General features: G+C 71.0%; 88 protein-coding genes and 2 tRNA genes (2 of these 90 cut by a window edge). 39 read left to right on the top strand and 51 right to left on the bottom strand.

Annotated elements, in window-relative coordinates:
- The 4 genes in view from EV292_RS01055 to EV292_RS01070 are tightly spaced (at most 49 nt apart) and all read left to right on the top strand, a layout consistent with a single transcriptional unit that may run on beyond the window.
- Positions 1-97: the final stretch of a TspO/MBR family protein gene (locus EV292_RS01055; protein ID WP_243693538.1), read on the top strand. Its footprint begins 464 nt before the window's first position; 97 of the gene's 561 nt are visible here — the last part of the coding sequence; its start codon lies off the left edge, out of view; it ends in the stop codon at positions 95-97.
- Positions 98-120: 23 nt separating this feature from the next.
- Complete coding sequence (locus EV292_RS01060) at positions 121-381, top strand: accessory factor UbiK family protein (protein ID WP_132907350.1); 261 nt, start codon at positions 121-123, stop codon at positions 379-381.
- Positions 382-430: 49 nt separating this feature from the next.
- A complete protein-coding gene (locus EV292_RS01065) occupies positions 431-937 on the top strand; it encodes a YbjN domain-containing protein (RefSeq protein WP_132907351.1) in 507 nt (168 codons plus the stop codon).
- A gap of 3 nt (positions 938-940) precedes the next feature.
- Positions 941-1729: a pyrroline-5-carboxylate reductase dimerization domain-containing protein gene (locus EV292_RS01070; protein WP_243693539.1), complete on the top strand. Its 789-nt coding sequence runs from the start codon at positions 941-943 to the stop codon at positions 1727-1729.
- 70 nt (positions 1730-1799) lie between these two features.
- Here the strand turns inward: EV292_RS01070 and EV292_RS01075 are convergent, their stop codons facing one another.
- Positions 1800-2258 (bottom strand): Lrp/AsnC family transcriptional regulator, encoded by a 459-nt coding sequence (locus tag EV292_RS01075; protein WP_132907352.1) that lies wholly within the window; start codon positions 2256-2258, stop codon positions 1800-1802.
- A 114-nt stretch (positions 2259-2372) separates the two neighbouring features.
- Here EV292_RS01075 and EV292_RS01080 point away from each other — a divergent pair, with 114 nt between their 5' ends.
- The 4 genes from EV292_RS01080 to EV292_RS01095 all read left to right on the top strand — a co-directional run bounded on the left by EV292_RS01080 (position 2373) and on the right by EV292_RS01095 (position 8665).
- On the top strand, positions 2373-2579 hold the full coding sequence (locus tag EV292_RS01080; RefSeq protein WP_132907353.1) for a DUF6356 family protein: 207 nt from the start codon (positions 2373-2375) through the stop codon (positions 2577-2579).
- A gap of 481 nt (positions 2580-3060) precedes the next feature.
- Positions 3061-4884: a diguanylate cyclase gene (locus EV292_RS01085; RefSeq protein WP_132907354.1), complete on the top strand. Its 1824-nt coding sequence runs from the start codon at positions 3061-3063 to the stop codon at positions 4882-4884.
- 67 nt (positions 4885-4951) lie between these two features.
- On the top strand, positions 4952-5263 hold the full coding sequence (locus EV292_RS01090; RefSeq protein ID WP_243693616.1) for an I78 family peptidase inhibitor: 312 nt from the start codon (positions 4952-4954) through the stop codon (positions 5261-5263).
- A 279-nt stretch (positions 5264-5542) separates the two neighbouring features.
- Positions 5543-8665 carry a S8 family serine peptidase gene (locus tag EV292_RS01095; RefSeq protein WP_132907356.1) on the top strand — a complete coding sequence of 1041 codons (3123 nt, stop codon included), beginning with the start codon at positions 5543-5545 and terminating at the stop codon, positions 8663-8665.
- 96 nt (positions 8666-8761) lie between these two features.
- Here EV292_RS01095 and EV292_RS01100 read toward each other — a convergent pair whose 3' ends face one another.
- On the bottom strand, positions 8762-11887 hold the full coding sequence (locus tag EV292_RS01100) for a TonB-dependent receptor (RefSeq protein WP_243693540.1): 3126 nt from the start codon (positions 11885-11887) through the stop codon (positions 8762-8764).
- Positions 11888-12114: 227 nt separating this feature from the next.
- Here EV292_RS01100 and EV292_RS01105 point away from each other — a divergent pair, with 227 nt between their 5' ends.
- Positions 12115-12597: a hypothetical protein gene (locus tag EV292_RS01105; protein WP_132907357.1), complete on the top strand. Its 483-nt coding sequence runs from the start codon at positions 12115-12117 to the stop codon at positions 12595-12597.
- A gap of 138 nt (positions 12598-12735) precedes the next feature.
- On the opposite strand, the gene EV292_RS01110 is transcribed toward EV292_RS01105, so the two are convergent.
- Positions 12736-15030 carry a glycoside hydrolase family 3 N-terminal domain-containing protein gene (locus EV292_RS01110; protein ID WP_132907358.1) on the bottom strand — a complete coding sequence of 765 codons (2295 nt, stop codon included), beginning with the start codon at positions 15028-15030 and terminating at the stop codon, positions 12736-12738.
- 131 nt (positions 15031-15161) lie between these two features.
- Between EV292_RS01110 and EV292_RS01115 the strand changes: the two genes are divergently transcribed.
- The 3 genes from EV292_RS01115 to EV292_RS01125 all read left to right on the top strand — a co-directional run bounded on the left by EV292_RS01115 (position 15162) and on the right by EV292_RS01125 (position 20750).
- Positions 15162-16178, top strand: a complete 1017-nt coding sequence (locus EV292_RS01115) for a LacI family DNA-binding transcriptional regulator (protein ID WP_132907359.1) — start codon at positions 15162-15164, stop codon at positions 16176-16178.
- The gene (locus tag EV292_RS01120; protein WP_132907360.1) at positions 16178-19204 is read left to right on the top strand and encodes a TonB-dependent receptor; all 3027 of its coding nucleotides are present in this window, start codon (positions 16178-16180) and stop codon (positions 19202-19204) included. The genes EV292_RS01115 and EV292_RS01120 overlap by 1 nt, the downstream gene beginning before the upstream one ends.
- Positions 19205-19289: 85 nt before the next feature.
- Positions 19290-20750 (top strand): glucoamylase family protein, encoded by a 1461-nt coding sequence (locus EV292_RS01125; protein ID WP_132907361.1) that lies wholly within the window; start codon positions 19290-19292, stop codon positions 20748-20750.
- Positions 20751-20932: 182 nt separating this feature from the next.
- Here EV292_RS01125 and EV292_RS01130 read toward each other — a convergent pair whose 3' ends face one another.
- The 7 genes from EV292_RS01130 to EV292_RS01160 form a co-directional block, all read right to left on the bottom strand.
- Positions 20933-22837 carry an alpha-L-fucosidase gene (locus EV292_RS01130; protein ID WP_132907362.1) on the bottom strand — a complete coding sequence of 635 codons (1905 nt, stop codon included), beginning with the start codon at positions 22835-22837 and terminating at the stop codon, positions 20933-20935.
- A 283-nt stretch (positions 22838-23120) separates the two neighbouring features.
- Entirely contained in the window at positions 23121-25472 is a 2352-nt protein-coding gene (locus EV292_RS01135) for a GH92 family glycosyl hydrolase (protein WP_243693541.1), read from the bottom strand.
- A 137-nt stretch (positions 25473-25609) separates the two neighbouring features.
- Positions 25610-27043 carry a glycoside hydrolase family 125 protein gene (locus EV292_RS01140; RefSeq protein WP_132907364.1) on the bottom strand — a complete coding sequence of 478 codons (1434 nt, stop codon included), beginning with the start codon at positions 27041-27043 and terminating at the stop codon, positions 25610-25612.
- Between the two features lie 142 nt (positions 27044-27185).
- On the bottom strand, positions 27186-29705 hold the full coding sequence (locus EV292_RS01145; protein WP_347812569.1) for a glycoside hydrolase family 3 C-terminal domain-containing protein: 2520 nt from the start codon (positions 29703-29705) through the stop codon (positions 27186-27188).
- Positions 29702-32296, bottom strand: coding sequence for a glycoside hydrolase family 2 protein (locus tag EV292_RS01150; protein ID WP_132907365.1), 2595 nt, complete (start codon positions 32294-32296; stop codon positions 29702-29704). Before EV292_RS01150 ends, EV292_RS01145 begins: the two co-directional genes overlap by 4 nt.
- Positions 32296-34632, bottom strand: coding sequence for a family 20 glycosylhydrolase (locus EV292_RS01155; protein ID WP_132907366.1), 2337 nt, complete (start codon positions 34630-34632; stop codon positions 32296-32298). The genes EV292_RS01150 and EV292_RS01155 overlap by 1 nt, the downstream gene beginning before the upstream one ends.
- Before the next feature lie 219 nt (positions 34633-34851).
- A complete protein-coding gene (locus EV292_RS01160; RefSeq protein WP_132907367.1) occupies positions 34852-37638 on the bottom strand; it encodes a TonB-dependent receptor in 2787 nt (928 codons plus the stop codon).
- Between the two features lie 371 nt (positions 37639-38009).
- Between EV292_RS01160 and EV292_RS01165 the strand changes: the two genes are divergently transcribed.
- Positions 38010-38747, top strand: a complete 738-nt coding sequence (locus EV292_RS01165) for a GntR family transcriptional regulator (protein ID WP_132907368.1) — start codon at positions 38010-38012, stop codon at positions 38745-38747.
- Complete coding sequence (galA, locus tag EV292_RS01170) at positions 38747-41626, top strand: beta-galactosidase GalA (RefSeq protein WP_132907369.1); 2880 nt, start codon at positions 38747-38749, stop codon at positions 41624-41626. The genes EV292_RS01165 and galA overlap by 1 nt, the downstream gene beginning before the upstream one ends.
- 267 nt (positions 41627-41893) lie before the next feature.
- On the opposite strand, the gene nagE is transcribed toward galA, so the two are convergent.
- The 6 genes from nagE to EV292_RS01200 all read right to left on the bottom strand — a co-directional run bounded on the left by nagE (position 41894) and on the right by EV292_RS01200 (position 50094).
- Complete coding sequence (gene nagE / locus EV292_RS01175; protein ID WP_132907370.1) at positions 41894-43594, bottom strand: N-acetylglucosamine-specific PTS transporter subunit IIBC; 1701 nt, start codon at positions 43592-43594, stop codon at positions 41894-41896.
- Positions 43591-46065: a phosphoenolpyruvate--protein phosphotransferase gene (gene ptsP / locus EV292_RS01180; RefSeq protein WP_132907371.1), complete on the bottom strand. Its 2475-nt coding sequence runs from the start codon at positions 46063-46065 to the stop codon at positions 43591-43593. The genes nagE and ptsP overlap by 4 nt, the downstream gene beginning before the upstream one ends.
- Before the next feature lie 29 nt (positions 46066-46094).
- The gene (nagA, locus tag EV292_RS01185) at positions 46095-47264 is read right to left on the bottom strand and encodes an N-acetylglucosamine-6-phosphate deacetylase (RefSeq protein WP_132907372.1); all 1170 of its coding nucleotides are present in this window, start codon (positions 47262-47264) and stop codon (positions 46095-46097) included.
- Positions 47261-48319, bottom strand: a complete 1059-nt coding sequence (locus EV292_RS01190; RefSeq protein WP_132907373.1) for an SIS domain-containing protein — start codon at positions 48317-48319, stop codon at positions 47261-47263. Before EV292_RS01190 ends, nagA begins: the two co-directional genes overlap by 4 nt.
- A 69-nt stretch (positions 48320-48388) precedes the next feature.
- A complete protein-coding gene (locus EV292_RS01195; protein WP_132907374.1) occupies positions 48389-49123 on the bottom strand; it encodes a copper homeostasis protein CutC in 735 nt (244 codons plus the stop codon).
- On the bottom strand, positions 49120-50094 hold the full coding sequence (locus tag EV292_RS01200) for a N(4)-(beta-N-acetylglucosaminyl)-L-asparaginase (RefSeq protein WP_207913346.1): 975 nt from the start codon (positions 50092-50094) through the stop codon (positions 49120-49122). Before EV292_RS01200 ends, EV292_RS01195 begins: the two co-directional genes overlap by 4 nt.
- 231 nt (positions 50095-50325) lie before the next feature.
- On the opposite strand from EV292_RS01200, the gene EV292_RS01205 reads away from it, so the two are divergent.
- Positions 50326-53367 (top strand): TonB-dependent receptor, encoded by a 3042-nt coding sequence (locus EV292_RS01205; RefSeq protein WP_132907376.1) that lies wholly within the window; start codon positions 50326-50328, stop codon positions 53365-53367.
- A gap of 54 nt (positions 53368-53421) precedes the next feature.
- Here the strand turns inward: EV292_RS01205 and EV292_RS01210 are convergent, their stop codons facing one another.
- The 8 genes from EV292_RS01210 to EV292_RS01245 form a co-directional block, all read right to left on the bottom strand.
- Positions 53422-53646 (bottom strand): hypothetical protein, encoded by a 225-nt coding sequence (locus EV292_RS01210; RefSeq protein ID WP_132908110.1) that lies wholly within the window; start codon positions 53644-53646, stop codon positions 53422-53424.
- Positions 53647-53825: 179 nt separating this feature from the next.
- Positions 53826-55073 (bottom strand): N-succinylarginine dihydrolase, encoded by a 1248-nt coding sequence (locus tag EV292_RS01215; RefSeq protein ID WP_132908111.1) that lies wholly within the window; start codon positions 55071-55073, stop codon positions 53826-53828.
- Positions 55074-55075: 2 nt separating this feature from the next.
- Positions 55076-56098, bottom strand: coding sequence for an arginine N-succinyltransferase (locus EV292_RS01220; protein WP_132907377.1), 1023 nt, complete (start codon positions 56096-56098; stop codon positions 55076-55078).
- Positions 56095-57297, bottom strand: coding sequence for a hydrolase (locus tag EV292_RS01225; RefSeq protein ID WP_132907378.1), 1203 nt, complete (start codon positions 57295-57297; stop codon positions 56095-56097). The genes EV292_RS01220 and EV292_RS01225 overlap by 4 nt, the downstream gene beginning before the upstream one ends.
- Positions 57298-57529: 232 nt before the next feature.
- A complete protein-coding gene (locus EV292_RS01230) occupies positions 57530-58021 on the bottom strand; it encodes an RNA pyrophosphohydrolase (RefSeq protein WP_132907379.1) in 492 nt (163 codons plus the stop codon).
- A 62-nt stretch (positions 58022-58083) separates the two neighbouring features.
- The gene (locus tag EV292_RS01235; protein ID WP_132907380.1) at positions 58084-59298 is read right to left on the bottom strand and encodes a cyclopropane-fatty-acyl-phospholipid synthase family protein; all 1215 of its coding nucleotides are present in this window, start codon (positions 59296-59298) and stop codon (positions 58084-58086) included.
- A gap of 10 nt (positions 59299-59308) precedes the next feature.
- A complete protein-coding gene (locus EV292_RS01240) occupies positions 59309-60649 on the bottom strand; it encodes a deoxyribodipyrimidine photo-lyase (RefSeq protein ID WP_132907381.1) in 1341 nt (446 codons plus the stop codon).
- A gap of 7 nt (positions 60650-60656) precedes the next feature.
- A complete protein-coding gene (locus EV292_RS01245) occupies positions 60657-61622 on the bottom strand; it encodes a histone deacetylase (protein WP_132907382.1) in 966 nt (321 codons plus the stop codon).
- A gap of 58 nt (positions 61623-61680) precedes the next feature.
- Here EV292_RS01245 and EV292_RS01250 point away from each other — a divergent pair, with 58 nt between their 5' ends.
- Positions 61681-62694: an alpha/beta hydrolase gene (locus EV292_RS01250; RefSeq protein ID WP_132907383.1), complete on the top strand. Its 1014-nt coding sequence runs from the start codon at positions 61681-61683 to the stop codon at positions 62692-62694.
- A gap of 265 nt (positions 62695-62959) precedes the next feature.
- On the opposite strand, the gene EV292_RS01255 is transcribed toward EV292_RS01250, so the two are convergent.
- Both EV292_RS01255 and purF read right to left on the bottom strand, forming a co-directional pair.
- The gene (locus EV292_RS01255) at positions 62960-63667 is read right to left on the bottom strand and encodes an SDR family NAD(P)-dependent oxidoreductase (RefSeq protein WP_132907384.1); all 708 of its coding nucleotides are present in this window, start codon (positions 63665-63667) and stop codon (positions 62960-62962) included.
- A 5-nt stretch (positions 63668-63672) separates the two neighbouring features.
- Entirely contained in the window at positions 63673-65130 is a 1458-nt protein-coding gene (gene purF, locus EV292_RS01260) for an amidophosphoribosyltransferase (protein WP_132907385.1), read from the bottom strand.
- A gap of 178 nt (positions 65131-65308) precedes the next feature.
- Between purF and hisI the strand changes: the two genes are divergently transcribed.
- The 4 genes from hisI to EV292_RS01280 are packed head-to-tail and all read left to right on the top strand — an operon-like array spanning position 65309 to position 68522.
- Complete coding sequence (gene hisI / locus EV292_RS01265; RefSeq protein WP_132907386.1) at positions 65309-65725, top strand: phosphoribosyl-AMP cyclohydrolase; 417 nt, start codon at positions 65309-65311, stop codon at positions 65723-65725.
- Positions 65722-66234, top strand: a complete 513-nt coding sequence (locus tag EV292_RS01270) for a hypothetical protein (RefSeq protein ID WP_243693542.1) — start codon at positions 65722-65724, stop codon at positions 66232-66234. Before hisI ends, EV292_RS01270 begins: the two co-directional genes overlap by 4 nt.
- 49 nt (positions 66235-66283) lie before the next feature.
- Positions 66284-66715 (top strand): MerR family DNA-binding transcriptional regulator, encoded by a 432-nt coding sequence (locus EV292_RS01275; RefSeq protein ID WP_132907387.1) that lies wholly within the window; start codon positions 66284-66286, stop codon positions 66713-66715.
- A 4-nt stretch (positions 66716-66719) separates the two neighbouring features.
- Positions 66720-68522 carry an acyl-CoA dehydrogenase C-terminal domain-containing protein gene (locus EV292_RS01280; RefSeq protein WP_132907388.1) on the top strand — a complete coding sequence of 601 codons (1803 nt, stop codon included), beginning with the start codon at positions 66720-66722 and terminating at the stop codon, positions 68520-68522.
- Between the two features lie 332 nt (positions 68523-68854).
- On the opposite strand, the gene EV292_RS01285 is transcribed toward EV292_RS01280, so the two are convergent.
- From EV292_RS01285 to EV292_RS01295, 3 genes are all read right to left on the bottom strand, one after another.
- The gene (locus tag EV292_RS01285; protein ID WP_243693543.1) at positions 68855-70141 is read right to left on the bottom strand and encodes a cell wall hydrolase; all 1287 of its coding nucleotides are present in this window, start codon (positions 70139-70141) and stop codon (positions 68855-68857) included.
- 76 nt (positions 70142-70217) lie between these two features.
- Positions 70218-71138: a cysteine synthase A gene (gene cysK, locus EV292_RS01290; protein WP_132907390.1), complete on the bottom strand. Its 921-nt coding sequence runs from the start codon at positions 71136-71138 to the stop codon at positions 70218-70220.
- On the bottom strand, positions 71135-72502 hold the full coding sequence (locus tag EV292_RS01295) for an MFS transporter (protein ID WP_132907391.1): 1368 nt from the start codon (positions 72500-72502) through the stop codon (positions 71135-71137). Before EV292_RS01295 ends, cysK begins: the two co-directional genes overlap by 4 nt.
- 234 nt (positions 72503-72736) lie before the next feature.
- On the opposite strand from EV292_RS01295, the gene pdhA reads away from it, so the two are divergent.
- Together pdhA and EV292_RS01305 are read left to right on the top strand one after the other, a co-directional pair.
- Complete coding sequence (gene pdhA, locus EV292_RS01300) at positions 72737-73687, top strand: pyruvate dehydrogenase (acetyl-transferring) E1 component subunit alpha (RefSeq protein ID WP_243693618.1); 951 nt, start codon at positions 72737-72739, stop codon at positions 73685-73687.
- 1 nt (position 73688) lies between these two features.
- Entirely contained in the window at positions 73689-75131 is a 1443-nt protein-coding gene (locus EV292_RS01305; protein ID WP_132907393.1) for a pyruvate dehydrogenase complex E1 component subunit beta, read from the top strand.
- 183 nt (positions 75132-75314) lie between these two features.
- Here EV292_RS01305 and EV292_RS01310 read toward each other — a convergent pair whose 3' ends face one another.
- The 4 genes from EV292_RS01310 to EV292_RS01325 all read right to left on the bottom strand — a co-directional run bounded on the left by EV292_RS01310 (position 75315) and on the right by EV292_RS01325 (position 78987).
- On the bottom strand, positions 75315-76673 hold the full coding sequence (locus tag EV292_RS01310; RefSeq protein WP_243693544.1) for a HAMP domain-containing sensor histidine kinase: 1359 nt from the start codon (positions 76671-76673) through the stop codon (positions 75315-75317).
- A gap of 7 nt (positions 76674-76680) precedes the next feature.
- The gene (locus tag EV292_RS01315; protein WP_132908114.1) at positions 76681-77400 is read right to left on the bottom strand and encodes a response regulator; all 720 of its coding nucleotides are present in this window, start codon (positions 77398-77400) and stop codon (positions 76681-76683) included.
- Between the two features lie 48 nt (positions 77401-77448).
- The gene (locus EV292_RS01320; RefSeq protein ID WP_132907394.1) at positions 77449-78078 is read right to left on the bottom strand and encodes a hypothetical protein; all 630 of its coding nucleotides are present in this window, start codon (positions 78076-78078) and stop codon (positions 77449-77451) included.
- A 111-nt stretch (positions 78079-78189) separates the two neighbouring features.
- Complete coding sequence (locus EV292_RS01325; RefSeq protein ID WP_132907395.1) at positions 78190-78987, bottom strand: thioesterase family protein; 798 nt, start codon at positions 78985-78987, stop codon at positions 78190-78192.
- Between the two features lie 145 nt (positions 78988-79132).
- On the opposite strand from EV292_RS01325, the gene EV292_RS01330 reads away from it, so the two are divergent.
- Positions 79133-79636, top strand: coding sequence for an isochorismatase family protein (locus EV292_RS01330; RefSeq protein ID WP_132907396.1), 504 nt, complete (start codon positions 79133-79135; stop codon positions 79634-79636).
- Between the two features lie 110 nt (positions 79637-79746).
- Here EV292_RS01330 and EV292_RS01335 read toward each other — a convergent pair whose 3' ends face one another.
- Entirely contained in the window at positions 79747-80385 is a 639-nt protein-coding gene (locus EV292_RS01335; protein ID WP_132907397.1) for a glutathione S-transferase N-terminal domain-containing protein, read from the bottom strand.
- Positions 80382-81656 (bottom strand): MFS transporter, encoded by a 1275-nt coding sequence (locus tag EV292_RS01340; protein ID WP_243693545.1) that lies wholly within the window; start codon positions 81654-81656, stop codon positions 80382-80384. The genes EV292_RS01335 and EV292_RS01340 overlap by 4 nt, the downstream gene beginning before the upstream one ends.
- A 105-nt stretch (positions 81657-81761) precedes the next feature.
- Between EV292_RS01340 and EV292_RS01345 the strand changes: the two genes are divergently transcribed.
- On the top strand, positions 81762-82604 hold the full coding sequence (locus EV292_RS01345; protein ID WP_132907399.1) for a helix-turn-helix domain-containing protein: 843 nt from the start codon (positions 81762-81764) through the stop codon (positions 82602-82604).
- A gap of 376 nt (positions 82605-82980) precedes the next feature.
- On the opposite strand, the gene EV292_RS01350 is transcribed toward EV292_RS01345, so the two are convergent.
- The gene (locus tag EV292_RS01350) at positions 82981-84216 is read right to left on the bottom strand and encodes a TetR/AcrR family transcriptional regulator (RefSeq protein ID WP_132907400.1); all 1236 of its coding nucleotides are present in this window, start codon (positions 84214-84216) and stop codon (positions 82981-82983) included.
- 144 nt (positions 84217-84360) lie between these two features.
- On the opposite strand from EV292_RS01350, the gene EV292_RS01355 reads away from it, so the two are divergent.
- The 6 genes from EV292_RS01355 to EV292_RS23305 all read left to right on the top strand — a co-directional run bounded on the left by EV292_RS01355 (position 84361) and on the right by EV292_RS23305 (position 90905).
- Positions 84361-85647 (top strand): acyl-CoA dehydrogenase family protein, encoded by a 1287-nt coding sequence (locus tag EV292_RS01355; RefSeq protein ID WP_132907401.1) that lies wholly within the window; start codon positions 84361-84363, stop codon positions 85645-85647.
- A 448-nt stretch (positions 85648-86095) separates the two neighbouring features.
- Positions 86096-87181 (top strand): Zn-dependent alcohol dehydrogenase, encoded by a 1086-nt coding sequence (locus EV292_RS01360; RefSeq protein WP_132907402.1) that lies wholly within the window; start codon positions 86096-86098, stop codon positions 87179-87181.
- On the top strand, positions 87178-88236 hold the full coding sequence (locus EV292_RS01365) for a phosphotransferase family protein (protein WP_132907403.1): 1059 nt from the start codon (positions 87178-87180) through the stop codon (positions 88234-88236). The genes EV292_RS01360 and EV292_RS01365 overlap by 4 nt, the downstream gene beginning before the upstream one ends.
- On the top strand, positions 88233-89051 hold the full coding sequence (locus tag EV292_RS01370; protein ID WP_207913310.1) for an SDR family oxidoreductase: 819 nt from the start codon (positions 88233-88235) through the stop codon (positions 89049-89051). Before EV292_RS01365 ends, EV292_RS01370 begins: the two co-directional genes overlap by 4 nt.
- 70 nt (positions 89052-89121) lie before the next feature.
- The gene (locus tag EV292_RS01375) at positions 89122-90192 is read left to right on the top strand and encodes a catalase family protein (RefSeq protein ID WP_132907404.1); all 1071 of its coding nucleotides are present in this window, start codon (positions 89122-89124) and stop codon (positions 90190-90192) included.
- 65 nt (positions 90193-90257) lie between these two features.
- The gene (locus EV292_RS23305; RefSeq protein WP_279432388.1) at positions 90258-90905 is read left to right on the top strand and encodes a methyl-accepting chemotaxis protein; all 648 of its coding nucleotides are present in this window, start codon (positions 90258-90260) and stop codon (positions 90903-90905) included.
- 7 nt (positions 90906-90912) lie between these two features.
- Here the strand turns inward: EV292_RS23305 and EV292_RS01385 are convergent, their stop codons facing one another.
- From EV292_RS01385 to yaaA, 6 genes are all read right to left on the bottom strand, one after another.
- Positions 90913-91962: a sialidase family protein gene (locus EV292_RS01385; protein ID WP_132907405.1), complete on the bottom strand. Its 1050-nt coding sequence runs from the start codon at positions 91960-91962 to the stop codon at positions 90913-90915.
- 54 nt (positions 91963-92016) lie between these two features.
- On the bottom strand, positions 92017-95106 hold the full coding sequence (locus tag EV292_RS01390; protein ID WP_243693546.1) for a glycosyl hydrolase family 28-related protein: 3090 nt from the start codon (positions 95104-95106) through the stop codon (positions 92017-92019).
- 89 nt (positions 95107-95195) lie between these two features.
- Entirely contained in the window at positions 95196-95552 is a 357-nt protein-coding gene (locus EV292_RS01395; protein WP_132907406.1) for a DUF952 domain-containing protein, read from the bottom strand.
- The gene (gene gyrA, locus EV292_RS01400) at positions 95552-98365 is read right to left on the bottom strand and encodes a DNA gyrase subunit A (protein ID WP_132907407.1); all 2814 of its coding nucleotides are present in this window, start codon (positions 98363-98365) and stop codon (positions 95552-95554) included. Before gyrA ends, EV292_RS01395 begins: the two co-directional genes overlap by 1 nt.
- 206 nt (positions 98366-98571) lie before the next feature.
- The gene (locus EV292_RS01405) at positions 98572-99231 is read right to left on the bottom strand and encodes an SDR family oxidoreductase (protein WP_132907408.1); all 660 of its coding nucleotides are present in this window, start codon (positions 99229-99231) and stop codon (positions 98572-98574) included.
- Positions 99228-99974, bottom strand: coding sequence for a peroxide stress protein YaaA (gene yaaA, locus EV292_RS01410; RefSeq protein WP_132907409.1), 747 nt, complete (start codon positions 99972-99974; stop codon positions 99228-99230). The genes EV292_RS01405 and yaaA overlap by 4 nt, the downstream gene beginning before the upstream one ends.
- Positions 99975-100152: 178 nt before the next feature.
- Here yaaA and EV292_RS01415 point away from each other — a divergent pair, with 178 nt between their 5' ends.
- A complete protein-coding gene (locus EV292_RS01415) occupies positions 100153-101427 on the top strand; it encodes a hypothetical protein (protein WP_132907410.1) in 1275 nt (424 codons plus the stop codon).
- 56 nt (positions 101428-101483) lie between these two features.
- Here the strand turns inward: EV292_RS01415 and EV292_RS01420 are convergent, their stop codons facing one another.
- A complete protein-coding gene (locus EV292_RS01420; RefSeq protein WP_132907411.1) occupies positions 101484-101945 on the bottom strand; it encodes an Lrp/AsnC family transcriptional regulator in 462 nt (153 codons plus the stop codon).
- 210 nt (positions 101946-102155) lie between these two features.
- Here EV292_RS01420 and EV292_RS01425 point away from each other — a divergent pair, with 210 nt between their 5' ends.
- The gene (locus tag EV292_RS01425) at positions 102156-103817 is read left to right on the top strand and encodes a HAMP domain-containing sensor histidine kinase (protein WP_132907412.1); all 1662 of its coding nucleotides are present in this window, start codon (positions 102156-102158) and stop codon (positions 103815-103817) included.
- Positions 103818-103864: 47 nt separating this feature from the next.
- Positions 103865-103937, top strand: a tRNA-Ile gene (locus EV292_RS01430).
- A 44-nt stretch (positions 103938-103981) separates the two neighbouring features.
- Here the strand turns inward: EV292_RS01430 and EV292_RS01435 are convergent.
- A complete protein-coding gene (locus EV292_RS01435) occupies positions 103982-104245 on the bottom strand; it encodes a hypothetical protein (protein ID WP_132907413.1) in 264 nt (87 codons plus the stop codon).
- 178 nt (positions 104246-104423) lie between these two features.
- On the opposite strand from EV292_RS01435, the gene EV292_RS01440 reads away from it, so the two are divergent.
- Both EV292_RS01440 and EV292_RS22460 read left to right on the top strand, forming a co-directional pair.
- Complete coding sequence (locus EV292_RS01440) at positions 104424-104888, top strand: PilZ domain-containing protein (protein WP_132907414.1); 465 nt, start codon at positions 104424-104426, stop codon at positions 104886-104888.
- Positions 104889-104931: 43 nt separating this feature from the next.
- Entirely contained in the window at positions 104932-105093 is a 162-nt protein-coding gene (locus EV292_RS22460) for a hypothetical protein (RefSeq protein ID WP_165926989.1), read from the top strand.
- Positions 105094-105146: 53 nt separating this feature from the next.
- Here the strand turns inward: EV292_RS22460 and EV292_RS01445 are convergent.
- Positions 105147-105223: transfer RNA gene (locus EV292_RS01445), tRNA-Arg, on the bottom strand.
- 58 nt (positions 105224-105281) lie between these two features.
- Between EV292_RS01445 and EV292_RS01450 the strand changes: the two genes are divergently transcribed.
- Positions 105282-106028, top strand: coding sequence for a queuosine precursor transporter (locus EV292_RS01450; RefSeq protein ID WP_132908118.1), 747 nt, complete (start codon positions 105282-105284; stop codon positions 106026-106028).
- Positions 106029-106488: 460 nt separating this feature from the next.
- Here the strand turns inward: EV292_RS01450 and purQ are convergent, their stop codons facing one another.
- The 6 genes from purQ to EV292_RS22465 all read right to left on the bottom strand — a co-directional run bounded on the left by purQ (position 106489) and on the right by EV292_RS22465 (position 110761).
- Entirely contained in the window at positions 106489-107157 is a 669-nt protein-coding gene (gene purQ, locus EV292_RS01455; protein ID WP_132907415.1) for a phosphoribosylformylglycinamidine synthase subunit PurQ, read from the bottom strand.
- Complete coding sequence (gene purS / locus EV292_RS01460; RefSeq protein ID WP_132907416.1) at positions 107154-107384, bottom strand: phosphoribosylformylglycinamidine synthase subunit PurS; 231 nt, start codon at positions 107382-107384, stop codon at positions 107154-107156. Before purS ends, purQ begins: the two co-directional genes overlap by 4 nt.
- Positions 107385-107487: 103 nt before the next feature.
- Positions 107488-108267, bottom strand: a complete 780-nt coding sequence (purC, locus tag EV292_RS01465; protein ID WP_132907417.1) for a phosphoribosylaminoimidazolesuccinocarboxamide synthase — start codon at positions 108265-108267, stop codon at positions 107488-107490.
- Between the two features lie 101 nt (positions 108268-108368).
- Complete coding sequence (locus tag EV292_RS01470; protein WP_243693547.1) at positions 108369-109271, bottom strand: alpha/beta hydrolase; 903 nt, start codon at positions 109269-109271, stop codon at positions 108369-108371.
- Entirely contained in the window at positions 109268-110470 is a 1203-nt protein-coding gene (gene opgC, locus EV292_RS01475; protein ID WP_132907418.1) for an OpgC domain-containing protein, read from the bottom strand. Before opgC ends, EV292_RS01470 begins: the two co-directional genes overlap by 4 nt.
- A gap of 132 nt (positions 110471-110602) precedes the next feature.
- On the bottom strand, positions 110603-110761 hold the full coding sequence (locus tag EV292_RS22465; protein WP_165926990.1) for a hypothetical protein: 159 nt from the start codon (positions 110759-110761) through the stop codon (positions 110603-110605).
- A 100-nt stretch (positions 110762-110861) separates the two neighbouring features.
- Between EV292_RS22465 and gcvA the strand changes: the two genes are divergently transcribed.
- From gcvA to EV292_RS01490, 3 genes are all read left to right on the top strand, one after another.
- On the top strand, positions 110862-111761 hold the full coding sequence (gene gcvA / locus EV292_RS01480) for a transcriptional regulator GcvA (protein ID WP_132907419.1): 900 nt from the start codon (positions 110862-110864) through the stop codon (positions 111759-111761).
- A gap of 64 nt (positions 111762-111825) precedes the next feature.
- Positions 111826-114087: a DNA topoisomerase IV subunit A gene (gene parC, locus EV292_RS01485; protein ID WP_132907420.1), complete on the top strand. Its 2262-nt coding sequence runs from the start codon at positions 111826-111828 to the stop codon at positions 114085-114087.
- A 316-nt stretch (positions 114088-114403) separates the two neighbouring features.
- Positions 114404-115343: the 5' portion of an EAL domain-containing protein gene (locus tag EV292_RS01490; protein ID WP_243693548.1), read on the top strand. The gene runs 758 nt beyond the window's last position; the window shows 940 of its 1698 coding nt (coding positions 1-940); its start codon is at positions 114404-114406; its stop codon lies beyond the right edge, outside the window.

Here is a 115343-nt window from a genome sequence, read left to right on the forward strand (position 1 = left end):
GAGCTTCGCGGCGACGCTCAACTGGCGCATCGACCAGCTCAACCCCGACGCGGAACGGCTTGTGTCGCCGGCCGCGGCGTCCCAGATGGTCGATTGATCGCTCTCACAGGAAAATACGTCATGCAGTCCGAGAATCACCTGTTCGGCGACCTCGCCAAATTGTTTAACGGCGCGGCGGGCACGCTCGCCGGGGTGGGCCGCGAGGCCGAGGCTAACGCCCGCGCGCGCGCGCGCGAGTGGATCGGCGGGCTCGACTTCGTCGCGCGCGACGAGTTCGAGTTGGTCAAGGCCATGGCCGCCGCGGCACGCGACGAGAATGACGCGCTGCGCGCGCGCATCGAGAAGCTCGAGGCGGCGCTCGCCGCCAAGGCCGGCGGGTGATCGCGCCGCCAGGGATGACGCGCGTCGCGCGCCATGCGATAAGTCATTGATGCTCGACGAAGCCGACCACGATACTGCGGGCGACGCGCCGCTCGACATGCTTGAGGCCTATTTCCTCGCGCATGGCTGGCCGTGCGAGCGCAACGAGGACGAGATCACCGCCTCGATCAAGGGCAGCTGGACCGAATATGAGCTGCGCGCGCTCTGGCGCGAGGAGGATGGCGTTCTGCAATTGCTCGCCTTCCCCGACGTGAAGGTGGCCGAGCAGCGGCGCGCGCCGATCTACGAGGCGCTCGCTCTGGTCAACGAACAATTGTGGATGGGGCATTTCGAGCTCTGGTCGAGCAGCGGCATCCTGCTCTATCGCAACGCCACCGCGATCGAGGCGGAGGAGGGCGAGGCGACGATGGCGCTGTCCACCGCCGAGCTGCTGGTGGAATCCGCGATCGACGAGTGCGAGCGTTTCTACCCCGTGTTCCAGTTCGTGCTGTGGGGTGGCAAGACCCCGAGCGAGGCGATCGCGGCCGCGATGGTCGAGACGGCGGGCGAGGCCTGACGCGTGCGGCTGTGGATGATCGGGTGCGGCAACATGGCCTCGGCGATGCTGCGCCGCTGGCTCGCCAGCGGGGTGGTCGCGGCGGAGGACGTCGACGTCGTCAACCGCCAGCATCGCGTGCTGCCGCTCGGCGTGCGCCAGGCGCGTGAGCTGCCCGACGCGCCGCCCCCCGACGCGGTGATCCTCGGCATCAAGCCGCAACAGCTCGACGCGGTCGCGGCGGTGCATCGTACGCGCGTCGCGGCGGCGCCGCTGCTGGTGTCGATGCTCGCCGGCGCGGACCCGGCGCGGCTGGCGGCGGCCTTTCCCGGGCCGGTGCCGATCCAGACGATGCCCAACCTGCCGGTGGAGCTCGGCCGCGGCGTGGTCGCGGTCCATGCGCCCGCGGCGCCCGACCCGGCGCGCGCGGTGGTGGACCGGCTGCTCGCGCCGCTGGGGCTGGTGGAGTGGTTCGACGATCCCGCGCGTTTCGCCGCGGCGGGGGCGGTGTCGGGGACGGGGCCGGCCTTCCTGTTCCGCTTCGTCGACGCGCTGGCCGCGGGTGGCGTGGCGATCGGCCTGTCGCGCGAGGAGGCCGCCGCGGTGGCGCTGGCGACGGTGGAGGGCGCGGCAGCGATGGCGGCCGCGAACGAGCGCGATCCCGCGGCGCTGGCGGATGCGGTGGCGAGCCCGGGCGGGATGACGCGCGCGGGGCTTGACGTGCTCGACCACGAGCGCGCGCTCGCCGCGCTGCTCGAAGAGACGCTGCGCGCGGTGGCGCGCCGCGGCGCGGAGATGGCCGCGGGCGCGTGAGCGGCGCTGACCCCGCGCGGTGAGGGTGTCCGTCGGCACCGCCGGTTCCTGCCGGCGGTTGCTGCATTTCTCACACCGGCAGGGCGGTGGTCGACTTGATCTCTTGCATCGCGAAGGACGAGCTCACGTCGTGGAGCGGGACGACGCGGATCAGCTTGCGGTAGATCCGGTCGTAATCGGCGATGTCACGCGCGACCACCTTGAGCAGATAATCCACCTCGCCGCTCATGCGATAGAATTCGACGACCTCGGGGATGCCCGCGACGCCCTCGGCGAAGCGCTGGAGCCAGTCGTCGCTGTGCTGGTTGGTGCGCACCGCGACGAAGACGGTGACGTCGAGCCCGAGCGACGCGCGGTCGACCAGTGCGACGCGGGCGCGGATCAGGCCGTCGCGTTCGAGCCGTTTGATCCGCTTCCAGCACGGCGTCTGCGACAGGCCGACGCGCGCGGCGATCTCGGCGATCGGCAGCGTCGCATCCTCCTGCAGCAGCGCGAGCAGGCGGCGGTCGGTGGGATCCAGTTTCTCCATCTGGGTAGCCTTGTAGCACGAGGTTCTCCGTTATACGCCATAGAGGCGAAGAAAGAGAAGCCTGGGACCCGATCATCGCGTTATGCTGTTCCCGCACGTGACGGAGGATGAGCGATGCTGGGCCGGATGTTCGTCGATCACCCGCACTCGGTCGGTGAGAGCTATCTCGACCATGCGCGTGTCGCGACGCGCTTCGGGGTGACGCTGGTGGCGGCCGGGGGAGCGTGCCTCGTTCACGCGCTGGTGCCGGGCCTGTTCCGCACCACCGGCAGCCGCGCGATCGAGCGCCTCCACCGCGAGATGATCGCGCGCCGCCACTGAGACCCCGCACCGCAGAGGGCGACGCCAGCGGCGCGCGCGTGGGGTGACTGCGGTGCCAGCGGGTCGCTGCCGTCGGTGGTGCGAGGGGAGGGGCCGCACCCGGCCGCCACCACGATGCGCCGCTCGCCTCGGTGCGACCCCGGCCGGCGGTCCCGCGTCCATCGCGCGCGCTGTCCTACGTTCGCGCCGTCATGGCATGCCCGTCTCACGGCTCCTTCCCGTCATCATGAGCGATTCGGCACCGACCGCCATGGGCGCAAAGTGGCTCATCATTCGCCGCGCCCCACTCCGCTGAAGGCTCAACTTTCTCGACATCTCGCGCGCCGCCCGACGCGGCCCGCTATCAAGAAAGCGCGCCAATCCAATCGTTTCGCTTTTCGCCCGCCGGTCGCGACCGTCCCCCCGGCGCGTGCTTAACACTCGCGTAACCACGCTGACCTTAGCGCTGCTCCATCGACCGCCGCCAAAGGGACGATCGCCTGTGTTCTCCTCGCTGACATCGCGCGTCACCGCGCTGGGTCTCGTCATCGCGCTCGCGCTCGCCGGTCTGGTGGCGTTGCTGGTGCAGGCGTCCTACGAGACGCGCGAGAGCTTCGCCTGGGTGGCGCACTCGCAGCAGGTGATCGTCGCGCTCGACGAGGCGGTGGCGGAGCTGCGCGAGGCCGAATCGGGCCAGCGCGGTTTCCTTCTGACCCAGGACGAGCGCTTCGCCGCCACGGTCGAGGCGCGGCTCGACGATGCCGCGCGCCGTGTCGCGGCGCTCGAGCGGCTCACCGCGGACAACATGCTCCAGCACGAGCGCGCCGCCGCGCTGCGCGCCGCGGTGACGCGCCGCGCCGACTTCCTGCGCGGGCCGCTCGCGCTCGGGCGACGCGGCGATTTCACCGCCGCGCTCTATGTCGTCGCGGGCGGGCGCGGGCTCGAGCTGATGGCCGAGGTGGATCGCCGCGCCGCCGCGCTGCTTCAGCGCGAACGCGACCTGCTCGCGCAGCGCGTCACCGCCGCGGAGTCACGGCTGGCGTGGAGCAAGCGCGTCGCGACGGTCGGCGGCCCGCTGATCGCGGGGCTGCTGCTGCTTCTGGTCGCGATGGTGGCGTTCGGGGTGCGGCGCCCGCTGCGCCGCGTGCTCGACGCGATGGAGGTGCTGGGCGAGGGCCGCGTCGGCGAGCGGCTCGCGACGCGGACCGGCTCGCTCGAGTTCGATCGCCTCGCGCGCGGCTACAACGCGATGGCCGACCGGCTCGATCAGCTCAGCGGCGAGCAGCGCGCCACCGACGCGCGGCTGCAATCCGCCAACGCCGATCTGATCGCGCAGCGCGCCGAGCTGGAGGCGCGCGGCGGGGTGATCGCGCTGCTGGGCGACATGGCGCACCGGCTCCAGGCCGCGCGCAGCGACGCCGAGCTGGCGCAGATCATCGACTGTTTCGTGCCGCAGGTGCTGCCGGGGGTGGCGGGCGCGCTCTATGCGCACAACAATTCGCGCAACCTGCTGGTGCGGCTGGCGCGCTGGGGCGGCGCGGCGCATCTGCCGGAGAGCTTCGGGCCAGAGGAATGCTGGGCGCTGCGGCTCGGCCAGGGGCATGTGGTGCTGGGCGACGGGCGCGAGGTGACGTGCCGCCATGCCGGCACCGGCGCCTATCGCTGCGAGCCGCTGCTCGCCGGGGGCGAGGTGATCGGGCTGTTGTATCTCGACGGCGAGGTCGGCGAGGAGGAAACCTTCCGGCTCGCCGCGCTGGGGGAGAATATCGCCTCGGCGCTGGTCAACCATCGCCTCCAGCGCGACCTGAAGGAGCAGACCGTGCGCGACGCGCTGACCGGGCTGCACAACCGGCGCTACATGGAGGAGATGCTCCAGCTAGAGGTGGCGCGCGCGGCGCGCGCGGGCACCCCGCTGGCGTTCGTGATGTGCGACGTCGACCATTTCAAGCGCTTCAACGACGAGTTCGGACATGACGCGGGCGACTCGGTGCTCCAGCTGGTGGGTGCCGCGCTGCGCGAGCATTTCCGCGACGGCGACGTCGCCTGCCGCTACGGCGGCGAGGAATTCGCGATCATCGCGCCGGGCGCGACCCCGGAGGCGCTGTTGCCGCGGATCGAGCGGCTGCGCGCCGCGATCGGCGCATTGCGCGCGCGGCACGGCGCGCGCGCGCTCGGGCCGATCAGCCTGTCCTTCGGCGTGGCGGGTTGGAACGAGACGCTCGGCCGCGACAATGCGCCGCTGGTCGCCGCCGCCGACGCCGCGCTGTACCGCGCCAAGCGTGAGGGGCGCGACCGCGCGGTGGTGGCGGAGCGGCTCGCCGCCTGACCTTGCCTTTTCGCCGCGACTGGCGTCAGATGCGCGGACGCCGCCACGGAGACGCGTCGTGTTCGTGATGATCGCCGCCGGATCGCTGCTGATGACCGATGTGCCGCCGCAGGAGCCGCCCGCCGGCTCGCGCCTCCCCGCGCCGGGCAGCCACCAGCGCCGCCTCGCCGGTGCGCCGCGCGCGTCCGGCGGCTGCCTCGGCGCCGACGCGGTGGGCCAGCCATGGGACGAGTCACGCCGCGCCGCGCTGGCCAAGCAGAGCGGGCGCGAGGTGCGCGTGCTCCGCGTCGGCCAGCCGCGCTCGATGGACCTGCGCGAGGACCGGCTCAACGTGATCCTCGACTCGGCCGGGCGCGTGGTCGAGATCACCTGCGGCTGACGCTGGTTAGTCTCTGGGGGTGCCATCCAAGTCGAGGCGCCCCAATTGCGCGACGAGATGAAAGTTGCCGCCGGTCGGCAACAATATTTCGACGCTGCAACACGATCGCTTGCCAGTGGTAAACAGCGCGATTAGGCTCGTGTTGCTCGAGCATATTAGAACGTCCGGCCGGCGATCGCGCACGGCGACGTCGGCACCGGCGCATCCACGTCGGTCGCACGGGCTCGCCATGTCACGCCGCTGACCGGACCGGAAGCACACACCGGGAGGCAGGGACGTATGGCACTCAACCTTGGTTCATCGTTCAACGGCGCATCGTGGCGCCCCGACAGCGGCACGTTCGGACCCGACGACATGACGGGGCTCGATCTGGGCACCCAGCTCGTCCTCACCGCCGCGCTGGCGAAACGCGCCGGGCTGACCGCGCTGCCCAGCGCCACCGCCGCCCCGACCGCCGCGCCGATCCCCGCGTTCGACATCTCCACCGGCAAGGCGGTGACCACCGCCTTCGCGCTCAACACGATCCAGGTCGCGGATCCCGAGGCCAAGAACCAATGGCATCTGCAGCGGCTCGGCGACCTCCAGACGGTGTGGAAGGACTATACCGGCGAGGGCGTCAGCGTCGGCGTCTATGACTCGGGCGTGCAATATGCGCACTGGGATCTCGACGGCAATTACGACGCGACCAACCATGTCGTGGTCGACGGCAAGACCTATGACGGCGACTATCGCCCCGCCTCGGGACCGCACGGTACCTCGGTCGCGGGCTTGATCGCGGCCGAGCGCAACGGCGCTGGCGGGGTGGGCGTCGCCTATGGCGCCGACGTCACCGGGGTGAACATCTTCGATCCCTATTCGGAGGACGATGCGAAGGAGGGGATCTTCGTCAACGGCGCCGACCTCACCCAGTTCTTCGAGGCGGTGAAGCAGTCGGCGCGCTACGACGTCACCAATCACAGCTGGGGCGGGCTCGACTATGTCACCACCGCCGCGGCGCGCACCACCGCCGGCTCGTTCGCCAACGGCATGGTCGAGGCGCTCGGCTATGGCTCGGCCGAGGGACGCGACGGGCTCGGCACCGTCCATGTCGCCGCCGCGGGCAATGACGTGATCGACGGCCAGGCCGACAGCTGGAAGAGCGACCGCCACGTCGTGACGGTGGGCTCCTATCGCGAGGTCGACGGCAGCTCGTCTTATTACGTCGACAGCGGCGCGCATCTGCTCGTCGCGGCGCCGTCGAACGATTACGCCGAACTGGGCGGCACCGGTCAGGTGACCACCGATCTGCTCGGCCGCGACGGCTATAACACGCTCGCCAAGCCGGGCGGCGCGGAGGATTATACCGACACGTTCGGCGGCACCTCGGGCGCGACCCCGGTGGTCAGCGGCGTGGTGAGCCTCATCCTCGACGCCAATCCGGAGCTCGGCTGGCGCGACGTCAAGGACATCCTCGCCGCCTCCGCCAAGCTGCCGGTCGCGTTCGACACCGGCCAGACCGCGGCGACCTCGACGATCAGCGGGCTGACCTATGTGCTCAACAACCGCCAGTTCCAGCTCAACGGCGACGCCGCCGGGTGGAACGGCGGCGCGATGCACTACAGCAACGATTATGGCTATGGCGCGGTCGACGCCTATAATGCCGTGCGCCTCGCCGAGGCCTGGTCGCTGTTCGGCGCGGCCAAGACCAGCGCCAACGAGGTGAGCGCCACCACCGGCACGATCAAGGTCGGCAAGACCTCGGTCGCGACCAAGGCCGATACCGCGCTGACGCAATTCTCCGATTTCGTCGGCACCCCGACCAGCTTCCAGTTCCGCGTCACGCAGAACGTCGATGTCGAGCATCTCGACCTCACGCTCAACTTCGCGACGCTGCTGGGCGACGGCACCTCGACGCTCAACACCAGCGCGGTGGGGCTCAAGATCAAGCTGATCGCGCCCGACGGGACCGAGGGCTATATCGACCTGGGCGACACCAACGCCACCACCGTGACGGGCGCCTCGCAGACCTTCACCTTCGGTCTCAGTGGGTTCCGCGGGGTGGACACGCTCGGTACCTGGACGCTCCAGTTCGAGCAGACCGCGGGCGTGTTCGGCACCTATGACGCCAACCGCACCACGGTGAACACGCTCAAGCTCGACCTGTACGGCGCCGCGCCGAGCGACGGCGACGTCTACACCTATACCAACGAGTTCTTCACCATGGCCGCGATCGCGGGCGAGAGCGGGCGGCGCACCCTGGTGGACAGCGACGGCGGCACCGACTGGATCAACGCCGCCGCGATCGCGAGCGACGTGGTGATCTCGCTCAAACAGGGCGGGGTGACCAGCTTCGGCGGCACCAAGGCCTTCACGATCGGCGCGACCACGCAGATCGAGAACGCGGTGAGCGGCGACGGCAACGACACGCTCAACGGCAATGCGCTGGCCAACGAGCTCCACGGCATGCGCGGCAACGACAGCCTGTACGGCGATGCCGGCAATGACTGGCTGTGGGGCGGCCTCGGCGACGACCGGCTCGACGGCGGCACCGGCGCCGACGTGCTGCGGGGCGAGCAGGGCAACGACACCTATGTCGTCGATAACAAGGGCGACGTGGTGATCGAGGATCCCAACGGCGGGCTCGATACGGTCTATACCAAGATCGACTATGCGTTGGGCGCGAACGTCGAGAACCTGTACCTCGCCGGCGCGGCGCGATCGGGCACCGGCAACGCGCTTGACAACGGGCTGTACGGCGGCGGTGGCGACGACACGCTCTACGGTCTCGACGGCAACGACCTGCTCAAGGGCTGGACCGGCAACGACCGGCTGTACGGCGGCAGCGGCAACGACACGCTCCACGGTGGTGCGGGCAATGACTGGCTCGACGGCGGCAGCGGCAACGACGTGCTGCGCGGCGAGGCGGGCAACGACACCTATGTCGTCGACAGTCGCGCCGATCAGGTGATCGAGGCGCTCGGCGAGGGGCTCGACACGGTCTGGGCGTCGGTCGACTATCGCCTGACCGCCAATGTCGAGAATCTGACGCTCACCGGCACCGCCTATAACGGGACCGGCAACGCGCTCGGCAACGTCATCCGCGGCACCGCGGGCGCGAATGCGCTGAGCGGCGAGGCGGGCAACGACACGCTGATCGGCGGCGCGGGGAATGACATGCTGACGGGGGGCAGCGGCGCCGATCGCTTCGTCTTCGCCGACGGTTTCGGCAAGGACACGATCCGCGACTTCGGTCAGGGCGATACGATCGACCTCGCCGCCTATACGCTCGTCGGCGCGCCGGTGCTGACCGATCTCGGCAGCGACACGCTGATCGACCTCGGCGGGGGCAACACCATCCTGCTGCGCGGGATCGACCCGGGCCAACTGAACTTCACCGGCGACGCCTTCGGCTTCGTCGGCTGAGCCGCGCGCCCGGCGTCACGGCCGGGCGATGACACGAAAGAAGAGGGGCGGCTCCCACCGGGAGCCGCCCCTCTCTGTTTGGCCGTTGCGCGCCGCTTAGAAGCGGAAGCGCGCGCCGGCGTAGAAGCGCCGCCCGAAGACGTCGTAGACGCCCGCGTCGGTGTCGGTGCCCGTCGTGTTGAACGGCGACAGCGACAGGATGTTCGGCGCCTTGGTGTCGAGCAGGTTGTCGGCACCCAGGTAGAGCTCGAACTGGTCCGACGCCTTGAACGAGATCTGACCGTCGAGGTAGAACTTCGCCGGGACGGTGATCGCGCCCGGTTCCAGATCGTAGCCTGCCAGCGTCTGGTCGTCCTCGCTCGACCGACCGAGATAGGTCCCGGTGAAGTTCACGTTCACGCGCTCGTCCGTGTAGCCGAGGTTCGCGGTGAAGCGATCCTTGGCGGCACCGATCTCACCCGCGAAATTGTCACGCGATGCCCCCGGCAGCGGGACGACATAGCCGTTGAAGACGTGCGTATACGCCACGCGCATGTTGATCGCGCCGCCCATGCCCACACCTTCGAGCGGCAGCCGCTGGGTCAGCGTGACGTCGAGACCCGAGGTGGCCAGACGACCCGCGTTGACGTCACCCACGTTGACGAACTCCAGCGTGCCGGCGCTGTTGACCGCCGTGGCCGTGGCACGCCGCACGATGAACTGACAGTAAAGCGGGTTCCCCTGATTGTAGCATTGATCGAGGATGAACTGACGCGGCGGCGGCGTGATCGCCTGCTTGATCTTGATGTTGAAGTAATCGACGCGCAGCACCGTGTTGCGCAGCACGTCGATTGAGCGCGGATTGATCGTGACGCTGCCGGTATAGGAGTCGGACGTCTCCTCGTTCAGGTTCGGGTTGCCGCTGTTGAAGCCGCTCACACCCTGGCGATCGAGCAAGGTCACCGCGAACGCACCGTTGGCCGCGATGTTCGCCAGCACGCCCGGGGCCGCGCGGCACGTGTCACCCAGCGTGCCGCCACCCGTCGCACCGACGCCGATGCACGGGTCGTTCACCGAGGGGAAGGTCTGCGCCGGGCCGGCGAACAACTCGCCGACGTTCGGCGCGCGAACCGCGCGCGAGTAGGTACCCGCGAAGCGGATGTCCTGGATCGGCGCCCACTCCACACCACCGCTGTAGGTATAGACCGTCCCGACAGTCGAATAGTCCGAGATACGGCCCGAGCCACGCACCGACAGCTGATGGAAGAAGGGCGTGTCCGCCAGCAGCGGAACGTTGATCTCGCCGTACACTTCCTTGACGTCGAACGAGCCGCGCGTATCGGGCAGCGCGTTGCCGCCGTTGAGGCCCGCGTTGGTCAGCGCGTCATTGTCCGACGAGCTGCGCTCACGGCGATACTCGCCACCCAGCGCGACGCCGAGCGGCCCCGCGGGCAGGTCGAAGAGCGAGCCCGAGACGTTGGCCTGGACCACCTGCTGGGACACGCTCGTCTGGAACGTCTGCTGCGCGTTGAGATAGGCGAGCGCCTGCTGCGAGATCGTGCCCTGGCCGAAGATGTTGACCGGCACGCAGCCCTGCGCGCGGGCGTTGGCGTCGGCGCAGACCGGGTCGGTGCCGGGCAGGCCGAGGCTCTGCGCGCTCACCGCGGCGAAGGCATTGCGGAAGTTGACCGTGTTGATCTGACCGTCGCCGTTCTGGTTCTCGGTGGTGCGGCCGTAATTGTACGTCACGTCCCAGTGGAACTTGTCGCCCAGGACGTCGCCCTCGAGCCCTGCGACGAAGCGGTAGAAATCGCGCGACGTGCTGCTGCGACGGTTGCCGAACTCGAGCAGGCGGCGCGAGAAGCCGATGTCCTTCAGGCCGTCACCGTTGGTGTCGGTGGCCGCATTGTAGATCGCGTCGGGCACGAACGGGTTGCGGACGATGTTGAAGGTCCCCGCGGTCGCACCGGGAACACGCGTCTCGATCGGCGCCTGGCCGCCGGTGCCCGGATAGGCCCCGGTGCTGCCCGCCGAGGAGAAGCCGAACGGCTCGATGTTGCGGCGGGAAGTGGTCTTGGCGTAGGTGGCCTCACCGATGAAGCGCACCGCGTCGCTGATGTCATAGTGCGTGCGCGCGGCGAACAGGTAGCGCTTCACCGGCACCGCGATCGTGCGATAATTCTGTCGGTTGAAGCCACGGGCCGGCAGCGTGGTGCCCGCGGGGACGCCGCAGGCGCGCGCTGCGTTGGCCGAGATCACCGCGCCATTCGAACTGAACCCGCGCTCGAGCGCGTTGGTCGCGGGATTGAAGGTGAACTGGCACGCATTGGCGCCGGTGCCGGTAGTGAAGATGCCCTGCGGCGCGATGCCCGAGAAGGTCGGGGAGATCGACGTGCCATAGTCCGCCGGGTCGTCGCTGGCCCCGCCGTAGAAGGCGTCGCTGTCATCGACCTGCGTGTTCGACCGCTGACGCGACAGCAGTTGCCCCTGGCTGGTGTAGCCGACGTGCATCATGATGTTGCCGCGGTTCTCGGCGAAATTGCCGCCGACGGTGACGTTGGCCTGGTAATCGGGCGTATCACCGCGCTGGGTGATGTTATACTGGCCGTTGGCCTCGATGCCCTCGAAATTGTCCTTGTAGATGAAGTTGACGACGCCGGCGACCGCGTCCGAACCGTAGAGCGAGGAGGCGCCGCCCGTCAGCACGTCGACGCGCTGAAGGAACTGCGCCGGGATCACGTTGACGTCGACCGTGGCCGAGTTGGGGATGCCCGCGACGACGCGGCGGCCGTTGATCAGCACCAGCGTGCGGTCGGTGCCGAGGTTGCGCAGGTCGATCGTCGCCGCGCCCGTGCCCGAGGTGAGGAAGGCGGTGTTGGTACGGCTGTACGTGGGCGCGCCGAACACCGGATTCTCGAGCAGCAGGTCCTGGACGTTGGCCACGCCCGACTGCGCGATCTGGACGTCGCTGATCACCTGCACCGGCGACACCGAGGTGATCGTCGGCGACTGGATGCGCGATCCGGTCACGACCACGTCGCCCGACTCGGTGGTCTGGGTGCCGCGACCCGCGGCGGCCGCGGCCTCGTTGGTCTGGCCGTCGGGCTCCTCCTGGCTCGACTGTGCGCCGAGCGTGTCTTCCTGCTGCTGTGCCATCGCCGGCGCCGCGAGCAACGCGACCCCGAGCACCAGCGTCGCGGCCCCCGCGCGCAGACCAGCCATCTTGCTAAAGTTGTTCAACATTCTGCCTCCCTGTTCGGCGCGGCCCATGGATCCCTTCCGCGCCGTCTCAGAGCGGCCGGGGTCGTTGGCCCGGCCGCCATGACTCGGGAATGCCTGACCATTCTTCCAATTGTAAGCTGACGTTCATGTTCACGTAATTTTCGATGGCGCTGTGTGTCGGCGTTGCAACAGTGTGTCTCCCGTGCGATCCCGGACCGACCGAGTGTTTCTTCAGAGGAGTTCGCAAGATGGACGCGAAGATCCTGGCGGCGGCGGTGTTTGTGACGTGTGGCCTCGCGATCACACCGGCCCGCGCGGCGGACGATGACGAGCTGCGCGGGCTGTTCGCCTGCCTGCCGCTGACCGCCGACGCGGCGCGGCTCGCGTGCCTGGACAGGGAGACGCGCGCGCTCCAGCAGCGCGATGTCGCCGACCGGGCGCGCCCGCGCGGCGACGCGCCGCGATCGCGCGACACCCGCGCCGAGCGGGCGGCGCGCTCGGAGGAGGAGGCGTTCCGCCCCGTCGACGACGTACTGGTGGAGGCGACGCTGTTCGCCGGGCGCTGGCTGTTCGCGACCAAGGCCAATGGCGTGTGGCAGCAGGCGACGCCGGTCGAGCTCGGCCGTTCGCCGCGGGTGGGCGACCGGCTGCGCGTGCGGCGCGGCGCGCTCGGCAGCTATCTGGCGAATGTCGGCGACGGCCCGGCGATCCGGGTGCGCCGCCTTCGCTGACGCTCGCCCGAGGCCGGCCGTGGCGGGCGCGCCGCGCGGGCGCCGTCGACCTGCGCTACAGGTCTGATCCACTCCGGCTGAACCGTGCTCCTGCGGAAGCAGGAGCACCCCGCTGGCTCACACCAGGTGGATCACCGGCTAGGCCAGGCTGAAGCTGCCGCTCACGCCCTCCGCTTCGGCAGAGGGCGCGACCCACAGGCGGAAGGCGCCCGGCTCGACCGTCGGCGTCAGGTCGCGGCCGACGAACAGCAGGTCGTCGCGGCGCAAGGTGAAGGTCACCGTCTCGCGCGCGCCCGGCGCCAACGCGACGCGCCGGAACGCCTTGAGCTCGCGCACCGGGCGCGTCACGCTCGCGGCGACGTCATGGACGTAAAGCTGCACCACTTCCTCCGCGGCGTGGCGCCCGCGGTTGGTCACGGTCGCGCGCACCGTCAGCGTGCCACCGGGCTCGAGCCGCTGCGTGCTCAGCGACAGCCCCGAATAGACGATCTCGCCATAGGTGAGGCCGTGGCCGAAGGGGAACAGCGCGCTCTGCGCGAACTCGCGATAATGCGCCTTGAACGGCTGGAGCGGCCCCGGCGGGTTGGGGCGCCCGGTGGTCTTGTGCGCGTAATAATAGGGCACCTGACCCGTCGCGCGCGGGAAGGACACGGGCAAACGCGCGGAGGGTGCGACCGCGCCGAACAGCATGTCGGCGATCGCCGGCCCGTCCTGCGAGCCGAGGAACCAGGTCACCGCGATCGCGCGCGCGCCGAGCAATGCCGGGTCGAGCGCCAGCGCGCGCCCGGTGCGCAGCAGCACCACGACCGGGGTGCCCGTCGCCAGCACCGCGCGCGCCAAGGCGAGCTGCGGCTCGGGCACGTCGATCGCCGAGCGCGACTGCGCCTCGCCCGACATGTCCTGCGCCTCGCCGATCGCGAGCACCGCGACCTCGGCCGCGCGCGCCGCCGCGACCGCCGCGGCGATGCCGCCGGGCAAGGGCGCGTGGATCGCCGCCCCCGGGGTGACGCTGACCTGCGCCGCATCCGCCACCGCGGCGCGCACCGCGGTGGCGAGGTCGACCGCCTCGGCATCGCTGCCATAGACGTTCCACGGGCCGATCAGGTCATGCCGGCCGCTCGCGAACGGTCCGATCAGCGCGATCCGCCGGCCCGTCCGCGGCAGCGGCAGCAGCGCGCCCTCGTTCTTGAGCAGCACGATCGAGCGCGCCCCGGCCTCGCGCGCCAGCGCCAGCGTCGCCGGGGTGCGGACCTCGGCACGCTCGCGCGCGGGATCGATGCGGCGGAAGGGATCGTCGAAGAGGCCGAGCGCCACCTTGAGCGCCAGCACGCGACGCACCGCGGCGTCGAGCCGCTCGCCCGGCACCTCGCCGCGCGCGACCAGATCGGGCAGATGCTTGATGTAGAAGCCGCTCTGCATCGACATGTCGACGCCGGCGAGGAAGGCGAGCTTGGTCGCCTCGCGCGCGTCGGCGGCGAGGCCGTGCGCGATCAGTTCCTCGTCGCCGGTATAGTCGGACACGACCAGCCCCGCGAAGCCCCATTGCCGCCGCAACACTTCGGTCAGCAGCCAGTCGTTGGCGGTGGCGGGCACGCCCGACAGCTCGTTGAAGGCCGCCATCACGGTGGGCGCGCCCGCCGCCAGCGCGGCCTCGAACGGCGGGAAGTAGATCTCGCGCAGCGTCCGCTCGGAGACGTCGACGCTGTTGTAATCGAGCCCGGCCTCGCCCGCGCCGTAAGCGACGAAATGCTTGGCGCAGGCGGCGACCGCGCGCGGATCGGCGAGGCCGTTCTCGCCCTGGAAGCCGCGCACCCGCGCCGCCGCCATCAGCCGCCCTAGCAGCACGTCCTCGCCGGCGCCCTCGACCCCGCGGCCCCAGCGCGCGTCGCGCGCGATGTCGACCATCGGCGCGAAGGTCCAGTCGATGCCCGACGCCGCCGCCTCCGCCCCCGCCGCACGCGCGGTGCGCCGCGCCAGCTCGGGGTCGAAGCTCGCCGCCTCGGCGAGCGGGACGGGGAAGACGGTGCGGAAGCCGTGGATGATGTCCGCGGCGAACAGCAGCGGGATCTTGAGGCGCGACCGGGTCACCGCGGCGCGCTGCATCCGCTGCGCCATCACCGCGCCATTGCCGTTGAACACCCCGGTGAGGCGGCCGCGCCGCACCTCGGCGAGCTGCTGGTCGAAGCTGGCGCCGGCGCCGGCGGGGTTGAGCGCGGCGGCCGCGCCGCCCGCCCAGGCCGCGGCCATCAGCGTGAGCTGGCCCGCTTTCTCCTCCACCGTCATCCGCGCGATCAGCGCCTCGAACGCGGGCGGGAGCGGCGTCGCCGCGGCCTGGGCGAGCAAGGCGCGCGCGGGGCTCGCCGCCCAGGCCAGCGTCGCGCCCGCCCCCATCAGCCAGGCCCGGCGCGACGGGCGTGATGCGTCCTTGGTCATGACTCGTCCCCTCATGCGCTGTCGTGCGCGGCAGGATTGATCGTCTCCGCTGATACGTGTAAACGGTTACATCATCGACGGCAATGCGCTGGCGCGGCGCCGTTTCGAGGAGAGGACGTTTCCGCCGGCCGATGCCGCACGCCACGATCCGCGATGTCGCCCGCGAGGCGGAGGTGTCGGTCGCCTCGGTCTCGCGCGCGCTCAATGGACATGAGCGGGTGCGGCCCGAGCTGCGCGCGCGCGTCCAGGCGGCGGCGGCGCGGCTCGGCTATGTGCCGCACGCGGGTGCGCGCAGCCTCAGCCTCGCGCGCACCTCGGCGATCGGGGTGGTGCTGCCCGATCTGCACGGCGAATTCTTCTCCGAGCTGCTGCGCGGCATGGATCGCGAGGCGGCGGCGCAGCGGTTGGCGCTGCTGCTCACCGTGCTGCAGGACGGGCGCGGGCTCGACACCGTGGCGGCGCTGCGCGGGCAGGTCGACGGGCTGGTGGTGATGGCGCCGCAGCTGCGTGCGGAGGAGCTGCGCGCGCATCTGCCGCGTGGGCTCGCCGCGGTGCTGCTCAATTGTGCGCCCGAGCTGGAGGCCGCGGCGGCGCTGCGGATCGACAATGCCGCCGGGGCAGCGGCGATGGTGGCGCATCTCGTCGCCGGCGGCGCGCGCGTGATCGCGCACCTGACCGGCCCCGCGGGCAACGTCGACGCGGAGGAACGCCGCGCCGGTGCGCGCGCCGCGGCCACGGCGGCGGGGGTGACGCTGATCGAGATCGCGGGTGATTTCGGCGAGGCGAGCGGGGCCGCCGCGGGCGAGCAGATCGCGTGCGGGGCGGTGCGCGCGGACGCCTTGTTCGCCGCCAACGACGAGATGGCGATCGGCGCGCTGGTGGCGCTGCGCCGCGGTGGGATCGGCGTGCCCGATCAGGTGCAGGTCGCCGGTTTCGACGACATCCCGCTGGCGCGGCTGGTGACGCCCGCGCTGACGACGATGCGCGTCGACATCGCCGCGCTGGGCGCGCTCGCGGTGCGTCGACTGGCGACACGGATCGCGCGGGCGCGTGAGGGGTTTGTGGATGAGGCTGTCATCGCCGAGGCGCTCGCGCCGCGGCTGGTGGTGCGCGACACGACAAGAGAAACAAACAGGGAAGAGAGATGATGAGGAACCAGGCCTTCCGACTGGCGCTCGCTGGAGCGACCATGCTGGCGAGCGGCACCGTCGCGGTGACGCCCGCCGCGGCGCAGACGAGCACGGCGACGCTGCGCGGCCAGGTGCGTGACGGCGCCGGGGCCGCGGTGGCGCGCGCGAGCGTGACCGTCACGAGCACCGGCACCAACCAGGCCTATCGCGCCACCAGCGCGGCGAACGGCAGCTATGTCGTCAACGGACTGCGCCCGGGCCAGTATCGCATCGTCGCGACCGGGGGGGACGGGGCGCGCTTCGAGCGCGTCGTCACGATCGCGATCGGCCAGTCGGCGACGGTCGATATCGTGCTCGCCGCCGCGCCGGCGCAGCCCAGTGCCGCGCCCGGTCAGCAGCCCGACGCGAGCGGCGCGGAAGTGACCGCCGGTGGCGCGGGCGAGGCCGCGCCCGGTGACATCGTGGTCACCGGCACGCGCCTGGCGGAGACGCGCACCAGCGAGATCGCCACCAACGTCAGCCAGGAGCAGATCCGGACGCTGCCGCAGACCGATCGCAACTTCCTGAGCTTCGCCGCGCTCGCGCCGGGCGTGAAGTATAACGACAGCGAGACCGACAAGGGCTTTCGCTCGGGCGCGGCGACGGCCAGCCAGGTCAACGTCTTCATCGATGGCGTCTCGCTCAAGAACAAGCTGCGCGAGGGCGGCGTCGCCGGGCAGCAGAACAGCCGGGGCAATCCGTTCGGCCAGCTCGCGGTGCAGGAATTCCGCGTGCTGACGCAGAACTACAAGGCCGAGTACGAGCAGGCCGGCTCCGCGATCATCACCTCGGTGACCAAGTCGGGCACCAACGAGTTCCACGGCGAGGTCTTCGGCCAATATACCGACAAGTCGCTGACCGAGAAGAGCTACATCGACCGGCGCGAGGGCCGCGCCAAGCCCGATTTCGAACGCAAGCAATACGGTGCCTCGCTCGGCGGCCCGATCATCAAGGACAAATTGTTCTTCTTCGCGGCCTATGAGGGCAACGACCAGGATCGCGCCTTCAACGTCCAGTCGACCGGCAGCGCCGCGGCGATCGAGGAGTTCGAGCGCTTCTCGGGGCGCCGGCTGTCGGAGTTCGAGGGCGCGTTCGTCAGCCCGTTCCGCAGCGACTTCTACTTCGGCAAGCTGACCCTCACCCCCGACGCGCAGAACACCTTCGACTTCTCGTTCAGCCGGCGCGACGAGACCGATATCCAGAACTTCGGTGACAACGTCAGCTACGAGAATGCCGAGAACAAGCGTAATCGCGTCGACACCTATCTCTACAAATGGACCCATGCGGGTGAGGGCTTCACCAACGAGTTTAACGCCAATTACCTAAATTACACGTTCAACCCGGTGTCGCTGAACCCCGACCTGCCGACGTTCGATTACGGCAACGTGATCGTTTTCGGCGGAAAGGATTCGACCCGCAAGGAGACCCAGACCAGCTACACGCTGCGCGACGATCTCACCGTCACCGCGGTGGAAAACCATGTCTTCAAGTTCGGCGCGCGCGTCGAGGTGACCGACATCGAGTTCATCAACAACGCCTATCTCCAGCCGCGCTACACGTTCGCGCGGGGTGACAATGCCGGGACGCCCGACGATCCCAGCGACGATCTCTCCTTCGCCTTCCCGAGCGAGGCGCGGCTGGGTCTGGGCAACGGACGCGTGCGCGGCTCGAACACCCAGTTCGGCATCTATGTCCAGGACGATTGGGATATCACCGAGACGCTCGAGCTCAACCTCGGCGTGCGCTGGGACGTGGAGAGCAACGCCAAGAACAACGGCTTCATCACGCCCCCGAACGCTGCCGCGGCGCTGCGCTCGCTGCCCGCGACGGATTATTTCAATCCCGAGGATTATATCTCGACCGGCAGCAATCGCCGCGCGTTCAAGGGCGCGATCGCGCCGCGCGTCGGCTTCTCCTGGGACATCAAGAACGACCAGTCGACCGTCATCTTCGGCGGCGCGGGACGTTATTATGACCGCAACAATTTCAACAACACGGTCGACGAGCTCAGCCGCACCATCAACCCGGTCGGTCTGTTCCGCTTCTCGCCCAACGGCACGCCGCGCAACGGCCAGCCGACCACCGCGTGGGATCCGCGTTACCTGACGCGCGACGGCCTGTTGTCGCTGATCTCGACCAATCCCGAGACCGGCCTTCCCGAGTTGCTCGCCACCAAGAACAATACGAAGCCGCCGGTCAATGACCAGGTCTCGCTCGGCGTGCGCCAGCGCGTGGGCGATTTCCGCGTGTCGCTGAGCGGTTCGTATCAGCGCGGGCGCAACGGCTATACCTATCTGTTCGCGACGCGGCAGAATGGCGGGACGGGGCCGTGCTGTGACAATGCGCTGCTCACCAACGTCCGCGCGCTGGGTTATCAGCAGGTGCTGATCGGTTATGACGGGCTCGACACGCGCTACAAGGCGCTCTTCCTGACGATCGACAAGGATTACACGCGCGCCTCGGGCTGGGGCGTCAACATCGCCTACACCCTCGGCAAGGGCGAGAAGAACGGCGGCGATCTGTTCAGCCTCGATGCGGTGACACCCGACGGCTATGGCTGGCGACCCACTGTCGGCGACGAGCGCCACCGCGTCGTCCTGTCCGGCATCGTCGACCTGCCGCTCGGCTTCCAATTCTCGACGCTCACGACGCTGGGCAGCGGCGAGGCGTACAATATCACCGACGAGACCAATGGTACCCAGCCGGGCCAGCGCGTGTTTCGTACCGGCTATCCCGAGAAGAACTGCATCAAGGGTGTCTTCGCCTTCTGCGAGGTCAATCTGACGCTGGCGAAGAAATTCCGCGTGATCGGGCCGGACGACAATCTCGAATTCGCGGTCGACGTTTTGAACGCCTTCAACAACAAGAACTTCGCTGGTTTCGACGAGGCGCTCAATCTCAGCGCGACGCCGCCGGATCTGCTCGAGGCGCCCAATGCGGCGAACGCGCAGCGGCTGCTCACGCTGCCGCGTCGTATCCAGTTCCGTGTGGGGTATCGCTTCTGATGGATCCAGTCGTCCTGTCCGTGCCGGGGCACCGCCGCAGCGTCGCCGCCATCGACCGACGGTCGCGCGGGGGTGATCAGCACGCATGATCCTCGACCGACGTGACATGTTGCGCACCGTCGCGCTGGGTGGCGCGGCGCTCGCGGGCGGGTGCGCCGCGCCCGCGCCGCGCGTCCCGCGGCTCGCCTTCCCCGGCGTGCTGCCCGAGCTGGGCACCACGCCGGCGTCGGCGAGCGACCCGCTGATGGACGACATCCAGAAGCGCACCGTCAGCTTCTTCTGGAACACCACCGACCAGGTGATGGGGCTCGCGCCCGATCGCTGGCCGACCCCGAGCTTCGCCTCGATCGCGGCGGTCGGTTTCGCGTTGACCACCTATCCGATCGCGGTGACGCGCGGCTGGATCACGCGCCCGGCGGCAGCAGAGCGGACGCTCACCACCCTGCGCTTCTTCGCCGAGGCGCCGCAGGGGCCGGGCGACGACACCAGCGGCTACAAGGGCTTCTTCTATCACTTCCTCGGAACCACCAAGGGGCATCGCTTCGCGCGCTGCGAGCTATCGACGATCGACACCGCGCTGCTGCTCGGCGGCGTGCTGTTCGCGCAGACCTGGTTCGACGATCCCACCGACGCGCGCGAGAAGCAGATCCGCGACCTCGCCGACCAGATCTACCGCGCGGTCGAGTGGGACTGGATCACGCCGCGCGCGCCCTTCGTGGCGATGGGCTGGCATCCTGAGAGCGGCTTCATCGGCTCCGACTGGAACATCTACAACGAGAGCCTGATCCTCTACGTGCTCGCGCTCGGCTCGCCGACGCACGCGCTGCCGCCGACCACCTGGGCGGAATGGACCGATCGCTTCGATCCGTCGTGGGACGAGAAGTACGACAATCCCTTCACCGCTTTCCCGCCGCTGTTCGGGCACCAGTATAGCCAGGTGTGGCTCGACTTCCGCGGCGTGCGCGACGCTTATTCGATCCGTCGCGGGCTCGACTATTTCGAGAACAGCCGGCGCGCGACCTATGCGCAGCGGCGCTATTGCATCAACAATCCGCCGGGCTGGCGCGGCTATGACGAGAACGTCTGGGGCCTCACCGCGTGCGACGGGCCGGGTGACTTCGTCCGCGAGATCGACGGGCGCAACCGCGAGTTCTTCTCCTACTCGGCGCGCGGCCCGGGCGACCGTGACGACGGCACGATCGCGCCGACCGCGGCGCTCGGCTCGATCGCCTTCGCGCCCGAGATCGTGCTGCCCGCCGCGCGCGAGATGTACCAGCGCTACGGCACCGCGATCTACGGCCAGTACGGCTTCTTCGACAGCTTCAACCCGACGCTGACGCTGCCGAACGTCCCGCTCAAGCACGGCAAGGTGATGCCCGGCATCGGCTGGGTGGCGAGCGACTATCTCGGCATCGACCAGGGGCCGATCGCCTGCATGATCGAGAATTGGCGCAGCGGGCTGATCTGGAAGACGATGCAGCGCAACCCGTACGTGCGCGCCGGGCTGGAGCGGGCCGGGTTCAAGGGCGGGTGGATGGGGAGCTGAGGGTGGCGGCTCGCGCGCCTGATCCGCGTCGTCCTTACCCCTCCTGAACCGTCATCCCGGCCTTGAGCCGGGATCCATCTGTCCGCGCAGGCGACGCTCGTGGCATCCGCGGCACCATGGATGCCGGGTCAAGCCCGGCATGACGGGAGGGCGCGTTCGGGGTCAGCGCGGTGCGCGCCTGCTCACGCTCCCCCGAACGCCCCGATCTCTGCCACCGTCAGACGAGACACCGGCAGCGCCACAGCGTCGAACGCCACGCGCAGGTAGCGTGCACGGCGCGGCGTGAACGTCACCCGCTGCGTCGACAACGCGTAGGCGATGTTGCCGAACTCGCCCTCGGCCGCGGGCTGCCAGCTCGTGCCGTCCGCGCTGGTCTCGCAGCGATAGCCGCGCGGCGGCGCGGTGTCCTTCGCCACGGTGCGCGACGGCGTCAGGCTGAAGCCGGTCAGCGTCACCGCCGCGGCGAGATCGATCGTCACGCTCGCGGGCGCGGCGGCGGTGGGGGCGGGGACGGTCCAGCGCGTCGCCGCGTCGCCGTCGATCAGCGCCTCGGCACCGGCGCCGCTCGCCGCGACAATGCGCCAGTTGTCCTTGGCGAGCACATTCGGGTCGGACGAGCGCACCGGCGCCACCGCGACCGGCGCGACCTGGCGGAACAGCGCGATCTCGCTGATCGCGGGGCAGGCGGGCGCCTCGATCACGCGCAGCCGCAGCCGCCGTGCCTCGCTCGGCCGCGGCAGGCGGATGATCCGCTGCGCGCCGATCCCTTCGTGCTCCGCGACCGTCCGCCACGCGCCGCCTTCCTCCAGGTCGACCGCGAAGCGGGTGACGCGCACGCCGAGCGGGAGATGCTCGCGCAGCCGGATCACGTCGAAGGCGCGGCCCGGCGGCAGGTCGAGCGTCAGCGTCGGAGTAGTGATCGCGTCGGGCGTCGACCAATAAGTGTCGCGCTGCCCGTCGAGCACGCGCGCCGCGGCGAAGGCCGGTCCCCGCTCGGCGCTGGCGCGCGCGACCGCGCCGCGCGCGAGATCGGTCGCATAGGTCGCCGCCTGCGCGTCGCCGAAGCTCTTGAGCACCGCGACGTCATGGTCGTGGAGCCGGCCGCGGCGGTCGGGCGGCAGGTTGAGGTTGAGGTTGGTGCCGCGCCCGACCGATTCGTCGTACAGCCGCAGCAGCCGCGCCGGGTCCTTGACCTTGGCGTCCTCGTCGGCGTGGTAGAACCAGCCCGGGCGGATCGAGACGTCGGTCTCGGCCGGCCACCACAGAGGCGCGCCGCGCACGCCCGAATTGCCCTCGCTCTGCACATAGGGGTGGTTGGGCATGGTCGGCCAGCACGGGTCGCCCGCGACCCCGTCCTCGTTGCCGACCCAGCGCACGTCGGCGCCGAGCGGGTCGAAGGTGCAGGCCATCGGCTGATGCTGGTGGACCAGCGCCACGATCGACGGCCAGTTATAGTATTTCGGCGCGTCGATCTTCCGCGCCTCGCGCGCGCCGCCATAATAGCCGTCGCCGCCGTTGGCGCCGTCGAACCAGAATTCGAACAGCTCGCCGTAGTTGGTGCAGAGCTCGACCACCTGCTTGCGGAAATAGTCGATATAACCGGGACGCCCATATTCAGGGTGGTTGCGGTCCCACGGCGAGAGATAGAGGCCGAAGGCCAGCCCGGCGCGCCGCGTCGCCTGTTCCATCTCGCGGACGATGTCGCCCTTGCCCTGTTTGTACGGGCTGTTGCGGATGCAATGCTCGGTCAGCCGGGTCGGCCACAGGCAGAAGCCGTCATGGTGCTTGGCGGTGAGAATGATGCCGCGCATGCCGCCCGCCTTGGCCGCGGCGACGATCTGGTCGGCGGAGAAGTCGCTGGGGTCGAAGAGCTTCGGGCTCTCGTCGCCATAGCCCCATTCGCGATCGGTGAAGGTGTTGATCGAGAAATGGACGAAGGCGTATTGCTCGCGCGCGTGCCAGGCGAGCTGACGCTTGGACGGCGTGGCGCCCCAGGGCGCGGGCGCGCCGGTACGCTGCGCGGCGGCGGGCAGCGCGGCGGTAGCGGCACCGGCGGCGAGCAGCGCGCGGCGGGTGAGGTCGGTCATGGGCGGCTCCAGTCGGGGCGCGATAGCAGAGGATAACACCACCCCGGCGAACGCCGGGGTCCAGTTGGGTAAGGTCGCGGCATCTCGCGCGCGGCCCGAGACTGAACCCGAGTGGTCGCGAGACCTTTGAGAATCCTTCCGTCATCCCGGACTTGTTCCGGGATCCACCGTCCCGCGATTTTACCGCGCGTTGCTTTCGCGGAAGCGTGGATCCCGGAACAGGTCCGGGATGACGGAAGTGGGGGAGCGTTCGCCGCGGCGATAGGAAGCGAGAAAGTCGCGCTCACCCCGGCACCCGCCCGAACGACGGCGGGCGGTCCGCCATGGAACGGCCGAAGCCGGGCACCGGCGTCGCGCTCATCGTGAAGCGCAGCGTGCCGCCCTTCACCAGCTCGGCGTGGCTGATCCAGCTCTTCGTCCAGGGCCGCCCGTTCCACGTCACCGCGGCGACATAGGGCGTGTCGGCACGGTTGCCGGGCGCCTCGATCACCAGCCGCTTGCCGCCACCGACGCGCAGCGTCGCGCGCTCGAACAAGGGCGAGCCGAACACATAGGCCGCCTCGACCGGATCGACGGGGTAGAAGCCCAGCGCCGAGAACACGAACCAGGCGCTCATCTGCCCGCAATCGTCGTTGCCGATCACACCCTTGGGCGCGTTCTGGTACATCTCGACGCACAGCCGCCGCACCATCGCCTGCGTCTTCCACGGCGCGCCGACATAGGCGTACAGATACGGCGCGTGCTGGTCGGGCTCGTTGCCGTGCGCATACTGGCCGACCAGCCCGGCGATGTCGGGCGGCGCGTTGGCGGGCAGCGTCGAGGGCGCGGTAAACAGCGCGTCCAGCTTGGCCTCGAACGCTTGGTTGCCGCCGATATGGCGGATCAGCCCATAGACGTCGTGCTGGTTGAGGAAGGTCGCCTGCCAGCCGTTGGCCTCGGTATAGTCGCGCCACCACGGCTTGGGCATGTGGCCGAGCTGGATCGGGTCATAGTCCTTCCACCAGCTGCCGTCGGCGAAGCGCGGGCGCGCGAAGCCGATGGCGGGGTCGATCACGTTGCGCCAATTGCCCGAGCGCTTCGCCAGCCGCTCGGCGTCGGCGCTCTGCCCCGCGGCGCGCGCGAGGTGCGACGACGCCCAATCGTCATAGGCATATTCCTGCGTGCGGCTGACGCTCTCGAACCAGACGTCGGCGGGGACATAGCCCTTGGCGTCGTACAGGTCGCGGCCCTTGCTGTTGTCGAGGTCGGGCGCGGCGAAGTCGAACGAGCGCTTGCGGATCGCCGGCCAGGCCGCGGCATAATCGGCCGGGATGCCCTTGGCCTGCGCCTCGGCGAGCACCGAGACGCCGTGCCAGCCCATCATCGTCCCGGTCTCGACCCCCTGGAGCGGCCAGACAAGCGGGCCATAGGGGCTCTGCTGCGTCTGGCGGACGAGGTCGCGCACCAGCGCGCCGGCCTGATCGGGCGCGACGAGCGTCAGCAGCGGGTGGAGCGCGCGATACGTGTCCCACAGCGAGTAGGTGGAGAAGGCGCGCTCGCCCGCGGGGACGCGCTGCGGCTGCCGGTCGAGGCCGATGTAGCGGCCATCGACATCGGAGAAGAGCGTCGGTGCCACCATCGCGTGGTACAGGGCCGAGGCCATGATGACGCGCTGGTCGGCGCTGCCGCCCTCGACCGCGATCGCGCCGAGCTGCTCGGCCCAGCGGCGCGCGGCGGCGCGGCGGACCGCGTCGAAGTCCCAGCCGCGCGCCTCGGCGGCGAGATTGGCGCGCGCCCCCGCGACGTCGACCGCGGAGATGCCGCAGCGCGCCAGCAGCGGCGCCCCCCCGGCCTCGTCGAAGTGGAGCACCGCTTTGACGCGCTTGCCCTGCACGCCGCTGGCGCCGGCGGGCTGCTCCTGGTCGTCGTCCCCGTAGAAGGTGACGCGGTCGGGCCGGCGCGAGAGCTGGAGCGCGAAATGGATGCGCCGCCCCTTGGCCCAGCGATGGACGCGGCGGCTGCCGGTCAGCGTGCCCGCGGCGTCGAGCGCGAGCGAGGCCTCGTCGATCAGCGGCTTGGCGTCGCTCTTGTCGAGCACCAGGTGCGACAGGTCGACCAGCACATGCGCCGCGCCCCTGGGGAAGGTGTAGCGGTGCCAGCCGGTGCGCTCGGTCACGGTGAGCTCGGCGAGCACGCCGCTCTCGAGCTTCACCCGGTAATAGCCGGGCTCGGCGAGCTCGTCCGAGTAGCGTTGGCGATAGCCCGCGTCGGGATCGGCGAGCGGGCCGGGGGTGAGCTTCACCGGGCCGCGGGTGGGGACCAGCAGCACGTCGAGCATGTCGCCGATACCGGTGCCCGAGAGGTGCGTGTGGCTGAACCCCATGATCGAGCCGTCGCCGTGGTGATAGCCCGAGCAGGTGTCCCAGCGCTCGACGTCGGTGTCGGGCGAGAGCTGCACCATGCCGAAGGGCAGCGTCGCGCCGGGGTAGGTGTGGCCGTCGCCGCCGGTGCCGACGAAGAGGTTGGGTGCGATGCGCTGCGCGCGCGCCGCGGCGGCGAGCGGGAGCGGGGCGGCGAGCGCGGTGCTCGCGGCGGTGGCGAGCAGCGTACGGCGGCTGAGCTGGAGGCGGGGAGGGAGCGCCGCTTCGTCACTCACCTCGCCCGTGCCCCGGCGAAGGCCGGGGCCCAGTTGGGTCGGCCGTAGTGACTCTTGCGCAGCGTTCCCCAACTGGGCCCCGGCCTCCGCCGGGGCACCGGTGACGGCAACGAACGCTTCAACCACATCCCGCCCCATCACAGCGCTCCCGCGAGCAGCGCCGGCTGCGTCGTCGCCAGCCGCACGATCAGCTCGCCGAACAGCCCGTTGGCCCAGGCGAACCAGTGGCGCGTCCATGTCGTCGGGTCGTCCTGGTCGAAGCTCTCGTGGATGAAGCCGGTGCCCGCGTCGGTGTCGCGGATCGTCTTGAGGCAGGTGCGGATCACCGCCGGATCACTGGTCGACAGCGCGCGCACGATCAGCGACATCGGCCAGATCTGGCGCAGCCCCGCGTGCGGCCCGCCGATCCCCTCGCCGGCGCGACCGCGGAAGAAATAGGGGTTCACGTCGCTCCACGCCGCCGCCTCGGTGCGGCGCCACAGCGCGTCGTCCGGGGCGACGCAGCCGAGATAGGCGAGCCCCGACAGCGACGGCACGTTGGCGTCGTCCATGAAATAGGCATTGCCGTAGCCGTCGACCTCATAGGCCCAGACCTCGCGGCCGTCGCGCAGCTTGGTCGTGCCATAGTCGCGCAGCGCGGCGGCGACCTCGTCGGCCAGCGCGGTCGCTTCCTGCGCCAGCGCCGCATCCTTCTTGGCCTCGTTCGCCACCGTCGCCAGCCCGCGCAATGCGCTCACCGCGAACAGGTTGGACGGGATCAGGAAGGGATATTGGCAGGCGTCGTCGGAGGGGCGGAAACCCGACGCGATCAGCCCGACCGGTCTGATCGGGTTGCCATAGCCGCGTGAGGGCAGGGTCTCGGTGTTGCGATCGGACACGCGCAGGAAGTGGTACGGGCCCGGCCCATCCTTGCGTTGCTGCTCGCGGAAGGTGCGGATGCTGGCGCGCGCGCCCTCCGCCCAGGTCGCGTCGAACGGGCGCGCGTCGCCGGTCGCCTGCCAATATTGCAGCGCCAGCCGCATCGGATAGCAGAGCGAGTCGATCTCCCATTTGCGCTCGGCCACGCCCAGCTTGAGCTCGGTGACGTCCTTGAGCGACCATTCCAGCTGCGTCTTGGCCCTGGGATCCTCCAGGAAGGCATTGGCGTACGGGTCGATCAGGATGCAGCGCGCCTGGCGCGCGATCAGCCCGCGAAACAGCTCGGCCAGCCGCGGGTCGGCCTTGGCGAGATGGACGTAAGGAGCGACCTGCGCCGAGCTGTCGCGCAGCCACATCGCGTCGATGTCGCCGGTGATCACGAACGTGTCGGCGCGGCCGTCGACCGTACCCAGCCGCACCGTGGTGTCGAGCGTGTTGGGGTAGCAATTGCCGAACATCCAGCGCAGCTTGGGGTCGCCGATCTTGGTCGAGACGCGCTGCATCTCCTGCTCCACCGCGCGGCTGGTGAAGCGGCGCTCGCCGAGCGGCGGGCGCTTGCTGGCGAAGGCCGCGGGGGCGGCGGCCCGCGCGGCGGCGGGGGTGGCGGCCAGTGCCGCGGCGGCGCCCACGAAGGTGCGGCGGTCGATCGTCATGCGTGTCGTTCCTTGTGATCGTCATCCCGGACTTGGTCCGGGATCCACCGTTCCGCACAGCCGCCGATCGCGGGGCGAGCCGACGGCTGGACCCCGGAACAAGTCCGGGGTGACGGTTGAGTGTAAGATGAAGCGGTGTCACTCACTTCGGCAAATCTTTGTCCGCGCCGGTCATCGTCACCTCGACCCACGTCCCGGCGGCGTCGCCCGGCTGACCGCCGCCGACCCAGACGCGATAGGCGCCCGGCGGCACGTGGCGGCGACCGTCGCGCTCGACCACGCTGAGGAAGCGCGGGTCGATCGTGAGCCGCGCGGTGCCGCTCTTGCCCGGCCTGAGCGCGATCCGCTGGAAGCCGGCGAGCTGGCGCTGGAGCACCGGCGCGGTGAAGCCACCCCCTCTGCTGGCGGGTGGCACGACATAGGCCTGGACCACTTCCTCGCCGGCGCGCTGGCCCTGGTTGGTGACGCGCGCGGTCAGCGTCAGCGGCGCCCCGGCGGCGAGCGTCGCGGGGGCGCTGACGCGGTCATAGCCGAAGCGGGTGTAGCTCAGCCCATGGCCGAAGCCCCACAGCGGCTTGCCGGTGAAATAGCGGTAGGTCCGCTCCTTCATGCCGTAATCGACGAAGGCGGGCAGGTCGGTCGTCGCCTTGTAGAAGGTCACCGGCAGCCGGCCCGACGGGTTGGTCGCACCCGAGAGCACGTCCGCCAGCGCGGTGCCGCCCGCCTCGCCGGGATACCACACAGCCAGGATCGAGTCCGCCACCGCGGGGTCGACTGCGACCGCGCTGCCGCTGGCGAGCACGAGCACGATCGGCTTGCCCGTCGCCTTGAGCGCGGCGAGCAGCCGCTGCTGCGGCGCGGGCAAAGCGATGTCGGTGCGGTCGCCGCCGACGAAGCCGGGTACCTGCACCTGGAGCGCCTCGCCCTCGAGGTCGGGCGAGAGTCCGCCGACCACCACCGCCACGTCGGCGGCGCGCGCCGCGGCGACGGCCTCGTCGAGCAGCGCGTCGGCGGGGGGCAGCCACAACAGGCGGAAGCTGTCGTCCTCGCTGCGATGGTCGAGCTTGAGCTCGAGCGGCTGCGCGCTGCCGTCGCTGTCATAGTCGACCTCGACGCGGCCCCTCGGCAACGCGCCGTCGTGGAGCACGCGCCCGCCGATCGTCAGCCGCGCATGGTCGTGCGTGGTGCAGTTCTTCCAGCATTGCGTCTGGTCGAGCACCAGCCGGTACCGCCCCGCCGCGGGCGGCTGGAGCGCGCCCGTCCAGCGCGCGACATAGCCGGTCACCGGCAGCTCGGGCACGGGGGCGGCGCGGTTCAGGTCGAGGTCGATCGTGCGCGCGGGCGTGGGAGCGACGGTGCGGTCGCCCGCGGTGTAGGCGACGGTGAGCCCCTTCAGCGCAGTCTCGGGCAGCACCACCGGCGCGCCGTCGGCGAGCACCGAGCCCTGCGCGTAGGTCGCGCCCGGGAAGCGCGCGCGCACCCCCTGGAGCGGCGTCACCGGGCGCGCCGCGGTGCCGTGGTAATTGCCCTGGAGCACGCCGAGATCGTCGGCATTGGCGCCGATCACCGCCACTTTGGTGCCGGCCGCGAGCGGCAGTCGGCCGGCATCGTTCTTCAGCAGCACGATCGCCTTGCGCGCCGCCTCCAGCGCCACCGCCTGGTGCGCGGGCGTGCCGACCTCGCTCGCCGCGATCTTCGACCACGGGCTGGTCGCGCCGAAGGCGATGCCGAGCGCGCGGCGCGCCTCCAGCGAGCGGATCAGCGCGCGGTCGACCTCCTGCTCGCTCACCAGCCCGCGCTTCACCGCCTCGGGTAGCGCGCCATAGGTGGTGCCGCAGTTGAGATCGTCGCCGCCGCGCACCGACACCGCGGCCGCCTCGGCGGCGTCGAGCCGGTAATGGTGGAAGAGGTGGACGTTGGCGACCGCGTCGCAGTCCGACACGGTGAAGCCGGTGAAGCCCCAGTCGCGCCGCAGCCGGTCGTTGAGCAGAGGCGAGGAGGCGCAGGCGGGCACGCCGTGGATCGAGTTGTACGCGCACATCAGCGAGCGCGCCTTGCCCTCGGTGATCGCGAGCCGGAAGGCGGGGGTATAGGTCGCCTCGAGATCCTGCGGGCTCGGGTCGACGTCGAAGCCGTCGCGCCCGGCCTCGGGGCCGCTGTGGACCGCGAAATGCTTCGGGGTGGCGATCACCTTGGGATAGAGCGGGTTGGGTCCCTGCAAGCCGGTGATGAAGGCGACGCCCAGCCTGCCGGTGAGATACGGGTCCTCGCCGTAGGTCTCCTGCCCGCGGCCCCAGCGCGGGTCGCGGAAGATGTTGATGTTGGGGGACCAGATCGTCAGCCCCTCATAGATGCGGCGGTCGGCGTCGACGGCTCGCGCGTTGAAGCGCGCGCGCGCCTCGGTCGCGACCACGTCGCCGATGCGGTGCACCAGATCGGTGTCCCAGGTCGCGGCCATGCCGATCGCCTGCGGGAAGACGGTGGCATAGCCGTTGCGCGCCAGCCCGTGCAGCCCCTCGTTCCACCAGTCATAGGCGGGCAGCTTGGCCTTGGCGTCGGCGGGCGCGGTGCTCTGCAGCTGCGCCGCTTTCTCCTCGATCGTCATCGTCGCGACGGTCGCGGCCACCGGGTCGGCGGCCTGCGCGAGTAACAGCCAGATCACTTGTTTCCTCCCAGCGAGCGCAGCACCAGCGCGCGTTTCAGCGCGGCGGGCGATGCCTCGGACTCGATCGTGATGGTGCGGCTCTCGCCCGGCAAGAGGTCGAAGCCGTCGTCGGACGGTCGCGCGTCGGTGACGCCGAAGTCGAGCATCACCGCCCGCGCCAGCTTCCGCGCGGTGACGGTGACGCTGCGCCCGTCCCAGCGCGCGCTGAGACCCGGATCGGGCCAGCGCATCGCCTTGGGCAGCACGCGCTCGATCACGCGGCGGCTCGCCACCGCGTCGCCGATGATGAGCTCGGCCACCGCATAGCTTGCCTCGGGCGGCGCGGCGGCGAACAGCTCGGCGTCGGCGATCGAGGCCACCTCCGCGGCGGCGAGCGGCGCGAGCGTCAGGTCGCCGCCGCGCTCGCCCAGCGCGCTGCCGTCGGTGGCGAAGGCGCGCACGCGCCAGCGCGCCGCGATCGGCTGGGTCGCGTCGGACACGACCGCGACGCGCAGCTTCCCGTCGCGGTGCTCGGCGACGATCGCCTGCGGCGCGAAGAAGCGGCGCGCGGCGTAATGGAGCAGCTTCCATCGCCCCGAGTGATCGATGCTCGCCCAGGAGATCGCGGGCCAGACGTCGTTGAGCTGCCAGTAGAGCGAGCCCATGTTGGTCGGCCGGCAGGCGCGGTGATGCAGCGCGGCCAGCTCGATCGCCTGCATCTGGTTGACCTGGGTGAGATAGACGAAGTCGGCGAAGTCGCGCGGCTCGCCGAGCCGCTCGCGCAGGTAGAACATCAGCCGCTCGTTGCCCGCGCCGGCGAGGAACTTCTGGTGCGCGCGCAGCACCGGCGCGTCCGGGGTGAGCTGGAGCGTGCCCGCGAAGTCCTTGATCGTGGCCAGATCGGGCGCGCCCTGGAAGCCGTACTCGCTCATGAAGCGCGGGCAGCTGTTAAGATAATTCTCGACCGGCTTGGAGCCCGACCAGACGTCCCAGAAATGGCGGTCGCCCGCGGCATCGGTGTCGACCGGCCCCTCGTAATCGGTCGAGGGCGAGCCGGGCCAATAAGGGACGGCGGGATCATAGTCGCGCACCGCCTGACGCAAGACGCGGTCGAACAGCACCGCCATGCCAGTGCCGATCCGCTCCTGCTCGTCGGCGCCGACGCGCTTCTTGAACGCCTTGCGATCGGACCAATTCTCCCAGCCCGACAGCACCTCGTTGCCGCCCGCCCACAGCACGATCGAGGGATGGCCGGAGAGGCGCGCGACCTGCTCCTCGGCCTCGACCCGGACATTCTCGCGGAACGCGGCGTCGGGCGGGGTGACCGAGCCGCCGAACATGAAGTCCGACCAGATCATCAGCCCCATCTCGTCGGCGGCGTCGAAGAAGGCGTCGGGCAGATAATGGCCGCCGCCCCAGATCCGCAGCATGTTCATGTTGACCGCCTTGGCGTCACGCAGCAGTCCGCGCATCGTCTCAGGCGTCACGCGCGACGGGAAGCTGTCGAACGGGATCACGTTCGCGCCCTTGGCGAAGATCGGGATGCCGTTGACGCGGAAGCCGAAGGCGCCGTCGCCGCGGATCAGCTCGACGGTGCGCAGGCCGATGCGGCGCTCGGCGCTATCGCTGGCGGTGCCGTCCTCGACCAACGCGCCGCTGACGCGATACAGCGGCTGCGCGCCATAGCCGACCGGCTGCCAGCGCTGCGGCGACGCGATCGCGAGCGGCACGGTGACGCGGTTGAGTCCGGGAGCGAGCGAGACCTGCTGCTCGGCGGTCACCGTCTTGCCGTCCGGCCCCGCCACCTGCGCGCGCAGCGTCGCGGTGCGCGCGCGGTCGGCGATCACCTCGAACTTGGCGGCGAGCCGCGCCTCCCGGTCGTTGAGCGCGACCTGCTCGACCAGCAGGCGGTCGAGCCGGGCCTCGTCCCACGCCTCGAGCCGCACGTCCTGCCACACGCCGATGTTGACGATGCGCGGGCCCCAGTCCCAGCTGTAATGATATTTGGGTTTGCGGATGTAAGGCGAGGTCTGCTTGCCGGCGGGCTCGTCGCCGAACGCCGAGTCATACTCGCCCGGCAGCGGCTCGGCTTCGGCGAGCACCATTGGCTGGAGCTTCCTGATCGGCGAGGCGAAGGCGATCGTCACCTCGTTGCGCCCGGCCCTGAGCCACTTCTTGGCGTCGACCCGCCAGCGGCGGTGCGCATTGTCGGCGGTGAGCGCGACCTGGCCGTTGATCGAGACGGTCGCGAACGTGTCGAGCCCGTCGAACACGAGGTCGAGATGGTCGCGCTGGAGCATCGCGGGCGTGACGTCGAGCACGCGCTGATATTGCCAGGCGGTCAGCCCGGCCCATTGGATCGCCGCCTCGTTGGTGCGCAGGAACGGGTCGGGCACCTGCCGGGTCGCGATCAGGTCCTGCTGGACGCTGCCCGGCACCGTCGCGGCGAACCAACGCGCGGCGCGGGGATGCGCCTTGGCCGCGGCGGCGTCGGCGGGATCGATGCGCACGCGCCAGCCGGTGTCGAGCGGGGTAACGGTCTTGGGAGCGGCGGCCGCGGCGCCGGCGAGGAACAGAAGCGGCAGGCAGAGCAGGGCGGTACGACGCATCAACGGCGGTCCGTGAGGCTGACCCGCTCGACCGCGTAGAGCGGCTCGGTGAGCGGGGAGGTGAACTGGAAGCAGAGGTCGCGGTCGCCGTCCATCGCCGGCAGCGTGCCGGTGAAGCGCTGCCGCTGCGGCGAACTCGCGGGATCGGGCAGCGGGAAGCTCGCGACGATCGCGGGGCGGGGCGCGTCGGGCACGGGCTTGCCGTCCTTCATCGCGGGGCAGCCGAGCATCACCAGCAGCTCGCCGTGGGGAGTCACGTTGAAATGGCGACGCACCTTGTCGAAATCATGTGCCAGCCCGTGATTGCGCGCGAGCCGAGCGACCTCGACGGTGAAGCCACCCGCCACGTCGAGCGGCGCGGCGGGGTAGACGCTGCACAGGTTGAAGATGTTGACGTCGAAGGTCGGCGTGTTGCCGGTCGCGTCGGCGGTGAGCGGCACGCGCAGCCCGCGCGTCTCGCCGGGGCAGGCCGCCATCTCGCCCGACACGCGCGTGAGCAGCGCCTCGCGGCCCGTGTCGAACGCTCGGGGCGCGGCGAGCGCGGTGCCGGCGGCGTCGAACGGCGCGGCGCGCACCGTCTGCCCGAACGGCAGCGACAGCGGCGCAGTGTAGCGGCGCGACCTGGGCGTCGGCGCCGAGCCGTCGAGCGTGTAGCGGATCGTCCCCTGCGGCGCGTCCTGCGCGAGGGTCAGGTTCACCCGCTTGCCGCGCAGCACCTCGCCGCGCGTGCCCGCGACCCGGAAGTCGACCGCGGCGCTGGAGTCCGCCACCTCGACCCCGCCGCGCTTCCAGCGCGCCACCTGCGGCTGGAGCCGCGTCAGGAAGCCGGCGAAGTCGCGCGGCCGCTCGATCCAGCTGTTCTCCGCCAGCGCGGCGAGGCGCGGGAAGATCGAGTGCTGATACTGATAGGGCGTGACGAGATATTCGCTCCACAGGTTCATCTGCGCGCCGAGCACATGGCCCGCCTTGGCCGGGTCGAGCCCCTTGGGCATCGGCTCATAGGCATAGGTGTCGGCGAGCGTCTGCACCTGGATCGGGCCGGGCGGCTCGTCGGCGCGGTGGCTCTGGAGATAGTTGATGTACATCGTCGGCGCGGGCGAGAGCACGACGTCGTGGTTCTGGTTGGCGGCGTCGACCGCACCCTTCTCGCCGCGCCACGACATCACCGAGGCGGACGGCGGCAGGCCGCCCTCGAGGATCTCGTCCCAGCCGATCAGCCGCCGACCCTTGCTCGACAGATAGGTGCCGAGCTCGTCGATCAGCCAGCTCTGCAGCGCGTTCTCGTCCTTGAGGTTGAGCGCCCTGATCTGCGCCTGCACCGCGGGGCTGCGCTCCCACTGGTCCTTCACCGCCTCGTCGCCGCCGAGATGGACATAGGTGCCGGGGAAGACGTCGATCAGCTCGTCGAGCACCTGCTTGACGAAGGCGACCCCCTCGGGGCCGGGGTTGAGCAGATAGGGGAAGATGCCCCAGCCGTTGCCCGTCTCGGGCCGGTCACCCAGCACGCCGAACTCGGGATAGGCCGCGACCAGCGCCTGAGCGTGGCCGGGCAGGTCAACCTCGGGGACGATCGTGATGCCGCGGTCGGCGGCGTAGCGCACCAGGCCGCGCAGCTCGTCCTGCGTGTAGAAGCCGCCGTAGCGCTGCGTCGGCGCCGCGCCGCCGGTGGAGGGCGGGGTGCGCCACGCGCCGACCTCGGTGAGCTTGGGGTAGCGCTTCACCTCGAAGCGCCAGCCCTGGTCGTCGCTGAGATGGAGGTGGAGCGTGTTGAGCTTCACCGCGGCCATCTGGTCGACGATCTTCTCGACCTCGGGGAGCGGGAGGAAGTGGCGCGCGGTGTCGAGCATGAGCCCGCGCCAGGCGAAGCGCGGCGAGTCCTCGATCGTCATCGCGGGGACGCGCACGGGCTGGCCGACGCGCGCGTCCGGGCTGAGCAGCTGCACCAGCGTCATCGCGCCGTGGACGAAGCCCGGCGCGGCGGAGGCGGCGACGCGGACGCCGTCGCGCGCGACGGAGAGGCGATAGGCCTCGTCGCCCTTGATCGCGGGGTCGGCGACGAAGCGGATGCGGGCGGTCGCGGCCTCGGCGGGGGCGAGCGCGATGCCGCGCGCGGTGCGGACGTGATCGATCAGCAGCGCGGCGGCGGGCTGGGCGAGAGGAGTCTCGGCGACGACGCCGGTGCCGGCGGCGACGGTCAGCGTGCCCGATCCCCGCGCGATCGTCTTGGGCATCGGCAGCAATTTCGGCAGGTCGCCCGCGCCGGCACGCTGCGCCGTCGCCGGCGCCGCGATCACCAATGCCGCCCCGATCGAGGCCCCCAGCGTGCTGCGGATCATGCCCACCCCTTGGTTACGTTTTGGTATTAGAAGGTATCATGGCGGATCGATCCGCGGGCGTCCATGCCCCGGCCATAAAAAGACGGCGCACACCCGAGAAGGTGCGCGCCGCCCGATACTTTCCATCCTGTCGCCTGTTCCCCGGCGGGAGCCGGGCGGTACGGGGATCGCCCCGCCCGCCTGCGCCCGCCGGGGGTGACACGACTCGACGTCGGTCGTTCACATCCGGAACGAGACGCTCCCCACGAAGGTCCGCCCGTTCTTGTAGAAGGCCGACGGCCGGTCGCGCGTGTTGCTGTACTGGAGATAGGTCTCGTCCAGCAGGTTCTGCGCGTTGAACGTCAGGATGATGTTCTTGTTGAGGTTGATCGAGGCCGAGGCATCGAGCTGATGATAAGGCGCCACTTTCTCGGGCGAACCGAGCCGGCCGATCGTGCGGAAATAATCCGTCCGGTAGTTGTAGCTCACCCGCGCCTGGAACGGTCCGCTCTCGAAATAGGGGATCACGTTGACGGTGTGCTTCGACAGATAGGGCAGGTCGAAGGTCGCGTTCACGCCCGGCACCGGGTCGGTCTTGCTGTCCTGATAGGAATAATTGGCCTGGATGCCGAACCCGCCCCAGATCTCGGCCTGACCGTTGACCAAGACGCCGTTGACCTGCGCGCTGCCGGCATTGACCGGTCGCTGGACGGTATAGGTGTTCACCACCCGCCCCAGCAGCGAATTGTAGAAGGACTGGCCCTGCTCGCGGATGTTGAGGATGTAATTGGAGATATCGCGCCGATACAGTTCGAGTGACAGCAGCGCGCCGGCGGTGGGATAATATTCCGCGGTGATCTCGTAATTGGTCGCCTCATAGGGACGCAGCGTCGGGTTGCCGCCGCCCGCGTCGAAGGTGACGTCGTTCTGCGAGGTGGTCGCCGCCAGATCCTGATAGCGCGGTCGCGAGATGACCTTGGCGGCGGCGCCGCGCAGGATCAACTGCGGCGTGATCTCCCAGGCGATGTTCACGTTGGGGAGGAACTTGAGATAGTCGGTCGAGGTGCTGGTGGGCACCGGCTTTACCGGCACGGTGCTATTGGGGTCGGTCGCCAGCGTGAGCGCGTAGCGGGATATGTCCCTCGTATAGACCATGCGCCCGCCGATGTTGCCGCGCACCGGCCCCTGGTCGAAGTTGAGCTGGAGATAGCTCGCCGCGGTCCGCTCCGTCACGCTGGTCGAGGCGCCGACCTTCTCCACCAGCGGCGTGTTGATCGCGTTGGCGAGGATATCGATCACCGCCTGTTCGGACAGGTTGAGGAAGCGCGTCGCGGTGCCGCTGCCGCCGGTGCCGTCGAAGATGCCGTCCGGCGTCACCCCGGTGTCGACCCCCAGTCCGGACCCGAGGCGCGATTCCTGGAGATAGGTGTTGATGCCGCGCGCGTTGATGCGGTTGACGTGGTCGGTCACGCGCGCGCCGAGCAGCAGTTCCTTGAACACGCCGCCGAGCGGGATCGTGGCGTCGAACCCGCCGAAAATGTCGCGGTCGATCGTGACGCTATAGTCGAGCCCGCCGATCTGCGCCGCGACGAGCTGCCGCCCGCCGACGATCACCGGATCCCCCTCGATGAAGGCGTTGGTGTTGTTCGGGTTGCTGAAATAGACGGCCGGGTTGGTGATGTCCTGGGTGAAGTTCACGTCCGCCGAGGTCGGCGTGATCGAATAGCTGAACGGCGACTTGGTCTGGACGTTGAACAGATATTCGGGGTTGCGCCCGCCCTTGGCCTTGCTCCAGCCGGCCGCGAACGACACCTTGGCGCCGTCGTCGCCCTCCCAGTCGGCGAAGAAGTTGAGATTGTCGGTCTTGAGCTTGGTCTTGCGCACCAGCGTGTCGAGCTGCGCGCTCTGGCTGGTGGCGGCGCCGAAGACCGCGTCGGTCACCACGCCGTTCGCCACCGTCGCCGATTGCAGCACGTCCCCGGTCCAGGCGCCCGGGATGGTGTACATCGCCTGGCTGTAATTGTTGTAATTGCCGTCGATGTGCAGGCCGTTGAGCGTCAGCGTCAAGCCGTCCGCGGGGCGGAACTGCACCGTGCCCGCGACGCTGGCGCGCTCGCGCTGCTGCTGAAAATAGGCGTAGTTGATGCCGAAGGGGGAGGCCGCCTTGTCGAGGTCGGCGGCGGTGCCGCCCGTGATCACCGCATTGGGGTTCTTGAGCACGCGCTGGCCCGCGGCATTGGTCGTCAGGAACGGGCTGCCGCTGCCGTTGGCATTGTCATAGCCGAAGAATTCGACGCCCGATCGCACCAGATTCTGCTTGTCGTAGGTCGCCGCGATCAGGAAGCCGAAGGTCTCGGCGTCGTTCCTCCAGCTGTAGAGCCCCGAGCCGCGGATGCTGCCCTTGTCGGCGCGGTCGTTGTACGTATAGCCGCCCGAGGCGAAGACGCTGTTCTTCTCCAGCTCCAGCGGCCGGCGCGTGCGCACGATCACGGTGCCGCCGAGGCTGCCTTCCTCGATCCGCGCCTCGGGCGATTTGTAGACCTCGAGCCGGTCGACCAGCTCGGGGGCGAGCAGCGAATAGTTGAAGGTACGGCTGCTGGGATCATTGTCGTTGCCGCCCCAGTCGGCCGAGGCGAGCGCGTGACCGTCGACCAGCATGCGGTTGAGCGCCGGGTCGGTGCCGAGGATCGCGACCTTCTCGCCCTCGCCGAAGCGCCGGTCGATCGAGACGCCGGGGATGTGCGACAGCGATTCCGCCACGTTGCGATCGGGGAACTTGCCGATGTCCTCGGCGGAGATCGCGTCCACCACCGCGTTGGCGCTGCGCTTCACCTCGATCGCCTGACGCAGGCTGCGCGCATAGCCGGTGACGACGACGTCCTCGCCGGTCGCGTCGGTCTGATCCGCGGAAGGGGGCGCCGCCTCGCTGGGCGCGGTGGTCGACGGGGGCGTCTGTTGCGCCTGAGCGGCGCCTGCGAGGCCGGTCAGCGCGGTCGACAATAGGACCAATTGCCGCAGATGCTTCATATCGTTTTCCCCTCTGGCGGTGCGGCTTCGGCCGTCCGCTCGCGTGAAAGCCCTCGTTCGTCCCTGCGACCGCGTCGGTGGGTTCGACCCATTCTGGCGATTCAATGTTGGTATAACCAAAGTATACCAATCCTGCGACAAAAAATTTCACTTTGGTGACGAATTTGGGCCTATCCGCTAAGCCTCAGACGAGGCACGATTTATATTTATTGCAGTGACCGAGATCCGAGCCGTCGCTCGTTCAGGCGCGCGGGCGCGGCGGGGTGGCACGCAAATGGTTATGAGATTGAAGCAGCGGCGATTGTGACTGCGGTGTCGTTCCGGTACGCTCGATCGTTCGGGCCGCTCGCGCGGCCAAGGGGGAGAGACTGATGGGGTTCGCCGACGAGATCGGGAAGTTTCGACGCGGCAATGCGGCGCCGCTCTATCTCCAGCTCCAGCAAGTGATCCGCGACGGCATCGGCGGCGGCAAGCTGCAACAGGGTGACGCGATCCCGGCGGAGCGCGATCTCGCGACCGAATATGACGTGTCGCGCATCACGGTGCGCAAGGCGATCGGCGGTCTGGTCGAGGAGGGGCTGCTGACGCGCCGTCGCGGCGCGGGCACCTTCGTCGCGGGCCGCGTCGAGAAGAGCTTCTCCAAGCTGTCCTCCTTCACCGAGGATATGGCGGCGCGCGGCAAGACCGCGTCGAGCCAGTGGATCCTGCGCGCCGCGGGCACGGTGAGCCCGGAGGAATCGATGGCGCTCGGCCTCTCCCCCGGCGCGGCGGTGTACCGCTTCCACCGGCTGCGCAGCGCCGACGACGAGCCGATGGCGCTCGAGCTGTCGACCATCGCCGGCTATTGCCTGCCCTCGGCCGAGGCGGTGGGGGACTCGCTCTATACCGCGCTTCAGGCGGCGGGCAGTCGGCCGGCGCGCGCGCTCCAGCGGTTGCGCGCGGTGCCGTTCGGCGGTGAGCACGCGCGGATGCTGGGTGTCGAATCGGGCCATGCCGGGCTGCTGATCGAGCGGCGCGGCTTCCTGCGCGACGGGCGCGCGGTGGAATTCACCCGCTCTTATTATCGCGGCGACGCCTACGACTTCGTGGCCGAATTGTCCGATCTCTGATGCGGCGTCGTGACCTGCTGTGCGGTACCGCCGCGCTCGCCACCGTCGCGGGCGCGCCGCTCGCTGCCGCGCCGGCCGCGCGTCGCGCTGCCGGCGACGGGCTGCCGATGCCCGCGCCGACCGACGCGCTGCCGCCGCCCGCCTTCGTCGGCGATCCCTCGCGCATCCGGCTCGAGCGCGGCTGGCTGTTTCACGAGGGCGACGTCGCGCCGCCGCGGCTCGACACGCACAATGCCACCTATCTCAGCGTCAAGGCCGGCAACGCGCAAGGCGCGGCCGCGATCGACTATGACGACAGCGACTGGCAACGCGTGCGCCTGCCGCACGACTGGGCCGCGGCGCAGCCCTTCGTGGCGAGTGCCAATGTCGCGCAGGGCTATCGCCCGCGCGGGATCGGCTGGTACCGCCGCCACTTCGCGCTCGACGCGCGCGACCGCGGGCAGCGTTGGGAGTTGCACTTCGACGGCATCGCCACCAACGCGACGATCTGGGTCAACGGCAGCGTCGTGGCGCACCATTGGTCGGGCTACACCGGCGTCTACGTCGACCTGACGCCGTTCGCGCGCTTCGGCGACGAGCTCAACACCGTCGCGATCCGCGTCGACGCCGAGGCGATGGAAGGCTGGTGGTATGAGGGCGCGGGCCTCTATCGCCACGCCTGGCTGGTGCGCCGCCCGCCGGTCTCGATCGCGAGCGACGGCGTCCATTGCGACCCGCGCCGCGGCGCGGACGGCGCGTGGCAGGTGCCGGTGGCGGTGACGCTCGCCAGCGTCGCGCGCGACGATCGCGCGGTGCGCGTCGAGGCGCGGCTGCTCGATCCCGCCGGGCGCGAGGTCGCACGCGCGGCCACTGACGCGACCGTCACCGCGCTCGACGAGACGGAGGCGCGCCTGTCGCTCGCGGCCGGCGCGCCGCTATCATGGTCGGTCGAGCGTCCGACGCTCTATACCGTCGTCACGCGCGTCACCGGCGACGGGATCACCGACGAGCGCCGCACCCGGATCGGCTTCCGCACCGCGCGCTTCGACGCCGAGCAGGGCTTCTTCCTCAACGACCGGCCGGTCAAGCTCAAGGGCGTCTGCCTCCACCAGGACCATGCCGGGGTCGGCGTCGCCGTGCCCGACGCGCTGCATCGCTGGCGGCTCGAGCGGCTCAAGGCGATCGGCTGCAACGCGATCCGCTGCTCGCACAACGCCCCCGCGGCCGAGTTCCTCGACCTGTGCGACGAGATGGGCTTCCTCGTCATGGACGAGAACCGCCAATTCAACCCCGCGCCCGATTACATGGCGCAGCTGCAATGGCTGGTACGGCGCGACCGCAACCATCCCTCGGTGATCCTCTGGTCGGTCTTCAACGAGGAACCGATGCAGGGCACTCCCGCGGGTGTCGAGATGGTGCGGCGGATGGCGCATGCGGTCCGTGCGCTCGACGACGCCCGCCCGGTCACCGCGGCGATGAACGGCGCCTTCTTCGAGCCCGACAGCGTGTCGAGCGTCGTCGATGTCACCGGCTTCAATTACTATCAGGGCGACTACGACCGCTTCCACCAGCTCTTCCCGACGCGCGCGATGACCAGCTCGGAGGACACCAGCGCGTTCGAGACGCGCGGCGCTTATGCCAGCGACCCCGCGCGCCACGTCATCTCCTCCTACGACGACGAGGCGGCGAGCTGGGGCGGGACGCACCGCGCGACCTGGCGCGCGATCGCGGAGCGGCGCTTCGTCGCGGGCGGCTTCACCTGGACCGGCTTCGACTATCACGGCGAGCCGACGCCCTATGCCTGGCCGACGATCTCCAGCTTCTTCGGCATCATGGACCTCTGCGGTTTCCCCAAGACCGCCTATGACATCCACCGTGCCCACTGGATCGACGACGCCGCGGTGGTGAGCATCGCGCCGCACTGGACCTGGCCGGGACGCGAGGGCCAGCCCGTCCGCGTGCTGGTGATGAGCAATGCCGAGGAGGTGACGCTGTCGCTCAACGGCCGCGCGCTCGGCACGCAGCGCGTCGACCGGATCATGGGCAACGAGTGGCAGGTACCCTATGCCCCCGGCCGCATCGAGGCGGTGGCGCGGCGCGGCGGGCGCGCGGTGGCGACGGCGGCGCACGAGACGGCGGGGGCGGCAGTGGCGCTGCGGCTCACCCCGGCGCGGCGGGTGATGCTGGGTGATGGCGAGGACGCGGTCGCGGTGACGGTCGACGCGGTCGACTCGCGCGGGCGCCACGTCCCGACCGCGAACCTTCCCGTCCGCTTCACGATCGAGGGTGCGGAGATCATCGGCCTCGGCAACGGTGACCCCAACAGCCACGAGCCCGAGCAGGGTGGGTCACGCAGCTTGTTCAACGGTTTGGCCCAGGTGATCGTGCGCGCGGCGACGGGCGCGGGCGCGGCGACGCTGGCGGCGAGCGCGCCGGGCCTGCGCGGCGCCCGCGTCAGCATCGCGCGGCGGGCGCTGGCACCGGTGCCGAACTGGCCGGAGCAGCGCCGCGCCCAGCCACTCGCGGAGTGGCGCCGTTCGCCCGCGCTGTCACAGCGTCCCCCGGCGGACGTGGCGCCGCCCGACGGGGACAACAACAGTTGGGCGTTCGTTCGCGCCGGCGCGCTGGTCGCAGGCGGCGGCTGGCGCGCGTGGCGGGCGGTCGTGACGCCGTGGCGGCGCGTCGGTGCCGAGGGCGGGGTGATCCGCTTCGACAAGGTAGCGGGTCGCGCCGAGCTGCTCGTCGACGGCCGTCCCATCGCGTCCAAGCGCGACGCGGCGCCTGCACCGCTCGAAGCGCGCGTCCCCGCGGGAGCGGGCGAGCGGGTCGTGCTGCTGTTGGTGGAGGGCGGTGCCGAACCCGCGGGGATCGCGGGCAAGGTGACGCTGGGCGCGGCCTAAGTCTGATCCCGCTCAGCTGACGCGGCAGCGTGCTCCGGCCACCGCGGCGCGGGAGCACGGGTCGGCGTGGGTGACTCAGCCAAGCGCGCGGACGGGGAGCGGCGCGGTCCAGAGACGGCTCCGCCTCATGACGACGGCGAGGCGGTCAGGGGGTTCGTGCCCGCCGCCCGCTCCGCCGCGCCCCGACGCTTCGATCCTTCTGGGCGCACGCGCGGGCTGGACTGATCGGGTCAGCGCGGGCCGCGCGCTCGCGCCGCGGCGCGAGGCTCAGCCCAGCAAGGTCTCCGGCTCACGCGCTAGCAGATGGACGACACCTTCGGCCGGCCGCGCCAGCCCGCGCACGCCCGCGCCGCGCAGCGCGGCCTCGTCGATCGCGGCAGCACCGACCTCGACGCGGACGCGCCCGGCATGGACGCTCGCGCCGCGCACGTTGCCCACCCCGCCGAGTGCCGCCAGCAGCGCCGGCGCCAGCGTCACCGTCGCGTGTGCCGCGGCGGGCTCCTCCGTGATCGCCACCGCGACACCGCCCCCGGCCGCCAGCGCGTCGCGGATCTCGACCGCGACGCTGTCGGCGATCGGGCCGAGCACCACCTGGAGCGCGGTCGGGGAGGGGCGGATCACGCCGCGCGCGCCGAGCGCCTTGAGCGCGGCCTCGTCCACCGCCGCCTGATCGCGCACACCGAGCCGCAGCCGGGTGGTGCAGGCGCCGACGTTGGTGAGGTTGGCGCCCCCGCCGAGCGCGCGCGCGAACGCCGCACCGCGCTCGCCCACCGCGACCGGCGCCGCGGCCGCCGCGGGGGCGTCGTCGCGCCCCGGCGTCTTGAGGTTGAGCCTGGCGATAAAGAAGCGGAACAGCCCGTAATAGAGCAAGGCGTAGACCGCGCCGACCGGCAGCAGCAGCAGCGGCCGCGTCGCCTTGGAGAAGTTGAGCACATAGTCGAGCAGCCCGGCGGAGAAGCCGAAGCCCAGCTTCACCCCCAGCGCCGCCATCAGCGCCATCGACAGTCCGGTCAGCACCGCGTGAACCGCGTAGAGCACGGGCGCGAGGAACATGAAGCTGAACTCGATCGGCTCGGTCACGCCGGTCAGCGCCGAGGTCAGCGCCAGGCTGAACAGCATGCCGCCCACTTCCTTGCGCCGGTCGCGCGGCGCGGCGTGGTACATCGCGAGACAGGCGGCGGGCAGGCCGAACATCATGATCGGGAAGAAGCCCGCCATGAACGCGCCCGCGCTTGGGTCACCCGCAAAGAAGCGCCGCAGGTCGCCGTTGGCGCCATGATAGTCGCCCATCACGAACCAGGCGATGTTGTTGATCAGATGGTGTAATCCGGTGACGAGCAGCAATCGGTTGAGCAGCCCGAACAGGAACAGCCCGACGCTGCCCGCGCCGGTGATGGCGTAGCTCAGCTGGTCGATCCCGCTGCTGATCCCCGCGAAGCCGAGCCCGACCGCGACCGCCAGCACCAGCCCGGCGACGCCGCTGACGATCGGCACGAACCGCCGCCCGCCGAAGAAGGCGAGATACTCGGGCAGCTTCACGGTCGAGAAGCGGTTGTAGAACCCGCCGCCGACCAGCCCCGAGATGATCCCGATCGGCACGTCGAGCCGGGCGATCGCCTTGGCCTTCCACGCCGCGACCGCGAGGTCGACGCTCGCGCCGCTCAGCCCTGCGGTGACTTCGGGCGGTACGGTGAGCAGCACCTTGCTCGCCTCGGTGGCGACGAGGAAGCACACCATGCCGGCGAGGCAGGCGGCGCCATTACCGTCGCGCGCGAAGCCGGTGGAGACGCCGATCGCGAACAGTAGCCCGAGATGGTTGAAGATGGCGTCGCCCGCGGCGCTGACGAAGGCGATGTTCAGCAGATCGGGCTGGCCGAGGCGCAGCAGCAGGCCGGCGATCGGCAGCACCGCGATCGGCAGCATCAAGGCGCGGCCGAGCGGCTGGAGCGTTCCCAGGATCGACTTCATCGTGCGAACTCCCGTGCTAGCTGGCGGACCTCGGCGGCACCCGCGCAGTCGAGCGCGGCGCGGGCGTGGTCGCGCGCGCGGATCATGTCGAGGTCGCGCACCAGCGCCTTGATGTCGGCGACCGCGGCGGGCGCGACCGACAGCTCGGTGACGCCGAGCCCGACCAGGATCGGTACCGCGAGCGGGTCGGAGGCGAGCCCGCCGCACACGCCGGTCCAGCGCGCGTGGCGCGCGCCGCCCGCGACGGTCTGCTCGATCAGGCGCAGCACCGCGGGGTGGAGGCCGTCGAGCGCGCCCGCGACCGCGGCGTTGCCGCGATCCATCGCCAGCGCATATTGGGTGAGATCGTTGGTGCCGATCGACAGGAAATCGGCCTCGCGCGCGAGCTGCGCCGCGGTCACCGCCGCGGCAGGCGTCTCGACCATGATGCCGAGCTCGACCCCGTCGCCACCCCCGACGCGGTCGAGCGCGGCGCGCACCTGGCGCAGCTCGTCGAGCCCGACCACCATCGGCACCATGATGCGGCACTGGCCGACGGGGCGGACCGCGAGGATCGCGCGCAGCTGATCGTCGAGGATATCCGGGTGCGCCAGCCCGACGCGGATGCCGCGCAGGCCGAGCGCCGGGTTCTCTTCCGGGCCGATCGGCAGATAGGGCGCGGGCTTGTCGCCGCCGATGTCGAGCAGGCGGACGATCACCGGCTTGCCCGCCAGCGCGTCGGCGACCGACTGATAGGCCGCGGTCTGCTCGGCGACGTCGGGGGCGGTGGCGCGGTCGAGGAACAGCAATTCGGTGCGCAGCAGCCCGCAGCCCTCGGCACCGTTGGCGGCGGCGACGCGCGCATCCTCGGCCGAGCCGCAGTTGGCGACCACCTCGATCCGCGTGCCGTCGGCGGTGCGGCATTCCTCGGCGGCGCGCGCGCGCGCGGCGGCGCGGCGCTCGGCGACCGCGGCGAGGCGCGCCTCGGCGTCAGCGACGAGCTCGGGCGACGGCGCGACATGGAGCAGACCCTCGCTCGCGTCGAGCACGACGCGGGTGCCCTCGGCCAGGTCGCGTACCGCCGCACCCAACGCCACCAGCGCGGGCAGTCCGCGCGAGGCGGCCAGGATCGCGACGTGCGAGGTCGGGCCGCCGCGCTCGATCGCGAGCCCTGCCACCCGATCGAGGTCGAGCGCCATCAGTTGCGACGGCAGCAGGTCGTCGGCGAGCACGATCGCGCCCTCGGGCAGCGTCGCCGCCTCCTGTTCCACCCCCATCAGCCGCGCGATCAGCTGGCGCTCGAGGTCGCGCATGTCGTCCGCGCGCTCGGCCAGCCGCGGGTCGCCGCCGGCGCGCAGCGCCTCGGCCTGCGGGCGGATGGCGTCGCGCCACGCCTGCGCCGCGCTCGCTCCACCCGTGATCGCGCGGTGGGCGGCGTCGAGCAGTGCCGGGTCGGCGAGCATGTCGGCATGCGCCTGGAAGATCGCGCGCGCCGGCCCGGTCGCTCCCGCCGAGCGCGCGGCGAGGTCGTCGGCGAGCGCGGCGCGCGCCGACTCGAAGCACGCCTCCTCGGCGGCGATGCCGACGCCGGTGGTCGGGACGTCGAGGTCGCGCACCTGCCAGCGCGCGACGGCGCCGATCGCGAGACCGGGGGATGCGGTGACGCCGGCGATGGCGCCCACCGGTACCCTGCGCGGCTTCGCCGGGGCGGGAGCGGGCGAGGGCGCGGGCGCGCCCTCGTCGAGATCGGTGGCGAGCAGCTCGGCGATGGCGGTGACCGCCGCCTCGGCGTCCACACCGCGCGCCTCGATCGTCAGCTCGTCAAGGTGCGCGACGATCAGCGAGAGCAGACCGACCGGGCTGCGCGCGCTGGCTGAGCGCTCGCCCTTGGTGAGCGTGACCTCGGCGGAGAAGGTCTTGGCCGCCGCCGCGATCTTGGCGGCGGGACGGGCGTGGATGCCGTGCGACAGCGCCACGGTGACGGCGCGGCGGACTGTCGGGCCGTCGCTCGCATCCTCCACCGCCGCGGCCTCGCGCGCCACCAGCGTGAGCAGCGGCGCGCCGATCGCCACCGCCCCGGTCTCGGCACGCCCGGCGATGGCGAAGCGCTCGCCGTTGGTGACGATCACCGGCGTGATCGCCGCCTGCGCCTCGCGCACGATCAGGTCGAGGTCGAAGCGGATCAGCGGCTCGCCGCGTGTCACCGTCGCCCCCGCCGCCACCAGGGGCTCGAACCCGCGCCCGTCGAGCGCGACCGTGTCGATGCCGAGATGGATCAGCAGCTGCGCCCCCTCGGGCGTCTCCAGCGTGATCGCGTGCCCGCTCGGCTGCACCACCAGCACGCGCGCGTCGCACGGCGCGACGAGCACGTCGCCGGTCGGGTCGATCGCCAGCCCGTCTCCCAGCATCCGCTCCGCGAAGACCGCGTCGACGACCTCGTCGAGCGGGCTGACCCAGCCCTCCAATGGTGCGGTCAGCGAGATGGTGGCCATGGATGCTCCGAACGGGGGATGAGGAGAAGTCAGGTGACGGGCTCGCCGTGCGCCTGCCGCGGCAGCACGACGCGCTCCTCGCCGCCGACCCAGGTGCCGAGCGGCTGAAGGTCGGCGTCGAGCCGCACCCAGTCGGCGCGCAGCCCGGCGGCGAGCGCGCCGCGCTCCGCCTCCAGGCCGAGGAAGGCCGCGGGGCTGGTCGCCGCCAGCGCCGCCGCGATCTCGGGCGCGAGGCCGAGCCGCTGGACGGCGTTGCGGACCGCGCCCGCCATGTCGAGGTCCGAGCCGGCGAGCGTGCCGTCGGCGCCGACGCAGCGGCCGTCCTCGACGTGGATCGGCTTGCCCTGAAGGACGAAATCCTTCCGCGCCGCGCCGACGCACGGCATCGCGTCCGACACCAGCATGAAGCGGTCGACCGGACGCGCGCGTAGCGCGATGCGCAGCGCCGCATCGTCGACGTGGAAGCCGTCGACGATGATCCCGCACCAGGCATGCTGGTCGTCGAGCGACGCGCCGACCACGCCGGGGGCGCGATGCACCAGCGGCGACATCGCGTTGAAGAGATGCGTCACGCCGGTCGCGCCCGCGGCGAAGGCGGCGGTGGCGGTGGCGTAATCGGCGTCGGTGTGGCCGAGGCAGACGCGCACGCCCGCCCGCGCCAGCGTGGCGATCTGCTCGGCGGTCACGCGCTCGGGCGCCAGCGTCACCATCACCACGCCGCGGCGCGGCCGGAGCAGCAGCGCCATCAGCTCGTCGTCGAGCGGCTGGAAGCGCGCGGGATCGTGGATGCCCTTGCGCGCGAGGCTCAGCACCGGCCCCTCGACGTGGGTGCCGAGCACGCCGGGCACGCCCGCTTCGATCGCCGCGTCGACGGCGTCGAGCCCGCGCGCGATCACCGCCGGGCGATCGCTGATCAGTGTCGGCATGAAGCCGGTGGTGCCGTAGGGCGCATGCGCCGCGCCGATCGCGGCGATGCCCTCGACCGTCGGCGTGTCGTTGAACAGCACGCCGCCGCCGCCGTTGACCTGGGTGTCGATGAAGCCCGGCATCACCCAGCCGCCGGCGAGATCGACCGCCTCGCGCTCGGCGCCGGCGCGCAGCGCCGCGATCGTGCCGTCGGCGGCGACCTCGATCGTCGCCGCGTCGAGCACGCCGTCGCGCGTCGCGATCCGGCCGTTGCGGAAGCTGTGCGTCGTCATAGCGTCTTGGTGACCTTGCTGAGATGGCGCGGTGAGTCGGGATCGAGCCCGCGCGCGACCGAGAGCGCGTTCGCCATGCGGTAGAAGCTCTGGATCATCAGCACGGGCTCGAGCGCGGGATGGTCGCGCAGCGCCGCGGGGCTGCCCGCGCCGTCCTGCGCGGCATCGGCGAGCGCGACGCGCGCGTCACGCTGCGCGAACTCGGCCGCCGCCTCGCGCACGCCGTCGCCGGCCTGGTCCGAGGTGGCGAAGGCGATCAGCGGGAAGCCGGCGTCGACGATCGCCATCGGGCCGTGGCGAACCTCGGCGCTGCTGAACGCCTCGGCGTGGAGCGCGCAGGTCTCCTTCAGCTTGAGCGCCGCCTCCTGCGCGATGCCGAAGCCGAGGCCGCGACCGATCACGAACAGGTTGCTGGCGTCGCGCAGCAGCTCGACCACGCCGCTCCAGTCGAGCGCCCAGGCGGCACCGAGCCGCTCGGGCAGGCGATCGAGCGCTTCGGTGAGCGCGGCATCCTGGCTCCACTCGGCGGTGAGCAGCGCCAGCGCGGCGAGCGCGGCGATGTACGACTTGGTCGCGGCGACCGAGCGTTCCGGCCCGGCCATCAGCGGCACCAGCGTGTCCGCGGTCTCGGCGAGCGGGGAGGTCGTGTCGTTGACCAGCGCGACGACGTGCGCGCCGGCCGCCTTCTGCGCGGCGACGCTGGCGAGCAGGTCGGGGCTGCGCCCGCTCTGCGAGATCGCGATGCAGAGGCCGCCGGAGGGGGCGACGTCAGCGGCATAGACCGAGGCGACCGAGGGGGCGGCGGAGGCGACGGGCACGCCGACGAACGTCTCGATCAGATATTTGCCATAGGTCGCGGCGTGATCCGACGAGCCGCGCGCGCAGGTGACGACCACCGCCGGCGGGGCGGCGCGGAGCCGCTCGCCGAGTGCGGCGAGCGTCGCGCGATTGGCCGCGAGCAGCCGTGCGACCGCGGCGCCCGCCTCGGCCGCCTCGGCGTGCATCAGCGTGGCGTTCGCGTCCTGGGCCGGTGGCTGGTCGGTCGTCGCGATCATGCTGGGCTCCCCTGCCGCGCGGGACCGCGACGGCGTTTCCCAGAGGGTTAAGTTATAAATTGGTATTGTTCAAGCGGCCTCGTCGCGCAGCATCGCGGCGAGGCGGGCGACCGTCGCCGGATCGGTCGCGTAGCTGGTCTCGGCGACGAAGCCGAAGCGGCGCAGCGTGGCGTCAGCGGTGTCGGCGCGGGCGACCCGACACGAGGCATGGACCTCGCGCGCCCCGGTGGCGAGCAGCGCCGGCAGGGTCGCCGGCGACACGCCGCTGCCGACGAGCACGGTGATGCGGGTGCCGGCCGCGGCGACCAGCGACGTCAGCGTGTCGATTGCCTCGACTGCGCGGGGCGCACCGCCCGAGGTGAGGATCCGATCGAAGCCGAGCGTCACCGCCTGCTCGAGCGCTTCGAGCGGGTCGGGGGTGAGGTCGAAGGCGCGGTGTAGCGTCAGGGACAACGCTCGCTCGCGCGCCACGTCCGCCCAGTGCGCGAGGCAGTCGATGTCGAGCGTGCCGTCGCGCGCGTTGGCGCCAATTACCACGCCGGCGAGCCCGGCGTCCGCTGCGGCGCTTATGTCTTCCTCGACCAGCCGTCGCTCGCCCGCGTCATAGACGAAGTCGCCCGCCCGCGGCCGCACGAGCAGGTGGACCGGGATCGGTGCGCTCGCGGCGGCGCGGATGAGCGAGGGCGAGGGGGTCAGGCCGCCGACGTCGAGCGCGGCGCAGAGCTCGATCCGGTCGGCGCCACCCTCCACCGCCGCGGCGATGCCGTGCGCATCCTCGACGCAGACCTCGAGCAGCCGCCTCACGCGCGGAACAGCGACGGGGCGGGGTGGACAATGGTCGTCCCGCGCGCGTCGGTCACCGCATAGGTGAAGCCGGGCAGCAGGCAGAAGGCGCCGACGTTGCCCTTGGTGTCGAGCGCGAGGAAGCCGACCTGCATACCCTTGATCGCGTCGCCGCGCAGCGCGGCGATATGGCGCACGACCTCCTCGCACGCCGCCTGCGCCGAGCGGCCCGCGCGCATCGAGGCGACCACGCGCGCGCTGCCAGCGACGCGAGTCACTTCCTCGCCGACCCCGGTCGAGGTGGCGCCGCCGACACCGCGCTCGACGTAGAGGCCGGCACCGACCTGCGGCGAGTCGCCGACGCGCCCGCGGATCTTGAACGCCATGCCCGAGGTGGTGCAGGCGCCCGCCATGCGCCCGTCCGCGGTGCGCGCGAGCAGCCCGATCGTGTCATGGTCGAGCGCGCCGCCGGGCGTGCGATGCGGCGCGGCGGTGCCGTAGGTGCCGGTCTCGCTGTTGGCGACGGGCTGGTACTTCGCGGTCTTGAGCCACTCGCGCCACGCCTGCTCCGCCGGCGGCGTGAGCAGGTCGACCTTCTCGAAGCCCTGCTCGCGCGCAAAGCGGGTGGCGCCCTCGCCGACCAGGAAGGTGTGCGGCGTCTTCTCCATGACGCGCCGCGCGACCGAGATGGCGTGGACCGTGTCCTCCAGCGCGGCGACCGCGCCGACCGCGCCGGCATCGTCCATGATCACCGCGTCGAGCGTGACATGGCCGTCGCGGTCGGGGTAGCCGCCGTAGCCGACCGAGTGGTTGTCCGGATCGGCCTCGGGCACGCGCGCGCCCGCCTCGACCGCGTCGAGCAGCGACCCGCCGGCGCGCAGCCGCGCGAAGGCGGCGGCGTTGGCGGCGGCGCCGAAGTCCCAGGTGGAGAGCACGCGCACGTCACGCGCCGGGGCAGCGGCCGCGGCGGCGCCGCGGGCCAGCGGCAACATGCCGCCGACCGCGCCGAGCGTGGTCAGCAAGGATCGTCTCGTGGTCATCATTCCCCTCCGCACCGGCATCTCCCGGCGGTCGCACGAGAAACACGGATCGGCCCGCCATGGCAACCGCCGGTATCATTGGTCAGGTGAGTGGTCCTGTCAGGTATTGACCTTTGTGGCAAATTCATGAAACAAGGGCGAAAGCAATCTTTACCAATGAAAACAAATCAGAGGGTCCCGTCGATGTCGTCGCAGCACCATGTCTCCTTGGCGGCGCTCGCCGCGGCCCTGCTGGCGGCGACGCCGGCCTTCGCACAGGACGCGACGGCCCCGGCCGACCCGACCCAGACCGCGGGGCAGGCGACCCCGGATCGCGCCGAGGCGATCGCGGGCGAGCAGGGCAACCAGGCGCCCGCCGCCGCCTCGATCGGCGACGTGGTCGTCACCGGCACGCGCATCCAGCGCCCCAACGTCACCTCCGCCGCGCCGATCACCTCGGTGACGACGCAGGACATCCGTGCGCAGGCGCCGGTCAACGTCGAGGACGTGCTCAACCGCCTGCCGCAGATCGCGCCCGACAGCCAGCAGACCTACAACGACTCGGACGGGCGCCAGCGCATCAAGCTGCGCAGCCTCGGCTTCGAGCGGACGCTGGTGCTGATCGATGGCAAGCGGCTGGGCACGCAGAACGGCCAGGACGTCGGCATCATCCCGCCCTCGCTGCTCGAGCGCGTCGACGTGCTGACCGGCGGTGCTTCCTCGGTGTACGGCTCCGACGCCGTCGCGGGCGTGGTCAACTTCGTCCTCAAGAAGGACTTCGAGGGGCTGCAGCTCGACGCCAATTACAATTTCTACAATCACAACAACAAGGACACGATCGTGTCGCCACTGGCGCGCGCGGCCGGCTTCGGCAGCCCGCGCGGCTGGACCAACGACGGCGGTCGCGCCGACGTGACGCTGACCGCGGGCAAGAAGCTGTTCGACGGCGCGCTGCGGCTGAGCGCCTTCGTCAACTATCGTAATACCGAGGAGGTCGGGCTCACCGATCGCTCGAACGCTGGCTGCTATCTGACCCAGCTCCAGGCCAACGGACCGCTGTCGTGCGGGCTGACCCCGAGCAGCTCGACCAGCGGCCTGATCACGCCGCGCGCGGGCGCCAACGCCGGCGCGCAATATGTCAACAACCCCGACGGCACGCGCAACTTCGTGCCGTTCGGCCCGGGCCGCGGCAACGCCTCCAACTATTTCAGCGGCTATGCCTATCAGCGGCCGTCCGAGCGCGTGAACGCGGGTGGGTTCGCCAGCCTCGACCTCGGGCCGGACGCCGAGCTCTACACCTCGGGCATCTGGTTCCGCGACAAGTCGTTCAACAATTACCCGACGATCGCGAGCGGCACCGTCGACGTCAATTGCGGCAACCCGTATCTGTCCGCGGCGCAGGCCGGCGCGATCGGCTGCGCCGCCGGCGTCACGAGCGTGCCGGTCGACGTGCGCTATCGCCTCGGCGAGGGCAGCGATCGTCCCGACACCTACATCAACACCGGCGTGCGGCTGACCGGCGGCGTGCGCGGCAAGGTGGGCGACGCCTGGACCTATGACATCGGCGGCGTCTACGCGCGCAACCATCAGGACTATACGCCCAGCTTCGGCATCCCGGGGCGGCTCCAGGAGGCGGTTAACGTCGGCGGCACCGCGGCGTCGCCGACCTGCGCCAGCGGCGCGGCGGGGTGCGTGCCGTTCGACATCTTCAGCGCGGGCAACAGCGACCCGGCGCTGATCAACTATCTGTTCGGCACGGGCACCTCGACGACGACGGGCACGCTGTACGACGTCCAGGCCAACATGACCGGCGACCTGGGCAAGTACGGCATCACCTCGCCGTTCGCCGAGCAGGGCCTCGCGATCGCGCTGGGCACCGAGTACCGCAAGGACACGCTCAAGTCGGTCGCCGACGCGTCCTACCGCGGCGTGCTGGGCGGCAACGACACGTACCTCAGCCAGGACGTGTGGGAGGCCAATATCGAGGTGCAGGCGCCGCTGGTCGAGCACAAGCCCTTCGCCGAGCTGGTGCAGCTCAACGGCGGCTTCCGCGTCTCGAAGTACAGCAGCAACCCGAGCACCTTCAACACCTGGAAGGTCGAGGGCATCTACGCCCCGGTCAGCGACCTGACCTTCCGCGCCTCGTTCAACAAGGCGCAGCGCGCGCCGACCGTGGTGGAGATCCGCCAGGCCACCAACGTCGAGTTCGCCTCGGGCGGCGCCGGCACGTTCAACGACTTCTGCGCGCCGACCGTCATCAACGGCGCCAACGGGGTGAGCTACGGCGCGCCGGTCGCCTCGCGTGAGGTGTGCCGTGCCACCGGCCTGTCCGACGCGCTGTACGGCAGCCAGACGTTGCTGTGCAGCAACGGCACCACGCCCAACGGCACCGCGGCCTGCTCGGTGCGCTCGGGCGGCTTCACCGCGGATCCCGAGACGGCCTACACCCAGACCTATGGGCTGGTGGTCAAGCCGCGTTTCCTCCGCGGCTTCGTCTTCTCGGTCGACCGTTACCGGATCAAGATCGACAACTCGCTCGGCTACAACGACTTCAGCTATTATACCGACGGCTGTCTGCGGTCGGGCGGCGACCAGTTCTTCTGCTCGGGCATCGTGCGCAACGCCAACGGCACGCTCTTCTCCGCGGCGGGGTCGGACAGCGGCTATATCCGTCAGGGGACGACCAACTATTACACCTCGATCGCGCGCGGCTGGGACTTCCAGGCGCAGTACACGCTCAACCTCGAGTCGGTCGGCCGCTTCGACATGTCGTTCAACGGCTCGCTGACCACCGCCGCGGGCGGGCAGGACTCGCCGGTCCAGCCGGTGCGCAACTGCGCGGGCTATTACGGCAACGGCTGCGGCCAGCTGATCCCGAAGTGGAGCCATGGCCTGCGCGGCACCTACACCACGCCGGACCAGAAGTTCGGCGCGTCGCTCAACTGGCGCCACGTCGGCTCGCTGACCAACGCCAACAACTCGGGTGACGAGGCGATCGGCGGCACGCCGGAGCGCGCGCTGACCAACTATTACCGTGTCGACCCGGCCGACTATTTCGATCTCGCGCTCAACTTCGCGGTGTCGAAGCAGTTCTCGCTGCGGCTGATCGCGAACAACCTGCTCGACAAGGCGGCGCCGATCGTGCCGGACTCGTACAACATCAGCCTCGCGCGCAGCAACACGATCCCGCAGCGCTACGACTCGCTGGGCCGCAACATCGCGATCGCGACCACGATCAAGTTCTGATCGGCGATCGTCCCGCGTTCCCGCCCCGGCCAGGGGCGGGAACCACGGGAGCAATCACGGCGCGATGTCGAGCCCGCTGTCGCGGTCGCGCTCGTCGCGCTCCACCGCGTCGAGGATCTTGCCCCCCGCGATGAACACCACCCCGGTGCAGGCGGCGAAGAACAGCCAGCCGCTCGTTCCCGGCAGCCGCTCGACATAGCCGAGCCCGCGCTCGACCGCACCGGTCGCGAGCGCGTAGATCACCAGGAACGCCTCGAACTTCGTCTTCACCGCGAACAGGCGCTTGAATCCCGCCCAGACGCCGCGCCCGCGGGGGCGGCGTGTCGCGGTCGAACGGTCGTGATCGGTCGTCACCCTGATCCTTGTCCTTGGCTCGCCGTGGCAGGAACGCGGCACGCCATACTCCTGCGCGCCCGTCGTTTCAAAGCGGTCGCGCCGGGTCGCCGTCCCGGCGCGGTTCAGCCGAGTTCGTCCAGGTCCAGCGCGGAGAGCAACGCGTGCCGCGCCGCCTCGATCCGCGCCACCAGCGCCGGGTCGCCGATCGACTCGGGTGCGATGCGATCGGGCCAGTGCCGCTCGATCACCGCCGCGATCCGGTCGAGCCGCGCCGCGTCCACCAGGAAGCGCGGGTCGACCGTCGCGGGATCGCACACCACGCGCAGCCGCAGGCACGCCGGCCCGCCGCCATTGGCCATCGACTCGCGCACGTCGACCACCTCGACGCGGCGGATCGGACCGTTGCCCGCGAGGTGGCGCTGCACCCAGCCCCAGATGCGCGGGTTGGCGCGGGTCTCCTCGGGCACCACCAGCGTCGTCGCACCGTCGGGCGGGGTGACGAGTTGCGCGTTGAAGAGGTAGGAGCCGATCGCGTCCTCCAGCGTCGCTTCCGCGGCGGGCACCTCGACCAGTTCGACCTCGGGCAGCAGCGCGTGCAGCGCGGATCGTAAGCCGGCGCGATCCGCGAACGCCTGTTCGTGCGCGAGCAGCACGCGCTCGTTCGCCACCGCCACCACGTCGTTGTGGAAGGCGCCCGCGGCGATCGCGGCCTCGGCCTGTTCGACGAACAGCGTGCGCGCGGGATCGAGCCGGTGCGCGCGCGCCACCGCGCGGCTCGCCTCCAGATGCTGGCGCGCCGGGAAGCGGCCGCCCGCGGCGCCGTAGACGAACACCTCGACCCCGGGCGCGTCGTGCCGCGCCGCGAGCCGCATGTGGTTGGCCGCCCCCTCGTCGCCGAACGGGGCGGGGATCGGCGCATGGACCGCGAAGGCGGGGTGCGCGAAGGCGAGGCGGAGCTGCGCCAGCGTCGCGGGCCATTCGTGGCTGCGATGCGGCATCGTCACCAGATTGGCGACGGTGAGGTGGCAGCGCCCGTCCGCGCTGTCCGCGGCGGGCGAGACGGTGGCGGCATTGGCCGCCCACATCGCCGAGGCGGACAGCGCGCGCGCGCGCAGGAAGGGTGCCGCGGCGGCATAATCGGTGTGCAGCGCCTTGAGCCACGCATGGTCGGGGCGCGGGTGCGGCAGCAACACCCCCTGTACCAGCCCGAGCGCGAGATTGGCACGCATCTTTGCCACGCCCTGGAGCGCGGCGGCGCGCGGATGCGCCACCGCGCCGGCATTGGCGGTGGCGGCGAGATTGCCCGGGCTGAGCCCGGCGTAATTGTGGCTCGGCCCGACGATCCCGTCGAAGTTGATCTCGCGCAGCATCGTCACACCCGCCCGATCCAGCTCACCGTCGCGCCGGGTTCGATCCCCAGCGTCGCCGCGCAGCCGCGCCCCAGCACCACCCCGCCGTCACGCGCACGCACCGCGCCATACGCGCAGCGGAAGCCGTCGAGCCGCCCGGTCGCGACCAGCGCCTCGGTTCCCTCGCCACCGTCGTCCTCCACCGCCACGACGGTGGCATCGCGCGCGTCGCGCACGGTGCGGATCTGGTCGGTGCGTGCGGTCATGGTCGGGCCGCCGTCGAAGATGTCGACGTAATTCTCGAAGGCGAAGCCCTCATGCTCGAGCATCCGCATCGCGGCGCGGCCCGACGGATGGGGCAGGCCGATCGCGGCGCGCGCACCCTCGGTCAGCATCGCGGTGTAGATCGGATGCTTGGGCATGAGATCGGCGATGAACTGGTGGCCGTTGATCGCGTTGAACTCGTCGGCCTGCTGGAAGCTCATCCCGAAGAAGCGCCCGGCCAGTCCGTCCCAGAAGGGCGAGCCGCCCGCCTCGTCGATCACCCCGCGCAGCTCGGCCAGCGTCCGCTCGGCGAAGCGCTGGCGGTGCGCCCTGATGAAGAGGTAGCGGCTGCGCGCGAGCAACAGCCCGAGCCCGCCGGCACGCTCACCGGGGTGGAGGAACAGGCCGCCGACCTCGCTCGCGCCCTCCAGATCGGTGGTGAGCGTCAGCATCTCGGCGCGGAAGGTGCGCTCCAGCTCGCGGCTGTGCTGCGTCAGCGTGCCGATGCGATAGCTGTAGAAGGGATGTTTCTGCCCGACATGGGTGATCAGCTGGCACGTCCCGCGCACCTCGCGCGTGGCGGTGTTCTCCAGCATCAGCACGAACAATTCGTCGCGCAGCGTCGCGGTGTCGCGCCCGAACGCCTCGGCGCCGCGCGCCAGCTTGGCGGCAAGCGCGGTGCGGTCGGGCGGCAGGTTGGTGAACCCGCCCCCGGTCAGCTTCGCCATCTCGTACAGATGCGCCAGGTCGCCGGCGCGCGCGGCGCGGATCACGAAGCTCATGCCAGCGCCCCCCCGGCGATCCGCAGCATCGTCACCGCCGACAGCGCCGCCCGCTCGTGCAGGCTGTCGACGATCAGGAACTCGTCGGCGGAGTGGATCGCGCCGCCGCGCGCGCCCATCGTGTCGACCACGGGGACGCCGCAGGCGGCGATGTTGTTGCCGTCGCACACCCCGCCGGTATCGCGCCACGCGATCGGCTGGCCGAGCGCGGCACCGCTGTCGCGCACCAGCGCGAACAGCCGCGCCGCGCCGGGGTCGATCGGCTTGGGCGGGCGATTGAACCCGCCGTGGACGGTGACCTCCACCTCATGCACCGCGGCGACCTCGGCCGCGGCCTGCGCGACCAGCGCCTGCGCGCGCGCGATCTCGGCGGCATCGGCGGGGCGGAAGTTGACGCGCAGCACCGCCAGATCGGGCACGACGTTGTTCGGCCCGCCACCGTCGATCCGCGCGGGATTGACCGCGAGCCGCGGCGTGCGCGCGGCGTGGAGGCGCAGCGCCAGCGCGCTCGCGGCGACGATGGCGTTGCGCCCGTCGCCGGGATTGCGGCCCGCATGCGCGGCGCGGCCGCGGACCACGATCGAGAAATTGCCGGTGCCGCCGCGCGCGCCTGCCAGCGTGCCGTCGGGCAGCGCGGGTTCGTAGGTGAGCGCGGCGACCTTGCCGCGCGCGGCGTCGGCGAGCAGCGCGGCGGAGGAGAAGGAGCCGGTCTCCTCGTCCGAGTTGACGATCACCTCATAGCCGAGGTCCGCGCCGGACGCCTCCACCGCGAGCAGCGCCTCGAGCATCAGCGCGAGCCCGCCCTTCATGTCGGCGACCCCGGGGCCGTTGAGCACGCCGGGCTCGCACCAGGTCAGCGTTTGGAAGGGGTGGTCGACGGGGTAGACGGTGTCGAGATGCCCGGTCAGCAGGAGCTGGACGCGCGCCTCGGGGCGGACGGTGACGCGCAGGTGGCGGCCATGTTCCAGCGCGGTGACGCTGCCGTCCGCGGCGACGCTCTCGGCCGCGGCGGGGTCGACCAGCGTCACGGTGCCGGGCAGGTCGGCGAAGGCGTCGGCGAGCGCGTCGGCCATCGCGGCGCAGCCGGCGAGATGGCGCGTGCCGCTGTTGATCGCCGCCCAGCGCTCGACCCTCGCCAGCATCCGCGCCGCGTCGAGCCGCTCGATCGCGGCGCGCTCTCCTCTGGTGAGTTCCCCCATGTGGGTCAGCCTAGCCGCGTCCGCGGCGCGAGGCCAGCCGTGGGCGGGCGGTGCGGGTCGAAGCGGGCGCTGGGCGGCGGGCGCGTCGGTGGGCGAGCCGGCCGGATGGTCATGGCGCTCGCAGCGTCGCATCACGCGCGGATGTAGGGCCACGATCCTCTCCTAAGCGGGAAGGATCTGAAGGCCGCGCGGCTGCTTCCTCCGCACGCGGTGCTCGCGGCGTCGGCCGCGATCACCCCGCGGGGAGGTCGAGATGGTCGGCGAAGGCGCGCAGCACGTCGCGGTAGAGCTGCGCCTTGAACGGCACGATGAGCGCGGGCAGGTCCGCCGGATCGGCCCAGCGCCAGGCGCGAAACTCTGGATGCGGCGTGTCGATGCGGATGTCGGCGTCCTCGCCCTCGAAGCGGAACAGGAACCAGCGCTGGCGCTGGCCGCGATATCGGCCCTTCCACACCTTGCCGATCATCTCGGGCGGCAGATCGTAATACAGCTCCTCGGGCGCCTCGGCGATCAGCGTCACCTTGTCCGCGTCGACGCCGGTTTCCTCCCACAATTCGCGCGTCGCGGCCGCGCGCGCTTCCTCGCCCGGATCGATCCCGCCCTGGGGCATCTGCCACGCCTCCAGCACGTTATCGAGCCGCTGCCCGACGAACACGCGGCCGTCGCGGTTGAGCAGCATCACGCCCGCGCACGGACGATAGGGCAGGTCGCTGGGTTCGGTCATGCCGCCCGCCTTAGCGCCCCGCGCCGCCGCGATCAAAGGCCGCGGGCGCCGGCCCGCCGAGCTCAGCCGTCGCGGGTCAGCGTGACCTGGAGCACGTCGATCCCGCCGCCGCGGAACCCACCCTCGCAATACATCAGGTAATAGCGCCACAGCTGCTGGAAGCGCGCGTCGAAGCGCGCGGGCAGACGCTGCTCCGCCGCGGCGCGGTCGAAGCGGCGCCGCCACTCCAGCAGGGTCTCGGCATAATCGAGCCCGAACCGCCGCTCGTCGCACCAGGCCAGTCCATGCGCCGCGGCGATCGCGCGGAAGCGGCTGACCGAGATCAGCGAGCCGCCGGGAAAGATGTAGCGCTGGATGAAGTCGACCCCGTCGGCATAAGCGTCCCACACGTCGTCGGCGATCGCGATCAGCTGGATCGCGGCGCGGCCGCCCGGCCGCAGCACGCGCGCCAGCGTCGCGCAATAGGCGGGCCAGTAATCCGGCCCGACCGCCTCGACCATCTCGATCGAGGCCACGCCGTCATAGTGGCCGGTGACGTCGCGATAGTCGCACAATGCCACCGTGACCCCCGGCAATGCGCGCGCGGCGACATGGTCACGCTGCTCGGTCGAGAGCGTCAGCGCATGCACCGCCACCCCCGCCGCGGCGGCGGTGGCGGCGAACGAGCCCCAGCCGCAGCCGATCTCCAGCACGCGCTGCCCGGCGGTGACACCGGTCCGCGCGAGGATCGCGTCGAGCTTGCGCCGCTGCGCGTCCGCGAGCGGCTCGCCCGGTGCGGCGTAGAGCGCGCTGGAATAGGTCAGCGTCTCGTCGAGCCACTCGCGGTAGAAGTCGTTGCCGAGGTCGTAATGCGCCGCGACGTTGCGCCGCGCGCCGCCGCGATCGTTGCGGCGACGGCGGTGGAGCAGCGTCGCGATCAGCCGCGCGCCGCGCTTGGCACGCGCGACATTGCCCAGCGTCGCGCGATTGCGCACGAACAGGTCGAACACGGGGACGGGGTCGGGGCTGGTCCAGTCGCCCGCGGCCCAGCCCTCGTACCAGCCGATCGAGCCCGCGCCGACGAGCCGCCACAAGGCGCGCCAGCGCACCACCCGCACCGCCGCGAACGGCCCGGGCTCGTGCCCGCCGAGCAGCCGCCGCGTGCCGTCGGGAAGTTGGGCCTCGATCGCACCCGCGGCGAGCCCGCGGTCGATCCGGTCGAGGATGCGGTGGAACAGCGGGGCGACCAGCCGGCTGCCGAGATCGGCGGGGGGAGGGGTGGTGGTCGCGGCATCCATGCCGCGCCGCCTATCGCACCTTTTTACCGGCCGCCAGCGCGCGTTCGCGCGCCTCGCGATGGCCGATCAGCATCGCGGGATAATCGTCCGGGCGGCAGCCCGCCGCCTCGGGGTCGTGGATCGCGGGATCGGGCACATCGGCCAGCTCGGGCACCCAGCGGCGGATGTAATCGCCCGCGCCGAACTTCTCGGACTGGCCGATCGGCGCCATGATCCGGCCGAACATGTTGGCGTCCACGCCGGTGCCCGCGACCCATTGCCAGTTGACCGAATTGTTGCCGTAATCGGCGTCGACCAGACAGTCCCAGAACCAGCGCTCGCCCTCGCGCCAGTCGATCAGCAGATGCTTCACCAGGAACGAGGCGGTGATCATCCGCACGCGATTGTGCATCCAGCCAGTGTGCCACAACTGCCGCATACCCGCGTCGACGATCGGATAGCCGGTGCGGCCGCGCTGCCACGCGCGCAGGTCGGCCTGCGCCGCCTTGCCGCGGCGCCACGGCAGATTATCGTAGCGGTCGCGCCCGTTGGCATCGGCGTAATCGGGCAGCGCGCGCACCACCCCGTCGGTGAAGTCGCGCCACGCCAGCTCCTTGCGGAAGGTGACGTCGCGCGCCGCGGTGGCGTGCCACACCGTGCGCGGCGACACCTCGCCGTGGTGGAGATGCGGCGAGAGGCGCGACGTGCCCTCCTCCGCCGGCAGGTTGCGGCGCTCGTCATAGCCGTCGAGGGCGAGGTGCTTGACCTTCCTCAGCGCCTCGGCCTCGCCCGGCGTCCAGTCGAACCCGCCCGACCAGTCGGGCGCGCTGGGCAGCAGCTGCCAGTCGGCGAGCGAGTCGCTCTTCGGCCAGCTCTCGGGCGCGGGAATGGTCCGCGGCACCGCGAGCGGCTCTTCGGGCGGCAGATGCGGCTGGAGTCCTTTCCAGAAGGACGAGTAGATGCGGTAGGGCGCGCCCGCGCCGGTGGTGACGTCCTCGATCCGCGCCAGATGGTTGCCGTCGTGGAGGCAGAGCCGGTCGCCCAGCGCCGCTTCCGCCTCGCGCCACCAGGGCTCGTGATGGCGGATCGCATGGACGCGCGCGGCGCCGGTCTCGTCGAGCAAGGCGCCGAGCACCTCTACCGCCGCGCCGCGGCGCAGGATGAGGCGGCTGCCCTTCTTCTCATATGCGGCGGCGAGGGCGGCGAGGCTGTGGTGAAGCCACCAGCGCTGCGCCGCGCCGATCTTCCACGCTCCGGGCGCCGCGTCGTCGAGGACATAGACGGGGATCACTGCGCCGTCGTGCGCCGCCGCGACCAGCGCGGGCTGGTCGTGGAGACGGAGATCCTGGCGCAGCCACAGCAGGTTGGTCATCGCAGCGCTACGTCTGGGGCGCGACCTGGGTTCCTGATCGAGGTTGAACCGCGCGCGTCGCCCAGCCGGAGCGCGGATCGTCATAGGCGGCGGCGAGCCGCTCGATCACCGCGACATGGCGGCGCGCGATCGCCATTACGTCGTCGCCATAGCCCCCGCCCACCGCGCTCGCCATCGGCACGCCGCGCGCGATCGCGAGCGCGGCGACCAGCCGGTCGCGCGCCGCCAGCCCCGCGTCGCTGAGCGCCAGCCGCCCGAGCCGGTCGCCCTTATAGGGGTCGACCCCGCCCTGGTAGAGGATCAGGTCGGGGCGGGTCTCGTCGAGCAGCGGCTCCAGCGTCTCGGCCAGCGTCGCGAGATAATCCGCGTCGCCGACGCCGTCGGGCAGCGCGACGTCGCAGGTCGAGCGTGCCTTGCGCGCGGGAAAGTTCTTCTCGGCATGGATCGAATAGGTCGCGATCTCGGGATGGCCCGCGGTGAGCGCGGCGGTGCCGTCGCCCTGGTGGACGTCGACGTCGACGATGAGGATGCGCCGCGCCGCGCCCTCCGCCGCCAGCCGGATCGCCGCCACGGCGAGGTCGTTGAAGACGCAATAGCCCGCGCCGGTGGTGGCGAGCGCGTGATGGCTGCCGCCCGCGGTGTTGGCGGCGAAGCCGTGCGCCAGTGCCAGCCGCGACGCCAGATAGGTGCCGCCCGGCACCAGCTCGGCGCGGCGCGCCACCGCCGGGGTTACCGCGAAACCGATGCGCCGCTCCTTCTCGGGGGGCACCGCGGCGGCGATCACCTCGGCGACATAATCGGGATCGTGCGCGGCCTCGAGCCAGGCGCGGGGCATCGGTTCGGGCGCGTGCCACGCCACCGCCGCGCCCTGTGCGCGCAGCAGATCGCGGATCGCGCCGTTCTTGCCCCAGCGATAGCTGCTGCGCGCGGGCGCCTCGGTGACATAGGCGGGATGGTGGACGACCCGGATCATGTCCTTAAGATAAGGCGAGGAACGCGCCGCGCCATCCGCCCGCGACCGAGGAGCGACGATGACCGACCGCCCGACCGACCCGACCGACCCGTCCGCCGCGCCCGCCGCGATCGTCCGTCCCGACGTCGCCGCCTTCCTCGCCTATCTCAACAACGTGCCGGGGCCGCGGATGCACGAGCTGGCGCCCGCCGCGGCGCGCGCCATGCTGCTGGCGATGAAGGACGTGTCCGACCTGCCGCCGGGCGAGCTGGCGACGATCGAGGATCTGTCGTTCGAGGGGCCGGCCGGTCCGCTGCGCGCGCGCCTGTTCGACCCGCGCGCGACGCGCGCGCCGGGGCCGGCGGTGGTGTTCTTCCACGGCGGTGGCTGGGTGATCGGCGACCTCGACACTTATGCGGGCTTCTGCGCCGAGATGGCGCGCCAGCTCGACCTGCCGGTGGTGTCGATCGACTATCGCCTCGCGCCCGAGGCGCGCTGGCCCGCCGCGCCCGACGACGCCGAGGCCGCGGCGCGCTGGGTCGCGACGAGCCCCGCGGCGCTGCGGCGCGGGGTGACCGCTCTGGTGCTGGCGGGGGACAGTGCGGGGGGCAATCTGGCGATCGTCGTCGCGGCGGCGCTGCGCGACGCACCCGCGGCGGTGCCGGTGATCGTCCAGGCGCCGATCTATCCCGCCACCGATGCGAGCCGCGCTTACCCCTCGTTCGCGTCCTTCGCCGACGGCTATCTGCTGACGCGCGAGGGAATGCGCTGGTTCGACGACCATTATCGCGGCGACCCGCACCATGCCCGCTTCTCGCCGCTGCTCGGCGAGGTGGCGGGGCTGCCGCGCGCGGTGATCGTCACCGCGGGGCTCGACCCGATCCGTGACCAGGGGCGCGCTTACGCGGCCGCGCTGGCGCAGGCGGGGGTGGCGGTGACCTATCGCGAGGCGGTGGGCAACATACACGGCTTCGTGACGTTGCGCCGCGCGATCCCCTCGTCGCAGGGCGACGTGTCGGGGTTCCTCGCGGCGGTGCGCGCCGCGGTCAACGAGGCCGAGGGCGAGCGCGTGCTGCGACAGGCGGCGCGATAGCGGGCGCTCCCGTCGAAGGGGATCGTTGCGACAAGCCCTTTGATGCTCCTGCGCACGCAGGAGCCCAGAGCCACGAGCACCGGCAGACGTTGCCTTGCCTGGCTCCGGGTTCCGGCGTTCGCCGGAACACAGTCTCGAAGCTAAGCGATCTCGAACGATCCCCTTGAAGCGAGGTCGAACCGTTCGTCGCGGTGCCTGACGCTCACGCCACGTCGCCGTGCAGGCCCATGTCGCGCGCGGGACCGGCGCGGGCCGGATCCGCTCGTTACCCCACCCGCTCGCGATGGTTCGGCTCGAACCCGTCGATCGCCAGCGCTGCGATCCGCGCCGCGACCGTCTCGGGCGGCTTGACCGAGGCCGGATCCTCGCCCGGATAGGCGCGCGCGCGCATCTTGGTCCGCGTCGCGCCCGGATCGAGCACCGCGACTCGCAGCCGGCTCACCTCGGCGGTCTCGTCGCCATAAGATTCGAGCAGCGTCTCGAACGCCGCCTTGGACGCGCCGTACGCGCCCCAATAGGCCCGCGGCGTGCGCGCCACCGACGAGGTCACCCCGATCACCCGCGCGCCCGCCGAGCGCCGCAGCATCGGGTCGAACGCCTGGATCATCGCCACCTGCGCCGAGACGTTGAGCGTCAGCACCTGCGCCAGCTCCTTGGCGTCGATCGCGGGCACCGCGGCGAGCGATCCCAGCATCGCGGCGTTGAGCACCAGCACGTCGAGCGCCTCCCAGCGCTCGCCGATCGCGGTGGCGAGCCGCGCGATCGAGTCGCTCTGCGCGAGGTCGAGCGGCGCGATCGTCGCCGATCCGCCAGCGTCGAAGATCGCCTGCTCGACCTCCTCCAGCCCGGCGGCGGTGCGCGCGGTGAGCACGACATGCGCCCCCTCCGCGGCGAGCGCGATCGCGGTGGCGGCGCCGATGCCGCGGCTCGCGCCGGTGACCAGCGCGAGCTTGTCCGTCAGTGGCTTGGTCACGGTGCTCAGTTCACCCGCTCGGCCAGCATGGCGAATTGGTCGACCGCGCTGCTCTCGTCATGGTCGGTCAGCGTGGTGGGATAGTCGCCGGTGAAGCAGGCGTCGCAATATTTCGGGCGGATGTCGGCGCGGTGGCTCTCGCCCAGCGCCTTGTAGAGCCCGTCGATCGAGACGAAGGCCAGGCTGTCGGCGTGGATGAAGTCGGTCATGCCGCCGAGGTCGTGCTTGGCCGCGAGCAATTTGGCGCGCTCGGGCGTGTCGACGCCGTAGAAGCAGCTGTGCCGCGTCGGCGGCGAGGCGATGCGCATATGCACCTCCGCCGCGCCGGCCTCGCGCATCATCTGCACGATCTTGAGGCTGGTGGTGCCGCGGACGATCGAATCGTCGATCAGCACCACCTTCTTGCCCTGGATCAGCGCGCGATTGGCGTTGTGCTTCAGCTTCACGCCGAGGTGACGGACCTTGTCGCCCGGCTGGATGAAGGTGCGACCGACATAGTGCGAGCGGATGATGCCGAGCTCGAACGGGATGCCCGACTGCTGCGCATAGCCGATCGCGGCGGGCACGCCCGAATCGGGCACGGGGATGACGAGGTCCGCCTCGACCGGCGACTCGATCGCGAGCTGGGCGCCGATCTCCTTGCGCACCGAGTAGATCGAATGGTCGTCGACGATCGAATCGGGGCGCGAGAAATACACCCACTCGAAGATGCACGGCCGCGGCGCCAGCTTCGCGAAGGGGCGGATCGAGCGCACCTGACCGTTCTGCACGATCACCAGCTCGCCCGGCTCGACCGAGCGCTCGAACTCGGCGCCGACCACGTCGAGCGCGACCGTCTCCGAGGCGAAGATCACCGCGTCGCCGAGCCGCCCCATCACCAGCGGGCGGATGCCGAGCGGGTCGCGGCACGCGATCATGCCCTCGGGCGTCATCACGATGAGCGAATAGGCGCCCTCGATCTGCTTGAGCGCGTCGATGAACTTGTCGAGCAACGTGCGATACTGGCTGGTCGCGACGAGGTGGATGATCGTCTCGGTGTCCGACGTCGACTGGAAGATCGAGCCGCGCCGCACCAGCTCGCGCCGCAGCCGCATCGCGTTGGAGATGTTGCCATTGTGCGCGATCGCGAAGCCGCCCGACTGGAGCTCGGCGTAGAGCGGCTGGACGTTGCGCAGCGCGGTCTCGCCCGTGGTCGAGTAGCGCACGTGACCGCAGGCAACGTCGCCCGCGAGCGCGCGGATGATGTCGTCGCGGTCGAAATTGCCCGCGACATGGCCCATCGCGCGGTGGGTGTGGAAGTCGTGGCCGTCGAAGCTGGTGATGCCGGCGGCCTCCTGGCCGCGGTGCTGCAGCGCGTGCAGCCCCAGCGCCACCAGCGCCGCGGCGCCCTCGGAGCCGGAGGCGCCGAAGATGCCGCACTCCTCGTGCAGATGGTCGTCGTCGAACGGGTTCGTGGTCAGCATGTGCGGAGGCTCGCCTGGTGCGCGGCCGCATATAGCGACTGTCGCGCGAATGTCATCCGGCTGCGGCACTCGCGCGCGGAACCGAACGGGATTTCGCGCGTGCGGCCGGGCAGGGCGGTGGCCGGCGGGGCGAGCCGAGCGGCTGGCCGACTCTCTCCATCCGCTCTAGGGCGGCGGCATGACCGACACGCACGAGACCGGCGCCGACTTCCTCCCGCGCTTCGACGCCGCCGGGCTGGTCACCGCGGTGGTGACCGACCGGCGCAGCGGCGAGCTGCTGATGGTGGCGCATATGAACCAGGACGCGATCGCGGCGACGCGTGCGGAGGGCGAGGCGGTGTTCTTCTCGCGCAGCCGCGGGCGGCTGTGGAAGAAGGGCGAGACCTCGGGGAACGTGCTGCGCGTGGTGGAGTTGCGCGTCGACTGCGACCAGGACGCGCTGTGGCTGATCGTCGAGCCTGCCGGGCCGGCGTGCCATACCGGGGCGCGCAGCTGCTTCTATCGCAGCGTGGCGCTGGGCGCCGGGGCGGCCGAATCGAAGCGCGCGCTGACCCGGACGGAGGAGGTGGCGGGCGGCGCGCCGAACGGGTCGTGAGGCAAGCGCGCCGGCACGGGCTCGCGCTCGCGGCGCTGCTGCTCGCGGGGTGCGAGCGCGAGGCGCCGACCCCCGCGGCGGCGCCGCCCGCCGGGGCGGCGCTGGAGCGCGCGGCGAGGGCGGCGGGACTGGTCGCCGCCGCGGCGCGCGATCGGCCGGCGGGGGTGTACGCCGCGGAGGCGGCGCGGCTGTGCCTCGTCCCGCGCGCCGGGGGAGAGTTTCGCGTCGGCGTGAGCGTGGATTATGGCGCAGGGCAGCGCTGCCTGGCGCGCGGGACGGCGCGCGCGGGGGCGACGCTGCGCGCCGAGCTGGGCGCGGGCTGCACCGTCGAGCTGGACGAAGACGGCGAGGCGCTGGTGATGCCTGCGACGCTGCCAGCCGCCTGCGACTCGCGCTGCGCCGGTCGCGCCTCGCTCGCGGGGGTGCGGCTCGAACGGCTGAGCGATTCGGTCGCTGAGGCGAGCCGGACGCGCGGTGCCGACGGTCGGCTGCTCTGTGGAGACGGCTGAGGAGCACGATCGGTTGACGTTCACGTAAAGGGAAGCTACCCCGCTCGTCATGAGCGATCTTCTCGACGCGTCTGCCGCTTATGCCGTCGTGCCGCCGCGCGCGGACCGCGATCATTTCACCATCACCGATCTGTCGGCCGAGTTCGGCGTCACGCCGCGCGCGCTGCGCTTCTACGAGGACGAGGGGCTGATCGCGCCCGAGCGGCGCGGGATGGTGCGGATCTACTCGCACCGCGATCGTGCGCGGCTGGCGTGGATCCTGCGCGGCAAGCGCGTCGGCTTCAGCCTCGCCGACATTCGCGAGATGATCGACCTCTACGACGTCGGCGACGGCCGGCAGAAGCAGCGCGCGGTGGCGATCGAGCGCTGCCGCGAGCGCATCGCCGCGCTCCAGCAACAAAAGCACGATATCGACGCCGCGATCACCGAGCTGGCCGAGTTCCTGACGGTGGTCGAGGGTGGCAAGGCCAAGGAAGACTGAGACGATGCCGCACTATACTCCCCCCGTCCGCGACACCCGCTTCGTGCTGGAGCAGGTGATCGGGCTCGACCGCTACGCCAACGTCCCCGGCTTCGCCGCCGCCACGCCCGACACGGTCGAGGCGGTGCTGGAAGAGGGCGGGCGCTTCGTCGCCGAGGTGCTGTTCCCGCTCAACCAGTCGGGCGACCAGGAGGGCTGCACGCGCCACCCCGACGGCAGCGTCACCACGCCCGAGGGCTTCAAGGAGGCATACCGGCAGTTCGTCGAGTCGGGCTGGGGCACGCTGAGCGCGCCTGAGGCGTTCGGCGGGCAGGGGATGCCGCACGTCGTCTCCACCGCCTTCCAGGAATATATGATCTCGGCCAACATGGCGTTCGCGATGTACCCCGGCCTGGCGCACGGCGCGATCGCGGCGCTGCTGGTGAAGGGCAGCCCCGAGCAGCAGCAGAAGTATCTGCCCAAGATGGTGTCGGGCGAGTGGGGCGGCACGATGAACCTCACCGAGCCGCAGTGCGGCACCGACCTGGGCCTCATCCGCACCCGCGCCGAGCCGCAGGCCGACGGCAGCTACACGATCACCGGCACCAAGATCTTCATCTCGGCGGGCGAGCACGACCTGACCGACAATATCATCCACCTCGTGCTGGCGAAGACGCCGGGCGCGCCCGACAGCTCCAAGGGCATCTCGCTGTTCGTGGTACCCAAGGTGCTGGTCGAGGAGGATGGCTCGCTCGGCGCGCGCAACGCGGTGACGTGCGGCTCGATCGAGCACAAGATGGGCATCCATGCCAATTCGACCTGCGTGATGAACTATGACGGCGCTACCGGCTGGCTCGTCGGGGAGGAGATGAAGGGGCTCGCCGCGATGTTCATCATGATGAACGCGGCGCGGCTCGGCGTCGGGCTGCAGGGGCTCGGCGTGGCGGAGACCGCCTACCAGAACGCGGTGCAGTACGCGAAGGACCGGCGCCAGGGCCGCGCGCTCACCGGCCCGGCCGAGCCGGGCGAGAAGGCCGACACGCTCTTCGTCCACCCCGACGTGCGGCGCATGCTGATGGAGGGCAAGGCCTGGACCGAGGGGCTACGCGCTTTGTGCCTGTGGCGCGCGCTCCAGGCCGATCTCGAGCATCACGCCACCGACGAGGCGGAGCGCCAGGTCGCCGGTGATCTGCTCGGTCTGCTCACCCCGGTGATCAAGGGGGTCGGCACCGATCGCGGCTATGAGATCGCGACCAACGCGCAGCAGGTCTATGGCGGGCACGGCTATATCGCCGAATGGGGGATGGAGCAGTATGTCCGCGATGCGCGCATCGCGATGATCTACGAGGGCACCAACGGCGTGCAGGCGATGGATCTGGTCGGGCGCAAGATCGCGCAGAACGGCGGCCGAGCGGTGCAGGCGTTCGGCAAGCTGGTGATGGAGGAGATCGCGGCGGGCAAGGCCGAGCCGGCCACCGCCGACCTCGCCGCCCGGTTGGAGAAGGCCGCGGGCGAGCTGCAGGCGGCGACGATGTGGTTCCTCGCCAACGGCATGAAGGACCCCAACAACGTCGGCGCAGGAGCGGTGCCGTACATGCACCTCGTCGGCGTGGTCGCGGTCGGGCTGATGTGGCTGCGTATGGCGAGCGCGGCGGCGCGGCTCAAGGCGGAAGGAACGGGCGACGCCGCCTTCCTCGACGCCAAGCTGGTCACCGCGCGCTTCTTCGCCGAGCGCGTGCTGCCCGAGGCGGGCGCGCTGCGCCGCAAGATCGAGGGCGGCGCTGAGGCGATCATGGCGCTGCCGCCGGAGATGTTCGCGGCGGCGTGAGGGGGCTCAGCTCGTCCCGGACGCGGGGAGGTGGCAGCGCGTCAGCGCTGACGAAGGGGGGCTCCGCATACGAGCCGGTGTGTTCGGGGCGAGCCCCCTCCACCACCCGGCTGCGCCGGGGCGATCCCCTCCTCGCGGGCGGGGAGGAGTTACACAGCGTCGCTTGGCTCCCGTTAAGGGGATCGTTGTGCGATTCCTGTCATTCAGGCCTTGAGCCGAGATCCATCGCGCCGCGAACACCTAAGTCGTTGCTTTTGCGAAGTCATGGATCCCGGCTCGCGGCCGGGATGACAAGGGCGGAAGGCGCGAACGCCATCTCGCAACGATCCCCTTCAGGGGAGGGGCTGGGACTGGGGCCTCGCCATGAGGGTAGCGTTCGTGGCGCCGCCGGCAGCCGGTCGGTCTGACCTCGACGGCGCGGGACGCAGTCCAATCGATCCGTCCGAGGGCAGCGTGCCTCTCACTCCCGTTCCCTCGCGTCGCCGCACGCCCTCGAGCGGCTCCGGCCCTGCTGACAGTGCCCCCGACGGTGGGGCGAGCTGCGAGACCGCCTGCCGCCGCATGCACAGCCCCGGTCCGGTGCGCGGGAACTCCTTGCAGTTCCACAGCATCCGCTCGATCCCCGCGTCCTTGTTGCGAAGATAGCTGAACGACATCGCCGCGATCTGCTGCGCGGTCATCGTCGCGCTCCCCGGCAGCTGCGCCCGCTCGGTCCAGCCCATGAACTTGCACCGCGCGCGCTCGCCGCACGCCGCGCGCGCGGCGTCGATATAGCGCTCGGGCGAGTCGCTCCCCAGCAGCATCGCGAAGGCGTCCTCGTCCCCCGCCAGCGGCGTCGCCGCCGGTGCCGGAGCGCCCGCGCCCGCGAGCAACGGCGCCGCCGCGGCGGTCGCGGCCTCCGCCTCGGTCAGCGCGGCGCCGAGCTGGTGCGCGGGCGATACGGGTGCCAGCGCGGCGATCACCGGCTCGTCGCGCGACACCGCGCGGCGGAAGGCGGGCGGCGTGCCCCACCATCCCGTCCAGCGGAAGAACAGATGGGTGTGGACCTCGGCGATCTTGTCGAGGCTCGAGCTCCAGTACGGCACCACCCAGTCGGTGTGGTAATGCGTGGCGTAGCCGACCTTTTTCTCGACCTTGCCCGCCAGCGCATCGGCCGCGACCTTGCGCGCGCGCTCCCACGCCGGCGCGCTCGGATGCCGCGCCAGCGCGCCGTCGCAGGTGAAGGTGAACTGACAGCCGGTGCTGCGCTCCGATCCCTGAAAGACGACGCCGCACACCGTCTTGGGGAAAGCGGGATGGCGCAGCCGGTTGAGCACCACCTGCGCCACCGCGCGCTGGCCCGCCGGGTCGTCGCCGGCCTCGTACCAGCCAGCGGCGGCGAGACAGTCGGTCGCGCGCGCCAGCGCCGCCGCGTCCCCGGCGAAGCGGAACGGCTGCGCCGCCGGCTTGGGCCCGCGCACGAACGGGATCCCCGCGTTATAGGCGCGCGCCTCCTCGGCCGTCAGGTCCTGCAGCTCGACCGGCTCGACCGCGGGCAGCTCGGTCGGCGGCGCGACCCGCTGCGGCGGGCGCACCTTGGCGGCGATCGCGCGCGGCACCGCGGGGGTGCGCTGGATCATCACCACCGGGCCCGCGATCGCCAGCAGCGCGATGCCGCCGAGGATCGCGCCCGTCCGCGCGCCGATGCCGCCCAGCTCAATTCTCCGGCAGGAAGTCCGGCACCGAGAGGTAGCGCTCGCCGGTATCGTAGTTGAAGCCGAGCACGCGCACGTCGTCGGGCAAATCGGGCAGCTTCTGGAGGATCGCGGCGAGCGTCGCGCCCGAGGAGATGCCGACCAGCATGCCTTCCTCGCGCGCGGCGCGGCGCGCCATGTCCTTGGCCACCGCGGCGTCGACCTCGATCACGCCGTCGAGCGCCTGGGTGTGGAGGTTGGCGGGGATGAAGCCGGCGCCGATCCCCTGGATCGGGTGCGGCCCGGCCTGGCCGCCCGAGATCACCGGCGATGCCTGAGGTTCGACCGCGAAGACCTTGAGGTTAGGCCATTCCTTCTTCAGCGTCTCGGCCACGCCGGTGATGTGGCCGCCGGTGCCGACGCCGGTGATGATGACGTCGATCGGCGAATCGCGGAAATCGTTGAGGATCTCCTGCGCCGTCGTGCGGACATGGACGTCGACGTTGGCGGGGTTCTCGAACTGCTGCGGCATCCACGCGCCCGGCGTCTGCTCGACCAGCTCGAGCGCGCGCTCGATCGCGCCCTTCATCCCCTTCTCGCGCGGGGTGAGGTCGAACTGCGCGCCATAAGCGAGCATCAGGCGGCGGCGCTCGAGGCTCATGCTCTCGGGCATCACCAGGATCAGCTTGTAGCCCTTCACCGCGGCGACCATGGCGAGGCCGATCCCGGTGTTGCCGCTGGTCGGCTCGACGATCGTGCCGCCGGGCGAGAGCGCGCCCGATGCCTCGGCCGCCTCGATCATCGCCAGCGCGATGCGGTCCTTGATCGAGCCGCCGGGGTTCGACCGCTCGGATTTGATCCACACTTCCGAGTCGGGGAAGAGCCGGCTGACTCGGATGTGCGGCGTGTTGCCGATCGTCTCCAGGATGGTCTGGGCCTTCATGGCTGCGCTACTCCGTGCTGGGGTTCGGTCTCTAGCATATCGGGCGGGTCAAAGGTCCGCGCGTTCTTCAGTTCCGGGAACAGCCGCGACCAGATCACCGTGATGGCGATCGCGCCGACGCCGCCGAACACCACCGCGCCGACCGGCCCGAGCAGCGACGCCATCAGCCCGCTCTCGGCCTCGCCGAGCTCGTTCGAGGCCGAGATGGTGAGCTGCGACACCGCGCTGACGCGGCCGCGCATCGAATCGGGGGTGTGGAGCTGGATCAGCGAGGTGCGGACATAGACCGACACCATGTCCGCGCCGCCCGCGACGATCAGCCCGACGAGGCTGAGCAGGAAGTCGGTCTGGAGCACCGGCCATCCCGCGCCGAGCGCGACATGAGTGATGCCGAGCGCGTCGGTCAGCTGCGTCGCCACGCCGAAGCTGAGGATGCCCAGCCCGAAGACGATCACCGAGGCGAGCATCTTGACGCCGACGTCGCGCTTCATCGGGCGGAACGAGAACCACAGAGCGGTGCTTGCCGCGCCGATCCCCATGCCCGCCGCCAGCACGCCCAGCCCCGAGGCGCCGACGTGGAGGATGTCGCGCGCGAAGATCGGCAGCAGCGCGGTCGCGCCGGCCAGCAGCACCGCGAACAGATCAAGCGTGATCGCCGCGAGCACCAGCCGGTTGCGGCGGACATAGGCGAAGCCGTCGAGGATGCGCTGGAGCGGGCGGCGGTCCTTCTGCGCCGGCGGCTGCGGCACCTTGCCGATCAGGAACATCAGCCCGAGCGCGAGCAGCAGCAGCCCCGAGATCACGCCATAGGCCACGTCGGGGTGGATCGCGTAGAGCAGCCCGCCGACGCTCGGCCCCGCGATCGTGCCGAACTGCCACGCGATCGAGGAGATCGCGATCGCGGTCGGCAGGCTCTCCTTGGGCACGAGATTCGGCGCCAAAGCGGAATAGGCCGGCCCGGAGAAAGCGCGGGCGACCCCGATCAGGACAGCGGACACGAAAAGATAGGGAAGGCCGAGCTGACCCGACCAGGTGAGCAGCCCCAGCGTCGCGGCGTTGAGCACCAGCAGCGCGGTGGTGCCGCGCACGATCCAGCGGCGATCGACCGTGTCCGCCACCAGCCCGACGATCGGCGTCAGCAGGAACAGGGGGATGAACTGCACCAGCCCGATCATGCCGAGGAGAAAGGCGGCGTCGCGTATGTCCATGGTCTGGCGCGCGAGGCCATAGACCTGCCAGCCGATGATGATCGCCTGCGCGCTGATCGCGATCGTCCCCGCGAAGCGCGCCAGCCAATAAGCGCGGAAATTGGCGATGCGTAGGGGGTGGCGCGGCGCGGCCGGCGGGTCGAGGGGGCGATGCATCTGGGCCGCGGCGTAAACCCGCGCCGAAACCCTTGCAAGCGGGTGGGGTTTGCAGTCGGACGCGACCCGCGCCTATAGGCCCCCATCTCCCCAAGGAATGAGGTCCTGTCCATCGTGGCAAAAGCCCCAGCACGCAGCCCGGCACCGGCCGGCGACACGCCCCCCGCCGACCCGCAGAAGACGAATCGCGAGCGCCCGTCGGACCCGCGTCCGTATGAGGCGAGCAAGGAAGAGCTGCTCAAATTCTACGAGGACATGCTGCTGATCCGCCGCTTCGAGGAGAAGGCCGGGCAGCTCTACGGCCTCGGCCTGATCGGCGGCTTCTGCCACCTCTACATCGGCCAGGAAGCGGTCGCGGTCGGGCTCCAGTCGGCGCTGACCGAGGCCGATTCGGTGATCACCGGCTATCGCGACCACGGCCACATGCTGCTGTGCGGGATCCCGCCCAAGGACGTGATGGCGGAGCTGACCGGGCGTCAGGCCGGCATCTCCAAGGGCAAGGGCGGCTCGATGCACATGTTCAGCGTCGAGCATAAATTCTACGGCGGCCACGGCATCGTCGGCGCGCAGGTGTCGCTCGGCGCCGGTCTCGCGTTCAAGCACAAGTACAGCGAGGACGGCGGCGTCTGCCTGGCGTATTTCGGCGACGGCGCGGCCAACCAGGGCCAGGTGTACGAGGCCTTCAACATGGCCGAGCTGTGGAAGCTCCCGATCATCTTCGTGATCGAGAACAACCAGTACGCCATGGGCACCAGCGTCAACCGCGCCTCGTCCGAGGACCAGCTGTACAAGCGCGGCGAGAGCTTCCGCATCCCCGGCCTGCAGATCGACGGCATGGACGTGCTGGCGGCGCGCGGCGCGGCGGAAGAGGCGCTCGCCTGGGTGCGCGCGGGCAAGGGGCCGATCATCCTCGAGATGAAGACCTATCGCTACCGCGGCCACTCGATGTCCGACCCCGCCAAATATCGCTCGCGCGACGAGGTGCAGGCGGTGCGCGACAAGTCCGACCCGATCGAGGCGGTCAAGCGCGTGCTGAGCGAGACGCACGGCGCCAAGGAAGACGAGTTCAAGGCGATCGAGCAGCGCATCCGCAAGCAGGTCAACGAGTCGGCCGATTTCGCCGAGAGCACCCCCGAGCCGGATCCGGCCGAACTGTATACCGACGTCCTGGTGGAGAAGTATTGAGATGGCGATCGACATCAAGATGCCGGCGCTGTCCCCGACGATGGAGGAGGGCACGCTCGCCAAGTGGCTCGTCAAGGAAGGCGACACGGTGAAGTCCGGCGACATCATGGCCGAGATCGAGACCGACAAGGCGACGATGGAGTTCGAGGCGGTCGACGAGGGCACCGTTGCCAAGATCCTGGTGGCCGAGGGCACCGACGGGGTGAAGGTCGGCACCGTCATCCTCCAGCTCGCCGGCGAGGGCGAGGAGGCGGGGTCGGCGGACTCGGCCGCCCCCGCCGCGACCAAGGACGATTCGCCGCGCGCCGACGCGGCGGCCGACGAGCAGAAGAAGTCCGACACGGTCGAGGATTCGGCGCATCCCGCGCAGGAGAAGGTGGAGACCGGCGCGCGCCAGATGTTCGAGGCGGCGCGCCACGACGCCGAGGTGAGCGACCCCGCGGTGCCCGAGGGCACCGAGATGGTGAAGCAGACCGTGCGCGAGGCGCTGCGCGACGCCATGGCCGAGGAGATGCGCGCCGACGCGCGCGTGTTCGTAATGGGCGAGGAGGTCGCGCAATATCAGGGTGCCTATAAGGTGACCCAGGGCCTGCTCGACGAGTTCGGCGACAAGCGCGTGATCGACACGCCGATCACCGAATACGGCTTCGCCGGCGTCGGCACCGGCGCGGCGATGGGCGGGCTGAAGCCGATCGTCGAGTTCATGACGTTCAACTTCGCCATGCAGGCGATCGACCACATCATCAACTCGGCCGCCAAGACCAACTATATGTCGGGCGGCCAAATGCGCTGCCCGATCGTGTTCCGCGGACCCAACGGCGCGGCGAGCCGCGTCGGCGCGCAGCACTCGCAGAACTACGGCCCGTGGTACGCCTCGGTGCCGGGCCTGATCGTGATCGCGCCCTATGACGCGGCCGACGCCAAGGGCCTGCTCAAGGCGGCGATCCGCAGCCAGGACCCGGTGGTGTTCCTCGAGAACGAGCTGCTCTACGGCCGCTCGTTCGAGGTGCCCAAGCTGGACGATTGGGTGCTGCCGATCGGCAAGGCGCGCATCATGCGCCAGGGCAAGGACGTGACGATCGTGAGCTACTCGATCGGCGTCGGGCTCGCGCTCGAGGCGGCCGAGAAGCTGGCGGGCGAGGGCGTCGAGGCCGAGGTGATCGACCTGCGCACCTTGCGCCCGCTCGACACCAAGACGGTACTCAAGAGCCTCGCCAAGACCAATCGCCTGGTGGTGGTGGAAGAGGGTTGGCCGACCTGCTCGATCGCCTCGGAGATCGCCGCGGTGGTGATGGAGCAGGGCTTCGACGACCTCGACGCGCCGGTGCTGCGCGTCACCAACGAGGACGTGCCGCTGCCTTATGCCGCCAACCTCGAGAAGCTGGCGCTGATCTCGGCGGACAAGATCGTCGCCGCGGTGAAGAAGGTGGCCTACCGCAACTGAGCCGATCGGGGAGGGGCCGCGGTGCGGTTCCTCCCCCGGCGTGTGATCCACTGGTGCGAACCAGCCGGTGCGCCTGCGCACGCAGGGGCCCAGAGCCCCGCGCGCGGCGCCTATCGTTCTGCGCTACGGCTAACGCCCGAACACCGTACGACCGCGGTGGATCCGACCTCCGCCGCTCGCGCGTCAGCCGCGCGGCAGCGTGATCGTCGCGACCAATCCGCCGCCCTCGCGCGCGGCGAGCACGATCGCCCCGCCCGCCTCCTCGACGATCGCGCGCGCCAGCGCGAGCCCCAGCCCGATCCCGCCGGTCTCGCGGTTGCGCGAGGTCTCAAGCCGGATGAAGGCGCCGAACACGTCGTCGAGCCGATCCGCCGGGATGCCCGGCCCGCGATCGGCGACCACGATCGCCGCGCTCGCCGCCTCGGCCCGCAGCGACACCTCGGCGGCGCCGGCATATTTCACCGCATTCTCGATCAGGTTGCGCACCGCGCGGCGGATCAGCGACGGGCGCAGCCGCATCCGCAGCCGCTCGGCCTCCTCGAAGGTGACGTCGTCGCCCAGATCGCGGAAGTCCTCCACCACCGCGTCGACCAGCGCGGCGAGATCGACCTCGGTCTCGGGCTCGCTCGGGCGCCCGAGCCGCGCCAGCGACAGAATGTCCTCCAGCGTGCGGTTCATCTCCGCGATCGTGTCGGCCATGCGCGCGCGGTCCTGCTCGTCCTCGACCGACTCGATCCGCACGCGCAGCGCCGCGAGCGGCGTGCGCAGATCGTGGCCGATCGCGCCGAGCATCCGGTCTTTCTCGTCGAGCATCGCGGTCACGCGCAGGCTGAGCGCGTTGAACGCGGCGATCACCGCGGCGACGTCGGGCGGCCCGTCCTCCTCCAGCGCGCGCGGCGGCGTGCGCGGCGAATAGGCGCGCGCGGCGGCGGCGAGCTCGCGCAGCGGGCGCGAGATGCGCCGCGCCACCCACAGCACCGGCAACAGCACCATGCCGTACAGGATCAGCGTCTGCGCGAGCAGCCGCCAGAACAGCCGCGTGTCGCCGCGCGGCAGCCCGCCCGCGAGCACCAGCCAGCGCCCGCCCGGCTGCTGCGCGGCGATCACGATCGACTCGGGCAGCGGCTCGGGACCGTGGCGCGCCGCCATCCGTCGCTCGAACCGGCTGAGCGGCACCTTGTACGTTCCCGGCGGCGCGATCGCGACCTCGACGCGGCGCATCCGCACGCCGAACTCGTCGAGCTGGGTGCGGATCTCGCGCGCCATCTCGGGCTGCGGGTCCATGTCGGCGGTGATCGGGCTGCGCGCGGCGACGCGGACGCGGCCGCGGTCGGGCGCGATCCGGCGCCCGCTCGCTTCCTGATCGATCGCGTCGGCGAGGCGGAACGCGGCGGGGCGCGATGCCTGCGCCACGCGGAAGCTGCTCCGCTCGCGCAGCAGCAGCGCGAGGTTGATCGCCTGCGCGACGAACAGCGCCAGCGCGACCAGCAGCGCCATCTGCCCCGCCAGGCTGCGCGGCCACGGCAAGCGGCGTGGCGTCATCGCGCGCTCACAGCCGCGTCACGTCGGTGGAGAGCGCATAGCCGCCGCCCCATACCGTCTTGATGATCTCGGGCGCCTTGGGGTCGCCCTCGATCTTGCGGCGCAGCCGGCTCACCTGATTGTCGATGGCGCGGTCGAACGCCGCCGCCTCGCGCCCCTGAGTCAGGTCCAGCAGCTGGTCGCGCGTCAGCACCTGGCGCGGCCGTTGTACCAGCGCGAGCAGCAGGTTGTACTCGCCGGTCGACAGCGGCACCGATACGCCCTCGCGGTCGACCAGGGCGCGCTCGCCGGTCTTGAGCAGCCAGCCGGCAAAGGCATAGGCGCCGCTCTCGGGCGCGTGCTGGCGCACCGCCCCGCCCGCGGTGCGGCGCAGGACGACCTTGATCCGCGCCGCCAGCTCGCGCGGGGAGAACGGCTTCACGACATAATCGTCCGCGCCCATCTCCAGCCCGACGATGCGGTCGGTCTCCTCGCTCTTGGCGGTGAGCAGGATGACGGGCACTTCCCCGGTGGCGCGGATGTGGCGGCACAGCGACAGGCCGTCCTCGCCCGGCATCATGATGTCGAGCACGACGAGGTCGATCGCATAGGCCGCCATGCGCGTCCGCGCGCTCTCCGCGTCGCCCGCCTGGGTGACGCGAAAGCCCTGTTTGGTCAGATAGACGGCGAGCGGCTCGCGGATCGAGCGCTCGTCGTCGACCAGCAGCAGGTGGGGGATGTCGCCCATGTCGTGGGGGCCTGCCATAGCTCGTGCCTCCATGGGAAGACCGGTGCGTCAGTCGCGCTCGACGGGCGGTGCGCCGCGACCGCCGCGCAGCTCGCCGTCGGGCCCGATCCGGCGCGCGCGCATCAGCAGCCGCATCGCCTCGCGCTCCTGCCGATCGACGCGGCCGTCATGGTTGGTGTCGGCGCGGTCGAACTGCCGCAGCGCGCGCTCGCGGAACTGGTCGCGCGTGATCGCGCGCGCGCCGCCGCGGTGGCGCCGGGCGCCACGCGCGCCGCGATCGTCGTCGTCGCCGACGCCCGGCGGGGGCGGGGGCGGGGGCGGGGGCGGGGGCGGGGGCACCTCCGCACCTGGCGGGGGAGGGGGCGGGGGAACGCCTGCGCCGGGGGGCGGCACGTCGTCGCGCGGCGGACGCGGCGGACGCGCGGCGCGGCGCTCGTCGCGTTCGATCTTGCCGTCGCCGTTGGTGTCCATCGCGGCGAAGCGGCGGTCGGCCTCCGCGGCGGCCTCGTCGCGGGTCACCACGCCGTCATCGTCGCGGTCGGCGGCGCCCCAGGGGCCGCCACGCGGCGCGCCGGGTGCGTCGGCACGCCCCGCGGCGGGAGGATCCTGTGCCAGCACGGGGGCGGCGGTCGCGAGCGCGGCGGCGCCGAGCGCAGCGGCGGAGAGCAAGGTCTTCATTCGATACCCCTCGACAGCTTGGGCAGGGCTCGTGCCCCGCCCGCGCCGTCGCCCTAGGTGCCGCTTGTCGCGGCAGCATGTCGGGGAACCGCTATTTTGTCGCTAAGTGTGTCAGCCGAATATCGCGACCGACTGGATCTGTTCGGCGACCGCGCGACCGGCCGCGTCCCGGATCGCCATCCGCTGCGACGAGCCGCCGTCGCGCGCGTGATCGGTGACCGCCTCGACCAGCCACCAGCCGTCCGCGCTCGCGGTGGCGGCGCCGAGCAGGTTGATCGTCCAGGTCATCGAGCTGACCGGCGCCCCCATGCCGAGCAGCCGCAGCGCGGCCGGAGGGAGGCAGTCGCCGATCGCGACCAGCTCGACCTCGGGGTGGAGCCCGTCGCGCTCCTCCAGCCGTGCCCAGCGGCGCCAGCTCGCGGGATCGTCCGCATCGGGCCGGTCGACGAAGGCGAAGTGACGCGTGAAGGCGACTTGGGGGTGGCCGCGCAGCACGACATCGTCGGGAGCGGGCGCCTCGACCGCGGGACCCCCGTCGCGCTCATGCGCCAGCGCGCCCGCGAGCGATCGCATGAACACGAAGGTGCAGCGCAGTCCCAGCCCCTGCGCCCCGCTCACCTCCGCCGCGACGAAGGCGGCGTTGCGCCCGCGGCGGAGCAGTCGCGCCTCGACCGTGATCGCCCCCGCGAGCGGACCGACGAAGGCGATCTGCGCCGAGCGGAGCGGCGGCAGCGCCTCCTCCACCTGTCGCGCGCAGTGCAGCGCGATCGCGCTCGACACGCCGCCATAGGCGGTGCGGCCTTGGAGCCAGTCGTCGGGAATGCTGCCGTGCCAGCGTGTCGCGGCGCCGTCGCGCGTCAGCGCCTCGAGCAGACGGGGCAGACCGGTCGGGGAGGAGGGATCGTGCATCGCTCCAGGCTAGCCGCAGATGGCGGCGGATCAATGCCCGGCCGCGACCGCGCCGGTGCGGGTCGACAGAAGCTGGCGCCGCGGCGCGCGTTGCCCGCAGCACGCGCTATGATGAGGCACCGGGGCGAGAAATCGAGGAGCTGACATGAGGCGCACCCTGCTCGTGGTGGACATACAGAACACCTATTTCTCGCGCGGCGCGCTGCCGCTGTGGCGCGCCGAGGCGGTGGAGGAGCGGATCGTGGCGGCGATCGGCGCGGCCCATGCAGCGGGCGACCAGGTGGTGCTGGTGCGCCACGTCAGCGCCGGCGGGCCCTTCGCCGAGGACGATCCCGGCAGCGTGGTGCGCCCCGCGATCATGGCGGCCGCGCCGGGTGCGCCGATCATCACCAAGAGCTTTCCCGACGCCTTCCAGGACACCGACCTCGGCGCACAGTTGCTCGACACCGGCGAGCTGCTGATCTGCGGCATGATGACGCAGAATTGCGTGACCTATACCGCGCTGTCGGCGGAGGCGGCGCTGCTCGACCGGCGCGTGATCGCGGACCTGTGCACCGCCCCGACCGAGCTGGTGCATCAGATCGCGGTGGCGGCGCTCGCTTCCAAGATGCCGGTGGTCAATGCGGGCGATCTCTGGTCGCTGGGCTGAGCCGGCCAGGCCGACCCGCCCCCCGTCGTGGCGGGGCGTGGCCAGCTAACCGACACGACCCGCGGTGTCGGCGCCGCGGCCCGACCACGCTCTGGGCCGCGGCGGCGGCGTCAGGCGGGCGTCTGGACCGCAGCGGCGCGCTCATAGGCGCGCACCACCGCGGGGCGCTGCTTGATGCGCGCGTGCCACGCCGCGACATGCGGGAAGTCGTTGATGTCCTGCCCCTGCGGCTCGGGCAGGATCCAGGGGAAGCAGGCCATGTCCGCGATCGTATAAGCGTCGCCGGTGACATAGTCGCGCCCGGCGAGCTGGCGGTCGAGCACGCCGTACAGCCGGTGCGTCTCCTTGAGGTAGCGGTCGATCGCATAAGGGACGCGCTCGGGGGCGAAGCGAGTGAAATGATGGTTCTGTCCCAGCATCGGCCCGAGCCCGCCGACCTGCCACATCAGCCATTGCAGCACCTCGACGTGCGCGCGGGGCGTGGCGCCGCCGAACTGGCCGGTCTTGTGCGCGAGATACAGCAGGATCGCGCCGCTCTCGAAGACGCTGATCGGTGCGCCGCCGTCGCTGGGGGCGTGGTCGACGATCGCGGGCATCTTGTTGTTGGGTGAGATCGCCAGGAACTCGGGGCGGAACTGGTCACCCTTGCCGATATCGACCGGGTGGATCGCATAGTCGATCCCCGCCTCCTCGAGGAAGATGGTGATCTTGTGGCCGTTGGGCGTGGGCCAGTAATGCAGGTCGATCATCGCGCGTCTCCGTTGTCGCGGCCAAGCTTGGGGACGCCGACCGCCACGATCAATGCCGCGGCACCGATCAGGGTCGCCGCGACCAGAAACGCCAGCCCGTCCATCCCGCGGCGCGCGCCCCAGGCGAGGCTCTGCGCCGCGATCAGCGGGCCGAACACCGCCGCGACCGAGTTCATGCTGCCCAACCCACCTTGGAGCGCGCCCTGCCGCGACGCGTCGACCAGCCGGCTGAGCAGCCCATTCATCGCGGGCCAGGCCAGGGCACCCAATGCCCCGACGACGAAGAAGGCATAGACCTGCCAGCCCTGCGTGACGAAGGCATAAGCGAACAAGGTCGCCGCCCCCGCGATCAGCCCGATCAGCGCCGCCCCGCGCTCGCCCAGCCGCTCCACCGCGCGGCGCGTGAGCAGGAGCTGGACGAGGAGCTGGAGGAAGCCGACCCAGGCGAGGCTCCACCCGATCGCCGCCGCGCTCCAGCCGAAGCGCAGCGTCGCCCAGAAGCTCCACACCGCGGGATAGACGATGCCGCCGAGCTGCCACAGGAACCAGGCGACCAGCAGCGGCGCGGCGTTGCCCGCGGCGAACAGCGGGCGGAAGGCACCGATCACATGCGCGTCGCGCAGGCGAAACGCGCGGCGGTTGGCGGGGTCGAGCGTCTCGGGGAGGAAGAGCAGCATCGCCGCGGCATTGGCCGCGGCGAGCGCGGCGGCGAGCGCGAAGGGCGCGCGCGGCCCCCAATGCGCGACCAACCCGCCCAGCGCGGGGCCGATCACGAAGCCGATCCCGAACGCCGCACCGAGCAGGCCATAACCCGCGGCCCGCTGCTCGGGCGGGGTGACGTCCGCGATCACCGCGCCCGCGGGGCCGTAGCTCGCCCCCGCGATCCCCGCGATGACGCGGCCGAGGAACAGCCATGCCAGCGACGGCGCCGCCGCCATCAGCGCGTAATCGAGCGCGAAGGCGACCATCGCGGCGACCAGCACGGGCCGCCGGCCGAAGCGGTCGCCGAGATTGCCCAAGACCGGCCCGGCGACGAACTGCGCCAGCGCGAAGGCGGCCAGCATCCACCCCCCGATCACCGTCGCATGCGCCAGATCGGTGTGGCCCAGCGCGGTGATGAGCCCCGGCAGGACGGGCATGACGATGCCGAAGCCGATCACGTCCACGGTCACCGCGGCGAGTACGATCGGGACAGCGCGGTGCTTGGGCCGGAACATAATTAAATTATAGCGGGGCCGGCCGCGGCTGTCGCGCGCGGGCGTGGCGACCATCTCGCTGATCTATGTGCGCTTATTGTGGTTCGTTCCGGGACAAACACTTGCAGGACGGCGTGACCGCGGTAAGGACGTGTAAATAAGGGTCGCTGGGGGGCGCCAATGGGGGATCAGGAAAGCGTCGGCGTCGCTTACCACCGGCCGAGCGAGGCATTGGCCCGCTACGTCACGGGGTATCACCGCTTCGCCGCGCCGGTCATGCCGGGGCACATCTTCCACGACGCCTTCTTCCCGAGCGTGGCGACGATCCGCGTCTCGCTCGCCGGAACGCCGCCCTGGTCGATGCGCGTCGGCAGCCGCCATTACGATCCGATGCCGTCGGTCGCGCTGACCGGGCCGAGCAGCTATGCCGGCTATGTCAGCGGCTCCGGGGGCACGCTGGTGGGCGCGGGGCTGCTGCCGTTCGGCTGGGCGCAGATGTTCGGCGGCGACGTGTCGCGGCTGTCGAACCGCGTGATCCCGCTGGAGGAACTCGATCCCGGCGCCGAGTCGCTGCGCACCGCGCTCGAATCGGGCGAATCCTTCCATCAGGTATTTGATTCGTGGCTGGAGGCGCGGTTGCAGCGTCGCCCGCCGGCGGACCCGCGGATCGACCGGCTCTGCGCGCTGCTGCGCGATCCCGGAACGACGCGGATCGAGGCGGTGGCGGAGATGCTGGAGATGACACCGCGCGCGCTGGCGGCGCTGACGCGGTTCAGCTTCGGCTTCACCCCCAAGCTGCTGTTGCGCCGCACGCGCTTCCTGCGCGCGGTCAGCGCGGTGCTGACCGAGCCCGAGGCGGCGCCCGCCGCGCTCGAACAGGCGGGCTATTGGGACCGGTCGCACTTTCTGCGCGACAGTCATCTGTTCCTGGGCTGCTCGGTGCGAGAATTCTCGCGGCGGCGCGGCCCGCACAACCAGCTCGCGATCCGCGCGCGTACCGAGGCGCTCGGCACGCCGGTGTAGCGCGTTGCGGCGCGCCTTCACCGACGGGACTGCGATGTGTCGTATCGTCGGGTGCAGACTTGGCGGCCCTGGTTGAGAAGTGTCCCTTCCCCAATCCTTCCGTCATCCCGGACTTGGTCCGGGATCCACCGTGCCGCGAGAGCAACGCGGGCGGCTCTCGCGGCGCGATGGATCCCGGGTCAAGCCCGGGATGACGGGTGGAGCTAGCCGCGCCCGCGACAATGAACCTTTTGGGTTCGGACCCGTGGATCCCGGAACAAGTCCGGGATGACGGAAGGTGAAAAGCGTTCCCGGCGGTCCGAAGTGCGGTGCCTGCAGGCAAGGATCGGTCAGACGTCGCTCCAGCCAAGTCGCGCCGCGCCGTCCCGCGCCTCGCTCACTCCCCCAGCAGACGATCGTCGAACATCCCGAACAGCAAGGTCGAGGCGTAGAGGCCGACCGCGCGCTCGCGCGGCATGGTCGCGGCCCATTTGCGCATGTCGAAGGCGGCGTTGAGCAGCGCCATCAGCGCCTGGCTCGCGATCAGGCTGTCGACCGCGCGGATCGTCCCCTCCGCGGCCCCGTCCATCAGCGTGCCGGCGAAGCGCCGCGCGATCCGGGTGGAGCGATCGACCATCTGCTGGCGCTCGCCCGGCGGCAGGCCGCTCAGCGCGGTGGTGCGCAGCAGCGAGCCGCTGTCGGAGAATTGCACCCCCACCAGCGTCGCCACCGCGTCGCACAGCCGCTGCCAATGCGTGCCGCCGCGCGCATCGGCGCTGCGCTGCGCCGCCGCGATCGTGTCGAAGCTGCGGCGGTAACAGGCCGCGACCAGATCGTCCTTGGCGTCGAGATGGTGGTAGAAGCTGCCCTTGGTCACGTTGAGCTCGGAGGCGATCCGCTGCACCGAGGCGCCGCGATAGCCCAGCTCGTTGATCAGCCGCGTCGCCGCCAGCAGGAAGGCGTCGCGCCCCGGCACCGCATCGTCCTGCTCGAGCGTCAGCGGCCGCGGCGCCCAGCGTGCGTCCGCGCCGGCGAGGCCGTGGCGGAACAGGTCCATCAGCCGCTCGGCGGCGCGCGGATATTGGTCGGCGTCGTAGCGCGGCAGCCAGGCCGGCAGCCAGAACATATTCTCCAGCAGCACGTGCGCGCGCGCGCCGGCGAGGTCGACCGCGCCGCGCGCGCGCTGCTCGCCCCATAAAGCGCGGGTGCGGCGGAACACCTCGCGCCACCGCGCCATCAGCCGCGCGCGCACCGGCTCGTCCATCGCGCGCAGGTCCGACAGCACCGCGAAGGCGCGTTCCTCGCCGCGCTCGATCCGGGCGAGCCGGACCATGTTGAGCGTGACGAACCGCTCGACCCGCGCGACCGGATCGGGCGGCGCGGCGGCCTCGTCGAGCATGGCGAGCAGATAGTCGAGCGTATGCTCGAACGCGGCGGCGGCGAGATCCTCCTTGCGCTTGAAATAATAGGTCACGCTGGTCGTGTTGAGCCCGACGCGGCGCGCCACGTCGGCGAAGGTCATGCCCTTCGCGCTCTGCTCGTTGATCGCCTCGGCGGCGGCGGCCAGGATCGCCTCGCGCTTCTCGCGGAAGCGGCGGGTGGCGCTGGCATCGTCGGTCCTCACTTCCCCCATCGTCAGGAGGTTAGCACGCTGCTTTCGAAGATACAGTCCCTTTTCCGCTGTCGCGGATCAGCGGAGCGGCGGCGCGACGAACCGCGCTTTACCGAATAATCGGTATGGCCTAAGCCGGTCGCGCGAGAGAAGGAGAGGGTGGCGATGGACTTCACGCTGAGCGAGCGCGAGACCTATTTCCGCGACCGGGTGCGCGCCTTCATCGCCCGCCATATCGCACCGCGCGACCATGAATATGAGCAGCAGCTCGCGAGCGGCGAGCGCTGGAAGGTCGTGCCCGTGATCGAGGAGGTCAAGCGCGCGGCCAAGGCCGAGGGGCTGTGGAACTTCTTCATGCCGCCGCACTCGGGGCAGCAGCATGTCGACGACACCTTCGCGTTCGAGGGCGAGCAACTGACCAACCTCGAATATGCTTTGTGCGCCGAGGAGATGGGGCGGATCGGCTGGGCCAGCGAGTGTTTCAACTGCTCCGCGCCCGACACCGGCAACATGGAGGTGCTCCACCGCTACGGCACGCGCGCGCAGAAGGAGGCGTGGCTGCGCCCGCTGATGGAGGGCGAGATCCGCTCGGTCTTCCTGATGACCGAGCCCGCGGTCGCCTCGTCCGACGCGACCAACATCGAGACGCGGATCGAGCGCGACGGCGATCACTACGTCATCAACGGGCGCAAATGGTGGTCGTCGGGGGTGGGCGATCCGCGTTGCAGGATCGGTATCCTGATGGGCAAGACCAGCCTCGAGGGCTCGCGCCACCAGCAGCAGAGCCAGGTGCTGGTGCCGCTCGACACACCCGGCGTGAAGGTGGAGCGGCTGCTCTCGGTCTACGGCTATGATCACGCGCCGCACGGCCACGGCGAGGTGAGCTTCACCGACGTGCGCGTGCCGGTGGAGAATGTCCTGCTGGGCGAGGGGCGCGGCTTCGAGATCGCGCAGGGGCGGCTCGGGCCGGGGCGGATCCACCATTGCATGCGCACGATCGGGGTCGCCGAGGTGGCGATCGAGAAGATGGCGCGGCGGCTGCTCGCCCGCGTCGCCTTCGGCAAGCGCATCGCCGATCACAGCGTGTGGGAGCAGCGGATCGCGCGCGCGCGGATCGACATCGAGATGACGCGGCTGCTCTGCCTCAAGGCCGCGGACATGATGGACAAGGCGGGCAATAAGGCGGCGCAGCAGGAGATCGCGATGATCAAGGTGCAGGCGCCGACGATGGCGTTGCAGATCCTCGACGACGCGATCCAGGCGTTCGGCGGCGCCGGCGTGGCGGAGGACGCCGGTCTGGCGCACGCCTGGGCCTCGATGCGGACGCTGCGCTTCGCCGACGGGCCGGACGAGGTGCATTGTCGCGCGATCGCGCGGCACGAGTTCGGGAAATATGGCGAGGTGGGCGGGCGCGGTGCGCCGTCGAGCGGCGACGTCGGGGTGAGCCGGTGAGGGGGGTGAGGGCGGGCGGCCTCTCGTCCGCCTTGCGTCGTGGTGAATTCGTTGTTGGGTCTATCGCAGAGCGATCATCCGGGGTGGGCAGGTGCGCCGTCCTCCCCCACTGGCGTCATCCTGAACTTGTTTCAGGATCCACCGTCCCGCGAGCGCCGCAGGACCTGAGTGCGCGGCACCGTGGATCCCGAAACGAGTTCGGGATGACGGCAGGGCGGGGGGCGGGGGTGCCTCGCCACCCTCCGCGAGCGCCGCGTGATCCGAGTGCGCGGCACCGTGGATCCCGAAATGAGTTCGGGATGACGGCGAGGCGGGAGGCGAGGGTGCCTCGCCACCCTCCGCGAGCGCCGCAAGACCTGAGTATGCGGCACCGTGGATCCCGAAACGAGTTCGAGATGACGGCAGGGCGGGGGGCGGGGGTGCCTCGCCAGCCCCGCGGTGGTCGCCCATGAAAGCCGCCGTCCTCACCGCCGCGCGCGAGCCGCTCACCATCGCCGAGGTCACCGTCAGCGCGCCGCTCGCGCACGAGGTGCTGATCCGCACCGCCGCGGTCGGCGTGTGCCGCTCCGACCTGCACTTCGTCGACGGCCTCTACCCGCACGCGCTCCCCGCCATCCCCGGCCATGAGGCGGCCGGCGTGGTCGAGGCGGTCGGCAGCGAGGTGCGCACCGTCAGGCCCGGCGACCATGTCGTCACCTGCCTCTCCGCCTTCTGCGGCCACTGCGAGTTCTGCCTGAGCGGCCGCATGTCGCTGTGCGTTAGCGGCGAGACGCGGCGGCCGCGCGGCGCCGAGCCGCGGCTGCGCCTCGCCGACGGGGGCGCGGTGGCGCAGATGCTCAACCTCTCCGCCTACGCCGAGCAGATGCTGGTCCACGAACACGCCTGCGTCGCGATCGACCGCGACATGCCGCTGGACCGCGCCGCGCTGATCGGCTGCGCGGTGACGACCGGCGCGGGCGCGGTGTTCAACACCGCCGACGTCGCGCCGGGCGAGACGGTGTGCGTGGTCGGCTGCGGCGGGATCGGGCTCGCCGCGATCAACGCCGCGCGGATCGCGGGCGCGGGGCGGATCGTCGCGCTCGATCCGGTGCCCGAGAAGCGCGCCATCGCCGAGCGGCTCGGCGCGACCGACACGTTCGACAGCGCCACCGAGGGTGTCGCCGCGGCGGTGGTGGAGGCGACCCGCGGCGGCGTCCACCACGCGATCGAGGCGGTCGGCCGGCCGCAGTCGGCCGCGACCGCGGTGGCGGTGCTGCGCCGCGGCGGCACCGCGACGATCCTCGGCATGCTGCCGCCGGCCGAGTCGGTCGGCCTCTCCGCGCTCGACCTGCTCTCGGGCAAGAGGTTGCAGGGCGGGCTGATGGGCTCCAACCGCTTCCCGATCGACGTGCCGCGGCTGGTCGACTTCTACCAGCGCGGGCTGCTCGACCTCGACACGCTGATCGCCGAGCGGCTGCCGCTCGAACGCATCAACCACGCCTTCGACGAGCTCCGCCGCGGCGACTCGACGCGCAGCGTGATCGTCTTCGCATGAGCGACGATCCTTCGATCCAGCGCGACCTCGCCGAGCGTGACCGGCTCGACACCGCGCGGCTGGGCGCGTGGCTGGCCGAGCACGTGCCCGCCTTCGCCGGCCCGCTCGATTATGCCAAATTCGCGGGCGGCCAGTCGAACCCGACCTACCGGCTCGACACGCCCGCGCGCCGCTACGTGCTGCGGCGCAAGCCGATGGGGGAGCTGCTGCCCTCGGCGCACCAGGTCGAGCGCGAGTATCGCGTCATCGCCGCGCTTTACCCCACCGGCTTCCCCGTACCGCGGCCCTATGCCCTGTGCGAGGACGCGGCGGTGATCGGCTCGGCCTTCTACGTCATGGAGATGGTGGAGGGGCGGACGATCTGGGACGGCGCCATGCCCGATCTGCTGCCCGAGGCCCGCCGCGCGCATTACCGCGCGATGATCGACACGCTCGCCGATCTCCACAACCTCGACCCCGAGCGCCTCGGCCTCGGCGACTTTGGCCGGCCCGGCAATTACTTCGAGCGCCAGGTCGCGCGCTGGACCAAGCAATATCGCGGCGCCGAGACCGAGACCTTGCCCGAGATGGAGCGGCTGATCGAGTGGCTGCCGCGCACGGTGCCGCCGCAGACCCGCACCGCCATCGTCCACGGCGACTATCGCGTGGACAACATGCGCTTCGCACCGGGCGAGGAACCACGCGTCGCCGCGGTGCTCGACTGGGAGCTGTCGACGCTGGGCGACCCGGTCGCCGACCTGACCTATTATCTGATGAGCTGGGTCACCGAGCCCGAGGGCCGTTCGGGCGTGATGGGGCTGACCGGCGATGCCACCGGCATCCCGACGCTGGAGGAGATGCTGGCGCGCTACGCGGCGCGGACCGGGCGCGACGAGCCACTCGCGATCGACTGGTATTTCGCGTTCAACTTCTTCCGCCTCGCCAGCATCGTCCAGGGCATCCGCAAGCGCGTGCTGGTCGGCACCGCCGCCAATGCGCGCGCGCAGGAGACCGCGGCGCGGCTGCCGCTGCTGGTCAGCGCGGCGTGGCACTTCGCCGGGCGCGCCGGGGCATGAGCGGGGAGGGGGAGCGGATGCGCTTCGCGGGCAAGTCGATCGTCGTCACCGGCGCCGGCTCGGGCATCGGCCGCGCCGCCGCGCTGCTGTTCGCGCGCGAGGGCGGCCGCGTCGTCGCCGCCGACGTCAGCGAGGGCGCCGACGCGACCGCCGCCGCGATCGCTGACGCTGGTGGCACCGCGCTGGCGTTCCGCGGCGATGCCGGCGACGAGGGCGATGTCGCGCGGCTGGTCGCGCTGGCGGCGGAGCGGCACGGCGGGCTCGACGTGATGTTCGCCAACGCCGGCATCTCGGGCGGGCTCGCCAACCTGTTCGACACCGACGTGGCGCTGATCACCGAGGTGCTGCGCATCAACCTGATCGGCCCGTTCCTCGCGCTCCGACATGCCGCGCCGCTGATCGCCGCGCGCGGGGGCGGCGCGATCGTGCTCACCGCCAGCGTCGCCGGGCTGCGCTCGGGGGCGGGGTCGCCGGCCTACTCGGCGAGCAAGGCGGGGGTGATCAACCTCGCGCAGGTGGCCGCGCAGCAGCTCAGCGGCAGCAACGTGCGGGTCAACGCGATCTGCCCCGGGCTGACCGAGACGGGGATGACGCGGCCGACCTTCGACTACGCGCGCGAGGCGGGCAAGCTCGACCGGCTCGGCCGGCTCAACCCGCTGCGCCGCGGCGCGCAGCCCGAGGAATTGGCGCGCGTCGCGCTGTTTCTCGCCAGCGACGACGCCAGCTACGTCAACGGCCAGGCGATCGTGGTCGACGGCGGGCTGTCGTCGAGCCATCCGGTGACCCGCCAGGAATATGGCAAGACCGCGGTCTGAGCGGCGGACGATCGTGCGGAACGCGCGCCGTTAACCTGGGTTGGTACACTATCCCCCAGGAGAGCCGAGCATGACCGCCGCCCCCGTCCGCTATCGTCCCGAGCTCGAGCAGCTGAAGCCCGACGAGGCGGAGACGATCGCACAGCTCAACCGCACGTTCGACACGATCCTGGAGACGACGCACGAGGATTACGGCCATGCGGTCCGCGCGGTCCATGCCAAGGCACATGGCATCGTCGAGGGAAGGCTGACGATCGACTTCGACCTGCCCGCCGAGCTGGCGCAGGGGTTGTTCGCCACGCCCGGCACGCACCGCGTCGTCATGCGCTTCTCGACCAACCCCGGCGACATTCTGGACGACGCCATCTCGGTGCCGCGTGGGCTGGCGATCAAGGTGCATGACGTGGACGGCGAACGGCTGCCCGACGCGGAAGGTCGCACGCAGGATTTCGTGCTGGTCAACGGCAAGGTCTTCCAGGCCAAGGACGCCGCCACCTTCCTCGGCAATCTCAAGCTGCTGGCGCGCACGACCGACGTCGCGGAGGGCGGCAAGAAGGCGCTGTCCGCGCTGCTGCGCGGGATCAGCGGCGCGCTCGGCGCGATCGGGGTCGAGAGCGCCGCGCTCCAGTCGCTCGGCGGCGCGCCCAATGTCGATCCGGTCGGCGAGACCTATTACAGCGTTGTCCCGTTCCGCTACGGCGACCATGTCGCCAAGTTCAGCCTCGCGCCGGTCGCGCCCGGGCTGCTGGCGCGCACCGGCGCGATCGTCGAGACCAAGGGTGACCGCGACGCGATCCGCCATGTCGTCCGCGACGACCTGCGCGCGACCGAGGGTGAATGGGAGTTCCGCGTCCAGCTCGCGCGCGACGAGGCGCGCCAGCCGATCGAGGATCCGACCGTGGAGTGGGACGAGCAGGAGGCGCCCTTCGTGCGCGTCGGGGTGATCCGCACGCACGCGCAGGACAGCTGGGATCCCGTCCGCGTCGAAGAGGTGAACGAGCATCGTCGCTTCAGCGTGTGGACCGGTCTGGCCGCGCATCGCCCGCTCGGCAACATCAACCGCGCGCGGCGTGACACCTATCGCCATTCCGCGGGTTTTCGCGAAGGCGCCAATCGCTGCCCGATCCACGAGCCGGGGTGACGTGCTTAGCGTTCGGTTAACCTCATGGGTCTAGCGCCATATCCCAGATAATCAGGGATATAGGCGTGCGCGACGGACCCTTGTGGGACGCGATCAAGCGATCGCAGCTGGTGATCGAATTCGCTCCCGACGGCACGATCACCTGGGTGAACGACCGTTTCCTCCACGCGATGGGCTATGCCGCGCACGAGGTCGCCGGGCGTCACCACCGGCTGCTGTGTACCGCCGACTTCGCCGCCTCCGCCGATTATCTCGGCATGTGGCGCGCGCTGGCGGAGGGCAAGCATCAGAGCGGGTTATTCCAGCGGGTCGCGCGCGACGGGCGGACCAAATGGCTGCGCGCGGTCTACACGCCGATCACCGACGAGAGCGGCACGGTGGAGCGGATCGTCAAGTTCGCCAGCGACGTCACCGCCGAGGTCAACCTCGCCGACGAGGTCGAGCTGCGGCTGCGCGAGAGCCTGCGCTATCGCGGCGAGGCCGAGGCGGACCGCGGCAAGATGGAGGCGCTGGTCGAGCAGCTCGGCGGCGTGGTCGACGCGATCGCGGGGATCGCGGCGCAGACCAACCTGCTGGCGCTCAACGCCTCGATCGAGGCGGCGCGCGCGGGCGAGGCCGGGCGGGGCTTCGCAGTGGTGGCGGCCGAGGTGAAGAAGCTGGCGGGCGACACCCAGGCGGCGACGCTGCGCGCGCGCCAGATGATCGCGGCCTGAGGCGAACTCAGCGCAGCCGCCGCGGATCGAGCGCGACGTGGCGGATGCGCCGGCGGTCATAGGTGTAGGTGACGTGGACGATGCCGTCGCGCGCCTGGATCACCGCGGGATAGGCATAGCCGTCGGGGAGCGGATCCCGCTCCAGCGTCAACACCTTGCGCCAATGCAGCCCGTCGTCGGACAGCGCCACCGCGAGCGGCCAGCGCGGGCCATTGTCCTGCCCCGGCCGGTTGGTGCTGTCGTTGTAGACCAGCAGCTGACGCCCGTCGGCGAGCGTGACCGCGTCGGTCCCCGCGTTGGGGTTGGGCAGGTCGAGCGCGCGCAGCGCCGACCAATGCCGCCCCTGGTCGCGCGACCAGCTCGCGGCCAGCACGCCCTGACGCGTGCGTGCCACCGTCATCAGCCGCCCGTCGCGCAGCCGCAACAGGCTCGGCTGGATCGCCTCTAGTCCCGCGGGCGAGGCGATCTCGTCCAGCGCGCGCCATGTCCGCCCCCGGTCGGTCGATCGCTCGATCACCGCATACCAGCGATTGCGTTCGGCGCTGCCGACCTCGCGGCTGGAGGGCGCGAGCCAGGCACCGTCGTCGGCGACGATCGGCTTGTTCTTGATCGGGCCGAGCCGCCCGGGGGGCAGGCGGCGCGGTGCGCCCCAATGGCGCCCGCCGTCACGCGACTCGATTACCATCCCCCACCAGTCGCGCGGGTTGGGGCCGGCCTTGTAGAACAGCCGCAGCGCGCCCCGACGCGGCTGGAACAGCACGGGGTTCCACGTCGGGAAGCGCGCGTCCGCCGCGACCGCGCGCGCACGTTCCCAGCCCGTCGCGCCGCGGCGCGCGAACCAGATGCGCACGTCGGGGCGACCCTCGCCGCTGCCGCCGAACCAGGCCGCGGCGATGGTGCCGTCGGCGAGCTGGACGATCGTCGAGGCGTGCGCCTGCGGGTAGGAAGGCGCGACGTCGACGAACTCGCGGAGCAGCAGCGGGGCGGGCGCCCGCGCGGCGAGCAGCGGGATCGTCGCGAGTGCGATCGCGCCGACGCGGAGGAGACGGGGAACCATGTTCCGACGCCCTGCCGTGCCACCGCCGCGCTGTCGAGACGCTCCGGCGGGGCGCTACAACGTCACGCGGTACAGCGAATGGTGGGTCAGCACGAACAGGGTGCGGCCGTCGCGCGCGAGCAGCAGCTGGAGCGGGCGCTCGGGCACGTCGATCCGGCCGACCGCGCGCCCGTCGGCCTCGTGGACGAAGATCTGGCCGTTGGCGATATAGACGCGCCCGTCGGCGGCGGTGGCGACGCTCTCGCCGCCACGCTCCGCGACGAGGCGCAGGTCGCCGAGCGCGCCGCCTTCGCCGACCCGCGCGCTGTAGGTCCGCGCCTCGGAGGCATTGCTGACCACGACGCGCTCGCCGACCCGCGCCTGCACGAAGCCGTAGGTATCGAGCGCGTGCGAGAAGCGGCGCGCGCGGAAGTCGGGCGGTCCCTGCTGGAAGGTCCGCATCGCGGGGAGCGCCAGCGTGCCGTCGGGCGAGACATATTCGCGCGTCGCGGGGGTGGCGACGTCGCGCGCGAACAACTCCGCCAGCGTGGTGAAGCGGTCGGTCGCGGGATCATATTGGTCGCGGAACTCGCCGTTGCTCCACCAATTGCCCGGCAGCGCTAGCCGCGCCTCGGGGCGCGCGGCGATCGGGGTGGCGGCGATCGGGTTCAGCTCGAGCTCGCTCGTGCCCGGGCGAAAGCTGTAGACCGTGCCGTCGCGTCCCGCCGCGGAGAGGACGAGCAGGTTGCCCGCGGCGTCGGCGGCGAGGTTGACCGGATCGAGCGTGGTGTCGCGCTCGATCCCGAGCCCGTCGCGATCGGACCAGCGATAGATGCGCTGTTGCAGCCGATCGACGAAGTACAGCGTACCGTCGGGGGTGACCGCACCGCCGCCTGCCGCGTCGAAACCGCCCGCCAGCTTCTCGACCCGCGACGGTGCGGCGGCGGGGGTGGCCGGCGTCGTGGCGCCCGCGGCGACGTCGAACGCGGCGAACTCGCGCTCGCGCACCTGCCCACCGCGCGCCATGTCGACGATCGCGTTCTCATAAGGGAATTTGTTCGCGCGCAGGAAGGTCGCGCAGCCATTCTCGTCGCAGGTGCCCAGCCCGCTCTCGGCATTGACGTGGACGTTGCGGAAGCGGATGTCGCGCGCGTTGTAGAGCGTCACCGCGGCGGGCAGCGGATTGGCGGTGCGGGTGACGCGATAGGCGTGCAGGTTGGCGACGAGCACATCGTGCGAGTCGCGGATCTCGAGCGCGACCGCGTCGCGGCTCTCGCCGCCTTCCTCCTCGGTCTGCGGCGCGATCAGCTCCCAGTTGGCGACGCGGTTGAGCGCGATCTCGACGCGGCCGTGATGCTCGGCCGACATCTGGTACACCCGGCCCGGCGTGGACGTGTCGGACACGTACAGCCCGGCTTGCGCATAGGTGTTGGGCGTCCAGATGTTGTTGAACGTGCCCCCGCCGCCGCGCGTGACCCACAGGCTCGGATATTGCGCGTCCCAGCGCTTGGCGGGATCGGCGTCGCCGGTGGCGTTGGCGTTATAGGGGATGAAGCGGGTGCCGTCGGCGAGGCCGGTGCCGTGGCCGCCCTGGAACTTGACGTCGTCGACCAGCGAGTCGGCGCCCGCGGTCCATAGCAGCGCGGTGGCGCGCGGGTTGATCCCCCCGGTGAACAGCCCGACACCGCTGACGATCGCCGCGCCGCCGTCGGCGCTCGCGAGCAACGGACGCGGCGCGCCGACCCCCTGATAGGCGGGGGTGCGCTCGCGCAGGATGATCTGGGTGAGATCGGGGTGGAGCGCCACCAGCACGCTGTCGGGGCGAAGCCGGAGCGTGTCGCTGACGATATAGCGTCCGGCGGGAAGGTAGACGATGCGGTGGGTCGCGATCGCGCGGCGTAGCGCCTCGGTGTCGTCGCTCCGATCGTCGCCCTTGGCGCCGGCGTCGCGCGCGTTGAACCACTCGCCCGTCGCCGGGAGCGCCCGGATCGCGTCGGCGCGTCGCGGCGGCAGCGCGGCGAGCGGGGCGGCGGTCATCGCGGTGCGCTTCACGCCCATCGCGCCATAACCGTCGACCGCGAGCCCGTGGCTGAACTGCGTCACCCGATAAGCCTTGCCGGCGCCGCGCCGGACCGCGCCGCTGTCGCGGAAGCGCGCGAACACGGGCGTGGCGCTTGCCAGCGCATCGTCGAACGTCACCTGCGTATAGGCATTGTTCTCGTTGGAGACGATCACGCCGGCGCGCGCGACGCGCTCGAACCGCACGTCCTTCCCGTACAGCCAGTCGCCATAGCCGCGGTCGATCTCCACCCCCACGGGCGTGTCGCGAAAGGCGACGTTGACGAGCGTCAGCCCCGCCTCATGCTCGCGGATCGCGGCATCGCGCTGGCCGGTGAAGGTGGAATCGAGCAGCGTGAAGGGCCAGGCCGGTGAGGGCTTCTCGGCGAGGATGCCGTACCGCCCGCCGCGGAAGCGCAGGTCGCGCCCGAGATTGCCGACCTGGTACAATCCCGTCAGCGCGGGGCCGAGATCGAAGTCCATGCGACTGACATAAGCGTGCTGCGCGGCGTGAAACCGGATCGCGGCGGTCGCGGGATTGCCCGCGCCGACCGCGACGTCGACGTTGCTGATCGCGGAATAGAAGGTCCCCGGATTGGCATCGGCGATGCGGGGATCGAAGGGGACGCTGCCAGCGACGGGGAAAGCGACGCGGCGCGGCGGGGCGCCGGCGCGGCCCCCCTCGTTGCGCCCACCCTGGCCCGAGCGGCGCGCGCCCGCGAAGACGATCATGTGCGCGATGCCGCGCTGGAAGCCGGGCGTGCGCGCGCCGAGTACGATGATCGGGCGGGTGGCGCCGACGCCGAACAGCCGCACCCCGGGCCAGAGGAACAGCGTGCGCGTGATGCGATAGCGGCCGTGCGGCAGGAAGACGATCCCGCCGCCGCCCTTGTCGGCGGCGGCGTCGATCGCCTGCTGGATCGCGGCGGTGTCGTCGGCGCGGCCGTCGCCGCTGCCGCGCACGGTGACCGCGCGCGCGTCGACGGGGGCGGTGGCGAAGGCCGAGGCGCCGCGCTCGGGCCGCTGCGCGGTCGCCGGCAGCGCCACGAGCGCGACGGCGGCGGGGAAGAGCAAGCGGGCGAACGGCATGGCGGCGACCTCGATCACGCCGCCCGCGACTCTCGCGCGCGAACCGGCGGCGTCACCTTAAGTCGCGGAAACCGCCAGCGGAATTGCGACCATCGTCGATGGCGCGCTCAGCCCGCGATCGGCAGCCGGACCGTGCCGTCGTCGCCCCGCTCCAGCGGTCCATAGGCGACCACGGTCTCGAGCAGCAGCGGCTCGTAGAGGTGCGGGAAGAGCTGGCCCTCGCGTGCCGCCTCCCAGCGCACGCGATCGGCATAGGCCTCGAGATCGACCGCGGCGACGTGGAGATCGTCCTGCCCGGCGAAATGCTTGTCCACCGTCGCGGTGAGCTGCGCCGCGGTCGAGAGGTGGACATAGCCGTCGGCCAGATCGACCGGCGCGCCGTCGAACCGCCCGTCGCGCTCCAGCGCGGCGAGCTGCTCGCCGGTCAGCACCTTATAGGCCAGCATCGGCCGCTCGTCCGCCATCACGCCTGCTCTCCGTCGTCGTCTCTCTCGTCGACCTGCTCGCCCAGCGTGTCCGGGCCGGTGCCGTCGTCGAGCGTCAGCTGATCGCTCGCCGCGACCGGCGCCGCCTCGTCGAGCTCGGCGGCGACCGCGGCCTCGGCGGCGTCCTCGGGCTCGGGCTCCTCGTCGATCCGCGCCGCCGAGACGACATGCTCGTCCGCCGCGACGTTGAACAGCCGCACGCCGGCCGAGCCGCGCCCGATCACGCGCAGGGAGGCGAGCGGCATGCGGATCATCTTGGCCTGATCGGTCACCAGCATCAGCTGCTCGGCCTTGCTCGCCGCGAAGCTCGCCACCACCGCGCCGTTGCGCGCGATATTGTCGATGTTGGTGATGCCCTGGCCGCCGCGCCCGGTGCGACGATATTCGTAGGCCGAGCTCAGCTTGCCATAGCCGTTGGCGCAGACCGTCAGCACGAACTGTTCCTTGGCGCGAAGCTCCTCGAAGCGGATTGGGTCCATCACCCGCGGGGCGCGCTCGGCATCCTCGGGCTTCCACGGCGCATGGCGGAGATAATCCTCACGCTCCTCCTGATCGCGGATACCGGCGCGGTGCAGCACCGAGAGCGAGATCACCTGGTCGTCGCCCTTGAGCGCGATGCCGCGCACGCCGGTCGAGTTGCGGCTCTGGAACTCGCGCACCTCGTCGGCGGCGAAGCGGATCGCCTTGCCGCACTTGGTCGCGAGCAGCACGTCGTCGCCCTCGTCGAGCAGGGCCACGCCGATCAGCCGGTCGTCGGCATCGTCGCCCTCGAACTTCATCGCGATCTTGCCGTTCGACGGCACGTTGGTGAAGGCGTCCATGCTGTTGCGCCGCACCGATCCCTTGGCGGTGGCGAACATGACGTGGAGCTTGCCCCATTCCGCCTCGTCCTCGGGCAGCGGCAGCACGGTGGAGATCGTCTCGCCCTGCTCGAGCGGGAGCAGGTTGATCATCGGCCGGCCGCGCGTGGCGGGACCGCCCTCGGGCAGCTTCCACACCTTCAGGCGATAGACGCGGCCGAGCGTGGAGAAGAACAGCACCGGCGTGTGGGTCGAGGTGACGAACAGCTTGGTAACGACGTCCTCGTCCTTGGTCGCCATCGCGCTGCGGCCCTTGCCGCCGCGCGCCTGGGCGCGGAAGGCGTCGAGCGGAGTGCGCTTGATGTAGCCCGCCATGGTGACGGTGACGACCATCTCCTCGCGCTCGATCAGGTCCTCGTCGTCGATCCCGTCCGCCGCGGCGGCGATCTCGGTGCGCCGCGGCGTCGCGAACTGCTCGCGCACGTCGCGGAATTCCTCGCGCATCACGGCGTACAGCTTCACGCGGTCGGACAGGATCGCGAGCAGCTCCGTGATCGAATCGGCCAACGTCTTGAGCTCGTCGCCGATCTCGTCGCGGCCCAGCGCGGTGAGGCGGTGGAGCCGCAGATCGAGGATGGCGCGGACCTGCACCTCGCTCAGGCGATAAGTGTCGCCCGCGACGTCGCGCTCGAGCGCCTCGACCAGGCGCAGATAGGGCGCGATCTCGGCGATCGGCCAGTCGCGCGCGAGCAGAGCGGCGCGCGCCTCGGCCGGGCTCGACGAGCCGCGGATGATCCGCACCACCTCGTCGAGGTTGGTCACCGCGATGACCAGGCCGAGCAAGATGTGCGCGCGCTCGCGTGCCTTGTTGAGCTCGAACTTGGCGCGCCGCGTGATCACCTGCTCGCGGAAGCTGACGAAGGCGGCGATGATATCGCGCAGGTTGAGCAGCTCGGGCCGGCCGCCGCGGATCGCGAGCATGTTGGCCGGGAAGGAGCCCTGCGCCGGCGTGTGGCGCCACAGCTGGTTGAGCACCACCTCGGGCGTGGCGTCGCGCTTGAGATCGATGACGATCCGCACGCCCTCGCGGTTCGATTCGTCGCGGATGTCGCTGACGCCCTCGACGCGCTTCTCCTTGGCGGCGTCGGCGATCTTCTCGACCAGCGCGTTCTTGCCCTGCTGGAACGGGATCTCGGTCAGCACGATCGAGGTGCGATCGCCGCGCCCGGTCTCGATCGTGTGGCGCGAGCGCACGATGATGGAGCCGCGCCCGGTCTCATAGGCCGACCGCGCGCCGGCGCGGCCGAGGATGATCGCGCCGGTCGGGAAGTCCGGACCGGGGACGATCTCCATCAGCTCCTCGGTCGTGATCGCGCCGTTGTCGAGATAGGCGAGACAGGCGTCGATCACCTCGCCGAGATTGTGCGGCGGGATGTTCGTGGCCATGCCGACCGCTATGCCGCCGGCGCCGTTGACGAGCAGGTTGGGGAAGCGCGCGGGCAGGACCTGCGGCTCGCGCTCGCTCGCGTCGTAATTGGGCTGGAAGTCGACCGTGTCCTTGTCGAGGTCGTCGAGCAGGTAATTGGCCGCCTTGGCGAGCCGCGCCTCGGTATAGCGCATCGCCGCGGGCGGATCGGGGTCCATCGAGCCGAAATTGCCCTGACCGTCGATCAGCGGCAGCCGCATCGACCAATCCTGCGTCATGCGCGCCAAGGCGTCGTAGATCGCGGTGTCGCCGTGCGGGTGATATTTACCGATCACGTCACCGACGATGCGCGCGGACTTGCGGTACGGCCGGTTGTAGAGGAACCCGCTCTCACTCGCGGAGAAGAGGATGCGGCGGTGGACCGGCTTGAGGCCATCGCGCACGTCGGGCAGCGCGCGCGCGACGATCACGCTCATGGCGTAATCGAGGTAGCTGGTCTTCATCTCCTCGACGATGGAGATGGGGGCGATGTCAGACGGATCGGCGAGGACGGTGTCGTCGGCCAAGATGCTTCTTTCTTTTGCGGAATCGTTGCTGGGCGGGGTGTAGGACGGCGCGGCCACAAAGTCACGCATGCGCGCGCGTGCGCGTGAGGGGCGTTACCCGATGCGGGGCCCGTGCCCCGGCGAAGGCCGGGGCCCAGGTGGGATGACGTTCGCGAGACTCACCATCGTCGCCCAACTAGGCCCCGGCCTTCGCCGGGGCACGAATCTCAAGGCGCGATCTCCGCGCCGTCCCAGGCGAAGATCTTGCCGCTGTCGGTCGGGCGCAGACCGTCGAGCACGTCGAGCAGCTGCACCGCGGCGCGGCCGGGCTGGAACAGGTCGCGCCCGCGCTGCTGGAAGGGTCGGGACAGCCGCGTGTCGACCGTGCCCGGGTGCAGCGCCACCACCAGCCCGCGGTCGTTGCGGCGCTTGTCCTCGATCGCGAGCGTGCGGATCAGCTGGTTGAGCGCCGCCTTGCTCGCGCGATAGCCGTACCAGCCGCCGAGCCGGTTGTCGGAAATGCTGCCGATGCGCGCCGACAGCGCCGCGAACACCGATCGCCCGGTGCGCGGCATGATCGGCAGGAAATGCTTGGCGACGAGCGCCGGCCCGATCGCGTTGACCGCATATTGCCGCGCCAGCCAGGCCGGGTCGAGGTCGCGCAGCGCCTTCTCCGGCCCGTGCTCGGCGTCGTGGAGCAGGCCGGTCGCGACCACCACCAGCTCGGGCGTGCCCGCGCGCGCCGCCGCGGCGGCGATGCTCGCCTCGTCGGTGACGTCGAGGTCGCCACGCGCGAGCCGCAGCACCGCCTGACCCTCCTCCTCCAGCGCCTCGGCGAGCGCGGCGCCGATGCCGCCGCCCGCGCCGATCACCACCGCGCCGGTCATGCCGCGCGCTCGAAGGTCCAGCGCGCGTCGTCGCTCCGGTCGGGCGCGAAGCGATAGCCGGCGGTGTCGAACGCCTTCATGCCGTCCACCGCGGTGACGTGATGCTCGACCAGATAGCGCGCCATCATCCCGCGTGCTTTCTTGGCGTGGAAGCTGACGAAGCGCCCGTCGGCCTCGCGGAAGTCGACGGCGATGACGCGCACGTCGGTGGGCAACCGGGCGGCGACCACCTCCCAATATTCCTGGCTGGCGAGGTTGAGCACCACGCCCGACCCCTCCGCCGCGAGATCCTCGGCGAGGGCGGTCGCGACGCGATCGTCCCACCAGTCGGTCAGCTTCTTCTTCCGCGGCGCCCAGCGCGTGCCCATCTCGAGCCGATACGGCCGGATGCCGTCGAGCGGGCGCAGGATGCCGTACAGCCCCGACAGCAGGCGGACATGGTCCTGCGCGAACCGTACCGCCGCCTCGTCGAGCGTCCTGGCCTCGAACCCGGCATAGACGTCGCCCGCGAAGGTGTAGAGCGCGGGACGCTCCTCGGCGGCGTCGAAGTCGCGGAAGCGGTCGGCGTTGAGCTTGGCCAGAGCGGGCGAGATCTTCATCAGCTCGGCCAGCTTCTTCTGCGTCAGGTGCGCGGCGGCGTGGGCCAGCGTCGCGGCCTCGGCGGCGAAGCGCGCGGGGGTGGCGGGGAAGGGCGGCGGGGTCTCGAGGTCCAGCGTCTTGGCTGGCGACAGCACGGCGATCATCGCGCCGCCCTACGCCGCGCCCTCCGCGCGTTCAATCGCGGTTCAGCGGCGACACGCAATGTCACCGTCGCTTCCTTGAACCGCCGCGTGACCGGCACTAGAGCGGCAGCCGAGCGTTTCGCCTTGGATTTCATCCCGGCGCGATTTTCTGGCGCGTTTTTTCTGGAGAGACATGTCGATGAAGATGCTTTCGAACGCCGTCATGGCCGCGCTGCTCGCCGGGGGCGCCACCGTCGCGCTCGCGCAGCCCGCGCTCGCGCAGAAGAAAGACGAGAAGAAGGACCAGGGCGCGCAGCTGAAGCTCAGCAACGAGGTCCGCGGCCCCGCGGCGCAGGCGCAGACCGCGCTCGCCGCCAAGGACGTCAACACCGCCACGCCGCTGGTGGCGCAGGTCGAGGCCGCGGCCAAGAGCGACGACGAGAAATATATCGCGGCGGCGCTGCGGCTGAACCTCGAGGCGATCAAGATGGACAGCGGCGGCGGTTCGGCCGGCCTGTCGGCGCCGCTCGACGCGCTGATCGCCAGCCCGCGCACCCCGCAGGCGGACAAGGCGCGCTATGCCTATCAGCGCGGCGTGATCGCGGCCAACGCCAAGGACGCCGCCGGCGCGACCCGCTTCTTCGAGCAGGCGCAGCAGTTCGGCTACAACGACCCGAACCTGCCGCTCCAGCTGGTCAAGCTGAAGATGGATTCGGGTGACGTCGCGGGCGGCTCGGCCGCGCTGGCCAAGATGGTCGACCAGCAGGTCGCCGCCGGCACCAAGCCGAGCGAGGACATCTACAAATACGCCATCGCCAAGAACAACCAGTCGAAGAACAACACCGAGACGGTGGCGTGGATCCGCCGCTATCTCGCGGCCTATCCGACCCGCAAGAACTGGCGCGACATGGTCGTCTTCTGGGGGCTGCAGCCGCAATCGGTGGCGACGCTCGACAAGAACCAGAAGGTCGATCTGTATCGCCTGCTCCGCGCGGGCAAGGCGCTCGCCGATCAGTATGATTACGAGATCTACGCGCAATGGACCTTCGACCAGGGCCTGCCGTGGGAGTCGAAGGCGGTGCTGACCGAGGGCAAGGCGTCGGGCAAGATCCCGGCCGACAGCGCCAACGCCACCAGCCTGCTCGCCGCGGCCAACAAGTCGATCTCGAACGAGGGGTCGATGACCGCGGTCGAGGCGCGCGCGCAGAAGGCCGCCGACGGCAAGCTCGCTGCCAGCACCGCCGACGCCTATCTGGGCACCGGCGACTACGCCAAGTCGGTCGCGCTGTACCGTACCGCGCTGCAGAAGGGCGGGGTGGACGCCAATACCGTGAACACGCGGCTGGGCATCGCGCTGGCCAATTCGGGCGACACCGCCGGGGCCAAGACCGCGTTCCAGGCGGTGCAGGGGAGCCCGCGCTCCGACGTCGCCGCCTGGTGGATCGACTATCTCGACCACCCGCCGCAGGCGTGAGGTGACGGCCGCGCCCCGGGTGGGCGCGGCCGATCCTCCCCGTCAGCGGGGAGGGATCAGCCGATCGGCACGCCGACCTGCGATTTCGAGCTGCGGATCGTCAGCGAGGATTTGACGCTCGCCACGTTGGGCGCGGAGGTGAGCTTGGTCGTCAGGATCCGCTGAAAGCTCTCGAGGTCGGCCGCGACGATCTTGAGGATGAAGTCGATCTCGCCGTTGAGCATGTGGCACTCGCGCACCTCGGGGATCGCGGCGACGTGAGTCTCGAACGCGGCGAGGTCCTGCTCGGCCTGGCTGCGCAGGCTCACCATCGCGAACACCGTGATCGGGAAGCCCAGCTGCGACGGGTCGCATTCGGCGTGATAGCCGCGGATCACGCCCGCCTGTTCGAGCGCACGCACCCGGCGCAGGCACGGCGGCGCGGTGAGCCCGACGCGCTCCGCCAACTCGACGTTGGTCATGCGCCCGTCCTCCTGCAGCAGTGCGAGGATTTGCCGGTCGATACGGTCCAGGGTCATGACGCCTCTTAGCTGCTGATCGCGCAGTTTCGCGATAGCTTCGGAACGCCCCGCTACAGGAAAGTTGCGTGGCAGCGCAATTGTGCCAAGCTGCGACAAGGTCGCTTTTTTGCGCCGCAATGAGCGTTGGCCGCGGTTTCGGCCGCCCTTTATGTGTTGCTGCGACGCGGATCACCCGCGCCGATCTCGACAGCAGAGGGTAATCCGCAGGTGCGGTTCGACGACAGCCTGAAGACCGTACTCGCCGCCGACGTCTCCTCGGCGTTCGGCGCACGCGCGGCGTTCCGACAGCTGGTCGATCTCATCGGACGGGGGCGCGCGCCCGCCGAGCCGGCCTTGCTCGCGCGATTGCGCGCGCTGCGCGAGACGGTGCCGATGGACGTCCGCGCTGCCGCGGCGCGCGGGCTGGCGCTGGCCGACCCGCCGGTGCCGCTGGTGGCGCTCTTCGCCGAGGACCTGCCCGAGGTCGCCAGCGCGATGCTGCGGGCCGCCCGGCTGGCACCGGAGGACTGGGACACGCTGCTCCCGCAGCTCGGGCCGCACGGTCGCAGCGTGCTGCGCGGGCGCGATGATCTCGCGCCCTCGGTCAAGCGTGCGCTGGACGCGTTCGGCGCGACCGATTTCGCGCTGCCCCAACCCGTGATCGCGCCGCAGCAAGCTGCCGACACCGCGACGGCACCCGTGCCACCGTCGAGCGCTCCGGGCGGCGCGGGCGAGCGGTTCGAGATCGCGGATCTGGTGACCCGGATCGAGGCCTATCAGCGCCAGCGCAGCGCCGCGCGCGACGCCGCCGACACGCCGCCGGCGACGGTCCATGCCTTTCGCTTCGAGACCGACGTGGCGGGCATGATCCGCTGGGTCGATACCGCGCCGCGCGGGGCGCTGGTGGGGCTGTCGCTGCGTCACGACCCCGCGCTCGGGTCCGCGCACCACCATGTCGACGGGATCGCCGCGGGGGCGTTCCGCAAGCGGGCGAGCTTCGCCGACGCGCGATTGTGCGTTCCCGGCGAGTCCGCGGTGGGAGGCGATTGGCGCATCTCGGGGGCGCCGATGTTCGATCTCGCGAGCGGCAGCTTCGTCGGTTACCGCGGCCGCGCGCGCCGCCCGCGCGTGGACGAGGATGCCGCGCGCGTCGTCTCGCCCGACCGCGCCGCGGGCGCCGAGGGGCTGCGCCGGCTGGTCCATGAGCTGCGCACGCCGACCAACGCGATCGCGGGCTTCTCCGAGCTGATCGAGCAGGAATTGCTCGGCCCCGTCCCGACGAGCTATCGCGATCGTGCCGCCGCGATCCGGCGGCATGTCGCGGGGCTGATCGGGGCGATCGACGACCTCGACCTGGCGGCGCGGCTCGAGGGACGCGCGCTGGAGCTGCGCCCCGGCACCGTCGCGATCGCGCCGCTGCTGACGCGGCTGGTGGAGGAACTCGCGCCGCTGGCCACGCTGCGCGGGGCGGCTGTGGTGCTGCCGGCGCTCGCCGACGCCTTCTGGGCGGTCGATCCCATGGCGGCGGAGCGGCTGATGCAGCGCCTGCTCGCGACGCTGCTGTCGGGCGCGGCGTCGGGCGAGCGGCTGGCGATCACGGTGCGGCCGGACGGCGATCGCGCGGCGGTGACGATCGACTATCCGCTCGCGTTGCGCGGGCGTGACGAGGCCGCGCTGCTCGCGCTCGACGACGAGGCGGTGATCGACGAGGTCGGCGCCCCGCTGCTCGGCGCCGGCTTCGCGCTGCGGCTGGCGCGCCATCTCGCGGGCGAGCTGGGCGGGCGGATCGAGTTCGGGGCCGAGCGGCTGGTGGTGGCGCTGCCCAGCACGCTGGCGGCGCGCCCGCACGGCGACGACAACACGCCCGATCAGGCCAGCGGCACCTCCTGAGCCGGCTTGCCAGCGACCGGCGCCAGGCGCTACGGGGCGGGAGCGGAGGGCCTGTAGCTCAATGGTTAGAGCTGGCCGCTCATAACGGCTAGGTTGCGGGTTCGAGTCCTGCCGGGCCCACCGCGCCGTGTCCGGTATAGCGCGTCGTGCTGGTGCGCGCGCGGTCAGCGCCGGTTCGCGGTGGGAAAGGCGATGTCGCCGCGGCGGTCGCGCAGCGCCTCGTGCGGCGAGGCCTTCATCGCCGCATCAACGCGCGCCCACTCGGCCTGGCTGCGGCAGTCGCGCCCCATCATGCGCGATCCCGTGTGGCGAACCGGGCGACAGATCCTGCGATCGGCGACGGCCTTGCTGCCGTCGCCGTCGGCCTGCGCCAGCGAGGGGTCGGGCAGCGCCGTGAGCATCAGAACAGCGACGAGCCATGTCGTCATCTCAGGCTCCCTTCCGTTATGGTCCTGACCGGTCAGGGATCACAGATCGGGTCGCGCCGCAAGCGTCGACACGTCGCCACGGGCCGGCGCGAGCGAAGCGCACGCCGCTGTCGCCAGCCCGTTAGCTTTATGTTAAGCCAATGAGCGCAGCCCTATCGAAAACGATAGGAGAGGTGTCGTGTATGTCGAAGCGAAGGTGTATCGCACCCGTCGCGCCGGGGAGCGGTTCGACACCGAGGCTCGCTCCACCCTCCGCTCCGGCGCGAGCGCGCCGATCGACGTCGTCGTCGACCAGGTGTCGCGCTCGGGCTGCCATATCGTCACCGCCGAGACGGTGGACGTCGGCGAGATCATCACGCTCGGGATCGCGGGACTCGGCCGGGTAGAGGCGCTGGTGGTGCGCCGGACACCGTCGGGTTACGGCTGCGCCTTCATCAGCCACGTGCCGGAGAGCCTGTTGCGCGAGGTCGGGGTGGAGTCGCCGGTCCTGGCGATCGGCGCCGAGGCGAGGCGAAGCGTCTATGACCCGGAGATCGAGCCGCCGGATATCGAGAAATATCCGGTGCGGACGCGCTTTCTCGTCATCGTGGGGTTCTGCGTCCTGTCGTGGATCTGCATCATCTCCTTCATCGCGATGATCTGATGCGCGTCGCTCGATCGGCTACCCTCTGGGTTGGCCAGAGGGGGTGATCGCTATCGCGGTGTTCATGTTGGGCAATGCGCCGATGCTGGCGATGGTCAGCTACCATGCCGTGGAGATGCCCTCCGTCGCCCTGGGGCATAAGATCATGCGGCGCGTTCGCCGTGATCCAGGGACGCCGCCGACGCTGCACGCCCAGCCGCTCTAAGTCCTGCCGCCGGGCATGCGGCGGCGATCGGTGATGCGGCATTAGGGGCAAATTGGCGCGCCCGGAGGGATTCGAACCCCCGACCAAGGAGGTAGAAGCTCCTTGCTCTATCCAACTGAGCTACGGGCGCCCACCGACGCGCCTAGCGCGGATTGAAGCCGGAAGGAATGGCCGGCATGATCGCGCGCATGGCCGAGCCCTCGCGCACCCCGCCGCCGACCGATGCCGCGCGCGTCGCCGCGGCGCATTTCCGCTACTACGACCTGGTGATGGCGGCGTTCGTCGCGATCCTGCTGCTGTCCAACGTGCTCGGCGCGGGCAAGGTCGCGCGCGTGGCGCTGCCCGGGATCGGCGACTGGCCGTTCGGTGCGGGCATCCTGTTCTTCCCGGTGAGCTATATCATCGGCGACGTGCTGACCGAGGTGTACGGCTATGCGCATGCGCGGCGCGTGATCTGGGTCGGCTTCGCGGCCACGATCTTCATGGCGGCGATGGCCTGGGTGGTGGTGGCGCTGCCGCCCGCGCCCGACTGGGGCAACCAGGCCGCCTATGAGGCGGTGTTCGGCCAGGTGCCGCGGATCGTCTTCGCCAGCATGTGCGCCTTCTGGGCGGGCGAGTTCGTCAATTCCTACGTGCTCGCGCGGATGAAGGTGCTGACCGAGGGGCGCCATCTGTGGATGCGCACGATCGGCTCGACGATCGCGGGGCAGGGGGTGGACAGCCTGATCTTCTACCCGCTCGCCTTCCTCGGCGCGCCGGGCTGGACGCCGCATCTGGTGATGGTGGTGCTGTTCACGCAATGGGCGCTGAAGACGGGCTGGGAGGCGGCGCTGACGCCGCTGACCTATTGGGTGGTCGGCTGGCTCAAGCGGGTCGAGGGCGTCGACGTCTACGATCGCGACACGGATTTCACGCCATTCCGCGCGCGGGTGTGACGGGTAGGGTTTGATCTCTCGACGCCGACGCGTGCTCCGGCGCACGCCGGAGCCCAGGGTCGCGAGGATGGCATTCGTGGCACTGGGCCCCTGCATTCGCGAGACCTTTGCAAAGCCCTCGCGTCATCCCGGACGTGTTCCGGGATCCACCGTGCCGCGAACGAATGGGGCGTTGCTTTCGCGGTGGAGTGGATCCCGGAACACGTCCGGGATGACGGAAGAGGGGGAGCGTTCTGCGACGTACGCAAAGGTCGCGCGTGCGCAGGAGCACGCCCGTGGTTCAAACGTGGCGGATCGTACCTTGGACGGCGCGCGCCGGGTACATCGCGAGCCTCCGTCATCCCGGGCTTGACCCGGGATCCATGGTACCGCGAGAGCAACGATTGCGGCGTGCGCGGCACGATGGATCCCGGGGCTAACCCGGGATGACGGGGCTGGCGACGAGCGGAACGCGAGCGCCTCAGGCGCCCACCGTCTCCAGCAGCCCCTCGAACAGCCGCCGGCCGTCGTCGCCGCCATGCGCCGGTTCGACCCGGCGCTCCGGGTGCGGCATCAGGCCGAGCACGTTCCCCTGCGCGCTGAGCACGCCCGCGATGTCGCGCGCGCTGCCGTTGACCGGCTCGGCGTAGCGGAAGGCGACCCGGCCCTCGCCCTCGAGCCGGTCGAGCGTCTCCGCGTCCGCGACGTAATTGCCGTCGTGGTGCGCCACCGGGAAGACGACGCGCTCGCCCGCGGCATAGCGGCTGGTGAAGGCGCTCTGCGCGTTGTCGACCGCCAGCGTCACGTCGCGGCAGACGAAATTGAGCCCGGCGTTGCGCATCAGCGCGCCCGGCAGCAGCCCCGCCTCGGTGAGCACCTGGAAGCCGTTGCACACGCCCAATACGGGCAGGCCGCGCTCGGCGCCGCTCGCCACCGCGCGCATGATCGGCGAGCGCGCCGCCATCGCGCCCGAGCGCAGATAATCGCCGTAGGAGAAGCCGCCCGGCACCGCGACGAGCCCGATGCCCTCGGGAAGCTCGGCGTCGCGATGCCACACCATCGCCGGCGCGCGCCCGGTCACCCGCTCGAGCGCGACCGCGATGTCGCGATCGCAGTTCGAGCCCGGGAAGACGATGACCGCGGTCTTCACGCGCGCTCGATCCGGTAATTCTCGATCACGGTGTTGGCGAGCAGCTGGCGGCACATCGAGTCGACATCCGCGTCGGACGTGCCCTCGGCGACGTCGAGCTCGATCAGCTTGCCGACGCGCGCGCCGGCGACGCCCTGGAAGCCGAGCCCCGCGAGCGCGTGCTCGATCGCCTTGCCCTGGGGGTCGAGCACGCCGGGCTTGAGCGTGACATGGATGCGCAGTCTCATGGTCGCGCGCTATGCCGCGCCGCGCCGCGCGGGGCAACCTCCCACGGCGGCGGAGGCGCGATAACGCGCCGCGCCGCCGGCCTCAGCCAAGGCGCGGACGCGATCACTTGCCGCGGCGCTTGCGATGGCTCTCCATGTCGAGCACCGCGGTCTCGCCGCCCTCGGGGAACAGGCCGAGCCGGCGCGCGACCTCCTGATAGGCCTCGACCTCGCCGCCCAGGTCGCGGCGGAAGCGATCCTTGTCGAGCTTCTCGTTCGACTCCATGTCCCACAGCCGGCAGCCGTCGGGGCTGATCTCGTCTGCCAGGATGATGCGGCTATAGTCATTGTCCCAGATGCGGCCGAACTCCAGCTTGAAGTCGACCAGCCGGATGCCGACGCCGGCGAACAGGCCGCTGAGGAAATCGTTCACGCGGATCGCCAGATCGGCGATGTCGTGCATCTCGTCCTGGCTGGCCCAGCCGAAGGCGGCGATATGCTCGTCCGAGATCATCGGATCGCCGAGCGCGTCGTCCTTGTAATAATATTCGAGGATGGTGCGCGGCAGCTTGACGCCCTCTTCGATGCCGAGCCGCTTCGACAGCGAACCCGCGGCGACGTTGCGCACCACCACTTCGATCGGGACGATCTCGACCTGGCGGATCAGCTGCTCGCGCATGTTGAGGCGGCGGATGAAGTGGGTCGGCACGCCGATATGATCGAGCAGCGTGAAGATATGTTCGCTGATGCGGTTGTTGAGCACGCCCTTGCCGTTGATCGTGCCCTTCTTCTGGGCGTTGAAGGCGGTGGCGTCGTCCTTGAAATATTGGATCAGCGTGCCGGGCTCGGGACCCTCGTAGAGGATCTTCGCCTTGCCCTCGTAGATCTGCCGCCGCCGTGCCATCGCTCACCCTCGGAAAAGGAGCGCCCCGGCGGAGCAGGTCGCGCGGCCGGGGCGGGAATCATGCGGCCTATAGGGGAAGGGCGGGGTGGCTGCAAATCGCCTTAGCGGGCGAAGGCGCGTGCCAGCAGCCGCTTGGTCTCGGCCCAGGCGGGGGTGTCGGGCGCGACCAGCTCGACATGCCCCGTCGCCGGTACGGTGTGGAGCGTGACTCGATCCCCCGCCGCCTCGGCGCGCGCGACATAGTCGGTGGCGAGGCGATAGGGGATGATGCGGTCCTCGCGCCCGTTGACGAGGTCCTGCGCCACGCCGAGCGGCAGCAGCCGCGGCACCGACGTGTCCGCATAGGGGTCGGCGCGGCCGCCGCCGACCAGCCGCGCGACCACCTCGGTGCCGCAGCCATTGTCGGGGCTGGCGGCGGTCGCCTCCAGGTCGGGCAGGCCGCCGAGGCTGATGACATGCGCGACCGGCAGCGGGTCGGCGCGGCGCAGCGGGCTGTCCGCGGGGAGGCGCGTGCGCCCCGCCAGCCACAGCGCGAGATGGCCGCCGGCGGAATGACCGAGCGCGACGATGCGACGCAGGTCGAGCCCGAGCGCCGGTCCTTCGGCACGCAACAGGTCGGTCGCCGCGGCGGCGTCGGTGAAGGTGCCGGGATAGCCGCCGCCGGCGCGGTCGACGCCGCGATAGTCGATGTTCCACACCGCATAGCCCGCGCGGCGCAGGTCGTCGGCGACCCAGTCCATCAGGCGGCGATCGGCGATCCCGGTCTGCCAGCAGCCGCCATGGACCATCAGCACGGTGCGATACGGCGGCGCGCCGCCGCTCGGCAACCACACGTCCACCTTCTGCATCGCGTCGTCGCCGTAAGAGAGCGTGCGGTCGGGCGACGGGCGCGGGCGGGCGGTCAGGTCGGCCCAGGTGAGCATTCGGTGCGGTGCGATCGAAGCGGTCATCGGCGGCGAGCATGACGCGAGCAGCAGCGCGGCGGCAAGCGCCGCGCGGGTCACGACGAGGCCTCGCTCGGGGTGCCACTCGGCGCGGGGGTCGGACGCTTGCCGCGCTCGCGCCACAGCGCGGGCAGGGTGAGCAGCGCCACTCCCGCCACCGCGCAGAGCGTGCGCGCCCAGACCGGGAAGGGGCCGTAGCGCTGGTCGACGTAATAGACGCCGTAGACGATCGCGACGTGCCACACATAGACGTAGAGCGAGTGGCGCCCGAGCAGCCGCAGGAACGGCACCGAGAACAGCCCGCGCACCACGCCGGCGACCTGCCGCACCGAGGCGCGCGCGTGCTGCGGGCCGGCGATCATCAGCCACGCCAGCCCCACCGCCACCGCGGCGAAATTGACGAGGTAGACGAGGCTGAAATCGGCGCGCACCTCGAGCAGCTCGATCCGCTTGATCACCACGTCGGACAGGATGCCGCGCGCGGTGAGCAGCCGGATCGGCAGGAAGAACAGGCACACCGCCAGCGCGATCTTGGCGACGCCGCTGGCCTCGGGGCGGAACAGCCGGTGCCACTCGATCCGCCCCGAGGCGGTCAGCGCGCCCGCGATCATCCCGGAGAAGAACACGATCTGCCAGCCGAGCAGGTTGAAGCCGGCGCGCAGCCCCTGACCGTCCGAGGCGGTGAACCAGCGCCCGAGCGGATCGGTCAGCGCGTGCTGGAAGCCGAGCTGCCCGGCGAGCCACAGCAATCCCGAGACGGTCGCCACCAGCGCGACCCGCCCGTCGAGGCACAGTTTCAGGATCGGCGGCGCCACCAGCATGTAGAGGACATATTGCGGCAGGATGTCCATCACCGTGGGCTGGAACACGAAGGTGGCGATCGCGAACAGCCGCAGCGGCTCACCGGTGAGGCTGGTATGGCCGAGCCAATTGCCCCACAGCCGCGCCGCGTCGGGCAGCACCAGCCGCGCGAGCAGCACCGCGATCACGATCCCCATGGCATAGCGATACAGCTCGAAGGCGCGCGCCCAGACCAGCCGGCTCGCCGTTGGCGCGCCGAGCTTGAGCATCTTGCGGCCGTACACCAGCCCGATCATCAGCCCGGACAGGAAGACGAAGCCCTGCGCGTCCTCGACATAGGCGAACTGATTATGGTTCACGCGCTGCAACCACAGCTCGCCCTGGAAGACGAGATGGTTGATCAGCATGAAGACGAGGAAGAAACCGCGCAGCCCGTCGATCATCCCGTAGCGTGGCAAACAGCGGCTCCCGTGCATGGCGTGGCGATGCGGCGGCGCGAGGCTCACCGGCGCACCCGCGTGTAGCGCACGACCCCGCCGGATCGATCCCGCCGCGCTTCCGCTTATCGCGGAAAACGCGGCGGTGATCGCTCAGCGCGCGTGCCGGGGCGGCGTGCGCCAGGGCGCGGCGAAGCGTCGGCGCTGCAGTGCGGCGATTCCCGCGAGCAGTGATTCGACGAAGGTGTGGACACCGCCCGACAGCGTATCGTGATGACGGGCAAAGGCTTCGCTCTCGAAATCCATGTTCATGACCGTTCTCCATCGCTGGAGGCTCTCCGATACGCTTCGCGGTCGCAGCAGGCCAACAAAGAGCTGGCCCGAGTTGATAAGTGACGCTTATGCTACAAACATGCGCCAGCTCCCGCCGCTCGCCGCCGTCCGCGTGTTCGAGGCCGCCGCGCGCCACGAGAATTTCACGATCGCCGCGGGCGAGCTGGGGATGACCCAGGCCGCGGTGAGCTACCAGATCCGGCTGCTCGAGCAGCGGCTCGGCGTGCCCTTGTTCCGCCGCGAGCGCCGCCGCGTGACGCTCACCGACGCGGGGCGTCGCGCCGGGGCGCAGCTCGCCGCGGCGTTCGACTCGATCGACGCCGCCTTCGCCGGGCTGCGCGCCGAGGACGAGGCGGTGCTGACCGTCTCGGTCACCAACACCTTCGCCAACACGTGGCTGGCGTGGCGGCTCGGCGGCTTCCACCTCGCGCATCCGTCGACCGCAGTGCGGCTGTGGACCAGCAACGCGCTCGCCGACTTCGCCGCCGACGAGGTGGACGTCGCGATCCGCTCCGGTCCGGGCGGCTGGCCGGGGCTGGCGCAGCACGAACTGCTGCCGCTCGACTTCACGCCGATGTGCTCGCCGGGCTTCCTCGCCGAGCAGGGCGGGCGGCTCGACCCGGTCGACCTGCTCCAGCTGCCGCTGATCAGCGCGCAGGACCCGTGGTGGGCGCAGTGGCTGCGCGAGGCCGGGCTCGACGTGGTGGAGGCGCGGCGGACCGGCATGCGACTCGACTCGCAGGCGCACGAGGGACACGCCGCGATCGCAGGACAGGGGGTGGCGATGCTGACGCCCTTCTTCTGGCACAACGACCTGGTCGCCGGCCGGCTGGTGCGACCCTTCGCGCAGCTCTCGTCGATGGGAGAGGCTTATTGGCTGGTCTACCCGGAGGCGCGCGCCAAAGTGGTCAAGATCCGGCGTTTCCGTGAGTGGCTGATCGAGGCGCTGGACCGCGACCGCGCCGCCGCGGGCGGCTGAGCCGACCCGCCACCGACGCGGAACGGTTGTGGAACGGCCCCGCGCGCTGCTAGCAGCCTGTTCCATGGCGACCGACGCGACCGCTCTTCCCCCGGACAACCCGCCTGTCGGCGTGCTCGACGCGCCCTTCGACAGCGCGCTGTCCGAACGCTACCTCGTCTACGCGCTCTCGACGATCACCGCGCGCTCGCTGCCCGACGTGCGCGACGGGCTCAAGCCGGTCCACCGCCGGCTGCTGTGGGCGATGCGGCTGCTGCGGCTCGATCCCGCCGCCGGCTACAAGAAATGCGCGCGCGTCGTCGGCGATGTCATCGGTAAATACCACCCGCACGGTGACCAGTCGGTCTATGACGCGATGGTGCGGCTCGCGCAGGATTTCGCGCTGCGCTATCCGCTGGTCGACGGGCAGGGCAATTTCGGCAACATCGACGGCGATAATGCCGCGGCCTATCGCTACACCGAGGCGCGCCTGACCCAGGTCGCGATCGACCTGATGGACGGGCTCGACGAGGACGCCGCCGAGTTCCGCCCGACCTACAACGGCGAGGAGCAGGAGCCCGAGCTCTTCCCCGGCGCCTTCCCCAACCTGCTCGCCAACGGTGCGGCCGGGATCGCGGTCGGCATGGCGACCAGCGTCCCGCCGCACAACGCCGCCGAGCTGCTCGAGGCCGCGATCCTGCTGGTCGACAAGCCCGACGCCGACGACGCCGCGATCCTCGCGCACGTCCAAGGGCCCGACTTCCCCACCGGCGGCCTGCTGGTCGATTCGCCCGCGATCATCGCCGAGGCCTATGCCACCGGGCGCGGTGCGTTCCGGGTGCGCGCGCGCTGGGCGGTCGAGCGCGAGAAGGGCGGCGGCTGGACCATCGTCGTCAGCGAGATCCCGTACGGCGTACAGAAGGGCAAATTGATCGAGCAGATCGCCGCGCTGATCAACGACCGCAAGCTGCCGATCCTCGCCGACGTGCGCGACGAGAGCGACGCCGAGATCCGGCTGGTGCTCGAGCCGCGCAGCCGCACCGTCGACCCGCAGGTGCTGATGGACGGGCTGTTCCGCCTCTCCGACCTGGAGACGCGCATCCCGCTCAACCTCAACGTGCTCGACAAGGACCGCACGCCGCGCGTGATGTCGCTGCGCGAGGCGCTGGCGGCCTGGGTCGAGCATCAGTTCGTGGTGCTGCGCCGGCGCACCGAGCACCGGCTCGGCAAGATCGCGGACCGGCTCGAGCTGCTCGGCGGCTATATCATCGCCTTCCTCAACCTCGACCGCGTGATCGAGATCATCCGCACCGAGGACGAGCCCAAGGCGGTGATGATGGCGGAGTTCGCGCTCACCGACCGCCAGGCCGAGGCGATCCTCAACATGCGGCTGCGCTCGCTGCGCCGGCTGGAAGAGATGGAGCTGCGACGGGAGCGCGACGCGCTGGAGAAGGAGCAGGACACGCTCACCCAGCTGCTCGGCTCGGAGGCGCGCCAGCGCACCCGGCTCAAGCGCGACTTCGCCAAGGTACGCGACCGCTACGGCAGCGAGACCAAGCTCGGCGCGCGCCGCACCACGATCGAGGAACAGGCCGCTGCGCGCGAGATCCCGCTCGAGGCGATGATCGAGCGCGAGCCGATCTCGGTCATCCTGTCAGAGCGCGGCTGGATTCGTGCGATGAAGGGCCACGTCGACCTCTCCGCACCCGAGACGATGAAGTTCAAGGAAGGCGACGGCCCCGCTTTCGCCTTTCACGCGCACACCACCGACAAACTGCTGCTGGCGGCGGGCAACGGGCGCTTCTTCACGCTGGCGGCGGACAAGCTACCGGGCGGGCGCGGCTTCGGCGAGCCGGTGCGCGCCTCGATCGACCTCGACGGCAGCGTGCCGATCGTGGCGCTGCTGCGCGCGGGCGCGGCCGAGCGGCTGCTGGTGGCGGCGAGCGACGGGCGCGGCTTCCTCGTGCCGAGCGCCGAGGTGATCGCCGAGACGCGCAAGGGCAAGACGGTGATGACGCCGCGGCCGGGCGCGCGACTCGTCGTCGTCCACGCGGTCTCGCCCGGCGACGATTTCGTCGCGGTGATCGGCGACAATCGCAAGCTCGCGCTGTTCCCGATGGTCGACCTGCCCGAGATGACCCGCGGGCAGGGGGTGCAGCTCCAGCGCTACCGCGACGGTGGCCTCGCCGACGCGCGCACCTTGGTGTTCGCGGAGGGGCTGAGCTGGGCGATGGGGGGCGGGAGCGGGCGCGTCCGCACCGAGCCGGACCTGTCGGCGTGGCGCACCGCGCGCGGCGCCGCCGGTCGGATGCCGCCCAACGGCTTCCCGCGCGACAATCGCTTCTGACGGTCTTCTGTTTTTTCATTACCGTCATTCCGGCCGGGCGCCGGGAGCCATCCTTCCGTGAGAGCGACGCCGGCGGCGCTCGCCGCACCATGGATCCCGGGTCGAGCCCGGGATGACGGATGCGCGGTATGTGTTCGCAGTCACGAGGCTCGGCGCGTCACCGGGATGACGATCTCAGCGGACGCGAGCGATGCGATCGGGCGAGACGATCCGTCCCAATCCGGCACGTTCCGCGCTAGCAAGTAAATACAGCCGCATCGGCCCAATTTGATTTCCGTAAGGCGGTCTTAACCGTTGCCATCTAGGTCGGAAGCCGATGGCAACGCGCTCTCCCCTGCTGGTGACGGATTCGGACGGATCGACGCCGATGGCGCACGGGCTCAGCGCGATCGCGCCGGGGCTCGGACTGACCGCGGCGCAAGGGTCGCTCGAGCTGGTGCCGATCCCGCTCGTGATCGCGCGGCTGCGCGGCGGCCGGCTCGAGTTCGAGAACAGCAACCGTGCCTTCGCGCGCAACAGCCTCCAGCACGAGCGCGCCATCGATCCGCTCATCACCTCCTTCCTGCGCACCGGCCACGATCGCGCCGAGGTCAATTGGTCGACCGGCGCGGCAGTCGAACGGCGCCATTATCGCCTCAGCTTCGCGCTGATCCCCAATCGCGTCGAACCCACCGCGGTGATCTCCTTCGTCGACCAGACCGCCGAGGTCCGCACCGAGGAGACGCTACGCCGCGAGATGACCACCGACAGCCTGACCGGTCTCCCCAACCGCGGCGGCTTCACCGACGCGCTGGAGGCGATGATCGAGGAGGGCGCGTCGCGCTGGGCGGTGCTGATGATCGATCTGGAGCGGTTCAGCCGCTTCAACGCCTGCCTCGGCTCGCTCACCGGCGACGAGTTGCTGATCACCGTCGCGCGGCGGATCAAGGGCGCGCTGCGCAGCCGGGACGTGCTGGCGCGGACCGGCGGCGACGAGTTCGGCGTGCTGCTGACGATCGACCAGGGCGATCACGAGGCCGATCACGTCGCGCGCCGCATCCGCGAGGCGCTGGCCACACCGTTCCGATTGAGCGAGTTCGAGCTGCGCGTGTCGTGCGCGATCGGCATCGCTTATGGCGACGCGGCGATCGGCGACGCCGAGGACGTGATCCGTCACGCCCAGGTGGCGATGAAGCGGTCCAAGTCGACCAAGAGCGCCGAGGCCTATCAGACCCGCGCGCTCGACAGCGCGCGCGAGGAATTCGCGATGGAGACCG

It is taken from the genome of Sphingomonas sp. BK235 (assembly GCF_004345855.1).
Lineage (GTDB): Bacteria > Pseudomonadota > Alphaproteobacteria > Sphingomonadales > Sphingomonadaceae > Sphingomonas.

What these genes read in the sequence shown, in the direction of transcription:
- purC (WP_132907417.1), bottom strand. Translation starts at nt 108,267, where the DNA reads ATGGCACGGCGGCGGCAGATCTACGAGGGCAAGGCGAAGATCCTCTAC.
- EV292_RS01205 (WP_132907376.1), top strand. Translation starts at nt 50,326, where the DNA reads ATGTCGTCGCAGCACCATGTCTCCTTGGCGGCGCTCGCCGCGGCCCTG.
- EV292_RS01245 (WP_132907382.1), bottom strand. Translation starts at nt 61,622, where the DNA reads ATGATCCGGGTCGTCCACCATCCCGCCTATGTCACCGAGGCGCCCGCG.
- EV292_RS01075 (WP_132907352.1), bottom strand. Translation starts at nt 2,258, where the DNA reads ATGGAGAAACTGGATCCCACCGACCGCCGCCTGCTCGCGCTGCTGCAG.
- EV292_RS01225 (WP_132907378.1), bottom strand. Translation starts at nt 57,297, where the DNA reads ATGGGGGAACTCACCAGAGGAGAGCGCGCCGCGATCGAGCGGCTCGAC.
- EV292_RS01365 (WP_132907403.1), top strand. Translation starts at nt 87,178, where the DNA reads ATGAGCGACGATCCTTCGATCCAGCGCGACCTCGCCGAGCGTGACCGG.
- nagE (WP_132907370.1), bottom strand. Translation starts at nt 43,594, where the DNA reads ATGAAGTCGATCCTGGGAACGCTCCAGCCGCTCGGCCGCGCCTTGATG.
- EV292_RS01200 (WP_207913346.1), bottom strand. Translation starts at nt 50,094, where the DNA reads ATGTTGCCGCTGGCCCGCGGCGCCGCCGCGGCCGCTGCCCCGGCGCGT.
- EV292_RS01250 (WP_132907383.1), top strand. Translation starts at nt 61,681, where the DNA reads ATGACCGACCGCCCGACCGACCCGACCGACCCGTCCGCCGCGCCCGCC.
- EV292_RS01115 (WP_132907359.1), top strand. Translation starts at nt 15,162, where the DNA reads ATGCCGCACGCCACGATCCGCGATGTCGCCCGCGAGGCGGAGGTGTCG.
- EV292_RS01285 (WP_243693543.1), bottom strand. Translation starts at nt 70,141, where the DNA reads ATGATCCAGCGCACCCCCGCGGTGCCGCGCGCGATCGCCGCCAAGGTG.
- EV292_RS01150 (WP_132907365.1), bottom strand. Translation starts at nt 32,296, where the DNA reads ATGCGTCGTACCGCCCTGCTCTGCCTGCCGCTTCTGTTCCTCGCCGGC.
- gcvA (WP_132907419.1), top strand. Translation starts at nt 110,862, where the DNA reads ATGCGCCAGCTCCCGCCGCTCGCCGCCGTCCGCGTGTTCGAGGCCGCC.
- EV292_RS01320 (WP_132907394.1), bottom strand. Translation starts at nt 78,078, where the DNA reads ATGAAGACCTTGCTCTCCGCCGCTGCGCTCGGCGCCGCCGCGCTCGCG.
- EV292_RS01240 (WP_132907381.1), bottom strand. Translation starts at nt 60,649, where the DNA reads ATGACCAACCTGCTGTGGCTGCGCCAGGATCTCCGTCTCCACGACCAG.
- EV292_RS01080 (WP_132907353.1), top strand. Translation starts at nt 2,373, where the DNA reads ATGCTGGGCCGGATGTTCGTCGATCACCCGCACTCGGTCGGTGAGAGC.
- EV292_RS01405 (WP_132907408.1), bottom strand. Translation starts at nt 99,231, where the DNA reads ATGACCGGCGCGGTGGTGATCGGCGCGGGCGGCGGCATCGGCGCCGCG.
- EV292_RS01280 (WP_132907388.1), top strand. Translation starts at nt 66,720, where the DNA reads ATGCCGCACTATACTCCCCCCGTCCGCGACACCCGCTTCGTGCTGGAG.
- cysK (WP_132907390.1), bottom strand. Translation starts at nt 71,138, where the DNA reads ATGAAGGCCCAGACCATCCTGGAGACGATCGGCAACACGCCGCACATC.
- EV292_RS01165 (WP_132907368.1), top strand. Translation starts at nt 38,010, where the DNA reads ATGGGGTTCGCCGACGAGATCGGGAAGTTTCGACGCGGCAATGCGGCG.
- EV292_RS01310 (WP_243693544.1), bottom strand. Translation starts at nt 76,673, where the DNA reads ATGACGCCACGCCGCTTGCCGTGGCCGCGCAGCCTGGCGGGGCAGATG.
- EV292_RS01120 (WP_132907360.1), top strand. Translation starts at nt 16,178, where the DNA reads ATGAGGAACCAGGCCTTCCGACTGGCGCTCGCTGGAGCGACCATGCTG.
- EV292_RS01375 (WP_132907404.1), top strand. Translation starts at nt 89,122, where the DNA reads ATGACCGCCGCCCCCGTCCGCTATCGTCCCGAGCTCGAGCAGCTGAAG.
- EV292_RS01275 (WP_132907387.1), top strand. Translation starts at nt 66,284, where the DNA reads ATGAGCGATCTTCTCGACGCGTCTGCCGCTTATGCCGTCGTGCCGCCG.
- EV292_RS01435 (WP_132907413.1), bottom strand. Translation starts at nt 104,245, where the DNA reads ATGACGACATGGCTCGTCGCTGTTCTGATGCTCACGGCGCTGCCCGAC.
- EV292_RS01385 (WP_132907405.1), bottom strand. Translation starts at nt 91,962, where the DNA reads ATGGTTCCCCGTCTCCTCCGCGTCGGCGCGATCGCACTCGCGACGATC.
- nagA (WP_132907372.1), bottom strand. Translation starts at nt 47,264, where the DNA reads ATGACGACGCACAGCTTCCGCAACGGCCGGATCGCGACGCGCGACGGC.
- EV292_RS01220 (WP_132907377.1), bottom strand. Translation starts at nt 56,098, where the DNA reads ATGAGCTTCGTGATCCGCGCCGCGCGCGCCGGCGACCTGGCGCATCTG.
- EV292_RS01110 (WP_132907358.1), bottom strand. Translation starts at nt 15,030, where the DNA reads ATGACCAAGGACGCATCACGCCCGTCGCGCCGGGCCTGGCTGATGGGG.
- EV292_RS01340 (WP_243693545.1), bottom strand. Translation starts at nt 81,656, where the DNA reads ATGGTCGCCACGCCCGCGCGCGACAGCCGCGGCCGGCCCCGCTATAAT.
- EV292_RS01450 (WP_132908118.1), top strand. Translation starts at nt 105,282, where the DNA reads ATGGCCGAGCCCTCGCGCACCCCGCCGCCGACCGATGCCGCGCGCGTC.
- EV292_RS01355 (WP_132907401.1), top strand. Translation starts at nt 84,361, where the DNA reads ATGGACTTCACGCTGAGCGAGCGCGAGACCTATTTCCGCGACCGGGTG.
- EV292_RS22465 (WP_165926990.1), bottom strand. Translation starts at nt 110,761, where the DNA reads ATGAACATGGATTTCGAGAGCGAAGCCTTTGCCCGTCATCACGATACG.
- EV292_RS01420 (WP_132907411.1), bottom strand. Translation starts at nt 101,945, where the DNA reads ATGACCCTGGACCGTATCGACCGGCAAATCCTCGCACTGCTGCAGGAG.
- EV292_RS01065 (WP_132907351.1), top strand. Translation starts at nt 431, where the DNA reads ATGCTCGACGAAGCCGACCACGATACTGCGGGCGACGCGCCGCTCGAC.
- galA (WP_132907369.1), top strand. Translation starts at nt 38,747, where the DNA reads ATGCGGCGTCGTGACCTGCTGTGCGGTACCGCCGCGCTCGCCACCGTC.
- EV292_RS01350 (WP_132907400.1), bottom strand. Translation starts at nt 84,216, where the DNA reads ATGGGGGAAGTGAGGACCGACGATGCCAGCGCCACCCGCCGCTTCCGC.
- EV292_RS01345 (WP_132907399.1), top strand. Translation starts at nt 81,762, where the DNA reads ATGGGGGATCAGGAAAGCGTCGGCGTCGCTTACCACCGGCCGAGCGAG.
- EV292_RS01140 (WP_132907364.1), bottom strand. Translation starts at nt 27,043, where the DNA reads ATGACGATCGACCGCCGCACCTTCGTGGGCGCCGCCGCGGCACTGGCC.
- EV292_RS01230 (WP_132907379.1), bottom strand. Translation starts at nt 58,021, where the DNA reads ATGACCGAACCCAGCGACCTGCCCTATCGTCCGTGCGCGGGCGTGATG.
- EV292_RS01105 (WP_132907357.1), top strand. Translation starts at nt 12,115, where the DNA reads ATGGACGCGAAGATCCTGGCGGCGGCGGTGTTTGTGACGTGTGGCCTC.
- EV292_RS01295 (WP_132907391.1), bottom strand. Translation starts at nt 72,502, where the DNA reads ATGCATCGCCCCCTCGACCCGCCGGCCGCGCCGCGCCACCCCCTACGC.
- purF (WP_132907385.1), bottom strand. Translation starts at nt 65,130, where the DNA reads ATGCTGACCACGAACCCGTTCGACGACGACCATCTGCACGAGGAGTGC.
- parC (WP_132907420.1), top strand. Translation starts at nt 111,826, where the DNA reads ATGGCGACCGACGCGACCGCTCTTCCCCCGGACAACCCGCCTGTCGGC.
- purS (WP_132907416.1), bottom strand. Translation starts at nt 107,384, where the DNA reads ATGAGACTGCGCATCCATGTCACGCTCAAGCCCGGCGTGCTCGACCCC.
- EV292_RS01235 (WP_132907380.1), bottom strand. Translation starts at nt 59,298, where the DNA reads ATGGATGCCGCGACCACCACCCCTCCCCCCGCCGATCTCGGCAGCCGG.
- EV292_RS01415 (WP_132907410.1), top strand. Translation starts at nt 100,153, where the DNA reads ATGAAGATGCTTTCGAACGCCGTCATGGCCGCGCTGCTCGCCGGGGGC.
- EV292_RS01360 (WP_132907402.1), top strand. Translation starts at nt 86,096, where the DNA reads ATGAAAGCCGCCGTCCTCACCGCCGCGCGCGAGCCGCTCACCATCGCC.
- yaaA (WP_132907409.1), bottom strand. Translation starts at nt 99,974, where the DNA reads ATGATCGCCGTGCTGTCGCCAGCCAAGACGCTGGACCTCGAGACCCCG.
- EV292_RS01330 (WP_132907396.1), top strand. Translation starts at nt 79,133, where the DNA reads ATGAGGCGCACCCTGCTCGTGGTGGACATACAGAACACCTATTTCTCG.
- EV292_RS01215 (WP_132908111.1), bottom strand. Translation starts at nt 55,073, where the DNA reads ATGCTGCGCGAGATCAACTTCGACGGGATCGTCGGGCCGAGCCACAAT.
- EV292_RS01100 (WP_243693540.1), bottom strand. Translation starts at nt 11,887, where the DNA reads ATGTTGAACAACTTTAGCAAGATGGCTGGTCTGCGCGCGGGGGCCGCG.
- EV292_RS01125 (WP_132907361.1), top strand. Translation starts at nt 19,290, where the DNA reads ATGATCCTCGACCGACGTGACATGTTGCGCACCGTCGCGCTGGGTGGC.
- EV292_RS01090 (WP_243693616.1), top strand. Translation starts at nt 4,952, where the DNA reads ATGATCGCCGCCGGATCGCTGCTGATGACCGATGTGCCGCCGCAGGAG.
- EV292_RS01395 (WP_132907406.1), bottom strand. Translation starts at nt 95,552, where the DNA reads ATGGCGGACGAGCGGCCGATGCTGGCCTATAAGGTGCTGACCGGCGAG.
- EV292_RS01315 (WP_132908114.1), bottom strand. Translation starts at nt 77,400, where the DNA reads ATGGGCGACATCCCCCACCTGCTGCTGGTCGACGACGAGCGCTCGATC.
- EV292_RS01160 (WP_132907367.1), bottom strand. Translation starts at nt 37,638, where the DNA reads ATGAAGCATCTGCGGCAATTGGTCCTATTGTCGACCGCGCTGACCGGC.
- EV292_RS01335 (WP_132907397.1), bottom strand. Translation starts at nt 80,385, where the DNA reads ATGATCGACCTGCATTACTGGCCCACGCCCAACGGCCACAAGATCACC.
- EV292_RS01095 (WP_132907356.1), top strand. Translation starts at nt 5,543, where the DNA reads ATGGCACTCAACCTTGGTTCATCGTTCAACGGCGCATCGTGGCGCCCC.
- EV292_RS01190 (WP_132907373.1), bottom strand. Translation starts at nt 48,319, where the DNA reads ATGATCGCGACGACCGACCAGCCACCGGCCCAGGACGCGAACGCCACG.
- EV292_RS01305 (WP_132907393.1), top strand. Translation starts at nt 73,689, where the DNA reads ATGGCGATCGACATCAAGATGCCGGCGCTGTCCCCGACGATGGAGGAG.
- ptsP (WP_132907371.1), bottom strand. Translation starts at nt 46,065, where the DNA reads ATGGCCACCATCTCGCTGACCGCACCATTGGAGGGCTGGGTCAGCCCG.
- EV292_RS01155 (WP_132907366.1), bottom strand. Translation starts at nt 34,632, where the DNA reads ATGATCCGCAGCACGCTGGGGGCCTCGATCGGGGCGGCATTGGTGATC.
- EV292_RS01325 (WP_132907395.1), bottom strand. Translation starts at nt 78,987, where the DNA reads ATGCACGATCCCTCCTCCCCGACCGGTCTGCCCCGTCTGCTCGAGGCG.
- hisI (WP_132907386.1), top strand. Translation starts at nt 65,309, where the DNA reads ATGACCGACACGCACGAGACCGGCGCCGACTTCCTCCCGCGCTTCGAC.
- EV292_RS01370 (WP_207913310.1), top strand. Translation starts at nt 88,233, where the DNA reads ATGAGCGGGGAGGGGGAGCGGATGCGCTTCGCGGGCAAGTCGATCGTC.
- EV292_RS01060 (WP_132907350.1), top strand. Translation starts at nt 121, where the DNA reads ATGCAGTCCGAGAATCACCTGTTCGGCGACCTCGCCAAATTGTTTAAC.
- EV292_RS01130 (WP_132907362.1), bottom strand. Translation starts at nt 22,837, where the DNA reads ATGACCGACCTCACCCGCCGCGCGCTGCTCGCCGCCGGTGCCGCTACC.